This window comes from Helcococcus ovis (genome assembly GCF_004524775.2).
Classification (GTDB): domain Bacteria; phylum Bacillota; class Clostridia; order Tissierellales; family Peptoniphilaceae; genus Helcococcus; species Helcococcus ovis.
Genome location: NZ_CP119081.1, coordinates 1095756 through 1211098 on the forward strand (window position 1 = coordinate 1095756; position 115343 = coordinate 1211098).

The following is a 115343-nucleotide window of genomic DNA, read 5'->3' on the forward strand; positions in this document are numbered from 1 at the left end:
TCCTCCATAAATTAAATAATCAATATAATAATACTATACTGATTGGTATATGTAAAATAAAAAGAGTTAGAAAATCTAACCCTTTTTACAATTTTTATTAATTTATACTATTTTAAGCTTGTCATATATTCTAATGTTCTAATCATGTTTCCTGTGAAACCATATTCATTATCATACCATGCAACTGTTTTAACTAATTGTTCACCATTTTCACCAACCATTAAGTTTGTTTGTGATGCATCAAAGATTGATCCTGCTGGAACTCCAATTATGTCTGATGATACGATTTCATCTGTATTGTATAAGAATGAATCGTTAGCATATTTTTTCATTGCTGCGTTTACTTCTTCTACTGTAACTTCTTTCTTTAATACTGAATATAATTCAACAACTGAACCTGTGATTACAGGAACTCTTAATGCTGTACCGTCAATTCTTCCGTTTACTGAAGGTATTACTTTACCTACTGCTTTAGCAGCACCTGTTGTAGCAGGAATGATATTTTGAGCAGCTGCTCTTGATTTTCTTCCACCTGGTGCATCTTGTGTACCTTGTGTTGCTGTGTAAGCATGAATTGTTGACATTAATGCTCTATCAACACCAAATTCTTTGTCTAATGCATTCACCATTGGTGCTAAACAGTTTGTTGTACATGAAGCTGCTGATACGATTAAATCATCTGCTTCTAAAATTTCGTGGTTTACACCAAATACAACTGTTTTCAAGTCACCCTTTGCTGGAGCTGAGATTAATACTCTCTTTGCACCTGCATTTAAGTGAGCTTGTGATTTTTCTTTTGATACATAGAAACCTGTACATTCTAATACGATGTCAATCCCTAATTCTGCCCATGGCAAATTATTAGCATCTTTTTCTGCATATGATTTGATTGCTTTTCCGTCTACTACTAAATCATCATTTTGTACTTCTACTGAGTATGGGAATCTTCCTTGAGCTGTATCATATTTTAATAAATATGCTAAATCATCGTTATTTGTTAAATCGTTAATTGCAACTACTTCTAAGTTTGTATCACTTTCTAAAATTCTTCTTAATGCTAATCTACCTATACGTCCAAAACCATTAATTGCTACTTTCATTGTCATAATATAAATCTCCTTATTTTACAAAAATTTTTTATTTTAAGTTAAAGAATGAATCTATGCCTTTAAATTCTGCTGTATCAAATAATTCGTCTTCTATTCTTAATAATTGATTGTATTTAGCAACTCTATCTGTTCTTGATGGAGCACCTGTCTTAATTTGACCTGTATTTAATGCTACAGCTAAGTCGGCAATTGTTGTATCTTCTGTTTCACCTGATCTATGTGACATAACAGCTGTATATCCTGCTCTATTTGCCATTTGTACAGCATCTAAAGTTTCTGTTAATGTACCGATTTGGTTAACTTTAACTAAGATTGAGTTTGCTACTCCATTTTCAATACCTTTTGATAATCTCTTTGTATTTGTTACAAATAAATCATCACCAACTAATTGAATTTTCTTTCCTAATCTTTCTGTTAATAGTTTCCAACCTTCCCAGTCTTCTTCATCTAAACCGTCTTCGATTGAAATGATTGGGTATTTGTTTACTAATTCTTCATACCATGCAACCATTTCTTCTCTTGTTTTTACAACACCTTCACCTTTTAGGTTGTATTTTCCGTCTTCATACATTTCTGATGAAGCAACGTCTAAAGCGATTCTTACTTGTTCGCCTGGTTTATAACCAGCTAATTCAATAGCTTCAACAATTGTTGATAATGCTTCTTCATTTGAAGCTAAGTTTGGAGCAAATCCACCTTCATCACCAACTGCTGTGTTGTAACCTTTGTCATGTAATACTTTTCTTAAGTTGTGGAAGATTTCTGCACCCATCTTTAATGCTTCTGAGAATGATTCTGCACCAACTGGCATAACCATAAATTCTTGAATATCAACGTTATTATCTGCGTGTTCTCCACCATTCAAGATGTTCATCATTGGAACTGGTAATTGTTTTGCGTTAAATCCACCAACGTAGTTATATAGAGGTACTCCTAATTCATCTGCAGCAGCTCTAGCAACAGCCATAGATACACCTAATATTGCATTAGCTCCCAATCTACCCTTATTGTCTGTTCCGTCTAATTCGATCATTAATCTATCAATTCCTACTTGATCAAATACATCTAAACCAATAACTTCTTCTGCAATTTCTGTATTAACATTTTCTACTGCTGTTAAAACACTTTTACCCATGTAGTTATCTTTTTCGCCATCTCTTAATTCAACTGCTTCAAAAGCACCTGTTGATGCTCCTGATGGAACTAAAGCTCTACCAAAACCACCTTGGTCTGTGAAAACTTCTACTTCAACTGTTGGATTTCCTCTTGAATCCAAAACTTGTCTTGCATATACATCTGTAATGTAACCCATGTTACCTCCCATTTAATATTAATTAAATTTATTATAAATTATTAAAATTTATTACCTATTTATTTTATCACTTTAAAATGATATTGTCACATTTTTAGTTAAATTTTTATTAAAAATTTACTAATTGTGAAAAACTTTCAGCTTCTAAGCTCGCACCACCAACTAATGCACCGTCAATATTTTCTTTTGACATGATTTCTTTTACATTCGAAGGTTTTACAGAACCACCATATTGAATTCTAACCTTTTGTGAAGCTTCATCTCCGAATAAAGCTTTTACTAAAGATCTAATGTAAGCACACATCTCTTCAGCATCATCAGCTGATGCGGTTTTACCTGTACCAATTGCCCAAATAGGTTCATAAGCGATAACCACATTATCAAAGTCTTCTACTGATAATCCTTTTAAATCTGCTTCTAACTGAACTTTAACTTTATCTTTAGCTTTTCCACTTTCTCTTTCTTCTAATGTTTCACCACAACACAAAATTGGTAATAAACCATTTTCTAACATTGATTTAACTTTTTTATTAATTAATTCATCAGATTCTCCAAAGTATTCTCTTCTTTCTGAGTGTCCTAAAATTACATATTTCACCCCTAAGTCTTTTAAAAATACTGGTGATACTTCACCTGTAAATGCTCCTGATGTTTCAAAGTGTGCATTTTGTGCACCAACTTCAATGTTTGTGTCTTCTAATAATTCTTTAGCTAATGCTAAATTTATAAATGGAGGACAAACTACTGCTTCCACTTCTTTATTTAAATCAAATCTTTTGATTTCTTCCAGTAAAATTTTTGCTTCAGAATATGATTTATTCATTTTCCAGTTACCAGCAATAATTGGCTTTCTCATCATTTCTCCTTATTATTTATCTTCTACAGCATCAATACCAGGTAATACTTTACCTTCTAATAATTCTAAACTTGCACCACCACCTGTTGATACATGTGTAATTTTATCTTTGTATCCAGCTCTTTCAACCGCCAATGCTGAATCACCTCCACCAACAATTGTTATAGCATCCGAATCAGCCAATGCTTTAGCTATAGCATTTGTACCACTTGCGAATTGTGGAAACTCAAATACACCCATTGGTCCATTCCATACTACTGTCTTTGCACCTTCTAAAGCTTTTACAAATAATTCAATTGTTTTCGGTCCAATATCTAATGATTCTAAATCAGGATCAATTTCATCTGCAATTATAGCTTTTGCATCTTTTCCAAATGAATCTGATACAACAAAATCAACTGGTAATAAAATTTCAACTCCATTTTCTTTTGCTCTATTTAATAAATCTTTTGCTAATTCTAATTTATCTTCTTCTAATAATGACTTACCAATTTCTATTCCTTGTGTTTTTAAGAATGTATACGCCATTCCTCCACCGATTATTATTTTATCAACTTTTGTTAATAAGTTTTCGATAACACCAATTTTATCTGAAACTTTTGCTCCACCTAAAATTGCTACAAATGGTTTTTCTGGCGTTGTAACAGCTTTACCCATGATTTCTACTTCTTTTTGAACCAAAAATCCTAAGGCTGATGGTAATAACGAGGAAACACCAACGTTTGAAGCGTGTGCTCTATGTGAAGTACCAAATGCGTCATTTACATACAAATCTGCTAATGAAGCCAATTCTTTAGCAAATCCTTCATCATTTTTTGTTTCTTCTTTTCTATATCTTGTATTTTGTAATAAAGCAACTTCACCTTCTTTCAATTCTGATACTGCTGCTTTAACACTGTGATCAACAACTACATCTGAATCTAAGAATTTAACATCTTTATGTAATAATTCTCCTAATCTTTTTGCAACTGGTGCTAAAGAAAACTCAGGTTTTGGTTCACCTTTAGGTCTTCCTAAATGGCTCATTAAAATTACTTTAGCATCATTTTCTAATAAATATTCTATAGTTGGTAATGCAGCAACGATTCTTGAATCATCAGTAATTTGTGTTGTATCTTCTTTTGAAAAAGGTACGTTAAAATCTACTCTAACTAAAACTTTTTTACCTTTTACATCTAAATCTTTTAATGTTTTTTTCATTTGTCCTCCTTGATATTTTTGGATGTTTTTGAGATTTTTTTATCATATCTCTACATAATAAGTATACAGCATGTGAAAAATTTCATCAAGATAAATAATTAAAATTTTAATTTACTTAATATTAAGTTGTTCCTAGCCTTGAGTATGTCTAAATAAATGCATTTATAATAAAGTATAAAAAATTGCTGAAAGAAAAATTCTACCAGCAATTTTTATCTTATTCCATTGATTCAATATATTTTTCAGCTGCTATTGCTGCTACAGCTCCATCAGCTGCAGCGGTTACAACTTGCCTTACAGTTTTAACTCTTACATCTCCAGCTGCAAATATTCCTGGTATACTAGTTTTTGTGTCTTCTCCAGCTTTTACATAGCCTCTTTCAAGCTCAACTACACCATCTAATAAAGCTGTATTTGGTAAATATCCTGCAAAAATAAATAGCCCTATATCCGGATCCCCCTCATTAGCTGTAACTATTCTTTCTTCTCCGGTTTGATTGTTTTTAATTTTAATTGATTTTACAAATTTATCCCCAATTATTTCAACTACTTCTTCATGATGTCTTATTTCAATTTTATCATTTGCAAAGGCTTTTTGCTGAATTGAATTTGCTGCTTTCAATTCACCACTTCTATTTAATACAACTACTCTTTTACCAAATTTTGTAAGGAAAATCGCTTCTTCTATAGCCGCATCTCCACCACCAACTACATAAATATCTGAACCTTGATAGAATGCACCATCACATGTTGCACAATATGCAACTCCCTTACCTACATATTCTTTTTCGCCTGGAACATTTAATTTACGAGGATTTGCTCCTGTTGCATAAATTAATGCCTTTGCTTCATATGTCTTTGTGCTTGATTTTAATATTTTTTTATCTCCATCTAATGAAATTTCCTTAATTTCATCTGAAATTTTCTCAGCCCCAAAACTTTTTGCTTGTTCTAACATTTTATCCGTTAATTCTGGACCAGATGTTTTTACTACACCTGGATAATTATCAACATCAAGTGTCAAAGAAATTTGTCCACCTGTTTGACCTTTTTCGATAATTGCTGTTTTTAAACCTGCTCTTGATGCATATAGACCAGCTGTTAAACCTGCAGGTCCGGCACCTAAAATTATTACATCATATTTAATATTTTCCATTTTTTGCTCCTTTTTAATTCATATGTTCAAAACCTAATTGTCTAAACGCTTCATATAAAATAATATTAGCAGAATTACATAAATTTAGTGACCTGTCACTATCTTCTCTCATCGGTATTTTTATACCATTTTCTACTAAAGCATTATGAATGTATTCATATACACCTTTTGATTCACTTCCAAACATAATGTAGTCCCCATCTTTATACTCTACATCTGTATGAAATTTAGTTGCATGTGTAGTTGCTAAAAATACTCTTGCGTCTTTTTTATATTCCATAAAATCTTCAAAACTATCATGTAAAACTATATCCACATGTTCCCAATAATCAAGACCTGCTCTTCTCATCATTTTATCATTAAGCATAAAGCCAAGCGGTCTAATTAAGTGTAGTCTAGTATTTGTTAGATAGCAAGTCCTACCAATATTTGCAGTATTACCTGCTATTTCCGGTTCAAATAAAACTATATTTAACATATTCCCTCTTTTTAAAAACTTTAATCACTATTTTGAAAGTTTCATTATTATTTTTTCAATTTCATCAATTTTTTCGTTCACATCAATTTTTTTACCCTTTTCAAGTGATTGTGATACACAATTTTTTAAATGTGCCGATAAAATTTCTTTATTTGTTGAGTTTAACGCTGCCACAACTGCTAAAATTTGAGTTGATACATCTAAGCAATATTTATCTGCTTCAACCATTTTTATTATACCATCTATTTGACCTCTAGCTCTTTTTAGACGATTTAATATATTTTTATGATTAGCTTTCATTATTCTACACTCACAACTTCATAACCTGCATCTTCAACAGCTGTAATTAATGTATCATCTGAAATGCTTTTGTCCACTTTAACTATAGCATATTTATCTTCTAGTGAAATATCAACACTTTTCGCATATCGTCCCAATGCTTTTTCTACAGCTTTTTTACAATGCCCACAAAACATTCCTTCAATATTTAATCTTCTTTCTTCCATTTTATACTCCTTATCGTTTTTATAATTTGTATACAAACTAATTTTACCATAATTTACATCAATTAATAAATCATCATCTATATTATTTGTGTTCTTTACAAAATTAATGTTTCTTAATCTCAAAGAATTTGTAACTACAAAAAGTGATGACAAACTCATTGTAAATGCAGCTATCATAGGATTTAATTTAATTCCAAAAATCGGATAAAATATTCCCATTGCTAGCGGAATAGAAATCACATTATATATAAAAGCCCAAAATAAATTTCCTTTTATTATTTTCAAAGTTCTACTACTCAAATTTATTGCACCAACAATATCTAGTAAATCTGATTTAGTTAAGATTAAATCAGCAGAATCTATTGCAATATCTGTACCGGAAGCAATAGCTATACCAACATCTGCTCTCATTAACGCAGGAGCATCATTTATCCCATCTCCGACCATTACAACCTTTCCTTCTTTAGAATATTCTAAAACAACTTTATCTTTATCTTGTGGTAACAAATCTGATTTAACATGATTAATTCCTACTTTATTTGCCATTTCGTCTGCTACTAATTTATTATCTCCTGTTAATATTACTGTGTTTATACCTATTTTTTTAATTTCATTAATGGCTTCAATTGAAGTATTTTTAATAACGTCAGCTATTGCAAATATTGCTAAAATGTTATCATCATTAAATAAATATACTACTGTTTTTCCTTTTTTAGAAAGCATTTCAAATATTTTCTCTATTTCTTCATTATCCGCACTAAATTTATTAAGTAATAATTTTTTATTTCCAATATAATATATCTTTCCATTTATTTCTCCTTTTATACCATTACCAATAATCGAAGAAAAATTTAAGACGTCAAATCTGTCAGCATTTAAATTTCTAAATGATTTTGAAAGAGGATGTTCTGAATTATATTCTAAAGAATAAGCTATATTCAAAACTTCTTCTCTTTGATATCCTTCAGATATATAAATATCTGTAATTTGTGGATTTCCTTGTGTAATCGTACCTGTTTTATCAAAAATTATAGTTTTAGCCTTACTTAAATTTTCCAAAGCTTCAGAATTTTTTACAAGTATGCCATTTTCTGCTGCTTTACCATTTGCAACCATCATTGCAACTGGAGTTGCCAATCCTAAAGCACATGGACATGAAATAACCAAAACTCCTATGGCAATTGATAATGCAAAAGTAAAACTATATCCTAAAATCAACCATGTTACAAAAGATAAAAATGAAATTATTATAACTATAGGTACAAATATACCTGAAATTTTATCTGCTAATTTTGATATAGGTGCTTTTGTAGCTGAAGCCTCTTCCATCAGATTAATTATTTTAGAAATTGTTGTTTGCTCTCCTACATTTTTAGCTCTCATTATAAATGTACCTGTTAAATTTACAGATCCGGAAATTACTTCTAATCCTACCGATGCTTGAACGGGAATAGATTCACCTGTAATAGCTGATTTATCAACACTTGATATCCCATCTGTTATAATCCCATCTATAGCAATTCTCTCACCCGGAAAAATTTTAATTAAATCTCCTACTTTAACATCATCCAAAAGAGTTTCAACTATTTTATCATTTTTAATCACATTTACTGTATCAGGTTGTAACTCAATCAGTTTATTAATAGCATCTGTAGTTTTAGCCTTTGATCTTACCTCTAAAAACTTTCCAAAAGTTATCAACGTTAATATCATAGTTGCAGCTTCATAGTACAAATCATGATGATATAACATAACTAAATTTTCATTTTTTTGACCTAATCCATAAAAAATCATAAATGATGCAAATATTCCATATATTACAGCTGAAAATGAGCCAATCGAAACTAACGAATCCATATTTGGATGTAACTTGATTAAAGACTTAAAACCATTTTCAAAATATATCCTATTTACATAAATAATTGGTAAAGCAATTATCAATTGCAAAAACGCAAATAAACCCGCACCTTCATATCCTTTTAAAAAATTTGGATATGGTAATAATAACATTTCTCCCATTGCAATATACATTAAAATCAACATTAAGGGAATTGAAATAATAAGTCTATTTTTGATTAAATTTATTTCCTTATCAAATTTATCTTTAGGGTTTACACTATTTTCTTTTTTGTTAAAATCATTTCTTGAATATGCTTTATATCCAGCATTTTCAATTGATTCTATAATTTTTTTATCAGATATATCAGTATTAGAAATTTCTAGTGTATTAGTTAATAAACTTACATTAGCATCTTCAATTCCTAATTTTTTAACAGCTTTTTCAACTGTTAGTTGGCATGAAGCACATGTCATACCTTCAATATCAAATTTTCTTTTCATCTTTTTAATACCCCCTACCCGTATATATTATATCCAATTAAAATGAATTATTCAATAATTAAATAAAAAAGGTACTGTTGCAAAAAGTCATTTTCTCTTAAAATTATTTCATTAAAATCATACATGACAAAACTTCAAATTTTTCTATAATAAAATATTTTATAAATTAATTTATATTTTATATCAACATATTTTTAATGTATAATTTATAATGAAATGAATTGGAGGGATTATGTATAAAAATTTTATTAAAGTAGCAAGTGCTAATATAAGCACAAAATTGCTAAATGTAGAAGAAAATAAAGAAAGTATATTAAAATATATGGATTACGCCTCAAATAATAATGTAGAAATTTTATTATTTCCAGAATTGACTCTGACAGGCGTAAGTGCTGGAGAATTAATTGCAACAAATGAAATTACAGACAGATGTAAAAAGGCTTTATATGAAATTATTGATAATTCAAAAGATTCTGAGATACTTATAATATTTGGTATGCCTGTAAAAGTTAATAATAAATTTTATAATGCAATGTTTTTTGTACAAAATGGTGAAATTATAAATATAACAAGCAAAAAAAATCTATCTTACGAAGAAAAAAAATATTTTAATGTTGTTAGAGATAATTTATTTTTTGCTGTTAATTATGGTAATGATTCTTTTTACTTAAGAATGTTTAATACTGATAAAATAAATTCTTACGAAGGAAATATAAATTTTAATTTACAATTGATTTTTGAAAATGAATTGATTAATAATAATTATACAGTTTCAGAAAATACTAATTTATTACTCGTTCCCGGAAGTATTAAATCAACTGTAAATCAAATAAATAATATTAAAGATATATTAAAATTTGTAACCAAATCAAATAAAGTGGGTTTAGTTTATGCAGGTGCTTCAAATTATGAATCTTCTGGTGATGGAGTATATGCTTCACAAAAATTCATACTTGAAAATGGGAAAACTATTTCGAAAGGTAAATTATTTACAAATGGTTTAATTATTTCAGAAGTTAATACTTATGAATGTAAAAATAGAAATATTGAACTACACATCGAAGAAAATTATTCTCCATATGAATATAAATTGTCAAATAAGACATTTAATCTAACTAGAAAACTAGATAAATATCCATATTTCCCGGGTAATGAGAACTTTGAAAAATCTATGAGAAACATATTGGAAATACAATCAGAAGCATTAGCTAGAAGATTAAGACAAATACCTGAAAAAAAAATATTTTTAGGTATTTCAGGTGGTCTTGATTCGACATTAGCACTTATAGTATCTTCTCTTGCCTATTACAAATTAAAACTGAATAGCAAAGATATTCACACTATAACATTACCAGGACTTGGAACTTCAGATAGGACAAAAAATAATGCAATTAATTTATCTAAAGCTTATGCAACTACATTTAAAGAAATAAGCATAGTAGATTCTGTTAAGCAACATTTTAAGGATATCGAGCACGATGAAAATGATACATCTATAGCATATGAAAATGCTCAAGCACGTGAAAGAACTCAAGTTTTGATGGATTTGGCAAATAAGCATGGTGGTATAGTATTAGGTACAGGTAATATGTCAGAAATTGCATTAGGCTGGGCAACATTTAACGGAGATCATATGTCTATGTACAATGTTAATAGTGGTTTACCAAAAACATTGTTAAAACAAGTAGTTAAATATGTAGCAAATAGCACTGAAAATACATTACTTAAAAATACATTATTAGATATAATCAAAACTCCTATATCTCCGGAACTTTTACCTACAAGTGAAGAAGGAACAATATCTCAAAAAACAGAGGATAATATCGGACCATATGAACTCCATGACTTTTTTGTATATCACCTAGTAAGAAATAAATCTAAATTTGATGATATTTTATTTATGGCAAAAAACGCATTTTCAGATATTTATTCAGAAATTACTATTGAAAAATGGTTTAAAAAATTTAAATGGAGATTTATAACTCAACAATTTAAGAAAAACATTGCGGTTGACGGTCCACAAATACTTGATTATTCCTTAAATCCAAAAAATGGATTTATGATACCATCCGATTTAGATCCAAATTCATTTAACTAGTATACAAATAAAACATACTAAACAAAAAATAAAGAGCTGTTGTAAAATAACTAAAAACATTATTTTGCAACGGCCCTTTTTATTATAATTTATTTTCAATTAAATTAACCAATGATTTTACAGCTTTTTCTTCATCTTCTCCATTTGCTCTAATTATAATTTCTTCTCCTTTACCAGCGCTCATACTTAATACACTCATAATTGACTTTCCATTATAAACTTTTTCATTTTTTATGACATCAATATTTGATGAAAATTTAATAGCTTCTTGGATAAATAAAGATGCTGGTCTTGCATGTAAACCTATTTCATTTTTAATTTTCACAGCTGACTCATACATATTTATGCCTCCTAACTTCACATTCTAACTAGTAGATATTATACCATAAACAAATATAAAAAGCTACACTTTTTTTGAAAAGGTTTACAATATTATAATTAAATTATCTAATTTTTAAAAATATTTAATATTTATTTAATTAATAGTAATAAAATAACCCCCGGAATACCCAATACTCCAACAATAAATGCATTTAATGTTGTAATTTCAATATTTGCTCCAAGAGCATTTGCTATCGTCAATATAACAACTCCGATAACACTATTAACTATAAATTTTAGTATTAACTTAAACGATGCCTTAAATAGCTTTAATATTAAAAATAATACTATAATACCTATTATAGCAACTGAAATTTCCATAATTTCCTCCTTTAATTTTATAATAATATAATACATTATTTACCTTAAATATAAAAATTTTATTGATTTAATTTAACTCATAGTATATCATACAATTAATACATATTAGGAGGTATTATGGAAAATTTTAAGAATGCTTTCAAAAAAGAATTCGAAAAGAATAATCAAGAAAATTTTGGAAATATTTTCAATAATATAGATTTAAAAATGAAAAATAAATTTAGAAAGGGGCAAAAAATATCCGCAATAATTATTTCCTTAGTTTTTGCCTTAATCTATTTTTATATATTTTTACCACCAATAAATATAAGATCTATTGAAACGTGGATTTTTCTTATTTTAACATTTACTATATTTGTTGCAATAGGAGGAAAATCATTTAAATATTATAAATTGCTTAGACGTATTTTAGTCGGTGTAATATTATTAATGTTACTTTTAAAAATCCCTGGATTAAAAATATTTAGTTCTAAGTTATATGCAAACATTATAAAAATTGAAAATTCAACATTTGAAAAAGATATTACTCAATTACCAATAAATAAAATACCAACAATTGATAGAGATTCTTCTATTAAATTAGGTTCAAGAAAAATGGGAGAACTTTTAGACTTGGTTTCTCAATTTGATATTGATAATACTACCTATACTCAAATCAACTATAAAGATCAACCTATAAGAGTTACACCATTAAAATATAATGGGTTCATAAAATATATCTTCAATATGAGTCAAGGTTTACCAGGATATCTAAAAGTTGATATAGTTAACGGAAATACTGAACTTACAAAGCTTGACAAAAAAATTAAAATTTCAAAAGAAGATTATTTCTTCAGAAATGTTTGGAGATATGCTAGATTAAGATATCCTTCAGAGATTTTTGATAATATAAGCTTTGAAATAGATGAAAATGGTATTCCTTATTGGGTAATACCAACTTATGAACCTAAAATATTTATGTTTGATGGACTGGATGTAAACGGTGCAATATTAATAAATGCATCAACCGGCGAACATAAAAAATATGACTTAAATCATATACCTAAATGGTTAGACAGAATTTATGAAGCAGATAATATAATAGAACAACTTAATTGGAACGGATTATATCAAGGTGGATATATTAATTCACTATTTGCTCAAAAAAATGTGTTAAAAACGACTGAAGGTTATAACTATTTAGCTCTAAATGATGATGTATATCTTTATACCGGATATACTTCAGTTGCAGGAGATGAATCAAATGTCGGTTTTATATTATCAAATATGAGAACTAAAGAAACTAAGTTCTATCCAGTTTCATCCGCTAAAGAACAATCAGCAATGGAATCAGCTGAAGGTGCTGTACAAGAGAAGAAATATAAATCAACATTCCCATTATTACTTAATATAAAAAATAAGCCTACTTATTTCTTATCATTAAAAGATAATGCAGGGTTAATTAAACTTTATGCATTCATAGATGCACAAGATTATCAAAAAGTTTCTGTTGGAAACACAGTTGCACAAGCATTATCTAATCATTTAGGAAATATAAATACCGCTCAAAATAATGATAAAAAAGATGATAAAAAGAAAGAAGTTCTTAATTTAGAAGGCAAAATTACAGATATTAAACAAGTTGTTATAAAAGGAAATACTCATTATTACTTTACATTAGAAGGTAAAAATGAGATATATGTAAGTAATATAGCTTTATCTGAAAAATTACCTTTCCTAAAAGAAGGCAAAACGATTAAATTCCAATATGAAAAAGATAATATAAATAAAGTTATTATAATTGAACAAATCAAATAAAAAAGTTCTGATAATGTATGTACATTATCAGAACTTTTTTTATATTTTATTCTTTTTAGTTGTTGATTTAAGTTTATTAAACGCTCTTGATAGATTTGCTTCCGCCATATGAAATTCTTTACTACTATTTTTTTCTCTAATTTTACGTAAAGCTTCTGCTTCAGCCCTCTTTATTGCATTTATATCTATTTTATCAGGTTCTTCACATCTGTGAACTAAGACTAATACATTTCCTTCTTCAATTTTAATTAATCCTCTTGTAACTGCTGCTTTTATGTCTTTTCCACCAGCCGGTCTAAATGTCATAATACCAGGTTCAACTTCTGATATAGTATTTCTATGATTTGCCAAAATACCATATTGTCCATTTTCAATTGGAATCATTACATGTTCACATTCACCATCAAAATAAATATGATCAGAGGCATATATTTTCAAATTAAATGTATTCATTAATTTTCACCTTTAATCTTTTCAGCTTTTTCAATTACTTCTTCAATTGTGCCAACATTGAAAAATGCTGCTTCTGGATATTGATCCATTTCACCATCTAATATAGCCTTAAATCCTTTTATGGTATCTTCTAATTTTACATATTTGCCATCTAATCCTGTAAACTTCTTAGCAACATGTGTAGGTTGTGATAAGAATCTTTGAATTCTTCTAGCTCTATAAACAATAGCTCTATCTTCTTCACTAAGTTCATCCATACCTAAAATTGCAATAATATCCTGTAATTCATTATATTTTTGTAGTGCTTCTTGAACTCTTCTAGCAGTTTGATAATGTTCTTCCCCTACAATTTCCGGTTCCAAAATTCTTGATGTTGAATTTAATGGATCAACAGCAGGATATAAACCTTGTTCAGCAACTTTTCTAGACAAAACCGTTGTTGCATCCAAATGAGAAAATGTTGTCGCAGGGGCAGGATCTGTCAAATCATCAGCAGGAACATAAACAGCTTGAACAGATGTAACAGAACCTTTCTTTGTTGATGTAATTCTTTCCTGTAATTGTCCCATTTCTTCTGCTAATGTTGGTTGATACCCTACAGCTGATGGCATACGTCCAAGTAATGTAGAAACTTCTGAACCTGCTTGAACAAATCTAAAAATATTATCAATAAATAAAAGAACGTCTTTTCCTTCTTCATCTCTAAAATATTCAGCCATTGTTAAACCTGTGAGAGCAACTCTCATTCTAACACCTGGTGATTCATTCATTTGCCCGAATACCAGTGCTGTTTTATCAATAACTCCTGATTCGTTCATTTCTAACCATAAGTCGTTACCTTCTCTTGATCTTTCACCAACACCGGTAAATATTGAATATCCTCCGTGTTCTTGTGCCACATTATTGATTAACTCTTGTATTAAAACTGTTTTGCCAACTCCGGCACCACCAAATAACCCAATTTTACCACCTTTTGGGTAAGGCTCTAGTAAGTCGATAACTTTAATACCTGTTTCAAGAATCTCCACAGCAGGGCTTTGGTCTTCAAATTTAGGTGCATCTCTATGAATCAACCATTTTTTTACATTTGGATCTAATTCAGAACCTTTATCTATCGGAATACCTAAAACATTAAACATTCTTCCTAATGTAACATCTCCTACAGGTACTCTTATACCAAATCCATCCCTTTCAACTATCATATCCCTATTTAGCCCTTCACTACCTGATAGCATAATGCATCTAACAATACTACTTCCGATATGTTGAGCTACTTCCATAACTTTTAATTCATTCCCAACTTTTGTAGATAAGGCTTCTTTAATTCTTGGCAAATTCGCACTTTTTTCAAACTCAACGTCAACTACCGGTCCTGAAATTGCAATTATTTTTCCTTGTTCTTTCATACTTTCTTTGCCTTTCTTCTATTTTGTTTCATTACTTTCGCACCAGCACTTACCTCTGTTATTTCTTGTGTGATGGATGCTTGTCTTACTCTATTATATTCTAAAGATAAATCAGCTAGAATCTTATCAGCATTTTGATTTGCTGAATTCATAGCATTCATTCTAAAATCCAATTCACTACAATAACTATCTACTAAAGCACCGTAAATAAATCCGATAATATAATTTTCAGTAAGACTTTCTAGTAAACTTGATGTATCAGATGTAAACTCAAATTCATTTTTTACAACTTCTTCTTCTAATTTTTTTGAATCTTCGAAATAATCCCTATGAAATGGTAAAAGTCTGGTTAATCTAGCCTCAGCACCTGCTTTTCCATCAAAATCCGTATATACTATAAAGATTTTTTTTATTCTTCCAAAATTATATTCATCAAGTAATATTTTAGCAATTTGTCTTGCTTCTTCCATCGTTGGTGCTTGTGCACTATAATGAAAATCTTCTTCATAATCTAAACCATGTCTATTAAAATATTGTCTACCATATTCTCCAACTATAAAATATCTCGAGTCATTTTCATGAGAGATTTCTCGTGACTTATTTATAATATTATGATTATAAGCTCCTGCCAATCCCTTATCAGCCGTTATTACAAGAATACCGTATGTTCCATTTACAAATTGATTCATATTAGTTGGATATAAATACGGACTATCAATATCCTTTACGGTTCTAAAAATTCTTTTAATTTCTTTTCTTAGTGCATAAAAATATGGTCTAGTATCATCTAAAGATTTTTTTGCTTTTTTAATTTTTGTTGAAGAAATTAAATACATTGCATTTGTTATTTTTCTTGTATCAGTAATACTTTTTATTCTTGATTTTATTTCTTTTGCACTTGACATTTAATCCTACTTTCCCTGATTTAAATATTCTTTTGCAAGTGAAATTATCTCATCCTTTGTATAATCAAGTAATTGTCCTGTAGATTCAATTTCTAGATAAATATTTGGATTTTTCGTATTAATATAATTAATAATTTCATTCATTGTATTTTTAATATTTTTTTCTTCAACACCAATTAAAACTTGTGACAATGAAACTACTAAAGTAATTACTTGTTCTGATTGATTCAATGGACTATATTGATCTTGCTTTAGTAATTGCATCAAACCCTTACCAAATTTTAATTGTTTCTTTGTTGTTTCATCCAAATCACTTGAAAATTGTGTAAATATTTCCATTTCTCTATATTGAGCTAACTCTAATCTTAATGTAGATGCGGCTTTTTTTACAGCTTTTGTTTGTGCAGCTCCACCAACACGAGAAACTGATAAACCAACATTAACAGCCGGCCTTTGTCCTGCAAAAAATAAATCACTTTCCAAGAAAATTTGTCCATCTGTAATGGAAATAATATTTGTTGGAATATATGCTGATACATCACCTGCCTGCGTTTCAACAATTGGTAATGCAGTTATGGAGCCTCCACCATTTTCAGCTGACATTTGTGCTGATCTTTCTAATAATCTTGAATGTAGGTAAAATACATCACCCGGATAAGCTTCACGTCCCGGTGATCTACCTATTAATAAAGAAATTGTTCTATATGCAATAGCATGCTTTGATAAATCATCATATACTATAAGAACATCTTTACCTCTATCCATAAAATATTCTGCAATTGCTGTTCCCGAATAAGGAGCAATATATTGCATTGATGCTGGTTGACTTGCCGTCGCAGCAACTATAATTGTATAATCACTAGCCCCTTGTTTTGATAAATTCTCAGAAATTTGTGCAATTGAACTTGCCTTTTGTCCAATGGCAACATAAATACAGATTACATCCTTACCTTTTTGATTTACAATTGTATCTAAAGCAATAGCTGTCTTACCTGTTTGTCTGTCACCAATAATCAATTCTCTTTGTCCTCTACCGATTGGAAACATACTGTCTATAGCTAAAATACCTGTTTCCATAGGTCTTGAAACTGGTTTTCTTTCTAAAATTTCTGGTGCTGGTTTTTCAATTTGATAGTATTCTTCCGGTACTATATCTCCTAACCCATCAATTGGTGCTCCCAATGCATCTACAACTCTACCTAAAAGTTGTTCAGATACCCCTACACCAGCTGTTCTATTTGTTCTTCTTACTTCATCACCTTCTAAAATTTCCGAATCTTTTCCAAATATAACACATCCGATATATTCTTTTTGAATATCTTGTACAAGTCCTTTTTCTCCATTTTCAAAAACTACTATTTCTCCATATGTTACATGTTTTAATCCACTTATAATAGCAATGCCGTCTCCAACTTCTTCAACATAACCAACTTCTTTTGCAACAACTTTAGGACTCCATTCTTTAACACTTTGTCTTAAAAGTGGCATAAAATCATCAGTCTCAGTATTAACTTGTTCAATATTTTCTCTTAATTGCTCTACTTTACCAATTGTAGACCAGTCATATATATCCGATCCAACTTGTAATATTAAACCATCAACAATACTATCATCATATTTCCAGTCAAATTCGACATTGTTATATCTTTTATCAATAAATTTCTCTAACTTATTTAGTTGCTCTTTTGTAGGTTTTTCATTACTTCTTAATCTAACTACTAATTTACTCATCAATATCCTCTTCCGTATGATCCAAAAAATCATCATATACATTACCATTTAATAATGCTAATTTAGCTGCCGCTTCAACAACAACCTCTTTTAAGTCTTTTCTTGTATTTCTTATCAAGGTATCTCTTTCCAATTTAGCTTTAATTCTAGATTGTTCAATAATTTTTTCACCCTCCGCTTGAGCATTTTCAATTTTTAAGTTAGCTTGTATTTGAGATTCTCTAATTGCCTTATCTTTAATTTCTTTAGCTTCTTGTTGAATAATTGCCAATTTTTGAGTTCTTTCTTGTAATAAAGCTTTGGAATCCTCTAAATTTTTTAATTTCTCTATTTCTAAATTTTTATAATATGCTTCTCTATTTTCTATGAATTTATTTATAGGATTATAAAGTAATTCATTTAATAAAATTGCAAGTAATGCAAAATTGAAAACATGAAGTAAAATATCTTGCCAGTTTATGCCTAGCATGTTTCACCTCCAAAATTTTCTATAATACAAATATTACTAATATAGCTACAATCAGCGCATAAATAACAACAGTTTCAACGAAAACTAGCCCAATCATTAATGCTGATCTTATTTTTCCTTCTGCTTCCGGTTGTCTTGAGATACCATCTGCGGATTTAGCGATAGCTAGCCCCATACCAAGTGCTCCTCCTAAACCGGTTAAACCTATTGCAATACCTGCTGCTATTGCTTTTGAACCGGTTGAGGAATCAACTGCTTGTGTTTTTGTTGTATTTGTCTCTTGTGCATTTGCTACTCCACCTAAAAACATAAAACTTGAAACTAATATTAATGCTAATAATAATGATGCTAATTTATTTGATTTTTTCATTTAATTCTCCTTAATTTTTATTTGATTTTTTAATGTGTTTCATGTATTTCTGAAACTTCTCCATAATATATTGATGTTAATAATGTTAAAACATAAGCTTGAATAATTGCATGCAATAATGTAAATAATACAGCTACTACAACCGGTAAACCAAAACTTAAAAATATTGAGTGATATACTAAATCCATTACTAAAAGTCCACTAACTAATGCACCGAATAATCTAAAACTCATTGATATTGGTAGTGAAAAATCTTTTAATGTCTTTAATACTCCCTTAAAGCCGTTTGATGTTAATCCCCCAGACATAATAAATAGATATGATAAACATCCCATTGCTATAGCGGCATTTAAATCTGATAATGGAGCTGGCAAAGTTATTGGATTTCCTTGAATTGAAACAACTTGCACCCCTGATAATTCAAATAAAGTACCAATAAATATGTAAACTCCAGCAGCGAAAATATATCTAGATAAAATTTTATATTTATGAGGACTGTTTGAAATAGCCAAATTTTTAAATGTCATTACAACTTCTTCTAATATTAATTGAAATCTCCCAGGAACTCTTTTAAATTTTGGAATTATAAATATTCTTACTATTAATGAAAATATAAAAATAATTCCTGTAACAATTAAAGCTGAAATTACAGATGGATTAACATTTATTAATCCAAATAAGTTTATCTTATCTACTTCGTGTAAAACAGCTTCTCTCATAGCTAATTTTAATCCATGACTTTCACCATGAGATCCAACTATGAAACTTCCCACAAGAGATGCAACTGCAAGAAAAATCAAAAAATATCTGATTTTTTTCTTCATTTATTCCCCTTTCTATATTTTTATTTTTTGTGAATTTTAAGCACAAAAAATACAAGAACTCTTTTAGAGCTTGTATTGTTCAAATATTCAATATTGATTATACTCCTAAAAAGTTAAGTATTCAATAAAATTAAAATAATTTCTAAGAGTACTTTTAATGAAAAAGTTTACAAAATTAAAATAAAAAATTTTATTAATATTTTATAAATATTAACAAAAAATAAAAAAATAGTAATCAAAAATAATTGTGATTACTATTTATAGTATATTATTTTATATATTTTTTTCCTGTAAATACCTCAATGTTTTTATTTAATATTGAAACATCTAATGGTAATCTAGGACCTCTATCTCCATCTAAATCAACATTAATTTTTTCTGAATTTAATGATTCAATTCTGATATTTTTCCCCTTCATGTACTCTACATTTTCATTATCTAATAAATTTCCTATAATAACTTCGATTCCAACTCTTAGTTTTTCAAATATAGCACCTTTTTTTAAGATATATACATTAAGGTATCCATCATCTATTGATGACTCTTCATTAGGAATATTTAAATTTCCAAATTTATCTGAAACTAATATAAGTAAATGATCAACTTTACCTTCATATTCTTTACCATCTACAATAACTCTTAAATAGTGAGTTTTTCTTTTTCTTATAAGTCTTTTTAATAAATTAGAAAAATATGCAAAAAAACCATTTTTTTCTTTTTCTTCATTTGTAACTTCATTAATAGCTTCAGGAATTTGGCCAATACTTAAAGCAAAGCTAAAAACTTTTTCTCCTGCTTTACCTATATCAATTTTTTTAGTTTTAGTAAAGTCTATTGAATTAATAACAGTCTTTTTATTTTGTCCAATTTTTAATGATTTAGACATAATGTTTCCTGTCCCAGCCGGAAATATTACTAATTTTGGAGATTTCTCATATTTTACCATGCCTTCAATAACTTCTGATAATGTGCCATCTCCTCCCACTGAGCAAATTGAATGATAATTATCTTCACACGCCTTTGCTGCTATTATAGTGGCATCTCCTACTTCTTTTGTATATTCAAAATCTACAGTTTTATAATATTTACTTAGTTGTTCTTTTATTAATTCTTCAAAATCCTTACTATCAGATTTGCCTGATTGTGGATTTGCAATAACTTTAATATTACTATATCTTCCCATTAATAATTCCTATATAAACCTTTCGATCTAAATTTAGGATCTGAAGTAAAATGTAATCCTAATTTTCTTAATATAGTTTTATCATTAGATTCTAGCATTATTGTTGAATGAGCTTCACATCCTCTTAATTTCTCTAATTGTTCCATAGCTAAATGTGAAACCGGATTTGTTGTTGCAGACATTGCTAATGCTATTAAAACTTCATCAAGATGTAATTTAACTCCATCCTCTTTAATTATATTATACTTCATTTCTGTAATAGGTTCTAGTATATTAGGTGATATTAAAGGAATTTCATCGTTTATATTTCCTAAAGTTTTTAATGCATTCAATAAGCAAGCTGAGGAAGCATCTAACAACTGAGTTGTTTTTCCGGTAACAATTTTATTATCTGGTAATTCTATAGCAAAAGCTGAAGTATTATTTTCTTCTGATTTTTTTCTTGCTTGTAGTGTAACTTTTCTATCTTCAGGTTTAATGTTTAACTGAGTCATTAATATATCAATTTTTTGTATTACATTTTCTTTTACTTTACCAATTTTCAAATCACATAAAGCATCATAATATCTTCTGATAACCTCATCTTTACTTGCAGAAATAACCCCATCATTATCACTTATACAGTATCCAACCATATTAACTCCCATATCTGTTGGCGATTTATATGGACATTCTCCCATAATTTTATTAAACATTGATTGTAATATTGGAAATGCTTCTACATCTCTATTGTAATTTATCGTAGTTTCACCATATGCTTCTAAGTGAAATGGATCTATCATATTAACGTCATTTAAGTCAGCAGTTGCTGCCTCATAAGCAATATTTACAGGATGTTTTAATGGTAAATTCCATACTGGAAATGTTTCAAATTTTGCATATCCGGCTTTAACACCATTTTTATATTCATGATACATTTGGGACATACACGTTGCTAATTTTCCACTTCCCGGTCCGGGAGCAGTAACTACAACTAAAGGTCTACTTGTTTTAATATATTCATTTTTTCCAAATCCTTCATCACTTACTATTAAAGAGGTATTGTTTGGGTATCCTTCAATTGTATATGAAACATAAGATTTAATATTCATTTTATCTAAGTAATTTCTAAATTTAATTGCATTTGGTTGATTTTCAAATTGGTTAATCATTACAGATGAAACATATAGATCAACACTATTAAATGAGTCAATTAATCTTAAAACCTCACTATCATATCCTATCTCTAAATCACCTCTTAATTTATTACTTTGAATATCATTTGCATTTACAACTATAACAACTTCTGCTTTATCTTTAAGTTTCAACAACATTTGAAGTTTAGTATCTACCTTAAATCCTGGTAAAACTCTGGATGCATGAGCATCATCAAATAATTTCCCACCAAATTCCAAATATAGCTTATTATCAAATTTACTAATTCTTTCTAGAATTTTTCCCGACTGCATTTTGATATATTTTTCATTATCAAAAGAAATTTTTTCCATACACACCTCTTTTCTTACTTTTTAATATCCTAAATTATATCAGAATTATAATGATTTACAAAATTATTTTTATAAAAATAGCTGTTGCAAAATAATATTTTTAGTTATTTTGCAACAGCTTCTATAGCTTTTAATTAAAAAGCTGCTTTAGCATGTCCTTTTAATTTTTCTTCAATAAATTTTTTAATTTTTTCTCCATTCATTACATCTTTCAATACTTTAATTTTTTCAGAATCTCTATTATCTTTTCTAGCTGCAATTATAATTGAAAAAATTTTATCTGCATCCGGTTCAAGTATTAATCCATTTTCTAAGGGTTTTAATTTTAATGCCTCAATATATGTTGGATAATTAAATGTTAAATCCGATTCTTGATATGCTTCATTTAAATTAAGTAATCCCCATTCCTTAAATTTTAAGTTTTTAGGATTTTTTACAATATCATCAACTGAAACTTTATAACTATTTGGGTCTTTTAATTCGATTAACTTAGAAGATGCCAATAATCTTAATGCACGTGCTTTATTTGTAGGATCATTTGGTATAGAAACTATAGCTCCATCTTTTAATTCATCTAATGATTTTATAGTTTTTGAATAAAATGCTACTAGAGCATTATAAACAGGAGTTACCTTAACTAAATTTCCTTTATTTTTTTCATTAAATTGAGCCATAAATGGTTCATGTTGAAAAAAGTTCGCATCTACTTCTTTATTTTGTAAAGCAACATTAGCTTGTACATTATCACTAACTGCTACTAATTCCAATTTATATCCTTTTTCTTTTAAATCAGGTTCTATAAGCTTTAACATCGTTGTCATAGGATTGGTATGAGCAGCAACTTTTATCACTTCAATTTCTTTATTTAATTTTTTTGATGTTTCGTTCATCTTTATTTGTTTTTGTGAATTTCCCGCACAACCTACTAGTAATGCTGAAAAAACTAATAAAACTGTTAATAATTTTTTCATTAATTTTTCTCCTTATATTTGTTAACTTTTTTTGCAATGAAATATCCAATACTTTGAATAAAAAAAACGTATAAAACAAAAATTATTATTATAAGATACATTAATTTATAATTGTATTCCTGATATCCATATCTAAATGCATAGTCACCTAAACCACCCGCTCCTATAACTCCTACTACTGTCGAGTATGATAATGTACTCATAATTACAGAAGTAAATGATAAAATCAAATCACTATATATTGAAGGAAATAAAAAATAGTAAATTATTTGAATTTTTGTAGCTCCCATACTTATAGCTCTATCTATTATTGATTGATCAATATTTATATACGCTTGTTCTACAAATCTAGTATAAATACTTATTGTAACCAATGATAATGGAATAATTGCTGAAATAACACCATATGATGTATTAAATAAAAACCTATTTACAGGAATTAACACAAATATAAATAATAAAAATGGAACAGATCTTAAGGTGTTTAATGCAAAACTTAAAATCTGATATAAAATTTTATTTTTTATAAGGTATTCCTTGTTTAACGAATATAGTAATGTTCCTAGAGGCAATGATACTATCAATGAAAAAATAATAGTAGCAGCAATCATTATATTAGTTTCTATAAATGCCTGAAATATTTCTTTTCTATTTTGTATAAGTAAATCAAGCATTTAAATACTCCTTAACATTACGGTAATAATTATCATTTGACGATATATATTTTTTATTAGGAATAATAGAATCTTTTATTTCTCCATTTTCTAAAAATAAAATCCTATCACAAAAATTTTTCATAATATTTAAATTATGCGAAATAATCAAAATTGATATATTTGAAGAATTCATAATTTTTTTTAATAAATCAAATATCTCTTTTTCAGATTTTGTATCTAAAGATGCACTTATTTCATCGCATAATAAAATTTTAGGTTTTTGTAAAATAGCAATGGCTATTGCTACTTTTTGTTTTTGTCCTCCACTTAAATATATACAATATGTGTATTTTAAGTGTTCTATTTCCATAAATTTTAATATATCATCAATTTCTTCTTCATTAACTTTATAATAATTCAATTTATACACTAAGCTCAAATGATAATAAACAGTTTTATTATCTAAAAGATTTGCCTCTTGAAAAATATATGCTATATTTTTTCTCATATTCAAAATTTGTTTGTATGATAAGTCCTCAATAGAAATATTATCATATATTATTTCACCGGAATCTTTTCTTACAAGATTATTAGCAATCCTTAAAATAGTGCTTTTACCAGAGCCATTTTTACCAATTATTCCTAAAACCTCTTTTTCATGCAAATCAAATGAAATATTCTTTAATTCGAAGTTTATTTTTGAATTATTAAATTTTTTTGATACATTATTAAATCTTAATATCACACCTATTCCTCTATAAAATTCGACATTAAGATAGCTCCACTTACGCCAGCATTAAGTGACTCAATCCTACCTAACATTGGAATTTTAATTAATTCATGTTTTATTTTTAATATTTCATCCGAAATACCATTTCCCTCATTTCCTATTACAATAGCAATTTTTTTTGATGGAATTGATTTTCTATAATCATAACCATGCATATCTGCAATGTAAATTGTGTAATCCTTCATGTTTTCTAAAAAGCTATAATTAGTATCAATTAAATTAAGTCTAAAAACCGAACCCATGGTTGCTCTTAATACTTTTTCATTATAAAAATCAACTGAATTAATTGATACAATTGTATTAAATCCAAAAGCTTCTGCAGACCTTATCAAAGTTCCCATATTTCCGGGATCTTGAATATTATCTAATATTAAAACTTTATTAGATAAAAAATTGTTTTTCTTAATTCTTAAAATAGCTAAGTATCCATCCGGATTAACCATACATGAAACATCATTAAATAATTTTTCTGATATATAAGTTTCATTATGAAATAAAGATAATTTTCCTTCCATAACAAAAACTCTTTCTACTTCATATCCTGATGAAATAGCTTCTAAAATTAATTTTTTTGATTCTATAATAAATTTATTTAATTTTTGTCTATTTTTTTTAAATCTTAGTTTTTTAATTTCTTTTATAAAATTATTATTTAAACTTGTTATTATTTCATACATAAAGACTCTTTCTACTATGTAACATAAATGATTACATAGATATTATAATTTAAAAAATAAATATCTTAAGTGATGAAAAACACATAAGATATTTTTTTCTATTCAATATTTTCAATTTTAGATATTTCATTTGTTGAACCCATTATAATTAAATTATCCCCCGGCTTTAAATCCATAGATGGACTTGGATTACCCACAAATTCTCCATCCTTATTTACCCCTAAAATATTTAAACCATAATGTTTTCTAATATCTAATTGTGCAATTGTTTTACCTTGCCATGACTCCGGTACTTTCATTTCAACAATATCATAATTTGAAGAAAGTGTAATAATGTCAACAACATTTTTAGAAGATAAATTATGAGCTAATTTTTTCCCCATATCTTTTTCAGGGATAACTACATTATCAACACCTATTCTTTCTAAAATCTTAGCATGACTATCATTTCTAGCTTTTGCTATTACATTTTTAGCACCTAATTCTTTACATAGTAAAGCAGTCATAATAGATGTTTCAAAGTTTGTTATAGCAATAATTACTGAATCAACTTCTTTGACTCCTGCAGCTCTTAATACATCCATTTGAGTCGAATCTCCAATTAATCCATGCGTACAATAATCTCCTAATTCATTTATATTATCTTCATTTTCATCTACAACAACAACCTCATGCCCTAATTCATGAAGAGTAGAAGCAACTGAAGTACCAAATCTTCCTAATCCAATAACTGCATATTGTTTCATATATTTTCTCCTATCCAATTAAAATATTTTCTTCTTGTTCCTTAAATGTTTTTGGTTTAGATTTTCCTATAAATGCATATATCATTGATATAGGCCCTATTTTCCCAAAAATCATAGTTGCCATTATAAATATCTTGCCTAATTCTGATAAATCAGGAGTAATTCCCCTCGTTAAACCAACAGTACCATATGCAGACAAAATTTCATAGATTATATCTACAAAATCTTTAGCAGAGTCTGTTAAAGACATTAAAATTGTTATAGTAAATATCCAAGCTATTGATATTGTAAATAAGGCAATAATTTTTTTTGTAATTTGTGAAGATATTGTTCTTCTAAAAATAACAATATTTTTCTCTTGTTTAACATTTGACTTTGTGATTAAAAACATGCTTGCAAAACTTGTAGTCTTAAATCCCCCGGCAGTTCCAGCAGGTGAGCCCCCAATAAACATCATTAATATCATTATTAATGCAGATGCATTTGAATACATTTTTTGATTAGTTGTGAAAAATCCAGCAGTTCTTAATGTTGTTGATTCAAAAAATGACACTAATAATTTTCCAAAAAAACCATATTGACCTAAAGTTTCAGGATTATTCCATTCTACTATCATAAAAAATATTGTCGGGAAAATTAACAAAGATGCTGTCATAATAATTACAAGTTTAGTATGTAGTGAATAATTCTTAAATGAAAATTTTTTTTCTAAAATTTCAGTTATAACCTTATGTCCAATACCACCTATAATTATCAATGCAGAAATTACAAGTGATACATTTACATTTAATGCATACTTTGTTAAACTTTCAGATCCTATTATATCAAATCCCGCATTACAAAATGCGGAAATTGAATGAAAAATACTATAAGCTATACCATTTAACACTCCATATTCGGGAATAAATGTAAACATAAAAAATATAGCTCCGACTAACTCAATTATAAATGTAGAATAAATAATAAATTTTATAAGTCTAATAATGCCTTGAATCGAAACGGTATTTTTTTCTTCTGATAAATGTAGTCTATCTGAAATAGACATTTTTTTATTAAAAATCAATGATATTATGGATGCAGCAGTCATTATACCCAATCCACCAAGTTGTATAAGTATAATAATTACAAACTTACCTATAACTGACCAATGTGTTGCAGTGGTTACAGTAGTTAATCCTGTAACACATATTGCAGAAACAGTTGTAAATAATGCATCCATTAATGATGTAAAATTTCCTGAATTTGATGATATTGGAAGCATCAAAATAAATGCACCTATTATAATTATTAAAATATACATATTTAAGATAAATCTTGTTGCATTTTTAGCCTTAAATATATTACTTAAAAAATTTTTAACTTTCATATATCCCCTCAATTTTGAATTACAAAATTATTATATCACAAATAAAAGGGGGCTGTTGCAAAATATTTTTAAATATACTTCGTTCAAATATATAAAAATAAATTTCCCAACAGTTCATTTTTAATTTTATGAATTTAAACTTATTTTTTAAATATAAAAAAGGACTATTTAAAATATTATTATTTACTGAATATAATTATAGCCCCTCTTTATTTTAGTAATTTTATTATTCTCCTATTACGGTAACCGTAAATTTTCTTTTTCGTTCTCTTGTTCTATCAAAATCTACAAAATATATATATCCTGTTATTCCAACAAATAACTCATTATTTTTTACAACAAAAGTCTCACTTGAACCTATTATTGAAGATTTTATATGTGCATCTGCATTCCACAATTTTGAACGATCCCCATTAGGTAACCATTGTTCATGATTTTTCCAAGATTTAACCTGATGGTAATGTTCATCTCCCGGATATCTATAAATCTCTGAACTTTCATGATTTGGAATAATTTTTTGAAGACATTCATCCATATCAAGTAGCAAAAAATCCGTTCCATTTTCGTCAATATCATGTGTAAATTCTTCAAAAAATATTGAACATGTTGTATGATTTGTTGTTACTATACAAATTCCCTTACTTATACCACTAGATTCAATAGAATATCTTACTTTTTTTGTAATATCTATATATGTAACCTGTCCCTCCTTAGTTTCAACTTCATAATCTTTCATATATACGGTCATAAACTAACCTCCAATAGCTTTGTTAACAGCTTCAATCATATCAATTATCATTTGTTCAGGATTATCAGCTTTTACAATCCCGCTTGTACATCCAGTTCCATCAGCTCCTTGAGTAATTATATTATATACATCTTCAGCTGTACTCACTCCAGCTGCTTGCATAATAAGAACATTTGGATTTATATTTCTAATAGCACTACTTGTAGACTTAACATAATCCCTATTACTTGTTATTCCTGTTCCTATTAATTCAGTAGGTTCGCATAAAATAATATCTACATCAAAATTTGCTATAGACTTTGCTTCTTCTACTGAATCTGCACATACAATTGTAATTATGTTTAATTCTTTAGCTTTTTTAATCGAACGAGAGAGTTCTGATAAGCTTAAAGGATATTCTGCATGATTTAAAAATGTAGCTTTAACTCCTACATTTAATAATGAATCAGCTAAAACTAATCCCATTCCTCTACCAGGATCTATACCATCTAAATGTTGTGAGGTCACAATTATATTTTCCGTTTCCAAACTCAAACGATATAGATCAGCATATGGTGCTGTCACAAAAATATCAATATTAGGATATTTTTTAGCCATTTTATCAGCAATTTTAGCGTAATTTATTAATTTTTCACCATATAAATATGATTTTGGATTAAATACAAAAAAATTCCCTTTTAAATCTATTTTCATATATGACTTCTCCTTTTATTCAATTAATCTAAATACTTTATAATATTCTATTAATTTCTTTTTTATATTGTCTTTTATATTAAATATCAAAGATGGATAATCATTTACATTAGTTTTTTTATTAGCGTCAAATCCTGCATTAATCATATCTGAAAATAAATTTATTTTAGTTATTCCTCCCAAAACACATTTGTTTAAGTTATCATAACCTGTTGAGGATCCACCATGTAAAACTAAAGGTAAATCTATTTTTTTTCTAATTTCAGATAATCTTTGAAAATTAATTTTTGGAATACCTTTATATATTCCATGAGCTGTTCCTATTGAAATCGCTAGTGAATCAACATTTGTTTTTTTTACAAATTCAACTGCATCTTCAACATCAGTGTATATTGATTTTACTACTTTATAATTTTCTAAGTTATCATTTGCACCAACAAATCCGATTTCAGCTTCAACATCAACACCATATTTATGGGAATAATCAACAACTTCTTTTGTTATTTTTACATTATTTTCAAATGTTTCTGTTGAAGCATCAATCATTACTGAATTAAATCCTAAATCAATTGCTTTCTTTATATAATCTATATTTTGTCCGTGATCCAAATGCAATACTATTGGAGATGAAGCACTTTGCTGAATGTATTTTCCTATAAAAGCTGCATCTTCTAAAGACAACCACTCTTCATGAGCTTGTGCAAATGCTAATATCAAAGGAACATCATATTCTTCAGAAACTTCTAAATATGCTTTAGCCGTAAGTCCATCAATAAAATTTACCGCAGGTACCGCATAATTATTTTCTTGAGCATTTTTTAAAATTTCTCGAGATGATACTTTCATTTTTTATCTTCCAATTCTATTTTTAATTTATTCCACATTTCATCAACTCCAATATTTGTTAATAATGGAAGTCCAAATATTACTTTTTCTTTAATATTATCCGGAACTGTTGTTGTTGAAATTACAACATCATAATCATCTATATGATTAACTTCTTCCGCAACTTTTGATTGGTAAATTTGTACATTATTTTCTAAATTATTATCTTTTAACCATTGTTTAACTTTACCTGCAACAACTGTAGAAGTTGCAATTCCTGAACCACACATAATAAGTAATTTCTTCATTTATACTCAACTCCTCATTTTAATTTTATTTTTTATTTTTAACTTTATTTACATAATATAGCCCAATTAAACTGACAACTAAAATTATACTTATCATTATCCATGGCATATATTTCCCAGATAAAATAAATATTAAAGTTGGCCATAATCCACCTTCTGCCATAGCCGTTATTCTTTTATTTCCACCTAAGTCAAAATTAGCAGATTTTGCCGCCATAGTTACTAATGGAGCAGCCCAAGAAGTTATATATAATATTAGAGCCATATATATAGTTCCTCCAACTACAGTACGAACAATATTTCCATTAAATACCGCTGCCATCAAACATACAACAAATGGTATTGTGGCTAAGTCCCCAAATGGTAATGTTGTATTTCCTGGTAAAATAACAGCTAAAAGAATTGTTATTGGCACTAATAGCAACGAACTTGATAGGACTGCTGGATGACCTACTGATAAGGCAGAATCCATTCCAATATTAACTTCTCTTCCTGGAAATCGTTTTTGAACAAATGAATTTGCTGACTCCGAAATTGGTGACAACCCTTCCATTAAAAGCGAAACCATTCGAGGCATTAATACCATTACAGCTGATGTCTTAATCCCTAATTGTAAAACTGCTCCAAAATCATATCCTGCTAAAATCCCCATTCCAAAACCTATTACCAATCCTACAACTGTACTTTCACCAAATACCCCAAATCGTTTTTGAACCGACTCTGGGTCAGCTTCTATTTTATTAAAACCAGGAATTCTTTCAAATATCCAATTTAATGGTAATGCAAATAAAAACCCAGGTGCAGATGTTCCATGAGGAAATGTTATATTAGAAAATCCATAAAACTTTTTAATTCTAGGAGCTATAATATCAGCTAACAAATATATCATTGTTAAATATGCAACTGTGGCATAAATTCCTAAAGCAAAATCTTTAGTTATTGCATAAACTAGAGATGCAACAAAAGCTGCATGCCAAAAGTTCCACATATCAACCATAAGCGTTTTTGTTAATCCTAAAAATAATAATATTATATTAAGCCCTATTCCTATAGGAATAGCTAAACTTCCCAAAACAGTTCCATAAGAAATCGCAGCTGCTGCTGGCCATCCAACATCGATTGTCGTTAAATTTAATCCAAATATTTTTACCATTTTTTGAGCTGCTGGTCCTAAGCTACTACCCAATAAATCTATAACCATATTAAGTCCAACGAACCCAACCCCAACTATTATTCCAGATACAAATGCTTTTTTAGGTTTTGTTCCAAGTATGATTCCAAATATAAAAATCAGAATTGGTAACACTACTATAGCTCCCATATCAATAAATTTTTGAAAAAGTTCTAACATTTTTACCTCCTTAATTAAATTCATACTCTTCTAATAACTTAATTAATTTTTTAATATTAACTTCTGAATCGTCAAATGAATACAATTTGTTCATTGTATCTTTATCCTGAACTAATTTCATTACCTTTTGTAAAATTTTTATATGTTGTTCACTATTTTTTAATGCCAACATAAAAATTATTTTTACATCGATTTCTTTATCAAGTGATGTCATTTCATAAAACTTTACCGGTTTTTCAAGTGTCATAATTGCAATTTGAGATTTGTTGACATGTTCGCTCTCTGTATGTGGCAAAGCAATACTATACCCCTCAAACTCTAGTCCAGTAGGATATTTCATTTCACGATCTATTACAGCATTTTTAAATGATGACTTTACAATTTTTTCTTTTATAAGAGCATTTGATAAAACATTTAACACCTCCTTATTATTTTTTATATTTTTAACTTTTAACTTTATAATTTTATGCTCAAACATAATCCTCTCTCCAATTTATAAATGTTGATATTAATTCCTCTTTTGTTTTTGAGCTAGATATTTTATCAATAAAATTTCTATTTTCTATTTTTCTATATATATTAATCAAAATATCTTTGGTACTATTAATATCATGATCAGATATAGCAATCAATAACACCACCTTTATTAAGTTTTTTCCCCATTCAATAGGTTTATCTAATGTAATAATTCCTAGCTGTGATCTGGCAACATGTTTGGGATCGCAATGCGGAATTGAAATACCTGTATATACACTAGTACTCCCCATATTTTCTCTTTTTTTTATTGAATCTAAAAATTGAGAATCTTTTTGATTAAGCTTATTTGATATTTTAATTATTTCTTCAAAAACTTGTTCTTTATTTTTAGCTTTACTATTTAACAATATATTTTCTTCTAATAGTTCTCTAATTAAATTTTTATTTGTTTCTATTTTTTCATTAGATTTTGTTAACCTATTTTTATCTAGATTATTATAAAATATACGAATATTTTTCACCTCTTCGTCAGTTATTACTGGACTAACTTCAAATATAGGTATTTTAAGATTATTTAATTTTACTGAAGAAACTATAAAATCAATATTATTAAATTTAATTTTATCTAAATCATCAAAATCTGCTTTTATTACTTTATCTGTTCCTAAAATTATCCTATTTAATTTACTAACAATTAATTCAGAAGTTGATATCCCATGTGGACATATTACTAATATATTTATAGATTTATGGACTTTTTCCACAGCAATTTGAAAATGAATTGCTAAAAACGCCGCTTCATCATCTGTCATTTTTATATTAAATTCATCTGTTAACTCTCTAACAGATAGCCATATAACATTATACAAAACACTATATTGTTTCTTCACTTCTTCAACAACTGGATTGATAACAGAAATAGATTTTTTTAATCTAAATATCATTGGTCCCACGTGACTTATTAACATATCTTTTAAATGTTCATCTTGTGTTAAATCAATATCTAAAATATTTGATACTTTTTTTATCAATGCTATTACACTCTTATATAATCTTGAATTATATCCAATACTATTTATTTCAAATCCTACTGCTAATAATGTATAAGATAATGCTTCTATTTCTTGACTAGGAATTTCCTCTTTCAAATTTAATATTTTTGTCAAAATTTCTCGTGCATAAAAATATACCTCAAAATGATTAATATCAAAATTTAAACTAATTTTATAATCATATAGTATAAATCCTAATTCAATCATATGTATTTGAACCAATAAGTCTATTAATAACGTATTGAAATATCTTTTACTAAGACTATAATTATATTTCCTTCCTAATTCATTTATTACATTCTTACAATTATAAATAGTTTCTATGTTATAAAATCTTGATAAAGTTTTTATATCTTCAAAATTTGAATTATCTATTAATGCATATAAATATTCTTTAATGGTTTTTCTAATATTTACTTCATCACCGGTTACATAAAATCTTCCATTTTCTTTTTCTAAATATATTTTTTTTGATATTAAATATTTTTCAAATTTTTTAATATCTCTCCTTGCTGACCCTTCACTTAGATATGCATTATCCTCATAATCAAAAACATTTAATTTTTTCCTATTTAGTAAAATTTCCTTAAATAAATATTCTTCTCTAAACTCAATTGATTTGTTATCATTATTTTTGTTAAAATCTAAATTTGATAAAATTGAAAATAATTTTTTTATCTGATATTTATCATTTATTTTAATTCCTTTTCGTGGCAATTTTTCTATTTTTATATCATATTGTTTAATATATTCATTTATTTTATCAATATCTTTATAAATTGTTTTAGTCGAAACTCCAAATATTTCTGACATACTTTTAGCTGTTATATACTCATCTTTTAATTTAATTGTTTGTAAAATCATAATTTGCCTTTTATTCAAAATTTCACCCCCTCTCTTCAAAAAATGAAAATGTTATCATCTTTAATTTTAGTATATATTAACTTATTTAATTATTAAAATCTATATATGTCTACATTAATCTGGAACTTATAAATTTTAAATAATACACAAAATTATTTAAATATCTACAAATAAAAAAAAAGAATTAGAAATTTTACTCTCTAATTCTCTCAATATGCTACTTCAATTCTTCACAAAACTACTTATCCCTTACAGGGTATTTTACAAAGAATCTAATATATTTAATTCAATTAAGCATTTTTAGCTGTTTCAACTAATTTTGAAAATGCTTGAGGATCATTAATAGCTATTTCTGATAACATTTTTCTATTGATATCGATATTAGCTTTCTTTAATCCACCCATAAATTTTGAATAGCTTAAACCATTTGCTCTTGAAGCTGCGTTGATTCTTGCAATCCATAATTGTCTAAAATCTCTTTTTCTATTTTTTCTACCAATATAAGCATATTGTAATGATTTCATTACTGCTTGTTTAGCTGTTCTGAATAATCTTGATTTTCCACCAAAGTATCCCTTAGCTAATTTTAAGTATTTTTTATGATTTTTCTTTGAATTTACTGCACGTTTTACTCTTGCCATCTTTTACCTCCTAAGGAATCATTTGTCCAATTCTCTTCATATCTGCACTACTTACCAATGTAGATTTTCTTAAGTTTCTAATTCTTTTTGGTGATTTTTTTGCTGTGATATGACTCTTATAAGCTTTAAATCTCTTTAATTTTCCCGATCCAGTTCTCTTAAATCTTTTTGCTGAACCTCTATGTGTTTTCATTTTTGGCATACAACGTTCCTCCTTATTCTGATTTTGGTTCTATTATCATCTGCATGCTACGGCCTTCCATTTTAGGTTTACTGGATATTTGAGCAATATCACTTACTAGTTCGAAGAATTTATCCAATACTTCTTTACCTAAATCTTTGTGAGCCATTTCTCTTCCTCTAAATCTAATACTTACCTTAACTTTATCTTCTTTTTTTATGATTTTACTTGCATTTTTGGCTTTAATTTCTAAATCATGTTGTTGAATTGTTGGAGACAATCTTATCTCTTGAACGTTAACAGTTTTAGCATTCTTTTTAGCTTCTTTTTGTTTTTTTATTTGCTCATATTTGAATTTACTGTAATCCATAATTCTGCAAACTGGCGGATTTGCATTAGGTGATAATAACACCAAATCTAATCCTTGTTCATCGGCTCTTTTTTGTGCATCTGCTGAAGTAAACATACCTAATTGTTCTCCATCAACATCTATTAATCTTACTTTTGGAAAACGAATTTGATTGTTTATTTGAAGTTCTTTAATAACATACCTCCTAAAGTATATAAGTTTTAATTTAAAATAAAAATAGTAGCTTAGAGATACCTACGCTACTACATTAACAATCATTAATTTAGTTTAACCCAATTCGCAATACGATTAGGTGAGAGTAGGCACTCTTCTTCATTACTAAACAAGTATACAACAATTCAAGACAAATGTCAATTATTTTCTTTGTTCAAAATCTTCAACCATTTGATTTAAGAATTTATCTAAATCAATATCAACTGATTTTGTTTCTCCATATTTTCTAACTGATATAGTGTTATTTTTTAATTCATTATCACCAATTACTAATTGATATGGAACTTTAGATGTTTGAGAGTCTCTTATTTTCTTACCCATTGATTCATTTCTATCATCAAATTGAACTCTTAGTCCTTTTTCCAAGAATCTATTATATATTTCCTTTACTTTTTCCCCATGAACATCTAAACTTACAGGAATAAATGTTGCATGTACTGGGGCTAACCATAGTGGAAAATGTCCAGCATAATGTTCTATTAAAATACCGATAAATCTTTCTAATGACCCATATAATGCTCTGTGAACCATAACTGGTCTTACCTTTTCTCCATGTTCATCAACATAATGAATATCAAATCTTTCAGGCATTTGGAAATCTAATTGAACTGTACCACATTGCCAAGCTCTCTTTAACGAGTCAAATAATTGAATATCAATTTTCGGTCCATAGAATGCTCCATCTCCCTCATTTAATTCATAAGGTAGGTTCAATTCTTCTACAGTAGATATTAACGCTTGTTCTGCTACATCCCAAACTTCAGGATCTCCCATGAAATCTTCTGGTCTTGTTGAAATGAATACTTTATATTCAAATCCAAATTTTGTATAAATTTCATCAGCTAATTTCATAATATTTTTAATTTCTATTTTAATTTGCTCTTTTGTCACAAATAAGTGAGCATCATCTTGTGTAAATGCTCTTACTCTAAATAATCCATGTAGCGCACCTGATAATTCATGTCTATGAACATGTCCTAATTCTGATAATCTAATTGGTAAATCTCTATATGAATGAGGTTGTGATTTATAAACTAAAATCGCTCCTGGACAGTTCATTGGTTTTATTGCATAATTTTCATCATCAATCTTTGTAAAATACATATTGTCTTTATAATGATCCCAGTGTCCAGATCTGTGCCATAATTCTTCATTTAAAATCATTGGTGTTTGAATTTGACCATACCCTGCCCTATCCATTAATGATTTTAAATACCTTTCCAGGCTATTTTTTAATATCATACCGTTTGGTAGATAGAAAGGAAATCCTGGCCCCTCTTCAGAAATCATATACAAATTCATTTGCTTACCTAAGACTCTATGATCTCTTTTCTTTGCTTCCTCAATCATATTTAAATATTCATCTAGTTCTGATTGCTTCTTAAATGTTATACCATAAATTCTTTGAAGCATTTTATTATTAACATCACCTCTCCAATAAGCACCAGCAATAGATAATAATTTTACAGCTTTAATATCTTTGGTATTTAAAATATGTGCCCCTTTACACAAATCAGTAAAATCACCCAATTTATATAATGAAAGTGGTGCATCTTCAGGTAAATCATTAATTAACTCTACCTTATATTTATCACCTTTTTCTTCAAAATATTTTAATGCATCTTCTCTTGTGATCTCTTCTCTTATTACATTTTGCTTTTCTTTTGCAATTTTCAACATTTGTTCTTCAATTTTTTTCAAATCTTCAGGTGTAAATTGATGCTCACTATCTATATCATAATAAAATCCATTTTCAATAGCAGGTCCTATAGCAAATAACGTTCCCGGAAATAATTTTTGGATAGCTGCAGCCATTAAATGTGAAGAAGTATGCCAAAATAAATGCTTACCTTCTTTGGTATCATACTTAATGAAGTTAACTTCACTATCCTCACTTAATGTTTCCTGTAATCCCATTAAAGTGTTTTCATTTACAATGGCACCCTCTACTGAACGTGCCAACCCTTCAGATATTGATTTTGCAATATCTAATAAACTTGTATTTTTTTCAAACTCTTTAATACTTCCATCTGGAAATTTAATTTTCATTTTTTCCCCCGTTTAATATTTTAACTAAATTTTCTAACTTAAATTCTTCTTGATCACCATTTTCAAAGTTTCTCAAACTAATAGTTTTATTTTGCTTTTCGGTTTCACCAATAATAATTGCTTTTTTTATGCCGATTTTATCTGCATAGTTAAATTTTTTCTTCGTTTTTGTTGTCTCTAAGTATATTTGAGAATTTATGTTATTATTCCTCAACAGATTAACAACTTCAATAGAATAATCATAAACCTCTTCACTCATAGGAATTACTAAAATATTATGATTTACTTTTTCCTCTTGTTTTTTCAATAAATTTGACTCATTTAATTGATAAAACAATCTAGTCAATCCTATCGATAAACCTATGCCTGGGTATTTTTGTTTAGTAAAATTACTTGCAAGATCATCATATCTTCCACCACTGCAAATCGAGCCAATTGATTCATATCCGTCTAAAAACGTTTCAAATACAGTGCCGGTATAATAATCAAGCCCCCTGGTAATCGTTAAATCTATCTTAATATTTTTAGTTGGAATTCCAAATAATTCCATATATTTATATACCTTATTTAATTCATTTAACCCTTCAAAATACACATCATTATTTATTTCTGTATTTAATAATTTATCTAACACTTCTTTATTTTCTAATTCAGATAAATTAATAAAATCAAATATTTTATTAATTTGAATTACATTTAATCCAAACTTTTCCAACTCTAATTTAGTTTTTTCTATTCCAATTTTTGGTAATTTATCAATTGCCCTCATTACAGATTCAAAATCCTTAACATAAATTGATTCCAAAAATCCATTTAATAATTTACGATTATTTATTCTAAATGTAATATTTTCTAATCCTAAATCATTAAAAATATTATAAATTACAGATGGAATTTCACCATCATTCGCAATATCTAGTTTTTCATTTCCGACTATATCTATATCACATTGGTAAAATTCTCTATATCTTCCTTTTTGATTTCTTTCCCCTCTATAAACCTTTCCGATTTGATATCTTCTAAATGGAAAATTTATTTCATTCGCATGCATAGCAACATATCTTGCTAAACTCACAGTTAGATCAAATCTCAATGCCTGAGGCGTAGTTTCTTTATCTATTCTATAAATTTGTTTTGATGTTTCTCCTCCACCTTTAGAAAGTAAAATTTCTTCTTTTTCTATAAGTGGCGTATCTAAATTAACAAAACCATATTTAATAAAATTTTTTTCAATTGTAAATTTTATTTCATCAAATAATTTCTGCTCTTCTGGCAATAATTCCATAAATCCAGAAAGTATTGATGGATTAACTATATCCATAATTTCTCCTTATACATCTGTTCTATATATTATATTAAAAATGCTAGAATATTTAAAGTAAAAAAATTTTTAATAAAACAGTTATATAAATTTTTTAACACTTATTTATTTTTATATTATTTTTTTAATTTTTTTATTAATATTATACCATAAAAAATCCCTAGACGTTGGAATCTAGGGATTTTTTATGTTCATTATTAATTTTTTATAATTAAATATCATTTATTTTACAACCATTCCAAATAATCATTAATTACATTTAGGTTATAAATTAATAGTTACTTAATAACCTAATTCTTTTAATCTTTGATTTACAAGAGAATTTATATGCTCAACATCAAGTCCATTATTTTTTAGTATTTCCTGTCTTTCAGCTCCATATCCTAAATCTCCTCTAATTATCATATCCACTAATTCTTTTTCAGATGCATTCTTAATCCTTTCATCAGATGCGATAGCAGCATATGGATTGTCAGAGTTTCTATTATCACTTCTTTGTCCATTATCAGGTTTATTATTTTCTTTTAAAGTTTCTTTATTTGTTTCTTTTAATGTTTGTTTTGAATTCTCTTTATTATTTTCTTTTGAGGTTTCTTTGTTTGTTTCTTTTATGGATTCCTTTTTTGTTTCTTTATTTGTTTCTTTTGCAGATTCCTTTTTTGTTTCTTTATTTGTTTCTTTTGCAGATTCCTTTTTTGTTACCTTAAATGTTTGTAATTTTTTCTTTTCAGCTTTTGTTTCTATTGTAGTGGTTTTCACATCCTTTTTATTTGAATTATCATTTCCACCAAAAAATGCAGATACTACATAAACAATAAAACATAATATTAAAATTACAATTAATGCAATCATAATATAATTAAGCATTGTATCATTTTTCCTCTTTAAATTTGGTCTTCTGTCCATTTATCCCCTCCAAGTGTTTATATTAATATAATGTTATTATAAATTAATAAATTTCTCAACATTTTTTTCATTTTTGTAAAAAAAAATCAGGATAATCCTGATTTGATTGGAGCGGAAAACGAGATTCGAACTCGCGACCCTCGCCTTGGCAAGGCGATGCTCTACCACTGAGCCACTTCCGCATAATAACATACAATATATTGCAGTATTTACTTTATAAATTATTATAAATTAATCTTCCATAAAAATAATCAATTTATAAAATACTATTTCAGTATATCTGTTTTATAAATAATTGTCAAATTTTTTTACTGAATTGTAATATATTTATTTCAAGATTATGGTATAATTTATAAAAAGGATGGTGTAAAATGATTTTAAAAATTATAACATATATAGTAATATTTCTCAGTTTAATATTGATTCCTTATTCCCTGTATCAGTTTTTTATTGGATTACATTATTTCAAAAAAATAAATAATATTCCTGATACTGATAATTACAATAAATTTGCAATTCTTGTAGCTGCTAGAAATGAAGCAAAGGTCATATCAAATCTTATAGATTCATTAAAGTCCTTAAATTATCCAAAAGATAAATATGAAATCATAATAGCTCCAAATAATTGTACTGATAACACTAGAGAAGTTGCAATAAATAAGCAGGTAAGAGTATTTGATATTAAATCTCCAATAAAAAATAAAGGTGATGTTTTACATCAAATGTTTGATTATTTAATAGATAATGAAGACCATGATGCTTATGTAATATTTGATGCGGATAATATCGTCGATAAAAATTTTCTGTTAGAAATGAATAAACAAATTGAATATGGATTTTCAGCATCTCAGGGATTTAGAGATTCGAAAAACCCATATGAATCTTTTACATCAGGCTCATATACTTTATATCACTATATGATAAGTACTTTTTACAATAAACCTAGAACTGCTCTAAAATTAAATAATATGATTATAGGATGTGGATTTATGGTTACAAAAAAAGTAATAAAATCATTAGGTGGGTGGAATACTAAAACAATAACAGAAGATTTGGAATTTACAGTTTTGACAACTCTTCAAGGTGAAAAAATTGGTTATACAGAAAAGGCAATTTTTTACGATGAACAACCAAATTCTTTTATTGATTCATGGCATCAGAGAATTAGGTGGCAATTAGGATTAAAACAAGGTTTTTTAGCAAATTCTAGAGAAGTACTTAAGTCTTTATTCAGGGGGAAAGGTGTTAATTTTTTAGATACATATGCAATGCTAATTGCAAATTATATAAGCAATATAAGTTTACTTTCTATGATTTTCGGTACTATATTAATATCTATGAAAACAACTTCAATTGTTGGTTTTTCAATTTTAGGGTATAATATTATTGGAATGGTTTTTGGTCCTTCATTATTTGCAATTCTTATTTTAGCACTTAATGGCAAAAAAATTATTCCTATGTGGAAAGGAATATTATTTTTTGGTGTGTTTTTAGCATCGTGGATACCAATTAATGCATATGTCCTATTTAAGGACAATGTTGAATGGAAAGAAATAAAACATGATTCAAAAAATAATATCACAAATTAAAATAAAAAAGGATGGAATATGAAAAGTAATATAAAAAAAATTATAGCATTACTATCTATTTCTTTAATAGTTACTGCTTGTTCAACAAATGCTAAAAACAATACAAAATTAGTCGAAGAAAAAGAAACTAAAAAAGAGACTTTAATTGAAACTAAAAAAGAAATCAACAAGGATATATTAAATAAATGGTTTCAAAATTTAATTAAATTCCCACACGGAACAACAGGTTCATCTTTAAGAGCTGTTAAGCTATTGGATGAGTCATTAAATCTTCAAGATTACTCTGATGAAACAATTAATTATGTTAATAAGCTTTATGAAAATTCAGAAAAAAAATCAGATTTAAATATGACTATTTCTTTACTTTTTGAAAATATCAAAAAGTTCAAAAGTAATCCTAGTGAATATAAAAAATCACATGAAGATGCAGGTGCTAAATTTACTAACGAAAAAAATATTAATAATTTGGAAAAATTAGTAAATAGCTTATACGAATTATCAAAAAAAGAAAATAATAGCAAAGAAAATGAAAAAAATTCTAGTTTATCTAACTTAGAAAAAGAAAATATAAATAAATTTGTTACAGAATTAGAAAAAACACCAAATGGAACTGCCGGATCAGGCTTACAAATTATAGGTACGTTTTATGATTCATTAAATTATGCTTCAGTTTTTGAAGAAAAACCAAACTTAAGTATTAATTATATAAATTCATTAATACCTAATTTAGAAAAAAAGAATAATTTTAAGATGAGTTTAGATGCCTTAAAGTTCCAAATTAAAGAATATAAAAAAGACAAACAAGATTATATAAATTCAAATAAAGATGCAGGTTACACATGGAATCCATCTATTTCAATAGAAGCTTATGAAAATGTTATAAATAATATAAATGTACAATAAAATGAAAAGTTATAACTTGCATAGGGCTGTTGCAAAATAACTAAAAATGTTATTTTGCAACAGTACCATGTTTTTTATATTATAACCGCTTTTAGTTTATAATTATTCTATAATTCTTAAATTTTCAAAATATTTTTCAATATCTATATTCTCATTTATTTTATAATTCCACGTTTTAGCAGCAAATGCTCTTAACTCTTTTTTTATATCCTCAAAAATAATATCTTGACTTACTAGATTTTGATTATCACACCAAATTGATATAGAAGCACCTTTAATCCTCTTATCTTCATTATCAATATTTTCACCAAAGAAAACTCCAGGACTCCAAATATTATATATTCTTTGATATTGATTAAAGTAATCCCATGAATTTTGTTTTCTACCATCTTTCGGCATTTCTTCTCTTAAAACATAATAAAAAAAGCTTGAATTTGAATTGTATATTTCATTATACCCCTTATCCAATAAGTAAGAAATATTAACAACATTATCATCCCATGGAATATTACACCAATAATCTACTCCTATCCTATTTTCAAGTTTATTAGAAAATATATTTGATGTATTTTCTCCATAATGTAAACAATCATTCCATATTCTTGGAATAAAATTATTTTCTATCATTAGTTTACTAATTTCATTTAAATATAAATTTATTGAATCTGTCCAACTTGAAAATCCATTTATCTTAGAATTTTCTTCTAATATTTTTTGATATTTATTTTTAAATTGTTCACTTTTAAAATCCATGTATTCATCAAATCCTATATGAAAATATTTTGAATTATTAAATAATTCCATAAATTCTAAATATAGATTTTTAATATATTCTAAAACTGATTTTCTAGTTATATCAAAAGAATATTTACTATTTTTTCCATTAATATCAATTTGTCCTAATTCTGGATGAATTTTAAGAATATGTTCAACATGACCTGGAGTATCTAAACTTGGAATTATTGAAATATTTTTATTTTTAGCGTAATCGATGATTTCTCTTATATCTTTCTTTGTTAGAAAACCATCTTTTGAAACAATACTAGGATCAAATTCGGATTCAATTCTAAACCCTCTATTTTCTGAAAAATGTAACATTAATGTGTTCAATTTTAATTTTGACATTTCATATATTAAATTAAGTATCCAATCCTTTGTAAAATACTTCCTACCAATATCAAGTAAAATTCTTCTTTCTGATAATCTTGGATAATCTATAATTTCAAATTCAAATAAAGACTTATTTATTTTTATAATGTTATTTAACTTCATCAAAGCATATATAAGCCCAATTTCATTTTTATATTCAACTAAAATTTTATTTTCTTTTACAATTAATTTATAACCTTGTTCTGAAAAGTTAAGATTTTCATTAAAATTTAATTCTAAAATAAATACTTTTCCATCATTAATAAAAAACTCTTTTATATTTTCATAAAAGATATTATAAACATTACGTATTTCACCAGAATATATAATATTTTTTATATAAAATGTTTCTGAATTAATAGATTTTATCTCTTGGGGATAAGTAAAAGTTAATAATTTTTCATTTAATTTTTTCGTATTTATCCTCATTTTATAAATTCCCTTTCAATTAAAACATTTTTTTCATCATATATCAAAGATATTTCTTTATACATCCCATCATATATTTTTAAAATATATTCCATTGAATCAGAATGTCCTTCCATTGCCTTAAATTCTTCATAATCTTCAAAAAATAAATTTCCTTCTATATTTTCTGATATTAACTTTCCATCAAATCCATGTGCTGTATATAAAAGGCCAACATATCTCTCATCAGGATTCTTACAATACCACTGAATAAAACCGTTAAATTCTAAATCTTTTATATCTAAGTTAGTTTCTTCTTTTATTTCTCTAATTGCAGAATTATTAAAAGATTCAAAAGGTTCAACTTTTCCCCCGGGAAATGTTAATCCTTCCCAGCCATATTTTTTCTTTTTATCGAGAACCAATACTTTGCTTCCATTAAAAATTCTGACCATATTCATCATAATTGTTTTCATAAAATTCTCCTACATCAAAGGGGCTACTAATTTAAGTATTTTTCCTAAAAATCTATAAAAAATAGAGTAATCTTTATAATTTCTATATGTTACTTCTCTAGATAAATTTCTAGTTTTTTCAAAATCATTTTTTATTATTTTAGCTAAGTTTTTACTATAAAATAAAATAGCATTTTCATAATGTAAATGTAAACTTCTAAAATCTAAATTAATTGTCCCAACTACAGAAATCAAGTCATCCGCAATAATAGATTTGGAATGTAAAAATCCGGGTATATACTCATATATTTTCACACCGTTAAAAAGTAATTGTTCATAATTTGAACGAGCCATTATATATGGAACTTTCTTATCGGGTATACCAGGCATTAAAATTTGAATATCAACTCCTCTTTTAGCAGCGAATATCATTGCATCTTTAATTTTTTCACTTAAAATTAGATATGGTGTCATGATATATACATAATTTTTAGTCCTATTAATTATATCGGCATATACATTTTCTCCAACAGTTTCTCCATCATTTGGAGAATCATCGAAAGGTTGAACATAATCGTTGTTATCTACCTTATAAACATTTTTCAAATATTTTTCATAATCAGAATTTTCATATTTAGAAAGATTCCATAAATTTAAATACATAACAGTTATACTTCTAACCGCTTCGCCCTCAATTCTAATACCATTATCTTTCCAATGTCCAAATCTTTCTATTTCATTTATATATTCATCAGCTAAATTTAAGCCGCCAGTATAAGCTATTTTATTATCAATTGATACTATTTTTCTATGATCTCTATTATTATGAACAGTAGATAATATTGGAGTAACAGCTGAAAATACTTGAACTTCAAATCCTAAATTAAGTAAAAACTCTTTGTAATTATCAGGTAAATAATAATCATTCATTCCATCATACATAAATTTTACTTTAACACCCTCATTTACTTTATCAATTAATTTATCTAGTATTTGTTCAAGCATTTTTCCTGGTCTTACTATAAAATATTCTAAAAATATAAATTCCTGAGCATTTTCTAAATCTTCTAATAGTTTTTCAAAATATTCTTCCCCTGATGAAAAATATTTATAATTTGTATTTTTATATATTGGATAATTTATAGTATTTTGTAAATATTTTTCAATTCCATTATTAATTTTTTTGTTATCATCTATTTCTTGTAAAATCTTATCATCTTTTACTAGTAAATAAGAGCTACTTTCTTTAATTTTCTCCAGTTTTCTCTTTAACCTTTTTGGACCTGGAAAAATTTCAAATACCAAATAAATCAAAAAACCTGCAACAGGTAAAATGGCAATAGGTATAATCCAAGCTACCCTGTATTCTATTGGTTGATTTAAATTTATAATATAAATTATTAGCGAATATGAAACAATACTCCATAAATAATTAATCAGTAATTTTTCTCCCTTAAACATATTAGATAAATAAATTAAAAGAGTAAATTGAAGAAATATTATTATTGTAACCCAAAAAATAGGTTTAACTAAATGTCTCTTACTTTTTAAATTTTCAAGAGCTTCTGCTATTTTATCCTTATTTTTTATTTTGAATTTTTTCATAAAAACTCCTCAATTTTAATATATTACATAAAATATCATTAATCTACATATCTATTAATTTTTATTTTCTATAATCTAATCTTGAAAAAATCATTTCATAATTAGGCAATCTTGTATTTTTCAATGAAATATAAGATTCTAACTCGTCAATTTCATTTCTTAAATTAATCATATTTTTATTTAATAAGAAATATTGATATGATAATTCAATCTTGTCATTTATATTATTAAGTTTATTTCTTCCTTCTTTTATTTTAATATTTTCTTCCAAAATGAACTCTAATTTATTAGATAATAAATCTAGTTTATTTCTTAAAACTTTATTTTCAACATTTAATAAAAATGTTGAAATATCATTGATTTCGTCCATAATACTTGGAACAATTTCTCTATCTACAATAGACACAAATGTCTTAATTTCCAAATTAAATGTATTTATTGCGTTTTCTAAAAAAATATCATGCAATGCAATTATTTCTTCTTTTTTGTATATTCCATTATTTTCTAATAATGCTATATTTTTTTCAAAAAGTAATGTAGGAATAGCCTCTATAAAGGTCCTTATATTTGGCAATCCACGTCTTTCTGCTTCATCAATCCATTCTTTAGAATACCCGTCTCCACTAAATAATATTCTTGAATGTTTAGTCAAAATTTCTTTAGCTATGGTTTTAGCATCATTAATTAAACATGATGAATCTTTTAATTTTTCATACATATTTTTAAGAGAATCTCCTATTGATGTATTTAATATAGTATTTACATCACTTGCATTCATAGATGAACCAAGCATTCTAAATTCAAATTTATTACCTGTATAGGCAAATGGAGAAGTTCTATTTCTATCAGAATTATCAAAAGGAGTATATCCTAAATTGTTGATTACAATATTTTGTTTTGTATCTTCTAATTCATATTCTAATCCTGCGATATTATATAATTCTTTTTCAATAGGTTTACCCAAAAATATTGAAATAATTGCAGGAGGTGCTTCATCAGCTCCTAATCTATAATCATTTCCCGGACACGAGGAAAATAATCTTAAAAGTTCAGGATATTTATCACAAGATTCAATAATTGCACACATAAATAATAAGTATCTAACTTGTTCTAATTCTGTTTTTCCTGATTCTAAACAATTTATCCCATTATTTGTTACTATAGACCAGTTATTATGTTTACCCGAACCATTTACGTGATTAAACGGTTTTTCATTTAATAAACATTCTAAATCATTTTTCTTAGCAACACTCTTTAAAATTTGCATAACAATCAAGTTATTATCCACTGCAATATTTGCGTTTTCAAATAAAACGGCAATTTCAAATTGACATGGTGCAACTTCATTATGCTCTGTTTTTGGATAAATTCCAAGTTTTTCCAATTCTATATTTAAATCTTTATAAAATTGTTCTACTCTTTGAGGAAAAAGTCCATAATAATAATCTGAAAACTCTTGTGCTTTAATTGGACTTGCCCCAATCAATGTCCTACCCGCATTTACAAGATCTCTTCTTTGATAAAACATTTCTTTGTCTATCAAGAAAAATTCTTGTTCTAATCCAACTTTTACACGTACTCTATATATTTTATTTTTAGAGAATAAATTTACTAATTTTGTTGCATATTCTCCAACAAAATCCATAGATCTTAATAATGGACCTTTTTTATCAAGTGTCTGTCCATTAAATGATACAAAAATTGATGGTATATATAAGGTTTCATCTATAATAAACGTATTTGATGTTAAATCCCAATATGTATATCCTCTTGCTTCAAACGTAGAACGCATTCCTCCTGATGGAAAACTGGATGCATCCGGTTCACTTTTGATTAATTCTTTTCCAGAAAATTTTATTATAACCTCATTGCTATATCTTCTATCTAGAAACGATTCTAATTTTTTTGCACTTAATCCGTTCAATGGTTGAAACCAATGACAAAAATATTTAGCCCCATTTGCAATCGCCCACTCCTTCATTGATGCGGCAATCACATCAGCAGTTTCTTTATCCAACAAAGATTTTTTTCTAACAGAGTTTTTCCATTTGATATAAAAAGCTTCAGGAAGATATTTCTTCATATTCTTTTTACCAAATGTTTTTACACCAAAATCGTTTTTAAAATCCATATTAACTCCTATATTTTATTTTTATATCCCTATAATAAAAACTTTATCATCATCAGTAATTCCTAATTTATCAGAATTACCAAAAATTTCATCAATTGCTAAGTTATCTAATAAAAAATAATCTTTAGCATCTTTATCAATTAAATCTTTATCAATATTTTCATCTTTAATTTGCATGAATACTGCATTATTAGTTTCTTTATCATTATGAATTAAAAAAGCCTTTGTATATTTATCTTTATTTGTTAAAAGTAATTCCCCTACTTTCAAATCTCTCCCCCAAGCATTATCTATTTATAATAGACTCTTTAATCTTCATTATCTGATTAAACATTTCATCAGATAAATCTTGATATTCCAAAATAAAATTAAAATCTTCAATTGCTTTATCAAATTGATTTAATGAAATCAAAATTATCGCTCTATTATACCTCAATTTAATTTCTGATGGATATTTTTCAATTGCATCATTAGCTAAATGAAGTGCCTCTACATCTTTTTTTAATACGTATTTTATATATACCAAATCTGTATAAAGGGTTGCAAAATCAGCACCTTTTTCAATAGATTCTTCAAAAAATTGTTCTGCTAATTTTGGATTTTCTTTATTCATATAAGCAATTGCGAGATAATATGGAATATCATATCGAGATGAATTTTTTCTAGCTTCCATTAATTCTGAAATCGCTGTACTATAATCCATTTTATTAATATAATAAATTGCATTTTCAACAGCTACATCAGGTGCTATCTTATTCATTTCATCTCGAATTGCATCTTTCAATTCTTCAAATTCAGCATTTCTTAAAGCTCTATTATAAAAATTATTTGCTTTTATAAATTTTCCGGTAGCTTTTGAAATATTACCCAACTCAAAATTTGCTAATGAATATGATTCATTATATCTTAAAATTCTTTCCAAAATTCTTATTGCCTGTTCTACAAAAACTTCTTTATATTCTTTAGAAACATCAATATTCCAAAGAAGCTTAGCATAGCTATATGCTGCCATTTCATTTTGTTCGTCAAGTAAAAATGCAGCTCTTGTAAATAACAAAGCTTTTTCAAAATTTTTATTATAAAATTTTACAGATTTTAATAAAGCATATTTTGATGAATTATCCAATAATTTCCCTAAAATTTTTTTATACTCATTTATATATATAAACTCAGGATCAATTGCTATCATATATAATATACCATCAATTATATATTCTATTTTTATTTCATTATCAAATTCGCTATTTGTCATTCCCATCATCATATCATTTAAAATAATAGGTAAAGGGATATCTTCTATACCATAATCTCTGTAATGTTCAAAATTATCTTTTAATTCTATAAAAGAAACTTTATCCGACTTTTTTCTAAAATACTTTTCTATAACATTCATAATAATCTAAAACTTCCCTTGAAATTGTCTTTTTCTAATTGATGAGCCGTCTAAAATCTTAAATAAATGCCCTTTATAGATATAAAGAATAGCCATTATCAATGAATATAAACCAACATTAATAATAAACGTAAAATCAAGTATAAAAATAGCATAGTTCACTGTTAACAAAAATTTAGTTGCAACAAATATTATAACTATTGGTAACCATTGAATTATATTATCTTTTATAAACATAGTAGATGAGATCACAGCTTCTGTACCATATTCTTCAGAAATATATACTTTTTCATAAACTGTACTTAATACAACAAGTACTAAAATATCAATTATAAATGTATATTGAAAATTAATATTTCCTAGTACAATATGAGCTAAGTATTCTACAACATAAACAATAAACAATGTATTTGACATAGGTAAATAATACCTCTTTGTACCATCTATTATATTTTTAAATCTAAATCTATTATAGTTTACAATATCTGATAAAACTCCAACTAATGCAGATGCAAATATAATTGTAATAATGTATCTAATAAACCCTAAAATAAAGTTTCCATGTGTAGTATATGTTGTAAATAAATTTAATAAATATTTTTCACCAACCCCTAGAGCAAATAATATTAAAGCTAATACCGGGACATATTTCATACTAGATATTGAATTTTTAACGGCAGTTTTATTCACATATATAAAATCTTTTATAATAATATCCATAAATCCTCCTACATTTTATTTGGAGCATGTATGCCTAATAAGCTTAATAAATTACTTATAGATATTTTTGTTGCATAAACCAGTAACGCTCTTGCTTTTTTCACTTCATCTTCTGAATTCAATATGTGAATACTATTGTAGAATGAATTAAAGTTTTGAGCAATTTCTGTTACATGTCTTGTAATTACTGAAGGTTCTAATTTATCTCTTGCAGTTAAAATTACATTTGGCACATCATATATTGACTTCATTAATGCAACCTCCTGTGGCTCATTTAATAATGAAAAATCAACATCTTTACTTAGTTCTAAACATAATTTTTCCAAAATTTGATTTGCTCTTGCATGTGCATATTGTACATATGGACCTGTTTCACCTTCAAAATTCAATACTTGATCCCAGTCAAATACATAATCCTTGATTCTCGTATTGAATAATTCTTGAAATTTCACAGCACCTATACCAATTTCTCTCGCAACAACTTCTTTATTTTCTAAATTTGGATTTCTATCTTCAATAATTTCTTTAGTTTTATCAATTGCTTTATTTAAAACATCTTCTAAAAATACAACTTTTCCTTTTCTTGTAGACAATGTACCATCTTTAAGACTAACCATACCAAATTGTACATGCTCACAATCTTCAGACCATTCATATCCCATTTTTGCTAAAACATCTTTAAGTGTCTTAAAATGAAGATTTTGTTGAGTTGCAACAACGTAAATATTTTTGTCAAAATTATAAATTTTCTTTCTGTGAAGAGCAGTAGCTACATCCCTAGTAATATATGTTGAAGAACCATCTCTTTTCAACACTATTGCAGGAGGTGTATCTTCTCCCATCTCGATAACTGTTGCTCCTTCCGACTCTGTTAAAAGATTTTTTTCTTTCATCTCTTTTATTACATTTTCAACAAATTGTGCATGATAAAATTCTCCATTATATGAATCGAATGAAATTTCTAATAAATCATAAACTCTATTAAACTCTTTTAAGCTTATTTCCTTAAACCAAGTCCATGTTTCTACAGCGAATTCATCACCTTCTTCTAATTTCTTAAACCATGCTCTTGCTTCATCCATTAACTCAGGATTAGCTTCCGCCTCTTCTGTATATTTTACATATAATTTTAATAGTTCACTAATTGGATTGCTATTAATCGTTTCTTTATTGCCCCATTTTCTATATGCGGAAAGTAAAACTCCAAATTGTGTACCATAATCGCCTAAATAATTTATAGCATCAACATGATATCCTAAAAATTTGTATATTCTCTTAATTGAGTCACCTATAACTGTTGATCTTATATGACCAATATGAAATGGTTTCGCAATATTTGTTGAACTATAATCAATAACAATATTTTTCCCATTTCCAACATTTGATGAACCATACATTTCCTTTTTATCAAAAACTTCTTTTAATACTGTCTCATTGAATTTTGTTTGATTTACAAAGAAATTAATATATGGTCCAACAGGTCTTATTTCACTAAATAATTCAGAACTAATCTTTTCAGCTAATTCCACAGAAATTTGTGCAGGTGCTTTTCTTAAAGTTTTAGCTAATCTAAAACATGGAAATGCAAAATCTCCCATTTCTTTGTTTGGTGGTGTTTCAATACTTAAATATATATCATCTAATGAAATATCTAATTCTAAAGAATTTAATATTTTAGAAATCTCTTTTTTATAATCCATACTACTTCAAAGTTACTACTGTAACTCCTGCTCCCCCTTCTTTTATACTTCCTATTCTAAACTCTTCTACATATCTAGATTTTTTGAAAAACTCTGTTAATCCAATTCTTAAAGCTCCTGTTCCTTTACCATGTATTATATGAACTGTTTTCATTCCCATTAGAATTGATTTATCAAAAAAGCTTTCTATTTCTATAATAGCTTCTTCTACTGTATGACCTCTCACATCAAGTTCATATTGAGCATCCTTAAATAATGTATTTTTCAATACCTGTCTGTATGATGATTGTGATTTTTCAATTTCAATTTCCTTATTTGTCTTTGCTAAATCAGAGATATTTACATTAAATTTCAATATTCCCATTTGTACAGTTAAATCACCTTTATTATCAGGTAATGTCTGTACTACAGCTAAATCATTCATTGAAATTACTTTTACAGTTTCACCAAGTTTAACAGTAATATTTTTACCATACCTCTTTTTAATAACCGGTTTTTCTTCAAATTTATCGGTAGCTTTTTTAAACTTATCCGTAATTTCTGAATAAGCTCTATCTATCTGTCTTGTTTCTGTATTTGCTTTTTGACTTTTTGCAAGTTTTAATATTTCTTTAGACTGTTTTTTAGCATCTTCTAAAATTTTTCTTGCTTCTAATTTTGCAGCCTCAATTTCTTCTTCAGCTTTTTCTTTTTTCTTTCCCACATCCTTATTAAAATTATCAATAAGTTTTTCATATCTCATTTTTTCTTTTTGAACATATAATAATTCATTATCTAATTTTATTCTATCAGTTTCAATTTCAGCAATAATTTCCTCAAAATCTCTATTTTCCTTTGATACATAATTACTTGCAATTGAAAGAATCTTTTCAGATAATCCTAATCGCCTAGAAATTTCAAAAGCATTTGACTTCCCTGGCCTCCCAATTATTAATTTATATGTTGGAGATAATGTCTCAACATTAAATTCTACATTAGCATTCTGTACTCCATCTGTACTCATTGCATATAATTTTAATTCACTATAATGAGTTGTAGAAACCAGTAAAGTTCCTCTTTTAACTAATGTGTCAATAATAGCCATTGCAAGTGCGGCTCCTTCTGTAGGATCTGTACCATTCCCTAACTCATCAAATAATACTAATGATTTATCATTAGCATATTTTAATATATGAACGATATTTGTCATTGATGCCGAAAATGTAGATAATGACTGCTCAATACTTTGGTTGTCACCAATATCTGTATAAATATTATTGAATATAGCAACTTTTGAAAAATCATCACATGGAATATACAATCCTGATTGTGCCATCATAACTACTAGCCCCAAAGTTTTCAAACTCACAGTTTTACCACCTGTATTTGGACCAGTAATAACTAATGCACTATATCTTTCTCCTAACTTGACATCAATCGGAACAACTTTCCCTTTTAATAATGGATGCCTTGCATTTTTAATATCTATAATTTTTTTACTATTTAATAAAGGCTTTGTATGCATCTTATCTAATGCATATTTTGCCTTTGCAAAAGTAAAATCAAGATCAACTAATAGATATTGATTGTTCTCTATTTCATGATGATAAACAAATATCATTTCAGAAAGTTCTTTCAATATTCGTCTAATTTCCTCGGTTTCTTTAATCTCTAAATCTCTAATTTTATTATTAATTTCAACTACAGCCATTGGCTCAATATATAAAGTTTGTCCTGAAGCTGAAATGTCATGAGTAATACCCGGAACTTTTGATTTTGCTCCTGATTTAACCGGAACTACATATCTTCCATCTCTCATTGTAATAAATCCATCTTGAAGATTTGTAGTATCTTCTTTAACAATAGAATTTAACTTATTTCTAGCTTCTTCTGTCTTTTCTCTTATACTCTTTCTTATTTGAAATAATTCTCTTGATGCATCATCAGCAATTGTATCTTCATCAACTACAATTCTTTCAATTTCTTTTTGAATTCTAGTGTTTGTATAAAGCTTATCTATAATTTTAACGACTTCATTAATTTCTGAATCAAATTCAGATTTATAATCTTTTAAACTTTGAGAAACCCTTAAAGAATCAGCTATTTGCATCAATTCTAAATTTTCCAAAACAGCTTGCTTTTTTAATCTACTAATCATTCCCTTTAAATTATATATCCCATATAATGGTGGAAATGAAAATTTTCTTATTAATTCAATCGCATCAGATGTCTTATTTTGTAAAAATTCAATTTTATCTAATTGTGTTAATGGGACAATTTTTGAAGCTTTTTCAGCTCCTAAAGAAGATGAACAATATTCTTGCAATTCTTCCTTAATTTTATTCCACTCCAAGGTGGCAATTGTATTTTGCTCCATAAATTTCTACTTTCTATTTTCGTTTAATAACTCCTGCACTTGTTTTTTCGCATGCAAAGTTTCTTTTTCTTGTTCTAATAACTTTTCTCTTAAATATTCATTATCTTTCCTATCTTTCTCAGAAAGTGTAATTTGTCTATCTAATTCTAATTTAAATTTATCTCTATCACTAGTTAAATAATTTAAATAATTTTCAAGTTCTTTAACTTTAGCCTCTAATTTTTGAATTTTTTCAAATGAGTCTTTATTTAATTCTTTAAATTCGTCAAATTCATTTTTTAATGGTTCATATTTCTCCATAGGCTCTTTTGAAATTTTTAAAAGCTCTTTATGTTTTAACTCTAACGAATACAAATCATCCGCTATATTTAAACAAGCTAATGTAGCGTGCATGGTAGGATTTCGATAATTTAATGCTGTTTTAGCTTTTTTTATTTCACTATCCACATAATAGACAATTTTATCAGTTTCATCTTTGCTTCTCTGAGTTTTTAATACATAATTGTTTCCATTTATCTGAAATTCGTACCTATTTTTTTCCATTATATTCTCCAATTAGCTTCTTAAATCTATATCAAAGGCATTATTTAAGCCATTTACAATATTTTCAAAAGCTGTTTTAATTACTTCATCTTTCAATGTTGATTCATTTGATTGGAATCCAATCTTATATGCAAGAGAAACTTTATCTTCTGCAATTTGAGAACCCTTATAAATATCAAATAGTTTAACAAATTTTAAGTATTTTCCACCATTTGCTTTAATAACATCAACTATATCTTGTGATTGAGTAAATTTATCAACTACTATAGCGATATCTCTTTCTACTAGTGGATATCTTGAAATTTCTTGATATTGAATTAAATCTTTTTTGAAATTATATAATTCTGTAAGATTTGCTTCAACCATATAAACTCTCTTTTCAATATCATAATTTTCAGCAACTATTGGACTAATTTCTCCTATCACTGCCACTTTTGTATCATTTACATATACATTAGCACATCTTCCTGAATGAAATATTGAATTTTCTGTTTCTCTTTCAAATCTAATATCATTAATTCCAAATGTATCAAATAAAGTTAAAAGTATGTCTTTTATATAGTAAAAATCATAATTCCCTACTACTGAAAATGTCATCAACTTAACTTCTTCTATATTTTCTCCATTTTTTATAAATGTATTACCAACTTCAGATAATTTCAAATCAAATTGTTTATTATTTAGATTTTTTCTAACTACTTCTAAATTATTTCCAATTAAAGTTGTCCTCATAACAGAAAAATCTTCGCCTAATGGGTTAATTATTTTTACAGTATTTCTCATTGAATCATTTTCTGATAAACACAATTTATCAAATACTTTATTTGAAATAAATGAATAAGTTAATATTTCAGAAAATCCTAATGCATAAAGCTCCATTCTTGCTTTATCCAAGAAATTTCTCATATCCGACTTCACACCTTTTGTCAAGCCACCTATTAAAGGTTTTGGTGTAATATTGTGAAATCCATATAATCTACCCACTTCTTCAATTAAATCAGCTTCAATAGTTAAATCACCTCTGAAATATGGAATTGTTACTAATAAGTTTTCGCCTTGAATTTCTGTATTCAACTCAAGTGATTCCAAATATTTCTTCGTTTCTTCAATTGATAAATCAAGTCCCAATAATGAATTTGCTCTATCATTTCTTAATTCGATAACTCTATCTCTCGGGTTAAAATTTTCTACACTTTCAATACCTGAAACAACTTTTCCTGAATTTGTTTCTTCAACTAATTTCAAGAATCTTTGAATACCATATTCTGCTAATTTCGCCGGAACTCCTTTTTCAAATCTTGATGAAGCTTCTGATCTTAAAGCTAATCTCTTAGATGTTTTTCTAATTGTTTCCGAATCAAAACTAGCTGCTTCAATTAATATATTCTTTGTATTTTTAGTTACTTCTGTGTCTTGTCCCCCCATTACACCGGCTAATCCAATAACTCTTGAATTTTCATCAGCAATAACAATATCTTCTGAAACTAATTTTCTTTCAGTATCATCAAGTGTTTTAATAGTTTCTTCATCTCGAGCCATTCTTACAATTAAAGATTTTCCTTCAACTTTATCTAAATCATATGCATGAAGTGGTTGTCCATATTCCAGCATAATAAAATTTGTAAAGTCAACTATATTATTAATCGGCCTCATGCCTGCATTTCTCAAATAATTTTGAATATATAGCGGTGATTCTTTAATTTCAACATCTTTAACAATTGCAGTCATAAATCTATTTACTTTATTTGTTTCAATTTTTATTCCATTAAAGTATTGTTTGTAAGAATCAACTGTATTTTCAACTTTCATAGAGGGTTCTTGTATTTTTTTATCAAATACTGCAGCAACTTCTCTTGCCATACCAATAATTGATAAACAATCAGGTCTATTTGGAGTAATTTCAAACTCAATAATTGAATCATCTAAACCTAATGCTTTTACTGCATCTTCTCCAACTTTTGCATCATCATTTAATATGATAAGTCCATCTTCCGAATTTTTAGGAACTAAATTTTCTGAAACTTCCAATTCACTATATCCGCAAAGCATTCCTTTTGATACTACCCCCTGTAGTGTAGCTTCTTTAATTACAATGCCTCCCGGTAATGTTGCTCCTAATTTGGCAAATACAACATTATCTCCTATTTTCATATTTTTAGCACCAGTTACAATTGTTTCTATGCCTTTTCCAAAATCAATATCAACTAATGATAACTTATCTGCATTTTCATGTTTTTTAATATCTAAAATTTTTGCTATAACTAGGTTTGATAATCCTTCATATTTTTGAATTGATTCAACGTGTGAACCTGAATCTGTAACCCTATTAGCTATTTCTCTTGCATCAGCTTCAATATCTAAATATTCTCTAAGCCATTTTACCGGAACTAACATCTATCCTCCTAAAATTGTTCTAAAAATCTCTTGTCGTTATCATACAATGTTCTAATATCTTTTAATCCATATTTAACCATTGTAATCCTATCTACACCCATTCCAAATGCAAATCCAGTATATTTTTCACTATCAATACCACAATTTTCTAATACTTGAGGATGTACCATACCACAGCCTAATAATTCCATTGACCAACCTGTATGATGGCAAACATCACATCCTTTTCCCTTACAATTAAAGCAAGAAACATCTACCTCCATTGATGGTTCTGTAAATGGAAAATAATGAGGTCTAAATCTTGTTTCAAATTCTTCACCAAATAGCTCTTTTATAAATACATTTATTGTGTCAATTAAATTAGCCATAGAAACATTTTCACCTACAACTAGACCTTCAATTTGATGGAACATTGGTGAGTGTGTAGCATCTACTTCATCAAATCTAAATGTTCTTCCTGCTGATACCATTCTAATTGGCGGCTCTTGTTGCATCATAGTTCTAACTTGAACTGGTGATGTATGAGTTCTTAGTAATGTTTCTTTATCTATATAAAATGTATCACTTAAATCTCTTGAAGGATGGTTTTTTGGAGAATTTAATTTATCAAAGTTATTTTCTACAGTTTCAATTTCTGGACCGTCTATAACTGAGAATCCCATATATCTAAATAAATTTTCTAATTCTTCCATTGTTTGGTTTAGAGGATGTCTATGACCTATTGATACAATATCTTTTTGTGCCGTAACGTCAATAGTTTCTGAGATTAATTTTAATTTTAATTTTTCCCACTTAAAACTTTTTTTCTTTTCATCCAACGCTATTTGAATTTCTTCTCTAACCTCATTAGCTAATTTTCCCATTACAGGTCTTTCTTCTTTTGAAAGTTTACCCATTTCTCTTAATAATAGAGTTAACTCTCCTTTTTTTCCTAAAATATTTATTCTTAAATCTTCTAATTCTTTATCTTCTTTTGCATTATTGATAATTTCCAATGAATTAATTTTTATATTTTCTAATTTATCTTTCATAAATTCCTCCATAATCTATATAATTATATCATAAATTGCACATTTGAGCTAAATTTTAACATATTTTAATTCAAATTTTTCATGGTTTATTGTAAATATAATATAAATATGATATCATTATCACAAAATATAGAAAAAACAATTAATCCATTGAAAAATCAATATTTTAATCAGGAGAGAATAATGAAAACATTAAAGAGGTTATTTTCTATTGGATTTGCAGTGATACTTGTTTCATGTAGTACAAATAATCAATTAAATGATTTTCTACCAGAAGATACATCAAAAAAAGTCACTGCTATAGTTAAAGAACTGAAAAATAACACAATCATTTATGAATTAAGAAATAATAAAGATTTAAACTATACATTTTCAGACTTTTATATAATTTATAAATTAAATAATGAAAGAAATTGGGAAGAATTAAGTGTAAATCAAAATTTTAAAAATATATTATTTAAACTGAAGCCAAGTGAATTTAAAGAATTTGAATTGAATTTACCTGAAAACTTCACAAAAAATTATAAAGGTATTTTTAGAATCAGAAAGCCTTTCGTTTATGATGAAAAGAATGAAATGGAAAATGCTGATATGATATTTGAAATAAAATAATTTTTAATAGTTTAAAAATATATATTGATAATTCCACTTGGAAATTTTAGAGTGATATTCACTAAAAAATTAAAGTTTCCAAGTGGAATTTTTTATCACATTTTTACAAACTAAATTGTGAATTATAAAGATCTGCATAGAAACCGTTTTGAGTTAATAGTTCTTCATGCGTTCCTTGTTCTATAATATTTCCTTCATTCATTACTAATATTAAATCAGCATTTACAATTGTTGAAAGTCTATGTGCAATAATAAATGAAGTCTTACCTGTCATAAGTTTATCCATTGCTATTTGAATCAATTCTTCAGTACGAGTATCAACGTTTGATGTTGCCTCATCTAAAATTAAAAATGGAGAATTTTTCATCATACCTCTTGCAATTGTAAGTAATTGTCTTTGACCTGCACTAACAGAATCATTATCTCTAATTTCAGTTTCATATTTTTCAGGTAAAGTATTAATAAAATGCTTCAATCCTATGAATTCTGTTAAAGAATCGAGCTCTTCTTGTGTTACATTTGGCATATTATAGACTATATTTTCTCTTATTGTTCCCTTAAATAACCATGTGTCTTGAAGAATCATTGTAAATAACTGATGGATATTTTCTCTTTTAATGTTTTTTATAGGTACATCATCAATTAGTATTTCACCATCTGTAATATCATAAAACTTCATTAATAGATTTACCATTGTTGATTTTCCTGCACCTGTTGGCCCAACTATGGCAATTTTTTGTCCAGGATATGCAACCGCAGAAAAACTTTTTATAGTTGGTTTTTCGTTACTTGGATATTTAAATACAACATCCCTAAATTCAATTTTTCCTTTTACTTCATTAGGATTTAGTATTGATGTTTTTGATGATTCATCATCCATTTCCGATTCATCTAAAAATTCAAATACTCTTTCACTTGATGCTGCCGACGACTGTAATGAAGATACAGACTGTGCAATACCTGTTAAAGGATTTGTAAATAATTTTACATATGTAATAAATGCTATTATTACACCAAATGTTATAGTACCATTTTTCGCTAAAACAGCTCCAACTATTGAAACTGATACAAATCCTAAATTTCCAACAAATGTCATTATAGGATACATTAAACTCGATAAAAATTTACTTTTCAGATTTGAATCATATAATTTATAATTTAATTCATTAAATTTATTTAATGTTTCTTCTCCAGCATTATATGCCTTAACTATATTTAATCCGGAAAATACTTCTTCAATATGTCCATTTAACTTACCCAACTCAATCTGTCTATCATTAAAATATTTTTGAGATTTCGATAATATTATTCCCATCATTGCAAATCCCGCTAAACTGGATAAAATAGCTACTAATGCTAAAATCCAGTTTGTATAAAACATCATTACTACTGAACCCAAAATTAAAGTTATAGATGTTGCCATTTGCCCCAATGATTGATTTAAACTTGTTGAAATAGTGTCTACGTCATTGGTAATTCTAGACAAAATATCTCCAACCTGATGTGTATCGAAAAAATTTAATGGTAATTTATTAATTTTATTTCCAACACTTTTCCTTAAATCTCTTGAAAAATTATTAGTTACTTCTGATACTATTATAGCTTGTATGTAACTTAATATTGCTGAAACTATATAAATAAGCAATAAAATTTTTGCAATATTCCATATAACATTAAGATTTAATTTAGGTTCAACTATTCCTCTAATAGAATTTGGTAATTTTTTATAAAAAGCTAAAATGCTTTTTTGTTGATCCTTTGGTGAATCTTTTTTAATATTTTTATCTTTCGCTTCTTTATTTAAATTTTTCATTAATTCTAAATATTTTATTTGATCATTTGAAGAAACCTCAACACCATCAATATAAATACTTTTTTGACTATCAATTTTTAAATTTTCAGAAACTTTCTTTGCAATTTCAGCAAATTTATTATTATCAATTTTAATAGATTTCGTTATTTCATCTGTTAACTCCGATAATTTTGTCGGAGAATAAATTGTTATAATTGAAGAAAACAAAGCAAGTATAATTGAAATTAACAAAAATATTTTTTGCCCTTTAATTTCTTTCAACATTCTCTTTATTGCTTTACCAAAATTTTTAGGATTTTCTGCCAATTCTTGACCACGACCACCTCTATGTCTTTGAGAAGAAGTATTTGTTTTACTATTTGATTGACTCATTGATTTCCTCCTCTGATAATTGTGATCTAACTATCTCTCTATATAATTCATTATTTTCCCATAATTTTTTGTGTGTTCCTATTCCGGAAATTTCACCATTGTCAAGTAAAATAATTTTGTCAGCTTTCATTATCGAACCTACTCTTGATGCTACAATCAATGTAGTTGCTTCATTTGTATTTTCTTTTAATTGCTTTCTAAGGGTTGATTCCGTTTTGAAATCTAATGCTGAAAATGAATCATCAAAAATAAATATTTCCGCCCTTCTAGCTATAGCTCTTGCAATTGAAAGTCTTTGTTTTTGACCTCCGGATACATTAGTACCTCCTCGAGCTATCATGGAATCTTTGCCTTCATCCATTTTTTCAACAAATTCTTGAGATTGTGATATAGATATAGCTTCATCTATAATACTTTCATCCACATTTGTCCCACCTTTTCCAAAAGCAATATTTTCTTTTACAGATAAATTAAACATTACTGCCTGTTGAGGTACATAACCAATCTTATTATAAAGTGTTTTAAAATCATATTCTTTAACATTTATTCCATCAATTAAAATTTCACCACTCGTCACATCATAAAATCTTGTAACCAAATTTATTAAAGTTGACTTTCCTGATCCGGTTGTTCCTATAAATGCTAAAGTTTCTCCCTTTTTAGTTTTAAATGAAATATTGTTTAATACATATTCTGAAGCATCAGGGTATTTAAACGATACATTTTTAAATTCAATAATACCCTTTTCTTGAGTTTCTCCACTAAAACTACCCGAATATATAGTTTCTTCAGTATCAAAAACTTCATTAATACGATCAGCAGATACTTGAGATCTTGAATACATTACCATTAAAAACGCCATCATCAAAAATGACATAATAACTTGCATAGAATATGCTGAAAATACTATCATATTACCAAAAATATTAATTTTATCAGGAAGTATAGCCTCAGATATCAATCTAGCCCCTATTATATAAATAACTAATGTAAGTATATACATTATAGTCATCATCATAGGTTGCATTATCGCAAATGATTTTTGTATGAATTTTTGCAAAGATGTTAATTTTTCATTAACACTTGCAATTTTATCTTCATGAAATTTTTCCGCATTAAAGGCTCTTATAACCCTTATCCCTGTTATATTTTCTCTTGAAACCAAATTTAATTTATCTATAAGAGTTTGTAAAACTTGAATTTTAGGTATTACAATAAAAATTAAAAATGATAATACAATTAGCATAATTATAACAGCGATACCTGTTGCTATTGTCCACTCTATACCTTTATTTAATATTTTTCTTATAGCCCAAAAAGCCATAATTGGTGATTTTATAAATATCATCATCCCAAATCCAAGAAACATCTCTATCTGAGTTACGTCGTTTGTGCTTCTGGTTATTAAACTTGCTGTAGAAAACTTTTCAATATTTTCAAATGAAAATGATTGTATCTTCTTAAATAATTCTTTTGTAATATTATATGAAAACAATGATGATATATATGAAATTAAATATCCGGAAATTACAGCAATCAAAATTGAACCTAATGTACATAAAAGCATACACATTCCGTTATACCATATATCACTAATCTGTGTTCCCGGTGTCTGTACAAGTCTTGTAACTTCAGCCATATAATCAGGCATTTTAAGCTCAAACCAAACTTGTCCGAAAATCAACACAATTGATAAAATAATTAATATAACTTGTTTTTTTGTAAGTTTTTTCATTAACTTTATCATTTTTATCCTCACATTCTTTTAAAAATTTTAAAACTTTCTATTTCCACTTGAAAAATTATATCTATTTGATATAATAATTAAGTAACGAATTTGGCGGTATAGCCAAGCGGTAAGGCATAGGTCTGCAACACCTCGAGCACCGGTTCAAATCCGGTTACCGCCTCCAAATTAAAACTCCTCGGTCATAACTGAGTTTTTGAATTTTAAAAATAATCTAAAAACTTTAGAGGATTGTTGTAAAATAGTCAAAAAGATTATTTTACAACAATCCTCTAATTTTATTAAAATTTAAATCTTATGTTTACTATTTATAATTCCATATATAAGAATTGATGCTGAAACTGATGCATTTAATGATTCAGTTTTTCCATACATAGGAATTTTTATTAAATAATCACACTTTTGTTTTGTTAATTTTGAAATTCCCTTTCCCTCGTTACCGATTACCAATCCAACTGAACCACTAAAATCAACTTGATTATAAAGTGTATCTGTATGACCATCTGCACCATATATCCAATATCCATTATTTTTCAATATTTCTATTGTTTGATTTAAATTTGTCACCATTGCAACTTTCATATGAACTGTAGCTCCTGCAGATGTTTTATGTACTGTATTATTAACTCCTGCAGAACGATGCTTTGTAATTATAACACCTGTTGCACCAGCAGCTTCAGATGTACGGATTATTGCTCCTAAATTATGAGGATCCGTAATTTCATCCAAAAGCACAATTAATGGATCCTTTTCTTGATTTTTGCCATATTCAATAATATCTTCCAATGTAGAATATTCATAATCTTTAGTTTGTAAATAAACTCCTTGATGATTAGAAAAATTTGTCATTTTATCTAATTCATTCTTATTTATACCAACTATTGAAATTTTCTTTTCATTTGCTAATTTAATTATTTTAGAAATAGCACCCTTTTGATTTCCATTTTGAATATATAGCTTTTCAGCACCATCCATATTTTCTAAATATTCAATTACAGAATTTCTTCCAAATATATAATCTGACATATAATTTACCTATAATTTATTCCACATTACCCCTGTAGATGTGTCTTTTAATTCTATTCCTTTTTCTTTTAATAAATCTCTAATTTCATCAGCTCTCTTAAAATCACGTTTTTTTCTAGCTTCTGTTCTTTCAGCTATTAAATTTTCAATTTCTTCTTCAAGAATTTCATTCTTAAACTTAATACCTAATAAATCAACTAAAATATCAAATTTATTTTTTACATATTCTAATTCTTTTTTTGAAGAATTTTCGCTATAGTTTATATTGATAAATCTTGAAAAATCAAAAATTACCGCTAAGGCATTTGCTGTATTAAAATCATCATCCATTGCACCTGAAAATTTAATTTCAAATTCATCAATTTTATCAGCAATAAATTCAGAATAATTATTAGAATTTTCAATAAATCTATTTAATTCATCATTTGTATTTTTTAACCTATCATAGGCATTTTTTATAGCCAATAAATTTTCCCTTGAAAAATCAATAGGTGTTCTATAGTGACCTGATAAAAGCCACATCCTTACTATCATTAAATCAAATTCTTTTTCAATATCATGAATTGTAAAGAAATTTCCTTTTGATTTACTCATTTTTTCTTTATCAACTGTAATCATAGAATTATGCATCCAATAATTTGCAAATGGCTTTTTATTTAATGTTTCTGACTGTGCAATTTCATTTTCATGATGAGGAAATTGTAAATCCTCTCCACCACCATGAATATCTATAGTTTCTCCTAAAACTGACTTAGCCATTGTAGAACACTCAATATGCCAACCCGGTCTACCCTTTCCCCATGGACTATCCCATGCAGGTTCATTAGGATATTTTTGTTTTTTCCATAATGCAAAATCCATAGGATTTTTTTTATCTCCACTTACATCAATTCTTGAACCTAATTCTAATTCTTCAATATTTTTCTTTGACAATTTTCCATAATTTTCAGCACTGTCAATATTAAAATATACAGTAGTAGATGCATCATATGCTGCCCCTTGTTTTTCCAAATCAGAAATAAAATTAATCATATCATCAATATAATTTGTTGCTTGAGGCTTTATAATTTTATCAACATCAACATTGAAATCTTCAGCATTTTTTAAAAATGCTGCAATATATGTCTTTGTAATATCTGTAAATTCTACACCTTCTTCATTTGCCTTATCTATAATTTTATCATCAATATCAGTCAAATTCATTACAAATTTTACATTATAATTTTTATATTCTAAATATCTTCTAACTGTATCAAAAAACACAAGCGGTCTGGCATTTCCAATATGAATATAGTTATAGACTGTTGGTCCACATACATACATTCTTACTTTATTTTCTTCAATCGTTTTAAATTCTTCTTTTTTTCTTGATAATGTATTATAAATTTTCATATTAATAATTCTCTAAAACATAGTTTAATCTATTTAAAATCCCCTCTTTTCCAAGAATCATAAAGATGTGAACCATTTCCGGTCCATGTTCTGAACCTGATAGTGCTGATCTTACCGGAAAGAATAATGATTTTCCTTTTATTCCTGTTTCTTTTTGAATTCTCTTCATAACAGATTTCGCTAGTTCTTCGTTCATCCCTTCATTTTCAACAATTACTTTTAATGTAGTTAAAACTTTCTTTGCATCTTCTGAATTTATATTTTCTTTAACTTCATCATAAAATACTCCATTTTGATAATCAGCAAAAATGAAATCCGTTTGCTTTACAATTTCAGAAAATTTATTTAGTGAGGTCTTGAATGTAGCAGCTATTTCTTCTAATTCTTCAATCGACTTATCTTCTGAAATATATCCGCATTCAACTAAATAAGGTTTTAATTCTGCTGCCAATTCTGAATCTGATAATTCTTTGATATAATGGCTATTTACCCAATCAAGTTTATCTTCATCAAATACCCCTCCTGATCTGGACACCCTTTCAAAACTAAATTGTTTTACTAACTCATCATGTGAAAGTATTTCTTGATTTGTTTCCGGAGACCATCCGACAAGTGCAATATAGTTAATTAACGCATCTCTTAAATATCCTTTTTGCTTAAAGTCTTCAACTGAAACATCTGCATTTCTCTTAGATAATTTCTTTTTATCTTTTCCTAAAACGGTTGGAAGGTGAACATATGTTGGAGCTTCCCATCCCAAAGCTTCATATAAATAAACATGTTTTGGTGTTGACGAAACCCATTCATCCCCTCTTACAACGTGAGTAATTTTCATATCATGGTCATCTATAACTACTGCAAAGTGATATGTTGGAAATCCATCAGTTTTAATCAAAACTTGGTCATCCATATCATTTGTATTTATACTCAAATGACCTTTAATTGCATCGTTAAATTGAATATCCTTATTTGCCGGTAATTTTAACCTTACAACGTGCGGTTCACCGGCATCAACTCTTTTTTGAGCTTCTTCTTTTGAAATACCTCTACATAAACCATCATATTTCGGCATTTTACCATCAGCTTTTTGTTGTTCTCTCAAATTATTTAATCTATCCGCTGTACAAAAGCAATAATATGCCTTATCTTCATCTATTAATTTTTTTATATGTTTATCATATATACCTTCTTTTACTCTGTCGGATTGGATGTATGGACCATATTGTCCTTTTTCATAAATATTTCTATTTTCATCTAAAAATACACCTTCATCATAATCTAATCCTGCCCATTGTAAAACTTCTATAAGATTTTCTAATGCACCTTCAACATATCTTGTTCTATCTGTATCTTCAATTCTTAAAATGAATTTACCTTTTTCATGTCTAGCAAATAAATAATTATATAACGCCGTCCTTAAACCACCAATATGAACATACCCCGTTGGACTTGGTGCAAATCTTACTCTAACTTCACTCATTTTTTTCTCCTATTTTATTCTTTAACTTCTTTTGCTGTTTCCAGTTTTTTTACACTTATATCTACTGTGTAATTTGTATTTGAATCTACTAATACTACATCTGTTGGAAGACTTAATTTTACATCAATTTTTTTACTTTCAGTAATATTTGACAAATCGATATCTTCTGTTTTTATACTTTTAATATTATCTATTACATTTTTAGGTCCTTTTATGTATACCTTGCTTTTACTTAATTTAGAATCAATAAATTTATATCCGCTCGGTACATTACCTTTTTTAGAAATTGTAATAGATACCTCTTTTTGTTTAGAAACTAATGCATTTATATTTACAAATTCTTGACCAAAAACTAAACCCTCAACCTGTTCTCCATCAGAGTTTTCAGCATATATTTCCTTATTCAAAGTAATATCACTATCTAAATTAGATAAATCCAATTTTACAAAAATATTTTTTATACTATCAATATTAGATCTGGAACCTTTAACAGTAATTTTTTCAGGTGTTACTTTAGTCGATTCTAAAATATAATCAGCCTGTAGTTTTGATTCATTTTTGACCTTAACAATAAAGTCCTTTGTTATAATTTTTTCTATGTTTACATCCATAGTCTTTGGAGCATCTTCTAATTTTATTCCCTCCGGAAGTGTATAACTAAGGCTTACCTTATTTCGTCCTTCTTTAATATTTGATAAATCTGCGGAAATTATTATATGTTGTGGTGTTAAACTTATAATATTTGATCTTTTTCCTGAAACTGATACATCTAAATTTTTAGTTATATCTTGATTCAGTATCAGCCCTTTTTGATCTAATTTATCCAAATTTTCATATATTATAGGTATACTGCTTATCCTCGTATTAACTGTTGGATTTTCATTTGCAATTATGAATACCCAAAGAACTATCGCAATAAATAGAGATAATAATTTAATTTTCCAATTTCTTTTAATTATTTCCATTTTCATCTCCACTAGTTATCTTCTTAAAAATAGTGTTATCACTATCAGCAAATAATTTATTTAGTGTATTTTTTAGAGTTTCACTATCTATATGTCTTGAAATACTTGAATTTTGAACCGTTGTAATAATACCGGTTTCTTCTGAAACAACTATTATAAACGCATCAGATTTTTCGCTCATCCCTAAGGCTGCTCTATGTCTGGTTCCTAATTCCTTTGATAGAGAATTATTTGATGACAATGGCAAAAAACATCCGGCAGCAACAATTTTTTCATCTTTTATAATCACTGCTCCATCATGCAATGGAGATTTTGGAAAGAATAAATTAATAATTAGCTCACTGGATATTTCAGAATTAAGCATTGTCCCCGTTTCAACAATATCAGCCAAACCAACTCCATTTTCAATCACAATTAATGCTCCTATTTTTTGCCTTGATAATGATGCTACGGCATTTACTATCTCCTCAGTCTTAAAATTTATCTGCTGAACTTTTAATTTTACAATTGATGTAAAAATACTATTTGATCTACCAAGTTTTTCAAAAGCACGTCTAAGTTCAGGTTGAAATACTACAATAATTAATACCATACCAACAGTAAACACGCTTGAAATAAGCCAATTTACAGTATACAAATTCAATAATATACTTATTCTAGAAAATATAAGTATTAAAAATAGACCTTTTAATAACTGAGCAGCTCTAGTTTCTCTTACTAACATAATAACTTTATAAATAATAAATGTCATAACTAAAACATCAATAATATCAGTTATTTTTATGGTCATAAAAGCAATTTTTAATTCATTAAAAAATTCCAAAATTACACCACCTTTCATTTTTATATTTTAACATATTTTTGTTTAATAAAAAAGAAAAGCTGAAATCAAATAACTTTTTTAGGACAACTTATTTTAGTTATTTTGCATCAGCCTTTTTTTATATAAATTATTTACCTACAGAATAAAATAACTTTGTTTGAGAAAAAATCCTATCAAAATCCCATTCTTTATTCGTATTTTTATATGAATTTACATCATAAATTAAAAATTTACCATTATCTATTTTTTCTGAAATCGCTATATAGTGTCCTGATGATTGAGTAAAATCTCCAATATTATTATTAACTACAAGAGCAACAATTACCCTACCTTTTTCCAACTCGGATTCAACACTTTCTTTGCTTAAAGGAATTTCATATCCAGTAAGACCAATATCCTTCGCACCGCTAGTGAATATTCCATATTCTCCGCCAGCTTTTGTATATAATCCAAGTTTATTCATTCTTTGAGCCATTTCAAAAGGCGTTATTGAAGTATCTCCTGTAAATCCAGAATAAATCATAGCTAATGTTGTTGGTCCACAGCCTGATATAGCAATATATTCATCGTCGACTTTATCATAACCCCATCTTATATCCCACTGATTTAAATAATTTAGTTTTACCTTTCTATTGAAATCTCTAGAATTTTCATAGTCTTTTTTTACATCTCCAAGTTCTGAATTATCATCCTTAAAATCCTGATATTTCAAAACTGTAGATTTTGATTCCGGATATCTTTCAATTTTCAATTTTAAACTTTCATCAAGTTTTTCAATTCTTTCTTTTAAATCATTTTCTTCAAATTTAACATCTGCAAACGGATTTATAATTTTCCCTTTTTGAAATCTATTAACTCCATTTAAGCTCTCAATTATTATATCTCCTAATTTTCTGGTTTCGCCATCCTTTTTTACATTATCGTCTTGTTTATTGCTTGCATTTTCTTTATTTGTTTCCTTTTTTGTTTCTACTTTCTGATTGTTTTTTTCAGCTTTATTTTCTGTTTTTATCTTTGTTTTATCTTCATTATTTGAAAATTTTAAAAACAATGCTCTTACAGCAAATACAACAAAAATGAAAAGCACAAATATAAAAACCAGTTTTATTATCCTATAAATTTTTATTTTTTTTTGTCTTTTTATTTTTTCTCTTCTATCTCTTAAGCTATTATTTTCTCTATTCAAATTTCCCTCATTCTTATTTAACATATTTTTCAATATATTCATCATATGTGATTCTTTCATCTCTATATGATCCATCATCAAAAATTTCAATAATCCTATTTGCTATAGAATTTACAAATTGATGGTCTAAAGATGTAAACAACAAATTACCTTTATAATTTATTAAGCCATTATTAACTGATTCTATACTTTCTAAGTCTAAATGATTTGTTGGTTGATCTAAAATTATTAAATTAGCAGGTTCCACCATCATTTTAGAAAACATCATTCTAACTTTTTCTCCCCCTGATAATACTGAAGACTGTTTATATACTTCATCTCCAGAAAATAACATTTTTCCTAAAAATCCTCTTATAAAAAATTCTGATTGGTCTTTTGAATACTGTCTTAACCAATCCACCAAATTATATGGACTATTTTCAAAATATTCTGAATTATCTTTTGGAAAATATTCTGTTGTAATGGTTTGTCCCCATTTAAATGAGTTATTACCGTCAATATTTCCTTTTGAAATTAAATCAAAAAATTTACTTATAGCTATTTCATTTCCTATAAAACCAATTTTATCATTTTTTTCTACTCTAAATGACATATTATCAATTAATTTTTTACCATTTTCTTCTATAGTAAGATTTTCAACATTAAGAATTTCATTACCGGGTTCTCTGGATAATGTGAATCCGACAAAAGGATATCTTCTTGTAGAAGGTTGAATATCATCCAAAGTAATCTTGTCTAATAATTTTTTTCTTGATGTTGCTTGTTTCGATTTTGATTTATTAGCGGAAAATCTTTGAATAAATTCTTTTAATTCTTTTACTTTTTCTTCTTTTTTCTTATTTTCATCTTTAGCCATTTTTAATGCTAATTGAGATGATTCATACCAAAAATCATAATTACCTGTAAACATCTTGATTCTTGAAAAATCAATATCAACCATAATTGTACACACTTCATTTAAGAAATATCTATCGTGGGAAACAACTATAACAATTCCTTCAAAATTAATTAAAAATTCTTGTAACCAAAGTACCGCTCTTAAATCAATACCATTTGTAGGTTCGTCAAGTAAAAGTACATCCGGTTTACCAAATAATGCTTGTGCCAATAAAACTTTAATTTTATCTGATTCTTTCAATTCACTCATCAGCATATAATGCATCGAAACGTCAATTCCTAATCCCTGTAGTAAAGTGGATGCTTCTGCTTCTGATTCATATCCTCCCATTTCGGCATATTCTGCTTCTAATTCAGCAGCTCTCATCCCATCTTCATCAGAGAAATCTTCTTTCATATAAATAGCTTCTTTTTCTTTTGCTATTTCATAAAGTTTTGCATTTCCCATTAATACTGTATCCAATACTTGATATTCTTCAAATGCGTAGTGATCTTGATTTAATTTACTTAATCTAACATCTTTCGGATAAGAAACACTACCTTTTGTTGGCTCTTTTTCTCCGGACAATATTTTTAAAAATGTTGATTTTCCTGCTCCATTTGCTCCTATTATTCCATAACAATTTCCCGGTGTGAAGATTAAATCTACATCTTCAAACAATTTTTTATCGGGAAATATTAAACTTAAATTATTAACTGTAATCATCTTAATTACTCCTAAAAATATAATATTATTTAATTTTTTTACATTGATAATATTAAAAATTATCTTACAATTGCTTAAAATTTTATTCAATTAAATATATTCTATCACATTTTTATATTTTTCTTCTATAGTTTACAAATAAAAAATTTATAACTAAATCATTAATTAACATTAAAATATAATTATAAGTAAAAAAATAAGATATTATTTTTTATTAAAATATTTTGACACAAAAAACCGACCTCATCAAAGTTGTTTTTGATATGTATATATTTTACTGAATTAGTCCAGTAAATAAGCATACATTCCATTTTAAATACAACTTTTTGAGGTCAGTTAATTAATCATATTTTAATATATTCGAGAAGCTTTATCTTAACTATCTCACCCAAATTCCTTTAGAATTTACTTTCCATTTATCTATTAACATAGATTTAGCCATCTTACCATTATCTAACAGATAATACCATTCATTATCTGTATGTTTTACCCATTGTGATTTAGCCATCTTGCCGTTATCATTTAGATAGTACCATGATGCGTATTTCTTATCATATATCCATTCTGATTTTGCCATCTTACCGTTATCATTTAGATAGTACCATGATGAGTACTTCTTATCATATATCCATTCTGATTTTGCCATCTTACCATTATCATTTAGATAATACCATGATGAGTACTTCTTATCATATATCCATTCTGATTTTGCCATCTTACCGTTATCATTTAGATAATACCATGATGAGTACTTCTTATCGTATATCCATTCTGATTTTGCCATCTTACCGTTATCATTTAGATAATACCATGATGAATACTTCTTATCGTATATCCATTCCGATTTTAACATATTTCCGTTATTATCTATATAGTACCAACTATTTTCTAAATCAACCCAACCTTTTTTGTTATTTATTTTTTTGTATTCCGGATAAATGTATAAATCTGTATTAGGCATTGTAAATTCAAGCTTTTTATTATTTCTTTTTTCAATAATTTCTTTGTATAGTTTAGGAAACTCTTTCTCAAGATAATGCGGATCACTCCAATGTGTAAATACATAACCTTCTTTTTGAGGAGCTTCTAAAACTACTTTTGTACCTCCTACTATTTCAATCTCTTTACCATCATTTTTAGGTTCTATAAATTTAGCATCTTTAATTTCTAATTTCCACTTTTTCGCTTCTAAATCTCCTGTGTTTAGAGTTAATGTTTTGTTTTCACTTAATGATTTCTTATCAGCATTTTTGATACTATCTTCAATAGTTATTGTATATTTTGAGTTTTTTGCTAATGGTTCTCTTAAAGAGTCTTCATAAGTTAATTTGCCTACCATAGTAAAAGTTATTTTTGATTTATACTTACCATTTTCTTGAATCAACTCAAATATTTCATCAGTTAATCTTGCAGTATCCAAATAACTCTTTTCATTTTCCTTATTAATATGTATCCCTTTACCATTATAATCAACCACTGATTTTTCAAATTTTTCTAATGAAACAGGTTGATTAAAATATAATGAAATTTTTGTATCAGAACTAGTTAATTTATAATCTTTATTTTTAATTATATCCTTATTATAATCATCATTTATTAGAGCTTTTTCAAGTTTTAAATCTTCTTTTAAATCATTTGATATCTTAAATTTTAATTCTTTTTTTAGTGTATTTGAAAAATATTCTGTTCTTTTTTCAACACTTTTTAAAAAATCTTCTATTTTTAAACGATATTCTTGTCCGTTTAAAAGAGCTTCTCTTGGCTTTAAGGATATATAATTTTCATATACTTTAATATCATTTTTAACTTCATAATAAGTTTTGCTTAAAACTTTAATCTGAGTTGATATAGAAGAATTTTCATCAGCTTTTTTACTTGTATATATTTTTATCTCGTAAGGAAATTCCACTTCTTCAATCTTATCAGTAAACTCTTTATCATTAATAGTTATTTTTGTTATTTCAGCTTTTTTATTTTTTTCTTTTTCTGATTTTGTATTTAATGTTATTTTTTCTTTAATATCTTTATCATCTTGATTAGCAATTACACCTTTACCAGGCAATAGTAAAAATGTTAATATACTTAAACCAATTAATAATTTTTTCATATTTCCTCCATCATAATGTACTTCAGCTATAAATAAGGTGCACCTAAATATTTTATTAGCTTATGTAAATTATACAATAATAAATATGAAAAATCAAAAAATAAATTAAGTTTATACTTGCTTATAGCAAAAATATAGATATAAAAACTTGCAGAATTTCTCTTAATAAAATATACTGAATTTGAGGTACATTATGAAAATATATAAAAGAAATTTATCATCATTTGTTACATCATTTTTTCTAAATTTAATTGCTTGCTTTATTTTTTTTATTTTAGTAGCAAATTTTATTGACGTAAGCTTTGCCATTATATCCACATTTGTTATTTATTCAGTACTAATGTATTATAATTTTGTTGTAAATAATTATTATTTTACATTAGAAAATAATATTTTCAGAAAATATAAAGCAAAAAAAATGATTTTTGAATATGATGTAACTAAATATAAAGTAAAAAAAGAATTAAATAAAGGATTTATAGGATATGCTGATATGAATATATTGTTGGGAAATCATATCATTAACTGTTCACTACTTGATTTAATTACTTTTGAGAAATTATACAAAGATTTATCCATTATTGGAAAATAAACAAAGCATACTTATTATCCAGATTAAAGATAATGGTATGCTTTTGTTCTTAAACTTTTACATATAATAACCTCATTGCATTTAATATAGCCACTAATGTCAACCCTACATCAGCCAAAACTGCAAAATGTAAATTGGTTAATCCAAATAATGCAAAAAATAAAAACGAAAATTTAACACCTAAAGATAAAATTATATTTTGCCATACTATTTTTTTTGTAATTTTAGAAATGTAGAAAAATTTATATATGCTTTCTAAATTATCATTCATCAATATTATATCTGAAATTTCAATTGATATATCTGCTCCCTTATCTCCCATTGAAATTCCCAAATTAGCTGAAGCCATTGATAGTGCATCATTAACTCCATCTCCTACAAATGTAATTTTTTCATTTAATGCAATTTCTTTATTTAATATATTTAATTTATCTTCGGGTAACAACTCAGCATATACCCTATCTATGCCAATTTTATTTGCAACATACCTTGAAATCTCTTCCTTATCTCCCGTAATCATAATACTTTCTAAATTAAAATCTTCTTTTATTTTTTGAATTACTTTAGAAGCTTGAGCTTTTATTTCGTCATTTATTACAATATTTCCTATATAATTTGAATTGTAAGCTATATGAATAATAGTTCCCAGCTCTTCATTAAAGTCAAACAATATATTATTTTCATTTAAAAATTTCCTAGTGCCAATTATTAATTGATTTTCTCCATAATTTCCTTTTATCCCTTTTCCATTAATTTCAATAAAATCACTTATTTCTGATGTATCAACACTTAATTTAAAATATTCATTTATAGCCTTTGCAATTGGGTGATACGATAATGATTCCATAGATGAAATAATTTTAAAAATTTTTTCATTATAATATTCATCTTTAATATTTACTTTCTCTACCTTAAAGTTTCCTTTTGTTAAAGTCCCCGTTTTATCAAAATATATTTTACTAATTTTAGTTGCTTCTTCAAAAAAATTAGAACCTTTAACAATAATTCCTTTTTTCGCACATTTTCCTATCCCTGCAAAATAAGTTAAAGGCACAGAAATTACAAAAGCACATGGACATGAAATAACTAAAAAAACTAGTGCTCTATAAAACCATTTATCAAATTCTCCATATATCAAAGTAGGAATTATAATTAATAAAAGTGCTGATATTGTCACTATAGGCGTATAGAAATTAGCAAATATTCTAATAAAACTTTCTGTTACAGATTTTTTATTAGACATATTCTTTATTAAATTCTCTAATTTACTCATAGTAGAATTAGTATAATTAGATACAGCCTTTACTTTTACGAGATTTGATAAATTTATATATCCAGATAAAAGTTTATCTCCTTTATAAAAACCTTTAGGTAAAGATTCGCCTGTAAGATTTGATGTATCCATTGAAGAATATTCTTCAATTAATATTGCATCTACCGGTAATTTTTCTCCCTTTTTTAATAAAATAATATCATTTTCAACTATATTTTTATAATCTACCATAGTTGTCTGATTATCAAAAATTATTGAATATTTTTTATTTCTTAAATCTAACAAATTGGAAATAGATTTTTTAGACTTTGATACCGATATTTCTCTTAAATACTCTCCAATTTGATATAACATCATTACAGATGCAGCTTCGTGATATTCATTAATTAAAATTGCTCCGAGAGTTGCAAAAGACATTAAAAAATTCTCATCAAAAAAGTCCCACAAAATTATGCTTTTAATAGACTTAATCAAAACATCATATCCCATTATGATATATATAACCATAAAAATAATATTTGCATTTTTATGATTAAAATAAGTAAATAAATATAAAGCAATGGAAGTTATTATTTTTAACAATATAAAATAATTTAAATTTTTCAATCTTAAATTCATAATTTTCCCCATATAAGATATTTTATAATATTATAGCATACCAAACAGTTTTTCTAAATGAAATGATGTTGCAAAATAGAATTATCTATTCTGCAACATCATTTATTTGAACAATTATTTTATAATGGTTATATTTGTTATAAATATTAAGATTTTGATTTTTACGATAATGTTTTTAAATTATAAATTTTACCTTTATATTTTACAGTACCATCTTCATTTACTTCAAGGTCTGCAAAACGTGATAAAGCAGGTATTTTTTCATATACAAAATCAAAAACATCCTCTTCAGTAGTATTTAAAACTTTGGCAAGTTTTTTTAGATTATCGCTTTCTTTTTTAGAAATAGAACTTTCTAAATCTCCTTCATAATTTTCATTTTTATTTTCTATATTAGGTAATTTTTTTGGTTCTACTTTAGATTTTTCATCTTCATTTCCTTGATCTTTGTTAATTTTATCAGCTTTTTTAGAGTTAAATTCAGGTGATTTAAATAAATTAGGTGCATTAATTACTTCATAATCTTTTTTTGCATCTTGTATAGAGCCATCTATTCCAGGTAATTTTCCAGAATATATAACTTTTCCATCTTTCAATGAAAAATCTTTCAAATGTAATGTTATTGTTTTTCCATTTTTATATATATTAAAATTATTTCCAATATTATATACCTCTAACTTATCTTTTATACCATATTCTTTCATCAAGAACTTTTGTACATCCGTTCTATCAATATCATAATTTACTTCTAAACTCGTCCCTTTATTTTCTACTTTATATTTTAATGTAGCAACAACATCTCTTGCAGTATTAGTTCCATATTCTCCAGCTTTTGCATTTTGTATAATCTGATCTATACTTATTGCATGATAGTGATTACCATGTAACCAATAAAATATATCATCATATACATTATTTGAACCATAAACAGGATATTCTGCGTTTCTAAGACTGCCAAAATCAGTCATAGCTTGAAGATTAGGATCTAAATAAGGTAATACACTTTCCACTAATTTTGCTTCTACATCACTATATTTAAATTTCTCACTTTCAGTAACTACAATATGCTTATTTTTATTTAAATTTTCAACAATATATTCCGCATGTGGATATACATTCTTTGGATTTTCTCTGACAACAGCCACTTCATCATTACCTTTATATAAATGCCAATGATCCCCATGATCAACTATCCTATCAATTCCTTTTGGCCAATCAGATTCCCTCATTTTTGGAACATCTCCATGTGAACCAATATATTTTCCTATATTTACCCCTTTAAATATGTTTGGAATGTTTTTATTATATGAAATTATCTCACTACCATCTTTTGTATATATATGATAATGATTTTCATGAAGTAAAATTTCCTTTACATCCAATTTTTTTAATTTTTCATCGTTATTTTCAACTGAAATTAAATTAAGTTTTCTACTTGTATTATTTAATTTATTTAATTTTGAATTTTTATCTTTTACTGTTATTATTTTATTTTTATGGGAACTTCTTGGTTTAGATACCTCGTAAGATGCCCCTCCAAAACTTTCTCCATGGCTTCCTACATATTGTCCAAATTCAGCATTTGGATACATATTTCTCGGGTCTGAGTAACTTATAAACTCTTGACCATCTCTTGTATATATATGATAATGATCTTCATGTTTTAAAATTTTTACTACATCAGAACCTCTTAACTCTTCCGATATATTTGAATCATAATTTTCAGAAGAATATTGATTATTCCCATGATTTCCAACATAGGTTCCAATTTCTACATTTCTAAAGCTTGATTCAGGATTTTCATATGTTAAATACTCACTGCCATCAGATGTGTACACATGCCAGTGATCTCCGTGTTTTAAGATTTTTACTACATCCATTTCTTTCAATTTTTCAAGCGATACTACACTTACTAAAGAAAGTTTTTTTCCCGATTGAAGCTTATTCGGATCTGTATATGTTATATGCTCCACACCGTCTTTTGTCCAAACATGCCAATGATCCCCATGTTTTACTACTTTAACTATATTTTCCTTTGCAATTTCCGCATCGACAAGCACTTCAGTTGTCTTATCATTTTTATATTTATTTTGTTTTTCCTTAAATACAGGCGTTACTGATTTTAATTCAGATTTTTTTAATTCAGGACTTTTTTGTTCTTTTTTATTATTTCCACATCCTGTAAACAAGGCTAAAGCAGCCACTAATGACAAAACTAATTTAAATTTTCCTTTTTTCAAAATTACCTCCTATTTTTTCTTTATAAACATAGATATTATCAAACATACCACTGATACCAAAACTATAACCGACCCCGGCTTTAAATTATATATATAAGATATAATTAATCCGGCATGGACAAAAATTATAGAAAATATTATCGAAAGTATAAGTGTATTTCTATAAGTTTTAGCAAATTGCATTGAACAAATTACAGGGATAACTAAGAGAGATGATACTATCAAAGAACCTATAGTTTTTGCTGATATAGATATAGTGATAGCACTTAAAAAAGTTATCATAAAATTAATAATATTAATATTTATCCCTAAAATATGAGCAGCCTTAGGATCAAATACACTTATATATATACGTCTATATAATACTGTATATATAATTAAAACTAATAACGATACAAGTGATACTATTATATATTCCAAATCACTAATCGTTACAATTGAACCAAATAAATAGGAACTCAAAGAATTGGTATTTCCAATTAAACTTGTAAATATTCCTGCTAATCCGACAGAAGCTGCCAATATAATTACTGTTGAAATTTCTTGATATGCTCTCAATCTATTTCTTATAAATTCTATGCTCAACCCTGCAATAATACACGCTAATATAGCACTTAATAGCGGGTGTATCCCAAATGCCAGTCCAACTGTCAATCCGGCTAACGATGAATGGGATAATGTGTCTCCTATCATTGATAATCTCTTTAATACTATAGGTAATCCCATACAAGGAAGGATTATCGCTAAAAATGTCCCAACTATAAAAGCTCTTCTCATAAATTCATATTCAAATATATCTAGCATTTTATCAATTCCTTCCAATCATTAATATTATGTTTATGAGCCTTTGCACCTCTTAAATGAATAATATAATCAACATAATCTGTGATTTCCGCTAATTCATGAGTTACTATTACTATAGTCTTACCTTTTTCACTTAATTTTCTCAAAATTGTAAATAATTCTCTTGAAAACTTTTTATCAATCGCACTTGTGGGTTCATCAAGTAAAATAAGACTTGCATCTTTAATTAAAGCAAGCACTATGCCTACTCTTTGTAATTGTCCTCCTGATAATTGCCTTAAACTCTTATATCTGTGTTCTTCTAAGCCTACCATTTTTAAATATTCTTCCAAACCTACTTTAATTTTCAAATACTTTAAATGATTATTTATAAGCTCATTTATTGTAGTAGGAAAATTTCTATATGAGTTAACTGCATTTTGCGATATATATGCAATATCTCTATAATGGTTGTCATTTAAAATATTATCTCCAAATAACTTTATTTTCCCATTATTTGGGGTTAAATTGCTTAAAATTAAATTTAATAGCGTAGATTTCCCACTACCATTTTCACCAACTATTGCTATAAACTCTCCACTACTTAATTCAAATGATATATCTTTTAATATATAATCTTTATCGTATGAAAAAGATAAATCATTAATTTCTAAAACTTTATTCATTAAAAGATTCCATCAAAGCTTTAAGATTTAATTCCATAAGTTTTAAATAACCCATCTTCGCTTCTTCTTGTGTTAAATTTTCCATTGTATACATTGTAGATGTTTTTGTATTTGTATTTTTTGCAAGTGTTTCAGCAACTTTTGGAGTTGCTTTTCCTTCAAAAAATATAGTGGAGATTTTATTTTTCTTTACAAAATCAGCTATAATTTTTAATTGTTTTGCTGAAGGTTCATCTTCAGGAGAAATTCCTGTTACGGCAACCTGTTTTAACCCATAATCATTAGCTAAATAATTAAAAGCTGCATGACTAACAACAAAATATTTCTCTTTTTTATTTACCTTAGCTAATTCAGTTTCAAATTTTTTATCAAGTTCTCTAAATTTTTCTTGTGACTTTTCTAAATTAGTCTTATAATATGATTCATTTTCAGGATCTATGGATGAAAGTTTCTTATATATCGTATCTAACTGTTCAATAGCATTTTTTACACTCAACCATGTATGTGGATTTATAAGCTCGTTACCATCTGTTAATCCATCTCCCTGTTTTAGTAAAGTTAATCCTTGAGATAAATTTAAAAACTTATCCTTATTGCCTACCGCTTTTTCTAAATCAGGAATAAAACTTTCCATATTAGCACCGTTATATATAATTAAATCTGATTTTATAATATTTTTCATATCATCAGTCTTTAATTCAAATGAATGCGGTTCTTCATTACCCTTTATTATCATTTTTACATCCATTTTATCTCCAACAATCATCTTTGTAAGATCTGCTACAGGAAAGAAAGTGGTATATACTAATTTTTTACCATCTTTTTTATCTGTACCATCATTAGCCATTTTATTTTTTACAATATCAGCACTATTTTTTCCACAAGCTGTAAAAACAACGCATAATATAAGCAAAAAAGCAACAATATTTATTCTCTTATTCACTATTTTTCCCTCCAAATTAATATTTTAGATAATTAAATGAGAATGATTATCATTATTATTATAGTATATTATTTTAATTTTAGCAAATAAAAAAGAGAATTAGAATTTTTAAGTTCTAATTCTCTCAAAAATTACTTTATCATTTTCTAAACCGCTTTTATATCTTATGTATGTTTAATAAGTAAATAAAACTAATAGTTTTTTTTATTTATCAATTGCCAATTTACAAAATAACTTTCCAACAAAATGCATTACCACCATTATTAATGAATATAAGAGCAATACAAATATATAATATAAAATTCCTTGCAATGGCATTAAATTTTTCACAACATTTGGTGCTTCAACTAAAAATCCATAGTTTGCTTTTGGATAATAGTTTCTTAATAATAAAGTAAAAATCATTACACATAAATTATAAATAGCTGTAAATTTAACTGTAAATAATAAATCTTTCTTATCCAGACTTTCTTTTCTAACTACAATATTGTATATCGCAATTAAAAAGATTAAATAGTGGAAGATAAAAAATTGGAAATTTGTATAATGCGGAAATCTAAATGCATATGGCTCAGGCATAAGTATAGCTAATATACCTCCCATTAGCCCCCAATATATTCCTATTTTTCTCAATATTTTATTTCCTATAAATATATCATAAATAAAAAACCAAGCTACAATTCTACAATTATAAACCGGTAATGATGCTTCAAGAGTATAAAACCCTGAAGTAACCATCCATATAAACATCATAATCTTATCACTTAACAATAATATTCCCATTAATTTAAGTAAATTTTCTTGCTTTTTCCTATCTTTGTTTTTAAAACTTATTACAAAAATAGTTAGTAATATTAAAATAATAATTGCACTTAAATGAAAAGTACTCAATAACCCAAATGAATTATTATCTAGATTATTTCTAAAAAAATATTTTATAAAATTCATATAATTCTCCCTAAAGCAAAGTTATAATAATTATATCAAAATTTTAACACATTTAATATAACAATTCTGTAAAAAATTTAAAACTATTATATTATCCATCATCAACAATATGATAAATGCTTGTTGTTAAAATTAAATTTTTCAATATTATATGTTATAATTTAAATGAAAAATTATTTGGAGGTTTATAATGGAAATTATTATTACAAAAAATTATGATGAAATGAGTAAAAAAGCTGCTGATATAGTTGCAAATACTATAAAAGAAAATCCTAATGCTATTTTGGGTTTAGCAACAGGTTCAACACCTATAGGACTTTATAAAGAATTAATAAATAAAAATGAAAATAAGGAAATTTCATTTAAAAATATTAAATCTGTAAATTTAGATGAATACATAGGTCTTTCCGGAGAGCATAAACAAAGTTATAGATATTTTATGAACAAAAATTTATTTAATCATATTGATATTGATAAAAATAATACATATGTTCCAAACGGAAAAGCTGAAGATTTTTTAGAAGAATGTAAAAATTATGAAAAGATAATAGATGATTTAGGTGGACAAGATATTCAAATTTTAGGAATCGGAGAAAATGGACACATAGGATTTAATGAACCTTCAAGTAAATTAGAATTATATACTCACATAGAAGATTTGCAAGAATCAACAATAAATGCTAATTCAAGATTTTTTGAAAAAATTAAAGATGTTCCCACAACAGCTATTTCAATGGGAATGGGAAGTATATTTAAGGCTAAAAAAATTATATTATTAGCTTCAGGAGTTAAAAAAGCAAAAATAATGAACACATTAAAAGATAGTGTAATATCCCCACTAATCCCTGCAAGCTTCCTAAAACTTCACAAAAATGTAATTGTAATAATGGACGAAGAAGCTGGCAGTTTATATGTAAACGAAGAAATTTCTAAGTAAAAAGAATTTTTAAATATTTCATATTTTTCTAATATTATTGAAAATTAATTATTTACAGGTAAATTTTATTAAAAAAGTTAGAAATTTACCTGTAAATTTTTATATACTTTGATGCATTTCTCAATAAATTCTTTTAATTTTTGAGCTGTTAAATAGTTCTTCATCAGTCAAATAAATCTTTACTAAATCTCTAATAAAATATTTATAAAATTTAGAATCTGCATCTGAAGCACAAATTGTTTTATACCATGTTCCTCTTTGCATATAATCATCACTAATAACTTTATAGTATTTTTCATCATCTATTAATTCATTATTTATAAATATATTAAATGGATTTTTTTGGACTTTAACATTTTTACTAAATCCTAGAGTTCCCAAAACACTTCCTCTAAATCCTGCACCTTTACCTGACTGAGTTATAAATTTTTTATCAAATGACTGCTTAACTGCTTCTTTAATATTTATTCCTTTAACATGAAAAATCGTTGGATTTAATTTGGAAGGGAATATTTTTAATAAAGATTTTTTTGACACAGGTCTAACTAAATCATTTTCGGCAATACCATTATGCATAATTGCTAAATCAGCTTTTTTATATTTCATTAAGGCATCGCATATAAAATTGATTAACTCATTTTCTTCAAAAGGATTAAATTTAAGTTCAGAATTTAATAACAATTCTTTTGACATAATATTTTCTGCATGCTTAATTTTTTTACCTAATAACTTATCAAATTTTTCATTTTCAATTTCATCTAAATAAATTTGTTTGTTTTCTATCAATTTAATTTTATTACCCGATATATCTAATGAAATTTTACCCAATGCTTCTCCACGCCCTGACATTGAATAATTACCTTCATTCTTAATAATATGTGTATGTGCTCCGAAAATAAAATCCATTTCAGGTATTTCTTTAAGTATCATATCATCAACAATATGTCCACTATGTGAAAGATATATTATATAGTCATATTTTCCTTTATATTTATTAAGCTCATTTTTCAAAGACTTAATTGAATCTTGTGTTTTAAGATTACCAAGTTCAAAAAATTTATTATATTTCCCATGTTCTCCTTTATCATCAAAATAAGGTGCAGAACTTAATATTAAAAATTTTTTACCAAACTTTTCCAATATTTCAGATTTTTTCAAACCAGGTATATCTTTATCATTAGCATCTGTCAAATTTGAGCATATCATAGGGTATTTATTTACAAGTTTTGACAAACTGTCAAACTCTAAATCTATTTCATTATTTCCTATTCCCATTAAATCTAATTTACATTCCATCAATAAATCTAATGCCGACTCTCCCTTGTCTGAATCAACGACAACGCTCATTAAATCACAATAATCACCACCATCTAAATAAATATCATTTTCAGTTTTATTTTCCATCATAAACTTATGGACTTTCCTTAAAAAACTATAATTTGAATGTATATCATTTGTATGATAAAAATTTATAATCATATTTCTCCTTTACCTTTAATTAATAATATATTGTTTAATATATTATATTAATTTTTAAAAACATTTTCAAAAAACAAACGCACAAAAAAGAGGGAGAATGTTCTTTTCTGTGCGTTTACTTAAACACTTGATATTTATCTGTCGCCTTTCGACATGATTATTGTATCAAACTTTTATAGATTTTTATTATCATATTAAAAAAATTTAGAGAAAGTTTTAAGAAAAATTATACGTGATGTTAAACAATACTAGAATTCATCAAAGTGGATATAGTCTGTATTTACACCTTTTGCTATCAGTGATTTTACAATACCACTAATCATAGCTGGCGAACCACATATATACGCTGTATAAGTCTTATATTCTTCAATATATTTATCAATTGAATTATTTACTCTACCTATGTCTCCATCCCAATTATCTGATTCTTCCGGTCTGGATAGTGTAGGCATAAACTTGAAGTCATGCAATTTCTCTTCAAACATTTTCATCTCTTCTAATAAAAATAAATCAGATTTTGTTTTTGCTCCAAAGTAAAATCTGGCAGTTTTTTTAATATCATTATCTAGCATATGATATAATATCGATCTTATAGGTGCAAATCCTGTCCCTGCCGCAACCATTACTATTTCATCATTATCATCATCATTATAATAGAAATCTCCAAATGGTCCAAATAAAGTAATTTTATCTCCAACATTTAATACTTTATGTACATATGTTGAAACTCTCCCATCTAAAACTTGGCCAATTAATAATTCAACATGTTTATCATCTTTAGTTGACGATGCAATTGAATATGCTCTATCCCAAGCTTCATCTTGAGCATTATAATCATCTCCTTTTGGATATGGTTTTGATTGTAATTGTAAAAACTGTCCGGGTTTAAAATTAATTGTTTTTTTTCCCATTAATTCCATTCTAATTTTTACGATTTTATCCGTCATTGGAATTTTTTCAATAAGTATCGCCTCAAATTCTTGTACATTGAATAATTCTTCAGGAATTTCAATATCAATATCACTTTTAACCTTTAATTGACATGATAATCTTACATCTGATTCTAATTCCGCTTTGGTTAACAAAGGCTTTTCTGTAGCTAAAACAGGACCAGCACCATTATTAACTTTACATTTACAATATCCACATGTCCCCTTTCCACCACATGCTGATGGTAAAAATATTTTTTCATTTTTTAGTGCATTTAAAAGTGACTGTCCACCTTCTACTTTTAAATTTTTTTCACTATTAATTTTTAATTCTACAAATCCATAATTATTTAAAACCTTATGTGCAATTGTAAGTATAATCGCAAATATAGAAGAGATTATAGCAACTATAAATGTTGTTGTTAGTACTTGAATCATAAATCCCTCCTTCTTTCTATGAAATTGGAACCATACCTGAGAATCCGATAAATGCCATTGCCATTATACCTGTTATAATAAGCGTAATTGGAGCCCCTTGAAGTCCTTTTGGTAAGGCATTTTCATTCATTCTCGCTCTGATACCAGCCATTGAAATAATAGCTAACGCCCAACCTATACCTGAACCAATCCCAAATAACAATGATTGTAAAAAATTATATTCTCTTGTAACCATAAATAATGTAACACCTAAGATTGCACAATTTACAGTTATAAGTGGTAAAAAAATTCCCAATGCATGGTAAAGATTTGGAACATATCTTTCTAAAATCATTTCTAAAATTTGAACAAATGCGGCTATAACAACTATAAAGATAATGTAATTTAAGTATTCAATACCTAATGATACCATTAGCTTATTCATAAAGTAGTTAAGAACTGTTGTAATTGACAGTACAAATGTTACAGCAATCCCTAAACCTGTTGCTGTTTCAACTTCCTTACTTACAGAAATAAATGAACACATCCCTAAAAAATTACTAAAAATCATATTACTTGTAAATATAGAAGCAAAAAATATAACTAAGGGATTAATATACATTATTTAACCTCCTTCTTATCTTTATTAATAAAGTTATACATTATCCACATAATAATTGGCAAAACGAAGAATGCTCCAGGAGGCATTATCATTAATGTCCATGTAGTTGCTGTTTTAGGTAAAATTTGGAATCCAAATAAAGTACCAAAACCTAATAATTCTCTTATGACAGCCACCGCTAATAAAACTAATGTGTATCCAAGACCTGCTGACATGCCATCTATTAATGAAGCAACAGGTGAATTAACCATCGCAAAGCTCTCAGCCCTACCCATTATAATACAATTTGTAATTATTAAACCAACATATGGTCCTAATGTTTTGCTCATATCCGGCATAAATGCCTTTAAATAAATATCAACAATAATTACAAAAAAAGAAATAATAAATACTTGTACAACCATTCTTATATGTTTTGGGATAATATCTTTTATAATTGAAATTACAAAAGATGATAATCCCGTTGTGAAAATCAAAGCTAATCCCATAATCAAAGAGTTTTTAGCTGAATTTGTTACAGCTAAAGCTGAACATATACCTATAATTTGCACTAAAACAGGATTATCATATAATAATTGATCCTTAAATATTTTAATATATTTATTCATTAATTATTTTCTCCCATTGTCTTTATAAATTTTGCTAAATCACCAGACACTAATTTTACAACTGAAAGAGAGGTCATTGTAGCCCCTGATATAGAATCAACTTTTTTATCAATATCTTTTAACCTAATATTTCTATATTGTTCTTTATAAAATGATTCCTCAATACGTCCTCCTAAACCTGGAGTTTCAGATTGCCTTATAAAATCAAGCCCTAAAATTGTATTGTAATCCTGACTTAAAGCAACATAAGCTTCGATTGGTCCCCACAATCCCGATCCTTGCACTGAAACTGCATATGCTTTTTTCCCTTCTTTTTCATATTTAAAAATTGGTTTATTGTTATATTTTTTATCAGTTTTTTTAATATTTTTTGTAAATTTATTATCTACATCTTTTTGTGTACCATCATTTTCTATTGAAAAAATATATAATATTTTCTTTTTTAGCTCAAACTCAGCATTTTTAGCAACTAATGATTTAGTATGTTCATTTAACATAGCTAATAAAAATGTTAGCACAGTCGATAAAACCAGCATAAAAAGTGCCGGATAAACTAATGATTTTTTATTCTTATTAATCATTAGCCACCGCCTTTTTAACAATTGTTGATTTTTTTGCTAATCTTTTCTTTCTATTTACTTCCTTAAATATATAATCAATTACAGGAGCAAATACTTCGGCAATTAAAATCGCAAACATCGTTCCTCCCGGAAATAAAGAAAATCCTCTTATAATAACTACTGTAAATCCAATCATAATTCCATAAATCCATTTTGCTTGAACTTGTTTTGGTGCGGATATTGGATCTGTTGACATAAATACTGTACCAAATATAAATCCTCCTACTAACAATCCTTGTAACGGTGGTAAAATATCTCCTTGAACACCGATTAAAATCAAAGCATATGATGTTACTACAAATCCAATTAATGATGATACCATAATTTCCCATGATGCAACTTTTTTATAAATCATATATGCTCCACCTAGGATAATTAATAAAGTTGATATTTCACCAATAGATCCAGCAATATTACCCAAAAATAAATTTAATACACTTACTGTACTCCCATTAATTTTTAAATCGAGTAATGGTGTTGGGCTTGCAGTATGATCTAAAACAGGAGTTATCCACTTTGCAAATCCACCTAAACCACTAATTAATCTTTCTGAATTTGCAGCTTGATTAAATGTTAACATCGGTGTCGAAAAATTTATATAAATAAATGCTCTACCAACTATCGCAGGATTAAATACATTTTTACCAAATCCTCCAAATACTTCTTTACCAAAAAAAATACCAAATGCCACCCCTACACCAGACATCCAAAATGGTAATCCCGGAGATAATGTTAATGTAAATAAAATCGCCGTTACAATAGCAGCTTCTGTAATTTGAGCTTTTTTATACATATATTTTTCTGATAAATACTCCACTGTACATGCCACAATTATGTTGAAAACTAATAGTGCTAGTGTTCTCCATCCAAAAACATAAATTCCATAAATAATTATAGGTGACACAGCTATGAGTACAGTTCTCATCATATTTTGTTTCTTAAAAAATTTAGAAAACATAGTTCCTCCCTTTTATTGTATCCATATAATAATATCACTTATTATATACATTTTAAATGTTTTACATATATTAGTATTTTTCTTAAAACTCTTTCCTTGATAATTGTCATTTCTATTTCTATTTTATTTATATAATTTTACCTAAATTTTAATCGCATAATCATATACTATTTTTATATTTTATTTGAAAATTTCAATAAAAAAATATGCTGAATCAAAAATCATTAAATTTTGACCCAACATAATAAATAATTTCAAATTAATCATCTAAATTTACAGGTTCTTCTAACTTTTCAGGATTATTTAAATATCTGAAAAATCTTCTCATTGCTGCTGCATAATAAAATCCATCACAAATTCTTTCATCTATTACAAATCCTATATTCATAATTTTTTCTTCTATAAACTTATCCTTTTTCTTAACAATTTTCTTTCCTTTTTTACCTATTGAAAGAAAAGCTCCAATTGTCCCCAAATTATAAATATGGTGTAATGCGGCATCAAGCCCTATAGACCCTAAATTTGTTATAAATGCAGATGCATGAAATGGGCTTGCTTCTAGTGCACTGCTCGGTATCATATTAATTTTATCTAAAAATTTAATACTTCCAACTAAAAATTTTAATATGAATAAAGGTGTTTTTGAAAGTCCTTTAACAAATATATCTGTTGCATTTTTACCATCAGTATTTGTATCTTTTTCAGCCTGGATTTCTTTATTTAGTATTTCTCTAACTTGAAGAGGAGTTTCATCCCCCTTAAATTTAAATTTAAGAGTAGTTTCAGCTGCATCTTCTGTCATTGCTTTTTTTACTACCATGGAAATAATTATTTCATTTCTCATATAATATCTTCCATTTATAATAAATTGATTAATTTTAGGTTTTTCTCTATATGTTCTTGCCATAGCTGCATAAATTATATGCATATACGACAATCTAATCCCTGTTTCATCATATACTTTTCTAATATAAGCATCAAAAGGCTCTAAAGAAATTTCTTGATTTAAAGCGACTAAAGCATCATTTCTTTCTTTCATTATTAAAGGTATAAATCTTGAAAAAGGATCTACTTCTATCTTATAACCATCTTTTCTCCTAAAAAACATAATTGCTCCTATAAAATTTAATTCATTACTACTTTACCATATATTTGTTTATTTGTAATTTATTTATTGATTCTAATTAGATTATATATATAATAGTCTCTTTTTACAATTAATAGTATTCACATCTTTTACTAAATATTAAACTTTGTAAATCTTAAATATTAAATTTTTTTAATATTTTAAAAACGCTTTATGTATATAAATTTATTTAAATATATTTTATAACAAAACATAAAAATATAAAATCGAATCATTTTTTCAAAAATATTGATTTTTACATGAATTATTCTATTATAACATTTCAATATCGCAAACATTTGCATGATAAATTATAAATTTTTAGCATTTTCATTAATTAAAAGTAATTTAAATAAAATTTGACACTTTGAAAATTAATATATATACTATAGATATAACCGCAACCGTTTTCATTAGGTTGTAAAAATATAGGAGGAAATATGAAAAAAAATTTAAAAAGTCTAGTAGCTTCGATGCTAGCATTCACTTTGGTTTTAAGTGCATGTAATACTTCTAAGCCAAAAACAAAAGAAGTTGAAAAAACAACAACCGGAAAATTAAAAGGCGAAATCACTGTTCAAGCTGAAAAAGGTTGGATGGATTACTATAAAAAAGTGGTAGATAAAATCACAAAAGCTAACCCGGATTCAAAGATTAAACTAAAAGAAATAGCATCATTTGATCACCTGGGTGTAATTCAAAAAACAGATGCAACAAATAAGGACGTTGCTGACGTATTTGCACTTCCAGCAGATAAATTCACAGAATTAGCAGATAACAATGTTTTAGGAGCACTTCCTGCTGCTGAAATGGCAAAAGAATTAGGCGGATTTGATGATTTTGATAAAGGATTAGGTGGACAATTCAAAAAAGATAAAGATTATCTTGCATTCCCTTACAATATTGAATCATTGGTTACATTTGTAAACAAAAAGAATGCAGAAACATTAAAGATTGATCATACAAAACCATTTGAAATTACAGCTCAAAAAGATGCAGCTACAGTTTTATTACCATTCTTTGATGCATGGTTTGGTGTAGCTCCAAACAATGCTGGTGGTTTAGATTTATTAGCAAAGAAAGATAAAAAATTTACTTCAACATATGCAAATCCATATGATAAATTAACAGCAGATCAAAAAGCTGTATTTGATGGAGTTTATGGATATTGGAAATTAAATAAAGACGCTGGCACACCATTATTTGATGCTGAAGCAGGTTGGGGATATATCGATAAAGAATTTACAACAGGCGGAAAAGGTGTTATAAGATTAGATGGACCTTGGTCAACAGCTGGTAAAGGTGTTATAGCTAAAGAAATTAAAGCAGGAAACATTGAAGTTTATCCAATTAACCACATAACAGTTGCAGGTAAAGCATTTACTCACTGGAAAGGTGGTTGGGCATTAGGAATCAACGCAAGAATTGAAGCTGATAAAAATAAAGTGGCATTAGCTACAGCATTCATTAAAGAACTTGTTAACCCTGCAAATGCTGTTGATATATATAAATCAACAGGTAAAATTTTAGGTAACGTAAAAGCTGATGTTTATAAAGCATCTGATTTATCAGAAATCGACAAGAAAGTTATAACAAACGTAATTGAATCATACAAAGTTTCTCCAGCAAGACCATTATTCAAAGAATTTGGACAAGTTTGGGATACATGGAAAAATTCAGTATTATCTTGGAATTCTGTTAAACCAGCTGATGCAGCCGCAGCATACAAAGAATTAAACGCTGCTTTCACATCAATGTTAGAACAACTTAAGTAATTAAAAGCAAATAAAATATAGTGAATAGCCAAAACTTAAGTTTTGGCTATTCCTATATTTACAGGTAATTATGGAAAATAGAAATATTAAATATAAAAAAGAAAAAAAAACAGTTAATAGATTACTAATAATAACAGCACTGATAATTTTTATAGCATCATTGGAAGCTTTTAATCTTGGAAAAAATCAAGACTTATTAAAAGTTTTCTTAGAGCTTAATAAAAATAATTCCCCTTCAGATTATATGGGAATTATAATAACAAATTATTTTTATAATATATTTGAAGTGATTTTAATAACCTTATTTACATTTTTCACCTATAAAAAATACGGTATATCAAAATTATTTAAAATTATATTTTCTTTAATAATTTTAATAAAAACTATTAACATTATAATTTCTTTTAAAACAAATTCAATTTTTTACTATTTGATAGTTTTGTTATATATATGCTATCTTTTAGTTATAATAAAAGCACCAATTACAAAAAGGAAGGTAAACTATGGCTTATTCAAAAACCATTAAGGATAGTGTAGGACGTGAATATCCAAGAAAAAATCAATATATTATTGATTTAATAAATGCATCTCCTTCTGATAGAAAGAAACTTGAATCTAATAGAAAAAATCATCCTTATATCAAAAAATTAGATGAATTTTTAGAAAAAGAAAAAAACTTTTTAACAAAAATTGAAAATGAAGCAAAAAATAGATTCAAAGATGTACAAGATAAAAAAATTGCATACCTACAAGAGAGAGAATTTAAGGCAAATAAAAAATTAGACTTTTATAAAGATTATGTTGATTTATCATATGAAGCACAATTCAATTATAATTTGGCTGAAAGAGAATTGCGTCATATTCCTGATATGATTAAAAATGATGAAAATCTAAAAAAACAATTAAAATTCAAAGAACAAAAATTAGCTAATATCACACAAAAAGAAACTGATGAAGCAAAAAAAATAATTCAACAAAAAACTGAAGAAAGAAATAATCAACTTCAAGCTGAACTTATAGAGTTAAATAAGAAATATTCTGAAGGATTAATTTCTAAAAAGGCCTTAACCACAGAACAAAAGATTAGAAAAAGATCAGCAAAAGAAGATATAACTGCTTTTTCTTATATTGATAAGAAAAAAGCAACACAAGAAGATATTAAAAATATTAAGCATCATCTAAATATAGATTATAAATCAAAGATGAATGTATTAAATTCTGATATCTCTGACGTAAGAAGAAAAACTCCTATAGAAGTAGAAAAGAAACACCCAATATTGTCATATCTAACATTCCCTATTCCGGGATTAGGACAACTATTAAATAAACAATATGTAAAAGCACTATTATTTTTCATAGGTACATTATTTATTTATTTTGTTGCAATACCATATGCTCTTGGATTTGGAAATTACCAAGGTGAAGGTATCTCAGGACTTATAAGTCTTGCGGAAGGTGGTAAAAGATTAGATAAATCAATTATATTTATGATAGAAGGTATTATTTCAATATTTTTACTTTTAATATCTATATTCATATACTATATATCATTTGTTGATGTATATAAAGTTGAAAAGAAAGAAATTGAGGGTGTAAGAAGAAATGTATGGTTTGAAACTAAGGAAGCAATTCTAACAGATGGATTCCCTTATTTAGTAATATCCCCTGCTTCAATAGCAATTATATTCATAGTTTTAGTACCAATATTTACAACAATTTTAATTTCATTTACTAATTATGATCCAAATAATCAAGCTAAATTTACTTGGAGTGGATTGCAAAATTATAAATTACTTGCATTAGGACAAGGAGTTGCCGGTAAAGCATTCTGGCCAATCGTATTGTGGACATTAATCTGGACATTTGCTTCAACTACATTAGCAATTGCAATTGGTTTTATATTATCATTAATTGCAAATCAAGAAAGAATAAAGTTTAAGGGACTATTTAGAACGATTTATTTATTACCATGGGCTGTTCCTGCATTTATTACTATAATGTTCTTCTCTCAAATGTTTGCAAAAGGTGGACCAATCACTGAAATGATTAACAAAATATTTGGAATTGCACTAGATGTTAAAAATAATACATTCCAAACAAGATTAGTTCTTATACTATTACAAGGATGGCTAGGTTCAGCATATGTATTTTTATTATCAACAGGTATTTTACAAGGTATACCTTCTGATTTATATGAAGCGGCTGAAATTGATGGAGCAACTGGTTTTAAGAAAACATGGAGAATCACTATTCCTTTAGTATTATTCCAAACTGCCCCTCTTCTAATCGGACAATACACATTTAACTTTAATAATTTTTCGATTATTCACTTATTTAATGGAGGTGGTCCATTTAATCCTTCAGTATATGGTAATGTAGCCGGTTCAACAGACTTGTTAATTTCATATATTTATAAATTAACTATAACAAGTAACTATCAAGCTCTAGGAGCTGCTGTAACAATAGTTATTTCACTTATAATCATGTTCTTCTCATGGTTAGGATTTAGAAATACAAAAGCATTTAAGGGGAACTAATATGTTTAAGAGAAAAAATAAAAATAATGGTTTATATTTATCTGATAAACAACCGTTAAACACTGTTGGTAAAATACTTCTTGTGCTTTCCTACGCAATTTTAATTGCTTGGGCAATAGCCATTATTTGGCCATTAGCAGCAATGGTAATATCAAGTTTCAACGGTAATCAAGGAAAATATATCTCTCTTTCAGGTGCATTTTCCTTCTCATTTAAAAATTTTGAATACTTATTTGAAAATACAAACTTTTTAATTTGGACAAAAAATACAATTTTAATCGCTATAGCAACAGCTTTATTTACACTATTAATCGTATCGTTTACAGGATATGCTTATTCAAGATATAGATTTAAAGGAAAAAAAGCCAGCTTAATGGGTATTATGCTTATTCAAACAATTCCGGCATTTGCGGGTATTACGGCTTATTATGCAATACACTCGATTATTTCAGGTATTGTTCCAATATTTAGTAGAACAGCTATGTTAATTTTAATTTATTCAGCCGGTGGTATTGCAGGTAATACATTTATCCTAAAAGGATATATTGATTCCATTTCAAACGAATTAGATGAAGCTGCTAGAATTGACGGATGTTCAAATTTTCAAGTATATAGATTAATTATTATGCCAATAGCAAAACCAATGTTAGCAATAATTGCATTATGGTCATTTATAGGTCCATTTATGGATTATATGTTACCTGCAGTATTATTAACAAGCAATGAAGAATATACTTTGGCAACAGGTCTATTTACATTAATACAAGATATGAGAACAATGAACGCTCCTGCTTTTGCTGCAGGTGGATTATTAACAGCAATTCCTATCGTAGTATTATTTATGAGTTTACAAAATCAATTAGTATCCGGATTAAGTAAGGGTTCAGTAAAAGGTTAGGAGATTAAAATGAAAGTTACATTAAATAATTTAGGTAAAAAATATGAAGGTAGAGATAAATTTACAATAAGACATATTGATTTAACAATTGAAGATAAAGAATTTTGTGCAATTTTAGGACCTTCAGGATGTGGGAAATCTACATTATTAAGAATGATTGCCGGATTAAATTCCATAACAGAAGGCGAATTAATTTTTGGTGACAAATTAATGAATAAGGTTGCACCAAAAGATAGAGATATAGCTATGGTATTCCAATCATATGCATTGTATCCTCACTTGACTGTATATGATAATATGGCATTTTCATTACAAATGAAAAATGAAAGAAAAGAAGTTATCCATAAGAGAGTTATGGAAGCAGCAGAAATTTTACAATTAAAAGAATATCTATATTCTAAACCATCCGATATTTCCGGAGGGCAAAGACAGAGAGTTGCATTAGGTAGAGCTATGGTTAGAAAACCGGGGGTATTCTTAATGGACGAGCCATTATCAAACTTGGATGCCAAACTTCGTGAACACATGAGAGTTGAACTTGTTAGATTACACAAACAACTAGGAACAACATCTATATACGTAACACATGATCAAACAGAAGCTATGACAATGGCTGATAAAATTATTCTTTTAGATAAAGGAAAAATACAACAATTCGGTAAACCGGAAGAATTTTATAACCAACCGGCTAACTTATTCGTTGCAGGATTTATTGGCTCCCCTACGATGAATATATTCAAAGGGAAATATCAAAATGGTCAATTCATTTCAGAAAATGGCTTAATTAAGCTTACGCCAAAACACGAAGATCAGGTAAAATTAAAAAATCATAGTGATAAATCCATTTACTTAGGTATAAGAGCTGAAAGATTCTTAGCTAAAGATTCTGAAAATGCTCTTAAAGGAAGAATTGATGTTGTTGAAAATTTAGGTAAAGAAAAAATTCTTTATGTAAAATTAGATGATGAATCCGAAGTAGTTATTTCTCAACCCGGTCATTTTAAATATGATATAGATGAAATTCATAACTTCACATTTGATTTAGATGCTTTACATTTCTTTGACGGAGAAACAACAAATAGAATTAATTAAAGGAAAAATATATGACAAGAAAAGTTACAATTAGAGATGTAGCATATTTAGCTGGGGTAAGTATATCCACTGTATCAAGAGTAGTTTCCAACAAAGTTAATGTCAATGAAATTACTAGACAAAAAGTTCAACGTGCAATTGATAAAACAGGATATGAACCTAATTATACAGCTAGAGCTCTTGCAACAAAAAATACTGATACAATAGCAGTAATTATTGATAGAACTCCTAGTAAAGGTTTTGCCAATTCATTCTTTCTAGATATACTTGATGCAATTGCGACTAGATTAAATTTTTATAGTAAAGATATGCTTTTGGTTTTTTCTGATGGAAAAAATTCAACTGAGTATAGTAAAGTTAAATCACTAATACAGTCAAATAAAATTGATGGAGTGATAAAACTGTCTGTACAAAAAAATGATAAAACAATTAATTTCTTAAAAGAATCCAGTAAACCTACTGTAGTTGTAGGTAGACCTAATAGTAAAAATATGCTTAGCGTAAATAATGATAACCCAAAAGCAATGCAAAATGCTGTAAACTTTTTGATAAAAAAGGGTGCAAAAAAACCTGCATTTGTAGGCGGAAATAAAGAATATATAGTTACAATAGATAGACAAGAAGGATTTGAGCTGGCACTCAAAAAACATATGATAAATTATGATGAAAATGATATGTATTATGTTGATTTTTCTATAGATGCAGGTTATGAACTTGCAGATACATTAATAGAAAAAGAATATGATTCAGTTGCTTGTACAGATGATTTAATTGCATATGGTATAGCAAAAAGGTATAATGAATTAGGTAAGTTTATAAAGATAATAAGTTTTAACAACACATACTTATCAAAAATATCAAATTTACCATTTTCAAGCGTAGACATAAACGCTAAACTACTAGGTAGAGAAGCTGTTGATTTAATAATGAATCCACAAGCTTCTCAAAAACAAACAATAGTAGATACAAAATTAATAGTTAGGAGTTAAAAATGTTAGATGAAAAATACAATTTTCAAAAAGTGAACGATAATAGAACTTCCGGAGTTTTGATGCACATTTCTTCTCTACCCGGACCTTATGGTATTGGTACTATGGGAGAAAATGCAAGAAAATTTGTTGACTTTTTAGTTAATGCAGGACAAACATATTGGCAAGTGCTACCAGTTGGTCCTACAAGTTATGGTGACAGTCCTTATCAATCTTTTTCAACATTTGCAGGTAATCCATACTTTATAGATTTAGAATATTTAAAAAATGATGGATTAATTACCCAAGAAGAATTAAATCCATTAAATGAAAATGTAGATATAGAAAAAATTGATTATGGTAGATTATACCATGAGAGATATGAAATATTAAGAAGGGCTTTTGAGAGATTTGATTTATCCTCTATTGATTTTTCGAGTTTCTGTAAACAAGAATCTTTCTGGCTAAATGATTTTTCATTATTTATGGCGTTAAAAGATGCTAATAATGGCAATTCATGGACACAATGGGATGAAAAATACAAATCAAGAAATAAACAAGCTCTTAAGGAATTTGAAGAAACAAATAAAAAAGATATATTCTTCCACCTATTTATCCAATATATTTTTTACAAACAATGGATAGCATTAAAAGAATATGCCAACTCCAGAGGAATAAAGATAATTGGTGATATTCCAATCTATGTTGCAGAAGATAGCTCAGATGTGTGGGCAAATCCTCAATTATTCTTATTAAAACCAGATTTAACCCCTGCATTTGTAGGAGGATGTCCTCCGGATGCATTTTCAGACGCAGGTCAATTATGGGGAAATCCTGTATATAACTGGGATGAAAATAAAAAGGAAAACTATAGATGGTGGATTGAAAGAATCAGATCATCATTCAAAATATTTGACTGTGTAAGAATTGACCACTTTAGAGGTTTTGAATCATTTTGGCAAATACCTGCAGGAGATGACACTGCCAAAAATGGTTCATGGCAAAAAGGTCCAGCTTACGACCTATTTAGACAAATCAAAGAAGATTTAGGCGATTTACCAATTATTGCTGAAGATTTAGGTTACATGACTAAAGAAGTTTATGAGTTTAGACAACAAACGGCATTCCCAGGAATGAAGATCATTCAATTTGCATTCAACGAAGAAATGAACAGTGAACATATTCCTCACAACTATACAACAGACTATGTAGTATATGCAGGGACACACGACAATGAAACACTTCGTGGATGGATTGATAATCAAGACCATGCTCTGTTACAAAGAGCAAAAGAATATGCAGGTTTAACCGAAGAAGAAGGTTACAACTGGGGTATCATCAGACTTTGTATGACATCAGTTGCAGACACAGCTATATTCCAATTACAAGATTTATTAGACCTAGGAAACTGGGCAAGAATGAATCTACCCGGAACATTAGGCACAAACTGGCAATGGAGAGCCAAAGAATTGCCTTCAAACGAATTAAAAGACAGATTATACAGATATACTAAAAACTCAAATAGATTAAGAAAATAAAAATAAAAAAAATCCACTTACGGCACTAGTCCTCGCTCCTATGGAGCTGCGGAGATGCCTAAGTGGATCTTTTTATTTTTTATGTAAATATTACAACTTTATCATCTTAAAGGAATAGCATTAAAAGTTTTATAGTTATTAAATTGTTTTGCATTTATAGTCTTATTGCTATTCAAATCAATAAATTTGTTATTATGCGTATCCATTTCTATAAAAATATCAGAATATGGTGCATAAAAAATTTGATTTCCATCAGATATTTTTGCAATTTCTTTTTTATCTGTAAAATTATAAAGTGAATAAATTGACTCTCCAGTTTCAAAATTATATTTTTCAATAAATAACTTTCCATTTTTATTTAAATATATATTACGAATATAATCTTCTTTTGATAATATATCTTCCTTATTTTTATACTTTGTAACTAAAATATTTTCTTTATTATTGTATTCATAAGCCAACTTTTCTAATTCTGTAACATAAATTTTATTTCCTGCTTTTTGCAAATCAGTACCTTTTGGTACATTTTGCTCATCTAATAATTTTTTTGTTTTAAAGTCATAAACTTTTAATGTCCAAATTTCTCTACCTAGTTGTGGTGAATCTAAAATAACATATAGTTTATTTTTCAATACTTTAAAACCATATACTATTTCATTAAAACTCATACATTCTTTTTCTCCAAATTTACAAATTTTCACCTTATATTCCGGATTAGGAAATTTAACAAACCCACCATTTTCATTGTAATATAAAATACCATCTTCTTCATCAATAATATCTGAAGAACTATCTAAAATCTTCTTAATAGTACCTTTATTTCTATCGACTTTTATAACTCCCCTAGGTCCATGATAATAAATATTATCGTTATAACATGTAACTCTGTCTAAATTTACCTTATTAAACTTATGACTTTCTAAAAATTTTCCATCTTCATCATATAAACTAATAATTGCTTTTATATCAATTTGAGAATTATGAGGAGATAATGTAATATATTTAGCATCTTTATTAATAATCCCGGATTTAACATGAATATATCCACATGCAGATAATATTATACAAATTGCAAACAAAATAAAAGTAAATTTCTTCAATTTCATTATTCTCTCCATTTATATAAATAATATGTATCATCGTCTGACATAATATCATAAGGAGAATAATGATATCCCCATTTTCCAGATGCTATATCATAACCTGCTTCTTTCCATGCATAATAAACTAATTCACTACAATAAAAAGTATCACTTCTTGGAATTATAGAATAAGCATATCCTATCTTATTATCAGCGTATTTATATGCAGTTCTATAATCTTGAGCCGATGCACCTCTAACTCTCATAATACCTCCTGTTTTACACTTTATCCAATAACCTTCAATTCTATTTTTATATAATTTCACGCCATCATCTTGATTTGCTTCAATAACATACCCAGATCCGTCTCCTCCAATACCTGCATGTCCATGACGAAATCCTAAAGTATAATTATCCATTGTTATAAAGATTTCACCATAAAAATTTCCATTTGTTGGAATATTTTTATTTTTTTTACCAGATGAATTTACAGAACCTCCTAAGCGTTTTAAAGATTCTACCGGCTTTAACGAATCAATAATCTTACATAATTCTTTTCTTTCATTATCATTTAATTCTTCATAACTTCTTACATTTTTGGAATCAAAATATTTATTTGTAGCTTCTATTGTGCCATAATAATCATTTATATCACTTTTAGCATTAACTCTTTCTATTGAGAATAATATAATAAATATTAAACACATTGAATTTTTTTTTTTTAATTTTTATCATTTATTTCTCTTTTTTTTGAAATCGATTTCTATAATTAAAATAGCAAATATTTAAAATAAAATCAATAAAATAATAATTACGATTTAGTTATATAAAACAACTCTACAATATATAGTATATAAAAAATCAAAAACTTCTTCTTACGCCACTAGTCCTCGGATTTCATCCTGCGGAGGTGGCTACGAAGAAGTTTTTGATTTTTTATTATATATTAGGATGTATATACTAATCTAAAAATAATCCATAAATTGAGGAAAATTTTTAGATTGACATTTGCATAAGAATTTATGTATATAATCAAAATTATCTTTTTATTGGGATTATGGGGGATTTTTTTGTGAAATCATGTAAAATAGTTATACAGGTAAAAATTTTTTAGAAAATCGTGTAAAATACCTCGAATTTTTGTGTACAGGTAAGAAAAATGGTAAAGTGTTAATGTCAACATAAAAATGTACAAAGTTGATTATATAAGAATGCACAGTTACTCCTCCCTTATATATTCTTTAAGTCTGTATGAATTTCCAGTAATAGATACGACTGTTGCATGATGTAACAATCTATCTATAATTGCCGAAGCTATTTTTTCATCATAAAATAACTTTGTCCATTCACTAAAATTTAAATTTGTTGTAATTATTGTACTTTTATTTTCATATCTCTTATCTATTATTTGAAATAATAATTTCTCATCACCTTCATTTAATGGTAAATATCCCATTTCATCAATTACTAGTAATTGATATTTTGAATAATGTTTTATCCTTTGTTCTAACCTATTCTCTATTTTTGCCCTTTTTAAGTTATCTATTAAATCCATACATTTAATAAAATATGTGCTTATTCTTTTTTTGCACTTTCTATTCCTATTGATGTTGCTAGATGTGTTTTTCCAACTCCGCTATTTCCAAAAAATATTATATTTTCATTATTTTCTAAAAACTTCAATGTACATAGCATTTTTATTTGGTTTTCATTAACTTCTGGATTAAAATTAAAATCAAAGTCATTTATTGTTTTAACATGTGGAAAATTTGCTACCTTTATCATTTGACTAGAGGCTACTTTTCTTTTATTTTCCACCTCATAATCTGTTAATTTAAGTAATCCATCAATTAATGATATATTTGAATTACTAGATTCATCTTCTAAATGAATTAGTATTTGCTTTAAGTTTAAGTACTCTAAATTAGAAACTAATCTTTCATAATTTACACTAGGAAGGGGTGTTAAGGAATCTTTTTCTATTTCTAATAAACTTAAAGGTATTTTATTTGTTCCTGTTTTTTATCTAAAGATACATGAAAAATTCTATACCTTGAGTAAGACAGTTGAAAAACAAAAATATTTAATTTAAGTATTTCTCCATCACTTGTAACAAATGAAATATCTTCCTTCCAATCAATTTGAGCTTGTTCACTTGCAGAAGTTTCAAATCTAATTTTGGTATCATTTTTATATGATTTTTTAGAAAAATATTTTTGGAAATTTTCATTTCTTGAAATATATCGTCTAAAGTTAGATTGACTAACATTTAAGTTGTGATTATCTTTTAAATACCTGTAAAGTATTGATTTAGAGTAAAACTTTTGAATTGAATTTTCATCTAAAAGTTCTTCAATTAAATCCTTAAAATCATTTATTTTTGAGGTTTTTTTCTTGTATTTTTTTTGTATAAATTTTTTTTAATGTTGATAAGTCTTCTAATTTTTTAACTTCTACGTATATATTGTTTGGATTAAATGAATATTGCATATATATCTCCTAATATTTAATATCTATTTATTTTATCAAATTGTTCATTGTTATTTAATCGTTTTTGTACATTATTATATTAGCATTAACAAATATCTAAAAAAGAATAATTTGTACTTAATATATGTACTGTAAAAAAAATGGTATTAGAATTTCAAACGATGTATAACAATTTAAATCTTAAAAAATATTAGTCCATAATCTAAACATAAACCAATAAATTATTTATTAAAAATAAATAAAGAAAAAATGAATACGAGATTCACAAATTAGTTAAAAGATATAGTCGAAGAGTAAAAAATAGAGCAAAAATAATTTTAAACCTCTAAACAAAATAGATACTATATACAGAAGGGATTTATATTATTTCTTTATAGAAATATATTTTTATATATGTTAAAATTAAATAAAATATTAAGACCAGCTATCAAATGTCAATAGATAAATGATTAATTGTTTGCAGTGCTCATGGAGTATAATTTTTTATCTAAGTTCTGTCAAGGGAGCGCACCTTGACAGAACTTAGATAAAAAATTACTTAAATTTGTGCACAGCAAACAAACCTAATAATTTAGGTGAAAAAAAACAATATTAACAATTAAATATTTGGAGTATACAACTTGTTATCACGCAACACTGCAAAAATGATGTTAGTAAGCTTCCTAGCAACTGCTCCAATAGCAGTACCATGAGCTTTTCCTCTATCTCTCATACCTTGATAGTATTTCGATAGAGCAGGATCTCTAAATGCAGCAACTGTAGCAGATAGCCAAATTGCTCTTCTTAAGTATGGTGAACCTCTTTTAGATATTTTAGTATTTGAAGCATTAAAATCTCCAGATTGCTTAACTGAAACATCAAGACCAGCATAAGCAACTAACTGACTTGCTTTTTCGAATCTTGAAATATCACCAATTTCGGAATAAATTGCAGCTCCAAGAACTTTTCCAACACCTGTAATGCTAGTGATTACTGGGCAAAGTTCATTAAGCATGAAAGAAATTTCTTCTTCAATTTCATAAATTTGATCTTCTAAAAATGAAATTTGGTTAATGATTTGTTTGATCTGAAAAGAAAAAGATTTTTTAGCAAATTTAATTCCAAAGGAGTTTGAAGCTGTAGATTGAATTTCTTGTGCTTTTTTTAGACCAAAACGCCCTTTACTACATTTAGAAAGAAGATTTGCTAATTCTTGTGCAGAAATGTTAATTAAATCTTCAGGTAAAGGATATTTGGATAATAGCTCTTTTGAAGCAACACCATAGATATTAGAAAAAAGTGTTGAGTATTCTGGAAAAACTTGGTCAAGAATAGCGACTAGTTTTCTTTTCCAATCAGAGCATTCATCAACTAAAGCAAATCTGTATCTAGAAAGATTTCTTAGTGCAAAAGCATCTTCATCAGAAAAATTTGAGATTGAGTATTCACCAAATCTCATGATTTGAGCGATGACAAAAGAGTCAATAGCATCATTTTTGGTTTGTCTTATGTACATTTTTCTGAAAGCTTCTGATTGAATTGGATTTATGACGATACAATTAAATCCAAGCTCTAGAAGAAAAGAATAAAGACTAAGCCAATAGTGACCAGTTGCTTCCATTCCAATAATGCAATTGTTAATATCAAGATTAAAATAATCAAGAAAATCCCTAAACTTTTCTAAACCTTTAATAGTATTAGAAAAAGATATACTTTTAGATAAGGATTTTCCGGAAGAGTCAATAATAGAAGCTTCGTGGTTTTTCTTTGCGATATCAATACCAATGTAAAACATAAAATCACCTAGTTTCAAAAAATTTAGATAGAGAAAGAACCCTCTAGAACTTTACGACAATGCAACCTCGTTAGACATACAGCAACGAATGTGCTATCCAGCTCATACGCATAAAGACGTAAAGAAGAGGCGTAACCCTTAATAAGGAAGACAAAAGCTTCAAGGAGAAAAACTACGACCTCTATCTATACAACTATTATCTCATAAAGAATATGAGATGAAAATAAAATATGTAGTTTTAACTACAACATTATTATACGAGGAGTATTATATGAAAATTTTTATCATATTATTATGTTTGCTTGCAATTGGATACAATTTTTATAATAAATCAAAAAATTTAATTTGCCAAAAATTATCTCCTGTAATTTATTTTCTTTTTACTTTGATCTTATTTTTAGGTTTAACTATATGGAGAATATATGACAATACTTTTTTGGGGTTAATAATCGTACTACTTTTTTCAATACTATTTATATCTAATTTTTATTCCATTGGAATAAGTAATAAGCATTTTTGTGTTTTTTTACCAAAATTATTTTTAGTTTTTAAAATACCATTCAACAAAGTCAAAAACATTACAATAGTAAATGAAAATAATAAATTAAAAATAATAATTGAAGCATATGGGGATAAATTTATTCAAATATATGATTTAAATTATGAAAAAAAATTTTTTGAAATTATAAACAATAATTCAAATATTAAAATTTTAAATTAATTCAGCTTAAAAGAAGAACAAATGTAATTGGAATATTTCCAAATACAAATTCGCTAATTAGATTAATGGGAAGTATATTAATTGAGGAATACGATAAATGGTCAGAAAAGAAATATAGAAATTACTATATGCCATCAATTATTGAACTAAGAAAAAAAACAAACTGAGCTAGAAAATTTAGCGAAAAAACAAGAATCAGTATAAAGGAGCGGAGCAAGTGTCAAAAGACAGTACGCTGGGCGAAGCCTAGGCAGCTCTTGACACTTGCTCACGGAAAACCCCTTTATGAGAAGAAAGTGCGTGAACTTTCTTTGCCTTCCAGCGAGGGCGAGTTCGGGCAGAGCCTGTAAAATTAATATTTAAAATTCGATTATTAACATTATAGATTTTACATCACTTTTAAGGCTTTACCATTTTTCTTACCTGTACACAAAAATTCGAGGTATTTTACACGATTTTCTAAAAAATTTTTACCTGTATAACTATTTTACATGATTTCACAAAAAAATCCCCCATAATCCCCATAAAAAGATAATTTTGATTATATACATAAATTCTTATGTAAATGTCAATCTAAAAATTTTCCTCAATTTATGGATTATTTTTAGATTAGTATATACATCCTAATATATAATAAAAAATCAAAAACTTCTTCGTAGCCACCTCCGCAGGATAAAATCCGAGGACTAGTGGCGTAAGAAGAAGTTTTGCATTTTTTAATTAAATTTAAACTCAATCACATTCATAAATTCTTCATCTTTTCTTAAGATGTAATTTGGTAAAAAGTCTTTATTTATAAAATCCGGTTCGTATTGTGCTTCGAAACAAATTCCTTGATGATTAAAGGATTTTGAGCCAATCATATTAATGTTATTTCCTATTGCATTTCCAGAATATACTACTACTGAAGGATATGATGTGTATACTTCCATGGAAATATTTTGAGATTTATTTTTTAAGGTAACATATGGAAGATTTCCATTTAATATAAATGTATGGTCATATCCACCAAATTTCAATGTTTGTACATGGGTTAAATTATCTAAAATACTTAAGGATTTTGGTGTTAATAAATCAAAGTCTGTGTTTTTTGCATCTTCTATTGAAATTGGTACACAATTATCAGCAGCAGCTAAGAATTTATCTGAATTTATTCGTAATTCATGATTTTTTATACTCTTGGTTTTATCTGCATTTAAATTGAAATATGCATGATTTGTGATATTTACTATTGTATCCTTATCTGATACTGCAAATATTTCTATTCTAAGTGTTGCATTGACTATAATGTATTTTACTTTTATATCAATATTTCCGGGATATCCAGAGTCTCCATCATTAAGTTTTGTTTTTAAGATAATGTATGGATTTACATCTTTTTCGCTAATTTCTACTAAATCCCAATACTTTTTAGTTAAATTAATATAGCCACCATGAATGCTGTAATCATTCTCATTATTGTCTAATTGATATATTTTTCCATTAAGTTCAAATTTTGCATTTGAAATTCTTCCTGCAACTCTACCAACCATAGCTCCTAAACATATTGGATTTTCAATATATTGCTCTATATTTTCATAGCTTAAAACACAATTTACATTTTTATATTGTAATTCGTAAATACTCGCTCCAATATTTAAAACTGTTAATTTTAGTCTGTCATTTTTTATAGTATATTTTTTTATATCTGACATAATATCTCCTATGTAAAAATCCAGAAAAGGTCAAGCCTAATCTGGATCATAATTATAATTTTACTCTTTCAAATTCTACATTTTCTTCATCAATATTCATCACAACATATGATTCATATTCTCCACCTCTATCATATCCTGCTGAACCCGGATTTATAATTGTTATTCCATCTATAACTTCATTATTAAATATATGAGTATGCCCATACATTACTATATCCGCTTCACATTCTTTTGCTTTATATATCAAATGTGTATTTCCAAAATAAACTTTTTCAAGATGGCCATGAGTTAAAAGAATTCTATGACCTTTTAATCTTATTAAATTATGATAAGGAACATATATTGCATTATAATCGTTATTACCTCTAACCATTTCAACAGGTATATCTGTATGATTTTTAATATATATCGCATCATCGACCATATCACCCAAATGAATTATTAGTTCAGCATCTTTATGTTTATCAAGTTCACTTATAAACGCATCTACTCTATAATGAGTATCCGAAACAATTAAAACTTTCATATCATGCTTCCAATTCTTCAAGGATAAATTTAAGATTCTCAATAGCTCGTCTTCTGTGATTTATAGATGTTCTCTCCTCATCACTCATTTGTGCTAAAGTTCTATTGAAATCTTTTACAATGAATATTGGATTATATCCAAATTTATTATCCCCTCTTTTTTCAGGAGAAATGAATCCATCTAATTTACCCTCAACATAGTGAACTTTTCCATCTCTTGTTATTAAACAAATGATTGTCATGAAATATGCTCTTCTGTCATTTAAATTTTCCAAATGACTTAATTCTTTAAGCATTTTTTCATTATTATCATCATAAGTTGCATTTTCACCTGCAAATCTTGCTGTAAAAACTCCCGGCTTGCCACCTAAAGCTTCTACAAATAATCCTGTATCATCAGCTATTACATTTTCATGAGTTAAATCAAATAAAGCCTTTGCTTTGATATAAGCATTTTCTCTTAAAGTTTTCCCTGTTTCTTCAACATCAAAATCTTCTAAATCAAGGTCTGACTTCAAAAGAAGTTCATGATTGTGTCCGATTATTTTTTTTATTTCTTTTATTTTATCTTTATTTGAACTTGAAAGAATTAATCTCATCGTTTTTCTAACTCCTCTTTAATCATCTTGCTTGCTTCTTGTGGATTAGCTTTGCCTTTTGATTGCTTCATAACTTGACCCATCAAGAATCCTAATGCTCTATCCCTACCGGCTTTAAAATCTTCGATTGATTGAGGATTTGCATTAAGTACTTCATTTACCAGATTTACTAAGAAATCAGAATCGTTATTTTGTTCCAATCCTAATTCAAGCATAACTTTTTGCGGATCTTCATTTGATTCAAAAATTTCTCTAAATATCTTCTTCCCTGAATTATTTGAAACTTTGCCATCTTTCACTAATTTTAATAATTTTGCAAAATTTTCTTTAGATAATTTCACCTGTGAGATTTCAATTTCATATTCTTTAAGTCTTCTCATCATTTCAGTTAATATCCATGACGAAACTAATGTAGGTTCATTAAATTCAGAAACTAAATCTTCAAAGTACATTGAAAGTTCTTTATCTTTGGATAAAACATTAGCGTCATATTCAGTTAATTTATACTCTTTAATAAATCTTTCTTTCTTTGCTCTTGGTAATTCCGGTAAATTATCTCTAATTTCCTTAATAAATTCATCTGATAAACTTACTCTTGGCATATCTGATTCAACAGTAAATCTATAATCATTTTCTTCATCTTTCTTTCTCATTAGAATTGTTGTACCTGATGCTTCATCCCATCTTCTTGTTTCTTTTGAAGATGTAATTCCTTTTTTCAAGTTTTCAGCTTGTCTTTTTTCTTCATATTGAATAGCTCTTTCAACAGCTCTGAATGAATTAAGATTTTTAACTTCAACTATTGCGTGTCTATTTCCCTCATCATCCTTAATATTTACATTAACATCACATCTTAATGAACCCTCTTCCATTTTTCCATCAGATGCTTCAATATATCTAAGTCTTTGTCTCAGATTTTCCAAGAACGCTCTTGCTTCTTCAGCACTTGAAATGTCAGGTTCAGTAACTATCTCTATAAGTGGAACACCTGCTCTATTAAAGTCTAAAAGAGTCTTTCCATCATCTGTATGTGTTGATTTTCCTGTATCTTCTTCAACGTGTATTCTTTGGATTCTAATTTTCTTTAATTCTTCACCTGATTCAATTTCTAAAAATCCGTGTTCTGCAAATGGCTCATCTTGTTGAGTAATTTGAAATCCTTTTGTTAAATCCGGATAAAAATATTTTTTTCTATCAAATTTCATTACTTGTCTGATATCACAATCAAATGCAATACCTGCCCTAATAGCTAATTCTAGTGCTTTTTTATTAATTCGTGGAAATGTCCCTACAATACCAAGACATACAGGGCAGACTAAAGTATTTGGAGCTTGTCCGAATTCATTTTTACATGAACAAAACATTTTTGTTTTTGTTAAAAGTTCTGTATGTATTTCTAAACCTACAATTGTTTTCACTTTAAGCCTCCTTCTACTTCTTCAGCAATTGCTAATAGTCTCATATCATCATATCTCTTACCTGCAATTTGAATTGAACCTAATACTCCTTCTTTCATAGGAATGGATATTGATGGAATATCAGATAAATTTGTTAGCATATTAAACATACCTACATCAAATGATGCATATGAATCAGCACTTGATTCTCCTACTTTTTTAGGTAAATCAATTGTTGTAGGTGTAATTAATGCATCGTAATTTTCAAATAATTTATCAATTTGACTTCTTACAGCACCTCTTATTTTCATAGCTTGTTTATAGTATTTTTGGTCATTATCTTTTGAAGCAAAGAAATTACCAAGTGCAATCCTTCTTCTAACTTCTTCCCCAAAATTATCTGTTCTATTTTTCACATAAAAATCTTCTGTTGAATCATATTTTTCTACGCTTTGTCCATACCTTAATCCATCTATTTTAGCAATATTTGATTCTACTTCAATCGCCATGATTACAGTATATACATCATTAATTAAATCCAAATAATTTAATGACACGATATCAATGTTTGCCCCTAAGGATTTCAATTTTTCAATTGTTTCATCAAATAATTCTTTAATTTGTGGATTTACATTATATTCATCCTTTAATTCTATAACGGCTATTTTTAAATCTTTCAGTTCAACTTTTCCATTAAATTCTTCAATATCTAACGAAGTAAAATCAAGCTCTGATTTTCCTCTTGCAATATTAAATAATTCTCTAATATCTGAAACTGTAGTACCCATTACCCCTACTCTATCCAAACTATTTGACATTGAGATTACTCCATATCTTGGAATTGCTCCGTATGTAGGTGCAAATCCCATAACGTGACAAAAGTCAGCCGGATTTCTCACAGAACCTCCTGTATCACTACCGAAAGCTACTACTGCTTCTTCAGCTGCAAGTGCTGCACCTGAGCCTGATGATGAACCACCGGGAGTTACGGTGTTGTCAAATGGATTTATTGTCGCCCCAAAATACGAAGTTTCTGATGAGCCACCCATTGCATATTCGTCCATATTTGTCTTACCAATTATAATTGCATCTGTACTTTTAAGTCTTTCCATTATTACCGCATCAAAAAATGGCACAAAATCTTTTAATGATTTTGAAGATGCTGTTGTTCTCAAATCCTTAGTAAGAATATTATCCTTAACAGCTACCGGAACACCAAATAATCCACTTATTTCAGCTTTATTTTTAATCTTTTCATCTAATTTTTTTGCTTTTTCTAACGCTTTTTCTTTATTTAATGTAAGATAAGTATTATAATTATTTTTTTCAATTAAATCATAAAGACTTGAAATGTATAATTCAACTGTAAATTCACCATCTCTATATTTTTTGTGTAATGTCTTAATATCCATGCTTCACCTAATCTTCCATAATATTATCTAATTTAAAATACCCATATTCTCTATGTTGTGTATTTGCAAATATTAACTCTCTATCAGTTGATTCTTTAATTTCATCATCTCTAAGAGGAGAAATTAATTCTGATGTAATTTCATATGTTTGCATTTCAGAAGTATCAACATCTAATAATTTATCTGCCATTTTTACAACTTTTTCAAACTTTTCGATTTCAATTTTTCTTTCAGATTCATCACTTGGCAAATCCAAATATGCCTTTTTATAATATCTTTCTACATTCATTATTCTAATCCTTCTAAAAACTTTATTAATTCTTCACCTTGATAAATTTTTACATTATTTTGCTGTGCCTTAGCTAATTTTGAACCTGCCTTTTCTCCGGCAAGCAAAATATCTGTACTCTTTGATACAGATGATGTAACTTTTGCACCCTTCAATTTTAATTTTTCTTCTATTTCTTTTCGATTATAACCCTCAATAGTACCTGTTACAACCATTACTAAATCCTTTAATTCCTCAGTTTTTGTTTCACTTGTTTCAATAAATTTAATCCCTTTTGAAATTAAATCATCTAATCCATTTTTTATCCTTTCGTCATGGAAAAATTCAACTATTGCATTTGCAGTAATTTCTCCTATATCGGAAACATTTATTAAATCTTCAAATTTAGCCTCTTTTAGTTTATCTAAAGTTTTAAACTCATCTGCCAAATCTGATGCAGTCTTTACACCTACATTTGGAATTCCCAGTGCATATATGAAAGATTTTAATTTAACTTCTTTTGATTTTTCAATAGCCTCCAAAATATTATCAGCTTTTTTATCCTTAAATCCTTCAAGCTTAAATAATTCCTCTTTAGTAATATCATAAAGTTCATCAATTTCACTAATATCAAGCACTTCTATCATTTTATCAATGGTCTTTTCAGACAATCCCTCAATATTCATAGCTTCTCTTGAAGCAAAATGAGTAAGTCTGGCATTTAACTGAGGTTTACAATTTAGTGAATTTTGACAGTAAATATGCACATTATCATAAAACAGCTCTGAATGACAATACGGACAAAATAGAGGTTTTTCAATATTTACAGTATTGCTGTTATCTTCATCTATTGCAGTTAATATTTCCGGAATTACATCATTAGATCTTCTAATCAATACATCAGACCCGATTTTTACTTTTTTTCTCTGAATATCATCAAAATTATTCAATGTTGCCCTTGAAACAGTAACTCCCTCAATATCAACAGGCTCTAAAATTGCGACAGGTGTAACTTTCCCTGTACGACCTACATTCCATATTACTTCTTTAATTTTTGTCACATACTGTTCAGCTTCAAACTTATATGCTATAGCCCATCTTGGAAACTTATTTGTATATCCCAAAACATCCCTAGTTCTAAAATCATTAATCTTAATAACAACTCCATCAGTTAATACATCAATCGTCTTTCTATATTCTCCAATCTCTGTAATTACCTGAACCAGTTCTTGAAAAGTATGAACCTTTTTTCTAAATGGAAATGTATTAAATTTGTTATATACAAGAAATTCAAACACTTCGTCCTGTGAATTTATTACATCTTGGTCAATAAATCCAATATTATATAAATAGCATTCTAAATGTCTACTTCGTGTAACTGATGCATCAAGATTTCTCAAAGCCCCGGCTGCCGCATTTCTCGCATTTTTTAACTTATCTTCATGCGTATTATTATATTTTTCAAGAGATGATAAAGGCATAACACCCTCCCCCGAAACTTCAACAATACCCTTAAAATCAATAGTCCTAGGAATTGAATCAATAGTTAAAACTTGTGGTAAAATTTCCTCCCCAATTACTCCAGTTCCTCTAGTTGCTGCATTTTCAAGTTTTCCATCTTTATATGTTAAATTTATTGTAAGTCCATCAAATTTTAGCTCTACAATATACTCAATTTCAGGAAGAATATCATTTGCCCCGGCATTATATTGTAATCTCAACTTTTCAGCTCTATTCATCCAATCTTCAATTTCTTCAAAAGATTGAGCCTTATCTAGTGAATACAATCTTCCCAAATGCTCATGTTTTACAAATTTTTCAAGCACCTTATCCCCAACAATCTGAGTTGGTGAATCTTCAAAAACTAGCCCACTTTCCTCTTCCAATTTCTTAAGTTCATCATACAATTTATCATATTCCTTATCAGAAATTAAAGGTTCATCAAGTGTATAATAATGATAATTAAGCTCCTTAATACGCTCTATTAAATTTTTAATTTTTATTTCAATATCACTCATAATATCTCCATTTAGATTAATCAACACTATTATTATAGCACATTATATTGATATATAAAACGTGCTTATCAATTGAAAACAATATATTTTTAGAGTTGTCAAACATATCTTAAAATAGGAAAATATAATGATGTTATTAAAATAAACATCTATGATTAACATATAAACAACACTTAGTTTCTTAAATGCCTTAAGTTTAATTGTCCTACAATAAATACCCATAGTGCACAAGTAGTGTTGGTGGATAAATTATCCTTCACCACTCATACCCTATGGGTGTTTGACAAATCTATGAGAGCGCGTTTTTAGAAGATTTTCATGTATGCTGTAAATGTCAAGTAATTGATATTAAAAAAGCACTTAAATTTTTGAGATTAATTTTTACTCATTTTTAAGTGCTTATTATTTTAGCTGTTTTACTTTTTACATGGAATTTAAATCTTTATATATTTTGTTGAACGACCACTGCTTATCTTTTCATTGTCCTGTAATTCTTCTAAGGCTAGTTCTATTATCCTTTGTGATATATTCGGGCAAAGAATCATAATATCTTTTTTGTAAAGTAGCTCTAATGATTTTTGAATAACAGAAAATACTCTTTCATAAGAAAATCAATCTTTTTATTATTTGTATCTATTTTTAGAGAAACTTGATTTATCTTTTCAGCAATTAATGATTAAAATATTAATATAATAGTTCTTAATACATACATATTTAAAATTAATTATTCTTTTTTATAGTACTATTTACAGCATGCAACATAATTAAAGCCCCGAAAGCCATATGACGAGCTCCGACGTCCATAGTTGTCGATATTGTTTCATAAATATAAAATGCACATGAAAACAAAATATAAATATAAAATAATATAATTGCAATTTTAAGCAATATAGAATTTATGCTTTCATTTAAAATATTTCTTTGATTTTTATAATTTTCTAAACTTATAAATAACATGATTGCTGAAAATATAAAACAAAAAATCGTTCTTATTTCTAAATTGTTAGAATTAATGTTTCCAGTTAAAGCAGCTCCTACTGTACTTGAAGAAACTACTGTAAAATAAATACAAGCAAATACTACATTAGTCTTATATACATTCTTTATTTTCATAATTACCTCTATTCAACTTATGTAATATTTAATCAGCATTCCATCCCTCAATCACGGTAGTTACACCACCTATTACTCCCGCAACTCCAAGACCTTTTGATCCGAGTTCAGGTCCTAATACGGTTCCTGCTACTCCTGCTACAGCAGTTATAGTTCCACCTATAATATACAACCAATTTTTACCACCTTCTATAAGTAATAAATCCTCTTCCAATAATAGTTCCATTTTAGCCTCCTAATCATTTTTTATCTTACTTCTTCAATTTACCAAGTAATGTGATTCCTTCTCCAAGCATTCCTAATGCACCATACCATCCTGCACCAGGTAGCGTTGCAACAATTGGTGCACCAGCAATTAATAGTGTTCCTCCTATAGCATATCCCGCTTCAGCCCAGCCTCCAGCATTTATTAAATCCAATTCACGTATGCTTAAATCATTAAAATGATTATTTAATGTAATTTCCATATTACTATCTCCTTATTTTATATTTTATATTAAGCAACCAATCATGTCGACCTAATCAATTGCGATTAATACCATAATAAATTTTTATTTATATTGAAGCCTTAATTTTTCTCAACCTCAACATATATGTCAATCTCAACATTTTCTAACTCTTGAATCTTTCTTATTTTTATTATTAAATCAGTTATAACTACTGTATATGCTAGTGTTTTTATAAATCCATTTTCTTCAATATATTTTTTAGTTTATTTTCTAAAATTAATACTTAATTAAAATTTGTAATTTAATATATACTAATTTATAGTATATATAATAAATATTTATTTACTTTACATCTATAATATTAAATTATTATTTTTTTATTGTCAATAATTAGGCTGGTACTAGTTTGTCCCATTTATTTTTTATTAGGCTAATTATGGCTTTTTATATATTATTTTTACTTGTATTTAAATCTTATCTAATTATATTTAAGCTATTTTATATTATAGAATTCTACAATAAATACCCATAGTGAACAAATAGTGTTGGTGGATAAATTATCCTGCACCACTTTTGCCCTTTGGGTATTTGTCAAATAATCTTAAATTTAATTCCAACTTTTTGTATTTGCCTTATTATTTGATTTTGAAACAACTTTTTATTTTTTTTATTATTAAATACCATGTTTCTTAAATATTATTTTTTTCAAATTTAATTTATTAAACAAATCACATGCTGAAATTGCATTATCTAAGGATTTAGCTGCATTTTGTTTATCATTCATTTTATCATAAACCTGATATTTCAGATAATAAAAATAAGGTAAATAATCACGGTATGAATATTTGTTCATCTTGCATATACAATCTTCGATTTCATTTATACATTCTAAGAATTTATTTTTGTTTAATTGAATTATTATATAATTTAATTTTATAGAAAAATATGTGTTTGAAATAGGTATAACATTTTTATTACAAAAATATATTATATCTTGATATTTTTTTTTATTTTTTTTAATTTCAAAACAAATTGCTATCTCCTTTAGACATCTAAATTCCAATATTGAATATTTAAAATTTAAATAATTATCTAAATTAAAATTTTTGTTACTTGTGGTTAATACTTCTAAAAATAATTTATATGCTAAATCTATATTTTTTTCTTTAGATCTTAAATAATAAACTCCTTTTATAAAATTATAATATTGAATAATATACAAATTTTTATTTAAAAATTTTTCAAAAATTTTTAAATCATCTAATAAATCGTTATATTCCATATCTACCAATTTATTTTCAATAATATTCATTTTTTCCATAATTTCATCATCAACATAATGCATGTAATCATTATATTTTTGAATTAAGTCTTTCTTATAAACAGCTGATAAAGCAATTAAATTATCTATAGATATTTTTGTATTTCCATCTTCCAGCCTAGATAAAGTCTTTCTATTCATATATGCTAACTTTGCAGCTTCGGTTATTGATAGATTGTTTTGCATTCTTAAATTTTTTATATATATTCTAAAATTCTGTTCTTCCATCATAAAACACTCCCTTTAGTACTATATAATTATATAATAATTTATTTCAATTATAACATCAATCATTATCGTTATTAATCAAAAAAATTTAATTTATTAAGAATATATAACAAAATATTTTTTTGCTCCAAAATTATGTTAGATTTAACAAACATGCCATTTATAAGTTTAATATTTTTACTTATTAAATCTTCGTTTTTAAAATTGACTCTTATTAAATAATAAGATTTTCCAGAATTTTTATCAAATTTTACATCTTTTGATACATAATTTATTTCCCCCTCAAAATATCCATATTCCTGTGATGGATATGACGGAATCTCCAATTTTATGTTTTGTGAATTATTAATTTTACCTATATCTTTATTTTCAACATAAATTTCAGCAAAAAATTCCCCTGAATTTTCAGATAATATTCTACATATATTTGCTCCTTGCGTTACAAAACTTCCTTCTTTTAATTCTTGATTAATATAAATATATCCTGATGATTTTGCTTTTATAATATACTTTTCTTTTTCTTTATTATATTGTTCTAATTGTATATTATTCTCCTTATTTTTATTTTCATA

Annotated in this window: 104 protein-coding genes, 2 tRNA genes and 1 pseudogene (1 of these 107 only partly in view); 17 read left to right on the top strand and 90 right to left on the bottom strand. The window is 27.0% G+C overall.

The features are described 5' to 3' along the window. Window positions 1-107: 107 nt before the first annotated feature. The 8 genes from gap to EQF90_RS05145 form a co-directional block, all read right to left on the bottom strand. Window positions 108-1106, bottom strand: coding sequence for a type I glyceraldehyde-3-phosphate dehydrogenase (gene gap / locus EQF90_RS05110; protein WP_134711030.1), 999 nt, complete (start codon window positions 1104-1106; stop codon window positions 108-110). Window positions 1107-1137: 31 nt separating this feature from the next. After that, complete coding sequence (gene eno / locus EQF90_RS05115; RefSeq protein ID WP_134711032.1) at window positions 1138-2421, bottom strand: phosphopyruvate hydratase; 1284 nt, start codon at window positions 2419-2421, stop codon at window positions 1138-1140. 109 nt (window positions 2422-2530) lie between these two features. Next, a complete protein-coding gene (gene tpiA / locus EQF90_RS05120) occupies window positions 2531-3277 on the bottom strand; it encodes a triose-phosphate isomerase (protein WP_134711034.1) in 747 nt (248 codons plus the stop codon). A gap of 12 nt (window positions 3278-3289) precedes the next feature. Then, a complete protein-coding gene (locus tag EQF90_RS05125; protein WP_134711036.1) occupies window positions 3290-4477 on the bottom strand; it encodes a phosphoglycerate kinase in 1188 nt (395 codons plus the stop codon). Between the two features lie 217 nt (window positions 4478-4694). After that, on the bottom strand, window positions 4695-5633 hold the full coding sequence (gene trxB, locus EQF90_RS05130) for a thioredoxin-disulfide reductase (RefSeq protein WP_134711038.1): 939 nt from the start codon (window positions 5631-5633) through the stop codon (window positions 4695-4697). Window positions 5634-5646: 13 nt separating this feature from the next. Next, window positions 5647-6111: a tRNA (cytidine(34)-2'-O)-methyltransferase gene (locus tag EQF90_RS05135; RefSeq protein WP_134711040.1), complete on the bottom strand. Its 465-nt coding sequence runs from the start codon at window positions 6109-6111 to the stop codon at window positions 5647-5649. A 27-nt stretch (window positions 6112-6138) separates the two neighbouring features. After that, window positions 6139-6411, bottom strand: a complete 273-nt coding sequence (locus EQF90_RS05140; RefSeq protein ID WP_134711041.1) for a metal-sensitive transcriptional regulator — start codon at window positions 6409-6411, stop codon at window positions 6139-6141. Then, window positions 6411-8957, bottom strand: coding sequence for a heavy metal translocating P-type ATPase (locus EQF90_RS05145; RefSeq protein WP_134711043.1), 2547 nt, complete (start codon window positions 8955-8957; stop codon window positions 6411-6413). The genes EQF90_RS05140 and EQF90_RS05145 overlap by 1 nt, the downstream gene beginning before the upstream one ends. Window positions 8958-9189: 232 nt before the next feature. Between EQF90_RS05145 and EQF90_RS05150 the strand changes: the two genes are divergently transcribed. Next, window positions 9190-11055: an NAD(+) synthase gene (locus tag EQF90_RS05150; RefSeq protein ID WP_134711045.1), complete on the top strand. Its 1866-nt coding sequence runs from the start codon at window positions 9190-9192 to the stop codon at window positions 11053-11055. Between the two features lie 82 nt (window positions 11056-11137). Here the strand turns inward: EQF90_RS05150 and EQF90_RS05155 are convergent, their stop codons facing one another. Together EQF90_RS05155 and EQF90_RS05160 are read right to left on the bottom strand one after the other, a co-directional pair. Continuing rightward, a complete protein-coding gene (locus tag EQF90_RS05155) occupies window positions 11138-11395 on the bottom strand; it encodes an HPr family phosphocarrier protein (protein WP_134711047.1) in 258 nt (85 codons plus the stop codon). A 131-nt stretch (window positions 11396-11526) separates the two neighbouring features. Further along, the gene (locus EQF90_RS05160) at window positions 11527-11757 is read right to left on the bottom strand and encodes a pro-sigmaK processing inhibitor BofA family protein (RefSeq protein ID WP_134711049.1); all 231 of its coding nucleotides are present in this window, start codon (window positions 11755-11757) and stop codon (window positions 11527-11529) included. Window positions 11758-11874: 117 nt separating this feature from the next. Between EQF90_RS05160 and EQF90_RS05165 the strand changes: the two genes are divergently transcribed. After that, complete coding sequence (locus EQF90_RS05165; protein ID WP_209021412.1) at window positions 11875-13554, top strand: hypothetical protein; 1680 nt, start codon at window positions 11875-11877, stop codon at window positions 13552-13554. A 39-nt stretch (window positions 13555-13593) separates the two neighbouring features. Here EQF90_RS05165 and atpC read toward each other — a convergent pair whose 3' ends face one another. The 29 genes from atpC to EQF90_RS05310 form a co-directional block, all read right to left on the bottom strand. Then, on the bottom strand, window positions 13594-14007 hold the full coding sequence (gene atpC / locus EQF90_RS05170) for an ATP synthase F1 subunit epsilon (RefSeq protein ID WP_134711051.1): 414 nt from the start codon (window positions 14005-14007) through the stop codon (window positions 13594-13596). Next, entirely contained in the window at window positions 14007-15413 is a 1407-nt protein-coding gene (gene atpD / locus EQF90_RS05175; protein WP_134711053.1) for a F0F1 ATP synthase subunit beta, read from the bottom strand. Before atpD ends, atpC begins: the two co-directional genes overlap by 1 nt. Continuing rightward, window positions 15410-16318, bottom strand: coding sequence for an ATP synthase F1 subunit gamma (gene atpG, locus EQF90_RS05180; protein ID WP_134711055.1), 909 nt, complete (start codon window positions 16316-16318; stop codon window positions 15410-15412). Before atpG ends, atpD begins: the two co-directional genes overlap by 4 nt. A 6-nt stretch (window positions 16319-16324) precedes the next feature. Beyond that, window positions 16325-18049 carry a F0F1 ATP synthase subunit alpha gene (gene atpA / locus EQF90_RS05185; protein ID WP_209021413.1) on the bottom strand — a complete coding sequence of 575 codons (1725 nt, stop codon included), beginning with the start codon at window positions 18047-18049 and terminating at the stop codon, window positions 16325-16327. Next, a complete protein-coding gene (locus tag EQF90_RS05190) occupies window positions 18042-18518 on the bottom strand; it encodes an ATP synthase F0 subunit B (protein ID WP_134711057.1) in 477 nt (158 codons plus the stop codon). The genes atpA and EQF90_RS05190 overlap by 8 nt, the downstream gene beginning before the upstream one ends. 19 nt (window positions 18519-18537) lie before the next feature. Then, window positions 18538-18888 (bottom strand): ATP synthase F0 subunit C, encoded by a 351-nt coding sequence (gene atpE, locus EQF90_RS05195; protein ID WP_134711059.1) that lies wholly within the window; start codon window positions 18886-18888, stop codon window positions 18538-18540. Between the two features lie 29 nt (window positions 18889-18917). After that, window positions 18918-19712: a F0F1 ATP synthase subunit A gene (locus EQF90_RS05200; protein ID WP_134711061.1), complete on the bottom strand. Its 795-nt coding sequence runs from the start codon at window positions 19710-19712 to the stop codon at window positions 18918-18920. A 268-nt stretch (window positions 19713-19980) separates the two neighbouring features. Next, on the bottom strand, window positions 19981-20895 hold the full coding sequence (locus EQF90_RS05205) for a diacylglycerol/lipid kinase family protein (RefSeq protein ID WP_134711062.1): 915 nt from the start codon (window positions 20893-20895) through the stop codon (window positions 19981-19983). Beyond that, a complete protein-coding gene (locus EQF90_RS05210) occupies window positions 20895-22382 on the bottom strand; it encodes a DUF1846 domain-containing protein (protein WP_134711064.1) in 1488 nt (495 codons plus the stop codon). Before EQF90_RS05210 ends, EQF90_RS05205 begins: the two co-directional genes overlap by 1 nt. Before the next feature lie 134 nt (window positions 22383-22516). Then, window positions 22517-23353 carry a MetQ/NlpA family ABC transporter substrate-binding protein gene (locus tag EQF90_RS05215; protein WP_134711066.1) on the bottom strand — a complete coding sequence of 279 codons (837 nt, stop codon included), beginning with the start codon at window positions 23351-23353 and terminating at the stop codon, window positions 22517-22519. Further along, on the bottom strand, window positions 23353-24027 hold the full coding sequence (locus EQF90_RS05220) for a methionine ABC transporter permease (RefSeq protein WP_134711068.1): 675 nt from the start codon (window positions 24025-24027) through the stop codon (window positions 23353-23355). Before EQF90_RS05220 ends, EQF90_RS05215 begins: the two co-directional genes overlap by 1 nt. Beyond that, window positions 24020-24754, bottom strand: a complete 735-nt coding sequence (locus EQF90_RS05225; RefSeq protein ID WP_134711070.1) for an ATP-binding cassette domain-containing protein — start codon at window positions 24752-24754, stop codon at window positions 24020-24022. Before EQF90_RS05225 ends, EQF90_RS05220 begins: the two co-directional genes overlap by 8 nt. A 2-nt stretch (window positions 24755-24756) precedes the next feature. Next, a complete protein-coding gene (locus EQF90_RS05230) occupies window positions 24757-25476 on the bottom strand; it encodes a TrmH family RNA methyltransferase (RefSeq protein WP_134711072.1) in 720 nt (239 codons plus the stop codon). 98 nt (window positions 25477-25574) lie between these two features. Then, window positions 25575-26222 (bottom strand): potassium channel family protein, encoded by a 648-nt coding sequence (locus tag EQF90_RS05235; protein WP_134711074.1) that lies wholly within the window; start codon window positions 26220-26222, stop codon window positions 25575-25577. 10 nt (window positions 26223-26232) lie between these two features. After that, entirely contained in the window at window positions 26233-27588 is a 1356-nt protein-coding gene (locus EQF90_RS05240) for a TrkH family potassium uptake protein (protein ID WP_134711076.1), read from the bottom strand. Between the two features lie 226 nt (window positions 27589-27814). Then, window positions 27815-28336: a YjbQ family protein gene (locus EQF90_RS05245; RefSeq protein WP_134711078.1), complete on the bottom strand. Its 522-nt coding sequence runs from the start codon at window positions 28334-28336 to the stop codon at window positions 27815-27817. A gap of 3 nt (window positions 28337-28339) precedes the next feature. Further along, window positions 28340-29029, bottom strand: a complete 690-nt coding sequence (locus tag EQF90_RS05250; RefSeq protein ID WP_134711080.1) for a triose-phosphate isomerase — start codon at window positions 29027-29029, stop codon at window positions 28340-28342. 15 nt (window positions 29030-29044) lie between these two features. Next, window positions 29045-29875, bottom strand: coding sequence for a class II fructose-bisphosphate aldolase (locus EQF90_RS05255; protein WP_134711082.1), 831 nt, complete (start codon window positions 29873-29875; stop codon window positions 29045-29047). Beyond that, window positions 29872-30162, bottom strand: coding sequence for a PTS sugar transporter subunit IIB (locus EQF90_RS05260; protein WP_134711084.1), 291 nt, complete (start codon window positions 30160-30162; stop codon window positions 29872-29874). The genes EQF90_RS05255 and EQF90_RS05260 overlap by 4 nt, the downstream gene beginning before the upstream one ends. Window positions 30163-30187: 25 nt before the next feature. Next, window positions 30188-31513, bottom strand: a complete 1326-nt coding sequence (locus EQF90_RS05265; RefSeq protein ID WP_134711086.1) for a PTS galactitol transporter subunit IIC — start codon at window positions 31511-31513, stop codon at window positions 30188-30190. Window positions 31514-31523: 10 nt separating this feature from the next. Further along, window positions 31524-31991: a PTS sugar transporter subunit IIA gene (locus EQF90_RS05270; protein ID WP_134711088.1), complete on the bottom strand. Its 468-nt coding sequence runs from the start codon at window positions 31989-31991 to the stop codon at window positions 31524-31526. Beyond that, on the bottom strand, window positions 31984-33924 hold the full coding sequence (locus EQF90_RS05275; protein WP_134711090.1) for a BglG family transcription antiterminator: 1941 nt from the start codon (window positions 33922-33924) through the stop codon (window positions 31984-31986). Before EQF90_RS05275 ends, EQF90_RS05270 begins: the two co-directional genes overlap by 8 nt. A gap of 272 nt (window positions 33925-34196) precedes the next feature. Next, entirely contained in the window at window positions 34197-34547 is a 351-nt protein-coding gene (gene rplT / locus EQF90_RS05280; protein ID WP_134711092.1) for a 50S ribosomal protein L20, read from the bottom strand. A gap of 10 nt (window positions 34548-34557) precedes the next feature. Next, a complete protein-coding gene (gene rpmI, locus EQF90_RS05285; protein ID WP_134711094.1) occupies window positions 34558-34749 on the bottom strand; it encodes a 50S ribosomal protein L35 in 192 nt (63 codons plus the stop codon). A gap of 13 nt (window positions 34750-34762) precedes the next feature. Continuing rightward, window positions 34763-35293 (bottom strand): translation initiation factor IF-3, encoded by a 531-nt coding sequence (gene infC, locus EQF90_RS05290; protein WP_134711096.1) that lies wholly within the window; start codon window positions 35291-35293, stop codon window positions 34763-34765. A gap of 159 nt (window positions 35294-35452) precedes the next feature. Further along, window positions 35453-37360 (bottom strand): threonine--tRNA ligase, encoded by a 1908-nt coding sequence (gene thrS / locus EQF90_RS05295; RefSeq protein ID WP_134711098.1) that lies wholly within the window; start codon window positions 37358-37360, stop codon window positions 35453-35455. Beyond that, window positions 37350-38681 carry a histidine--tRNA ligase gene (gene hisS / locus EQF90_RS05300; protein WP_134711100.1) on the bottom strand — a complete coding sequence of 444 codons (1332 nt, stop codon included), beginning with the start codon at window positions 38679-38681 and terminating at the stop codon, window positions 37350-37352. Before hisS ends, thrS begins: the two co-directional genes overlap by 11 nt. A 282-nt stretch (window positions 38682-38963) precedes the next feature. After that, window positions 38964-39587, bottom strand: coding sequence for a hypothetical protein (locus tag EQF90_RS05305; protein ID WP_134711102.1), 624 nt, complete (start codon window positions 39585-39587; stop codon window positions 38964-38966). A gap of 107 nt (window positions 39588-39694) precedes the next feature. Next, window positions 39695-39769 (bottom strand) — tRNA-Gly (locus tag EQF90_RS05310). Window positions 39770-39958: 189 nt separating this feature from the next. Between EQF90_RS05310 and EQF90_RS05315 the strand changes: the two genes are divergently transcribed. Both EQF90_RS05315 and EQF90_RS05320 read left to right on the top strand, forming a co-directional pair. Then, window positions 39959-41176, top strand: a complete 1218-nt coding sequence (locus tag EQF90_RS05315; RefSeq protein ID WP_134711104.1) for a glycosyltransferase family 2 protein — start codon at window positions 39959-39961, stop codon at window positions 41174-41176. Window positions 41177-41194: 18 nt separating this feature from the next. Beyond that, the gene (locus tag EQF90_RS05320; protein ID WP_134711106.1) at window positions 41195-42079 is read left to right on the top strand and encodes a hypothetical protein; all 885 of its coding nucleotides are present in this window, start codon (window positions 41195-41197) and stop codon (window positions 42077-42079) included. A gap of 102 nt (window positions 42080-42181) precedes the next feature. On the opposite strand, the gene EQF90_RS05325 is transcribed toward EQF90_RS05320, so the two are convergent. The 12 genes from EQF90_RS05325 to pheS form a co-directional block, all read right to left on the bottom strand. Further along, on the bottom strand, window positions 42182-43657 hold the full coding sequence (locus tag EQF90_RS05325; protein WP_134711108.1) for a family 20 glycosylhydrolase: 1476 nt from the start codon (window positions 43655-43657) through the stop codon (window positions 42182-42184). Next, complete coding sequence (locus tag EQF90_RS05330) at window positions 43654-44112, bottom strand: NUDIX domain-containing protein (protein WP_134711110.1); 459 nt, start codon at window positions 44110-44112, stop codon at window positions 43654-43656. The genes EQF90_RS05325 and EQF90_RS05330 overlap by 4 nt, the downstream gene beginning before the upstream one ends. 9 nt (window positions 44113-44121) lie before the next feature. Beyond that, window positions 44122-45696 carry a cardiolipin synthase gene (gene cls, locus EQF90_RS05335; RefSeq protein WP_134711112.1) on the bottom strand — a complete coding sequence of 525 codons (1575 nt, stop codon included), beginning with the start codon at window positions 45694-45696 and terminating at the stop codon, window positions 44122-44124. 61 nt (window positions 45697-45757) lie between these two features. Further along, window positions 45758-47827: a glutamine synthetase III gene (locus tag EQF90_RS05340; RefSeq protein ID WP_134711114.1), complete on the bottom strand. Its 2070-nt coding sequence runs from the start codon at window positions 47825-47827 to the stop codon at window positions 45758-45760. 21 nt (window positions 47828-47848) lie between these two features. After that, the gene (locus EQF90_RS05345; RefSeq protein WP_134711116.1) at window positions 47849-48097 is read right to left on the bottom strand and encodes a hypothetical protein; all 249 of its coding nucleotides are present in this window, start codon (window positions 48095-48097) and stop codon (window positions 47849-47851) included. Window positions 48098-48113: 16 nt separating this feature from the next. Next, entirely contained in the window at window positions 48114-49220 is a 1107-nt protein-coding gene (locus tag EQF90_RS05350; RefSeq protein ID WP_134711118.1) for a tetratricopeptide repeat protein, read from the bottom strand. Window positions 49221-49226: 6 nt separating this feature from the next. Then, complete coding sequence (locus tag EQF90_RS05355) at window positions 49227-49940, bottom strand: hypothetical protein (protein ID WP_134711120.1); 714 nt, start codon at window positions 49938-49940, stop codon at window positions 49227-49229. Window positions 49941-49948: 8 nt separating this feature from the next. Continuing rightward, window positions 49949-51640: an arginine--tRNA ligase gene (gene argS / locus EQF90_RS05360; RefSeq protein ID WP_134711122.1), complete on the bottom strand. Its 1692-nt coding sequence runs from the start codon at window positions 51638-51640 to the stop codon at window positions 49949-49951. Window position 51641: 1 nt separating this feature from the next. Beyond that, a complete protein-coding gene (locus EQF90_RS05365) occupies window positions 51642-53996 on the bottom strand; it encodes an endonuclease MutS2 (RefSeq protein ID WP_134711124.1) in 2355 nt (784 codons plus the stop codon). A gap of 6 nt (window positions 53997-54002) precedes the next feature. Further along, window positions 54003-54539, bottom strand: coding sequence for a cell division protein ZapA (gene zapA / locus EQF90_RS05370; RefSeq protein WP_134711126.1), 537 nt, complete (start codon window positions 54537-54539; stop codon window positions 54003-54005). 12 nt (window positions 54540-54551) lie between these two features. Next, on the bottom strand, window positions 54552-56933 hold the full coding sequence (gene pheT, locus EQF90_RS05375) for a phenylalanine--tRNA ligase subunit beta (RefSeq protein WP_134711128.1): 2382 nt from the start codon (window positions 56931-56933) through the stop codon (window positions 54552-54554). Between the two features lie 8 nt (window positions 56934-56941). Beyond that, window positions 56942-57964, bottom strand: a complete 1023-nt coding sequence (gene pheS, locus EQF90_RS05380) for a phenylalanine--tRNA ligase subunit alpha (RefSeq protein WP_134711130.1) — start codon at window positions 57962-57964, stop codon at window positions 56942-56944. Between the two features lie 183 nt (window positions 57965-58147). Here pheS and EQF90_RS05385 point away from each other — a divergent pair, with 183 nt between their 5' ends. Beyond that, window positions 58148-58576 carry an immunoglobulin-like domain-containing protein gene (locus tag EQF90_RS05385; protein ID WP_134711132.1) on the top strand — a complete coding sequence of 143 codons (429 nt, stop codon included), beginning with the start codon at window positions 58148-58150 and terminating at the stop codon, window positions 58574-58576. A 103-nt stretch (window positions 58577-58679) separates the two neighbouring features. Here EQF90_RS05385 and EQF90_RS05390 read toward each other — a convergent pair whose 3' ends face one another. Together EQF90_RS05390 and EQF90_RS05395 are read right to left on the bottom strand one after the other, a co-directional pair. Next, window positions 58680-60761 carry an ABC transporter ATP-binding protein gene (locus tag EQF90_RS05390; RefSeq protein ID WP_134711134.1) on the bottom strand — a complete coding sequence of 694 codons (2082 nt, stop codon included), beginning with the start codon at window positions 60759-60761 and terminating at the stop codon, window positions 58680-58682. Continuing rightward, window positions 60745-62508 carry an ABC transporter ATP-binding protein gene (locus EQF90_RS05395; RefSeq protein ID WP_134711136.1) on the bottom strand — a complete coding sequence of 588 codons (1764 nt, stop codon included), beginning with the start codon at window positions 62506-62508 and terminating at the stop codon, window positions 60745-60747. Before EQF90_RS05395 ends, EQF90_RS05390 begins: the two co-directional genes overlap by 17 nt. Window positions 62509-62600: 92 nt before the next feature. Here EQF90_RS05395 and EQF90_RS05400 point away from each other — a divergent pair. Then, a tRNA-Cys gene (locus EQF90_RS05400) sits at window positions 62601-62674 on the top strand. A gap of 122 nt (window positions 62675-62796) precedes the next feature. On the opposite strand, the gene rlmB is transcribed toward EQF90_RS05400, so the two are convergent. The 8 genes from rlmB to EQF90_RS05440 all read right to left on the bottom strand — a co-directional run bounded on the left by rlmB (window position 62797) and on the right by EQF90_RS05440 (window position 73090). Further along, a complete protein-coding gene (gene rlmB / locus EQF90_RS05405) occupies window positions 62797-63534 on the bottom strand; it encodes a 23S rRNA (guanosine(2251)-2'-O)-methyltransferase RlmB (protein ID WP_134711138.1) in 738 nt (245 codons plus the stop codon). Between the two features lie 9 nt (window positions 63535-63543). Beyond that, on the bottom strand, window positions 63544-64926 hold the full coding sequence (gene cysS / locus EQF90_RS05410; RefSeq protein ID WP_134711140.1) for a cysteine--tRNA ligase: 1383 nt from the start codon (window positions 64924-64926) through the stop codon (window positions 63544-63546). Window position 64927: 1 nt separating this feature from the next. Beyond that, entirely contained in the window at window positions 64928-66406 is a 1479-nt protein-coding gene (gene gltX, locus EQF90_RS05415; RefSeq protein WP_134711142.1) for a glutamate--tRNA ligase, read from the bottom strand. Window positions 66407-66420: 14 nt separating this feature from the next. After that, the gene (locus EQF90_RS05420) at window positions 66421-67371 is read right to left on the bottom strand and encodes a CdaR family protein (protein ID WP_167554100.1); all 951 of its coding nucleotides are present in this window, start codon (window positions 67369-67371) and stop codon (window positions 66421-66423) included. Continuing rightward, the gene (gene cdaA, locus EQF90_RS05425) at window positions 67358-68194 is read right to left on the bottom strand and encodes a diadenylate cyclase CdaA (protein ID WP_245152852.1); all 837 of its coding nucleotides are present in this window, start codon (window positions 68192-68194) and stop codon (window positions 67358-67360) included. Before cdaA ends, EQF90_RS05420 begins: the two co-directional genes overlap by 14 nt. 127 nt (window positions 68195-68321) lie before the next feature. Then, window positions 68322-69380, bottom strand: a complete 1059-nt coding sequence (locus tag EQF90_RS05430) for a C39 family peptidase (RefSeq protein WP_167604037.1) — start codon at window positions 69378-69380, stop codon at window positions 68322-68324. Window positions 69381-69393: 13 nt separating this feature from the next. After that, window positions 69394-70983 carry an ABC-F family ATP-binding cassette domain-containing protein gene (locus tag EQF90_RS05435; protein WP_134711148.1) on the bottom strand — a complete coding sequence of 530 codons (1590 nt, stop codon included), beginning with the start codon at window positions 70981-70983 and terminating at the stop codon, window positions 69394-69396. A gap of 379 nt (window positions 70984-71362) precedes the next feature. Beyond that, window positions 71363-73090 carry an N-acetylmuramoyl-L-alanine amidase family protein gene (locus EQF90_RS05440; RefSeq protein WP_134711150.1) on the bottom strand — a complete coding sequence of 576 codons (1728 nt, stop codon included), beginning with the start codon at window positions 73088-73090 and terminating at the stop codon, window positions 71363-71365. A 193-nt stretch (window positions 73091-73283) separates the two neighbouring features. On the opposite strand from EQF90_RS05440, the gene EQF90_RS05445 reads away from it, so the two are divergent. Beyond that, on the top strand, window positions 73284-73682 hold the full coding sequence (locus EQF90_RS05445; protein WP_134711152.1) for a hypothetical protein: 399 nt from the start codon (window positions 73284-73286) through the stop codon (window positions 73680-73682). 49 nt (window positions 73683-73731) lie between these two features. On the opposite strand, the gene EQF90_RS05450 is transcribed toward EQF90_RS05445, so the two are convergent. The 6 genes from EQF90_RS05450 to EQF90_RS05475 all read right to left on the bottom strand — a co-directional run bounded on the left by EQF90_RS05450 (window position 73732) and on the right by EQF90_RS05475 (window position 81173). Further along, a complete protein-coding gene (locus tag EQF90_RS05450) occupies window positions 73732-75573 on the bottom strand; it encodes a heavy metal translocating P-type ATPase (protein ID WP_167604039.1) in 1842 nt (613 codons plus the stop codon). 161 nt (window positions 75574-75734) lie between these two features. Further along, window positions 75735-77813, bottom strand: a complete 2079-nt coding sequence (locus EQF90_RS05455; RefSeq protein ID WP_134711156.1) for a hypothetical protein — start codon at window positions 77811-77813, stop codon at window positions 75735-75737. Window positions 77814-77822: 9 nt separating this feature from the next. Next, complete coding sequence (locus tag EQF90_RS05460) at window positions 77823-78617, bottom strand: metal ABC transporter permease (RefSeq protein WP_134711158.1); 795 nt, start codon at window positions 78615-78617, stop codon at window positions 77823-77825. Continuing rightward, complete coding sequence (locus EQF90_RS05465) at window positions 78611-79282, bottom strand: metal ABC transporter ATP-binding protein (protein ID WP_134711160.1); 672 nt, start codon at window positions 79280-79282, stop codon at window positions 78611-78613. Before EQF90_RS05465 ends, EQF90_RS05460 begins: the two co-directional genes overlap by 7 nt. After that, window positions 79275-80225: a metal ABC transporter solute-binding protein, Zn/Mn family gene (locus EQF90_RS05470; protein ID WP_245151230.1), complete on the bottom strand. Its 951-nt coding sequence runs from the start codon at window positions 80223-80225 to the stop codon at window positions 79275-79277. Before EQF90_RS05470 ends, EQF90_RS05465 begins: the two co-directional genes overlap by 8 nt. A gap of 204 nt (window positions 80226-80429) precedes the next feature. Then, entirely contained in the window at window positions 80430-81173 is a 744-nt protein-coding gene (locus tag EQF90_RS05475) for a YwaF family protein (protein WP_134711162.1), read from the bottom strand. A 190-nt stretch (window positions 81174-81363) separates the two neighbouring features. Between EQF90_RS05475 and nagB the strand changes: the two genes are divergently transcribed. Then, window positions 81364-82110, top strand: coding sequence for a glucosamine-6-phosphate deaminase (nagB, locus tag EQF90_RS05480; protein WP_134711164.1), 747 nt, complete (start codon window positions 81364-81366; stop codon window positions 82108-82110). A gap of 120 nt (window positions 82111-82230) precedes the next feature. Here the strand turns inward: nagB and EQF90_RS05485 are convergent, their stop codons facing one another. The 7 genes from EQF90_RS05485 to EQF90_RS05515 all read right to left on the bottom strand — a co-directional run bounded on the left by EQF90_RS05485 (window position 82231) and on the right by EQF90_RS05515 (window position 88851). Beyond that, a complete protein-coding gene (locus EQF90_RS05485; protein WP_134711165.1) occupies window positions 82231-83589 on the bottom strand; it encodes a 5'-nucleotidase C-terminal domain-containing protein in 1359 nt (452 codons plus the stop codon). Window positions 83590-83837: 248 nt separating this feature from the next. Next, window positions 83838-84956, bottom strand: a complete 1119-nt coding sequence (locus EQF90_RS05490; protein ID WP_134711167.1) for an NADH:ubiquinone reductase (Na(+)-transporting) subunit F — start codon at window positions 84954-84956, stop codon at window positions 83838-83840. A gap of 16 nt (window positions 84957-84972) precedes the next feature. Then, on the bottom strand, window positions 84973-85557 hold the full coding sequence (locus EQF90_RS05495; protein ID WP_134711169.1) for an NADH:ubiquinone reductase (Na(+)-transporting) subunit E: 585 nt from the start codon (window positions 85555-85557) through the stop codon (window positions 84973-84975). After that, on the bottom strand, window positions 85557-86165 hold the full coding sequence (locus EQF90_RS05500) for an NADH:ubiquinone reductase (Na(+)-transporting) subunit D (protein ID WP_134711171.1): 609 nt from the start codon (window positions 86163-86165) through the stop codon (window positions 85557-85559). The genes EQF90_RS05495 and EQF90_RS05500 overlap by 1 nt, the downstream gene beginning before the upstream one ends. Continuing rightward, entirely contained in the window at window positions 86165-86746 is a 582-nt protein-coding gene (locus EQF90_RS05505) for an FMN-binding protein (protein WP_134711173.1), read from the bottom strand. The genes EQF90_RS05500 and EQF90_RS05505 overlap by 1 nt, the downstream gene beginning before the upstream one ends. Continuing rightward, a complete protein-coding gene (locus EQF90_RS05510; RefSeq protein ID WP_134711175.1) occupies window positions 86739-87743 on the bottom strand; it encodes an RnfABCDGE type electron transport complex subunit D in 1005 nt (334 codons plus the stop codon). The genes EQF90_RS05505 and EQF90_RS05510 overlap by 8 nt, the downstream gene beginning before the upstream one ends. Window positions 87744-88002: 259 nt before the next feature. Continuing rightward, window positions 88003-88851 (bottom strand): 2-oxo acid dehydrogenase subunit E2, encoded by an 849-nt coding sequence (locus EQF90_RS05515; protein ID WP_134711177.1) that lies wholly within the window; start codon window positions 88849-88851, stop codon window positions 88003-88005. A gap of 458 nt (window positions 88852-89309) precedes the next feature. On the opposite strand from EQF90_RS05515, the gene EQF90_RS05520 reads away from it, so the two are divergent. The 7 genes from EQF90_RS05520 (at window position 89310) to malQ (ending at window position 97677) form a co-directional block, all read left to right on the top strand. Continuing rightward, the gene (locus EQF90_RS05520; protein WP_134711179.1) at window positions 89310-90644 is read left to right on the top strand and encodes a sugar ABC transporter substrate-binding protein; all 1335 of its coding nucleotides are present in this window, start codon (window positions 89310-89312) and stop codon (window positions 90642-90644) included. A gap of 70 nt (window positions 90645-90714) precedes the next feature. Then, entirely contained in the window at window positions 90715-91170 is a 456-nt protein-coding gene (locus tag EQF90_RS05525) for a hypothetical protein (RefSeq protein ID WP_134711181.1), read from the top strand. Beyond that, window positions 91148-93181 carry a carbohydrate ABC transporter permease gene (locus EQF90_RS05530; protein ID WP_134711183.1) on the top strand — a complete coding sequence of 678 codons (2034 nt, stop codon included), beginning with the start codon at window positions 91148-91150 and terminating at the stop codon, window positions 93179-93181. The genes EQF90_RS05525 and EQF90_RS05530 overlap by 23 nt, the downstream gene beginning before the upstream one ends. A gap of 1 nt (window position 93182) precedes the next feature. Next, window positions 93183-94079: a sugar ABC transporter permease gene (locus EQF90_RS05535; protein WP_134711184.1), complete on the top strand. Its 897-nt coding sequence runs from the start codon at window positions 93183-93185 to the stop codon at window positions 94077-94079. Window positions 94080-94088: 9 nt separating this feature from the next. Next, on the top strand, window positions 94089-95171 hold the full coding sequence (locus EQF90_RS05540; RefSeq protein WP_134711187.1) for an ABC transporter ATP-binding protein: 1083 nt from the start codon (window positions 94089-94091) through the stop codon (window positions 95169-95171). 11 nt (window positions 95172-95182) lie between these two features. Continuing rightward, entirely contained in the window at window positions 95183-96160 is a 978-nt protein-coding gene (locus tag EQF90_RS05545) for a LacI family DNA-binding transcriptional regulator (RefSeq protein WP_134711189.1), read from the top strand. 2 nt (window positions 96161-96162) lie between these two features. Beyond that, complete coding sequence (gene malQ, locus EQF90_RS05550; protein ID WP_134711191.1) at window positions 96163-97677, top strand: 4-alpha-glucanotransferase; 1515 nt, start codon at window positions 96163-96165, stop codon at window positions 97675-97677. A gap of 101 nt (window positions 97678-97778) precedes the next feature. Here the strand turns inward: malQ and EQF90_RS05555 are convergent, their stop codons facing one another. The 4 genes and pseudogenes from EQF90_RS05555 to EQF90_RS05575 all read right to left on the bottom strand — a co-directional run bounded on the left by EQF90_RS05555 (window position 97779) and on the right by EQF90_RS05575 (window position 103023). Continuing rightward, window positions 97779-98783 (bottom strand): hypothetical protein, encoded by a 1005-nt coding sequence (locus EQF90_RS05555; protein WP_134711193.1) that lies wholly within the window; start codon window positions 98781-98783, stop codon window positions 97779-97781. Continuing rightward, complete coding sequence (locus EQF90_RS05560; RefSeq protein WP_134711195.1) at window positions 98783-99466, bottom strand: hypothetical protein; 684 nt, start codon at window positions 99464-99466, stop codon at window positions 98783-98785. The genes EQF90_RS05555 and EQF90_RS05560 overlap by 1 nt, the downstream gene beginning before the upstream one ends. 512 nt (window positions 99467-99978) lie before the next feature. Continuing rightward, window positions 99979-100763, bottom strand: a pseudogene (gene istB, locus EQF90_RS08370) (IS21-like element helper ATPase IstB). A gap of 1084 nt (window positions 100764-101847) precedes the next feature. Then, window positions 101848-103023 (bottom strand): IS110 family RNA-guided transposase, encoded by a 1176-nt coding sequence (locus tag EQF90_RS05575; protein WP_330167153.1) that lies wholly within the window; start codon window positions 103021-103023, stop codon window positions 101848-101850. Between the two features lie 271 nt (window positions 103024-103294). Between EQF90_RS05575 and EQF90_RS05580 the strand changes: the two genes are divergently transcribed. Both EQF90_RS05580 and EQF90_RS05585 read left to right on the top strand, forming a co-directional pair. Further along, a complete protein-coding gene (locus tag EQF90_RS05580) occupies window positions 103295-103744 on the top strand; it encodes a hypothetical protein (RefSeq protein ID WP_330167154.1) in 450 nt (149 codons plus the stop codon). Then, window positions 103744-103911, top strand: a complete 168-nt coding sequence (locus tag EQF90_RS05585; RefSeq protein ID WP_134711902.1) for a transposase — start codon at window positions 103744-103746, stop codon at window positions 103909-103911. Before EQF90_RS05580 ends, EQF90_RS05585 begins: the two co-directional genes overlap by 1 nt. 549 nt (window positions 103912-104460) lie before the next feature. Here the strand turns inward: EQF90_RS05585 and EQF90_RS05590 are convergent. From EQF90_RS05590 to EQF90_RS05645, 12 genes are all read right to left on the bottom strand, one after another. After that, window positions 104461-105438: an aldose epimerase family protein gene (locus EQF90_RS05590; protein WP_134711861.1), complete on the bottom strand. Its 978-nt coding sequence runs from the start codon at window positions 105436-105438 to the stop codon at window positions 104461-104463. 52 nt (window positions 105439-105490) lie between these two features. Next, on the bottom strand, window positions 105491-105967 hold the full coding sequence (locus EQF90_RS05595; RefSeq protein ID WP_134711862.1) for a metallophosphoesterase family protein: 477 nt from the start codon (window positions 105965-105967) through the stop codon (window positions 105491-105493). Window position 105968: 1 nt separating this feature from the next. Further along, a complete protein-coding gene (rdgB, locus tag EQF90_RS05600; RefSeq protein WP_134711863.1) occupies window positions 105969-106565 on the bottom strand; it encodes an RdgB/HAM1 family non-canonical purine NTP pyrophosphatase in 597 nt (198 codons plus the stop codon). Then, window positions 106562-107983, bottom strand: coding sequence for an Asp-tRNA(Asn)/Glu-tRNA(Gln) amidotransferase subunit GatB (gatB, locus tag EQF90_RS05605; protein ID WP_134711864.1), 1422 nt, complete (start codon window positions 107981-107983; stop codon window positions 106562-106564). The genes rdgB and gatB overlap by 4 nt, the downstream gene beginning before the upstream one ends. Then, window positions 107980-109374 (bottom strand): amidase family protein, encoded by a 1395-nt coding sequence (locus EQF90_RS05610; protein WP_134711865.1) that lies wholly within the window; start codon window positions 109372-109374, stop codon window positions 107980-107982. Before EQF90_RS05610 ends, gatB begins: the two co-directional genes overlap by 4 nt. Window positions 109375-109381: 7 nt before the next feature. Next, window positions 109382-109663 (bottom strand): Asp-tRNA(Asn)/Glu-tRNA(Gln) amidotransferase subunit GatC, encoded by a 282-nt coding sequence (locus EQF90_RS05615; protein WP_134711866.1) that lies wholly within the window; start codon window positions 109661-109663, stop codon window positions 109382-109384. Continuing rightward, on the bottom strand, window positions 109663-111660 hold the full coding sequence (gene ligA / locus EQF90_RS05620) for an NAD-dependent DNA ligase LigA (RefSeq protein ID WP_134711867.1): 1998 nt from the start codon (window positions 111658-111660) through the stop codon (window positions 109663-109665). The genes EQF90_RS05615 and ligA overlap by 1 nt, the downstream gene beginning before the upstream one ends. A gap of 720 nt (window positions 111661-112380) precedes the next feature. Next, on the bottom strand, window positions 112381-112773 hold the full coding sequence (locus EQF90_RS05625; RefSeq protein WP_134711868.1) for a hypothetical protein: 393 nt from the start codon (window positions 112771-112773) through the stop codon (window positions 112381-112383). A gap of 28 nt (window positions 112774-112801) precedes the next feature. Next, window positions 112802-112999 carry a hypothetical protein gene (locus tag EQF90_RS05630; protein ID WP_134711869.1) on the bottom strand — a complete coding sequence of 66 codons (198 nt, stop codon included), beginning with the start codon at window positions 112997-112999 and terminating at the stop codon, window positions 112802-112804. A 25-nt stretch (window positions 113000-113024) separates the two neighbouring features. Then, on the bottom strand, window positions 113025-113240 hold the full coding sequence (locus EQF90_RS05635) for a hypothetical protein (RefSeq protein WP_134711870.1): 216 nt from the start codon (window positions 113238-113240) through the stop codon (window positions 113025-113027). A gap of 655 nt (window positions 113241-113895) precedes the next feature. Then, on the bottom strand, window positions 113896-114774 hold the full coding sequence (locus tag EQF90_RS05640) for a helix-turn-helix domain-containing protein (protein ID WP_134711871.1): 879 nt from the start codon (window positions 114772-114774) through the stop codon (window positions 113896-113898). Between the two features lie 71 nt (window positions 114775-114845). Then, on the bottom strand, window positions 114846-115343 hold the 3' end of the coding sequence (locus EQF90_RS05645) for an efflux RND transporter periplasmic adaptor subunit (protein WP_134711872.1). Its footprint extends 1053 nt past the window's final position; only the last 498 of its 1551 coding nucleotides appear in the window; its start codon lies beyond the right edge, outside the window; it ends in the stop codon at window positions 114846-114848.

Excerpts from the sequence above, each read along its gene's own strand:
- gap (WP_134711030.1), bottom strand. The coding sequence starts at position 1,106 with ATGACAATGAAAGTAGCAATTAATGGTTTTGGACGTATAGGTAGATTA.
- eno (WP_134711032.1), bottom strand. The coding sequence starts at position 2,421 with ATGGGTTACATTACAGATGTATATGCAAGACAAGTTTTGGATTCAAGA.
- tpiA (WP_134711034.1), bottom strand. The coding sequence starts at position 3,277 with ATGAGAAAGCCAATTATTGCTGGTAACTGGAAAATGAATAAATCATAT.
- EQF90_RS05125 (WP_134711036.1), bottom strand. The coding sequence starts at position 4,477 with ATGAAAAAAACATTAAAAGATTTAGATGTAAAAGGTAAAAAAGTTTTA.
- trxB (WP_134711038.1), bottom strand. The coding sequence starts at position 5,633 with ATGGAAAATATTAAATATGATGTAATAATTTTAGGTGCCGGACCTGCA.
- EQF90_RS05135 (WP_134711040.1), bottom strand. The coding sequence starts at position 6,111 with ATGTTAAATATAGTTTTATTTGAACCGGAAATAGCAGGTAATACTGCA.
- EQF90_RS05140 (WP_134711041.1), bottom strand. The coding sequence starts at position 6,411 with ATGAAAGCTAATCATAAAAATATATTAAATCGTCTAAAAAGAGCTAGA.
- EQF90_RS05145 (WP_134711043.1), bottom strand. The coding sequence starts at position 8,957 with ATGAAAAGAAAATTTGATATTGAAGGTATGACATGTGCTTCATGCCAA.
- EQF90_RS05150 (WP_134711045.1), top strand. The coding sequence starts at position 9,190 with ATGTATAAAAATTTTATTAAAGTAGCAAGTGCTAATATAAGCACAAAA.
- EQF90_RS05155 (WP_134711047.1), bottom strand. The coding sequence starts at position 11,395 with ATGTATGAGTCAGCTGTGAAAATTAAAAATGAAATAGGTTTACATGCA.
- EQF90_RS05160 (WP_134711049.1), bottom strand. The coding sequence starts at position 11,757 with ATGGAAATTTCAGTTGCTATAATAGGTATTATAGTATTATTTTTAATA.
- EQF90_RS05165 (WP_209021412.1), top strand. The coding sequence starts at position 11,875 with ATGGAAAATTTTAAGAATGCTTTCAAAAAAGAATTCGAAAAGAATAAT.
- atpC (WP_134711051.1), bottom strand. The coding sequence starts at position 14,007 with ATGAATACATTTAATTTGAAAATATATGCCTCTGATCATATTTATTTT.
- atpD (WP_134711053.1), bottom strand. The coding sequence starts at position 15,413 with ATGAAAGAACAAGGAAAAATAATTGCAATTTCAGGACCGGTAGTTGAC.
- atpG (WP_134711055.1), bottom strand. The coding sequence starts at position 16,318 with ATGTCAAGTGCAAAAGAAATAAAATCAAGAATAAAAAGTATTACTGAT.
- atpA (WP_209021413.1), bottom strand. The coding sequence starts at position 18,049 with ATGAGTAAATTAGTAGTTAGATTAAGAAGTAATGAAAAACCTACAAAA.
- EQF90_RS05190 (WP_134711057.1), bottom strand. The coding sequence starts at position 18,518 with ATGCTAGGCATAAACTGGCAAGATATTTTACTTCATGTTTTCAATTTT.
- atpE (WP_134711059.1), bottom strand. The coding sequence starts at position 18,888 with ATGAAAAAATCAAATAAATTAGCATCATTATTATTAGCATTAATATTA.
- EQF90_RS05200 (WP_134711061.1), bottom strand. The coding sequence starts at position 19,712 with ATGAAGAAAAAAATCAGATATTTTTTGATTTTTCTTGCAGTTGCATCT.
- EQF90_RS05205 (WP_134711062.1), bottom strand. The coding sequence starts at position 20,895 with ATGGGAAGATATAGTAATATTAAAGTTATTGCAAATCCACAATCAGGC.
- EQF90_RS05210 (WP_134711064.1), bottom strand. The coding sequence starts at position 22,382 with ATGGAAAAAATTTCTTTTGATAATGAAAAATATATCAAAATGCAGTCG.
- EQF90_RS05215 (WP_134711066.1), bottom strand. The coding sequence starts at position 23,353 with ATGAAAAAATTATTAACAGTTTTATTAGTTTTTTCAGCATTACTAGTA.
- EQF90_RS05220 (WP_134711068.1), bottom strand. The coding sequence starts at position 24,027 with ATGCTTGATTTACTTATACAAAATAGAAAAGAAATATTTCAGGCATTT.
- EQF90_RS05230 (WP_134711072.1), bottom strand. The coding sequence starts at position 25,476 with ATGTATGAAATAATAACAAGTTTAAATAATAATTTTATAAAAGAAATT.
- EQF90_RS05235 (WP_134711074.1), bottom strand. The coding sequence starts at position 26,222 with ATGAAACAATATGCAGTTATTGGATTAGGAAGATTTGGTACTTCAGTT.
- EQF90_RS05240 (WP_134711076.1), bottom strand. The coding sequence starts at position 27,588 with ATGAAAGTTAAAAATTTTTTAAGTAATATATTTAAGGCTAAAAATGCA.
- EQF90_RS05245 (WP_134711078.1), bottom strand. The coding sequence starts at position 28,336 with ATGACCGTATATATGAAAGATTATGAAGTTGAAACTAAGGAGGGACAG.
- EQF90_RS05250 (WP_134711080.1), bottom strand. The coding sequence starts at position 29,029 with ATGAAAATAGATTTAAAAGGGAATTTTTTTGTATTTAATCCAAAATCA.
- EQF90_RS05255 (WP_134711082.1), bottom strand. The coding sequence starts at position 29,875 with ATGAAAGTATCATCTCGAGAAATTTTAAAAAATGCTCAAGAAAATAAT.
- EQF90_RS05260 (WP_134711084.1), bottom strand. The coding sequence starts at position 30,162 with ATGAAGAAATTACTTATTATGTGTGGTTCAGGAATTGCAACTTCTACA.
- EQF90_RS05265 (WP_134711086.1), bottom strand. The coding sequence starts at position 31,513 with ATGTTAGAACTTTTTCAAAAATTTATTGATATGGGAGCTATAGTAGTG.
- EQF90_RS05270 (WP_134711088.1), bottom strand. The coding sequence starts at position 31,991 with ATGTTTGAGCATAAAATTATAAAGTTAAAAGTTAAAAATATAAAAAAT.
- rplT (WP_134711092.1), bottom strand. The coding sequence starts at position 34,547 with ATGGCAAGAGTAAAACGTGCAGTAAATTCAAAGAAAAATCATAAAAAA.
- rpmI (WP_134711094.1), bottom strand. The coding sequence starts at position 34,749 with ATGCCAAAAATGAAAACACATAGAGGTTCAGCAAAAAGATTTAAGAGA.
- thrS (WP_134711098.1), bottom strand. The coding sequence starts at position 37,360 with ATGAAAATTAAATTTCCAGATGGAAGTATTAAAGAGTTTGAAAAAAAT.
- hisS (WP_134711100.1), bottom strand. The coding sequence starts at position 38,681 with ATGGATATAGTTAATCCATCAATACTTTCTGGATTTATGGAATTATTG.
- EQF90_RS05305 (WP_134711102.1), bottom strand. The coding sequence starts at position 39,587 with ATGGACAGAAGACCAAATTTAAAGAGGAAAAATGATACAATGCTTAAT.
- EQF90_RS05315 (WP_134711104.1), top strand. The coding sequence starts at position 39,959 with ATGATTTTAAAAATTATAACATATATAGTAATATTTCTCAGTTTAATA.
- EQF90_RS05320 (WP_134711106.1), top strand. The coding sequence starts at position 41,195 with ATGAAAAGTAATATAAAAAAAATTATAGCATTACTATCTATTTCTTTA.
- EQF90_RS05325 (WP_134711108.1), bottom strand. The coding sequence starts at position 43,657 with ATGAGGATAAATACGAAAAAATTAAATGAAAAATTATTAACTTTTACT.
- EQF90_RS05330 (WP_134711110.1), bottom strand. The coding sequence starts at position 44,112 with ATGAAAACAATTATGATGAATATGGTCAGAATTTTTAATGGAAGCAAA.
- cls (WP_134711112.1), bottom strand. The coding sequence starts at position 45,696 with ATGAAAAAATTCAAAATAAAAAATAAGGATAAAATAGCAGAAGCTCTT.
- EQF90_RS05340 (WP_134711114.1), bottom strand. The coding sequence starts at position 47,827 with ATGGATTTTAAAAACGATTTTGGTGTAAAAACATTTGGTAAAAAGAAT.
- EQF90_RS05350 (WP_134711118.1), bottom strand. The coding sequence starts at position 49,220 with ATGAATGTTATAGAAAAGTATTTTAGAAAAAAGTCGGATAAAGTTTCT.
- EQF90_RS05355 (WP_134711120.1), bottom strand. The coding sequence starts at position 49,940 with ATGGATATTATTATAAAAGATTTTATATATGTGAATAAAACTGCCGTT.
- argS (WP_134711122.1), bottom strand. The coding sequence starts at position 51,640 with ATGGATTATAAAAAAGAGATTTCTAAAATATTAAATTCTTTAGAATTA.
- EQF90_RS05365 (WP_134711124.1), bottom strand. The coding sequence starts at position 53,996 with ATGGAGCAAAATACAATTGCCACCTTGGAGTGGAATAAAATTAAGGAA.
- zapA (WP_134711126.1), bottom strand. The coding sequence starts at position 54,539 with ATGGAAAAAAATAGGTACGAATTTCAGATAAATGGAAACAATTATGTA.
- pheT (WP_134711128.1), bottom strand. The coding sequence starts at position 56,933 with ATGTTAGTTCCGGTAAAATGGCTTAGAGAATATTTAGATATTGAAGCT.
- pheS (WP_134711130.1), bottom strand. The coding sequence starts at position 57,964 with ATGAAAGATAAATTAGAAAATATAAAAATTAATTCATTGGAAATTATC.
- EQF90_RS05385 (WP_134711132.1), top strand. The coding sequence starts at position 58,148 with ATGAAAACATTAAAGAGGTTATTTTCTATTGGATTTGCAGTGATACTT.
- EQF90_RS05390 (WP_134711134.1), bottom strand. The coding sequence starts at position 60,761 with ATGAGTCAATCAAATAGTAAAACAAATACTTCTTCTCAAAGACATAGA.
- EQF90_RS05395 (WP_134711136.1), bottom strand. The coding sequence starts at position 62,508 with ATGATAAAGTTAATGAAAAAACTTACAAAAAAACAAGTTATATTAATT.
- rlmB (WP_134711138.1), bottom strand. The coding sequence starts at position 63,534 with ATGTCAGATTATATATTTGGAAGAAATTCTGTAATTGAATATTTAGAA.
- cysS (WP_134711140.1), bottom strand. The coding sequence starts at position 64,926 with ATGAAAATTTATAATACATTATCAAGAAAAAAAGAAGAATTTAAAACG.
- gltX (WP_134711142.1), bottom strand. The coding sequence starts at position 66,406 with ATGAGTGAAGTTAGAGTAAGATTTGCACCAAGTCCAACGGGGTATGTT.
- EQF90_RS05420 (WP_167554100.1), bottom strand. The coding sequence starts at position 67,371 with ATGGAAATAATTAAAAGAAATTGGAAAATTAAATTATTATCTCTATTT.
- EQF90_RS05435 (WP_134711148.1), bottom strand. The coding sequence starts at position 70,983 with ATGATTACAGTTAATAATTTAAGTTTAATATTTCCCGATAAAAAATTG.
- EQF90_RS05440 (WP_134711150.1), bottom strand. The coding sequence starts at position 73,090 with ATGAAAAAATTATTAATTGGTTTAAGTATATTAACATTTTTACTATTG.
- EQF90_RS05445 (WP_134711152.1), top strand. The coding sequence starts at position 73,284 with ATGAAAATATATAAAAGAAATTTATCATCATTTGTTACATCATTTTTT.
- EQF90_RS05450 (WP_167604039.1), bottom strand. The coding sequence starts at position 75,573 with ATGAATTTAAGATTGAAAAATTTAAATTATTTTATATTGTTAAAAATA.
- EQF90_RS05460 (WP_134711158.1), bottom strand. The coding sequence starts at position 78,617 with ATGCTAGATATATTTGAATATGAATTTATGAGAAGAGCTTTTATAGTT.
- EQF90_RS05465 (WP_134711160.1), bottom strand. The coding sequence starts at position 79,282 with ATGAATAAAGTTTTAGAAATTAATGATTTATCTTTTTCATACGATAAA.
- EQF90_RS05475 (WP_134711162.1), bottom strand. The coding sequence starts at position 81,173 with ATGAATTTTATAAAATATTTTTTTAGAAATAATCTAGATAATAATTCA.
- nagB (WP_134711164.1), top strand. The coding sequence starts at position 81,364 with ATGGAAATTATTATTACAAAAAATTATGATGAAATGAGTAAAAAAGCT.
- EQF90_RS05485 (WP_134711165.1), bottom strand. The coding sequence starts at position 83,589 with ATGATTATAAATTTTTATCATACAAATGATATACATTCAAATTATAGT.
- EQF90_RS05490 (WP_134711167.1), bottom strand. The coding sequence starts at position 84,956 with ATGATTCAAGTACTAACAACAACATTTATAGTTGCTATAATCTCTTCT.
- EQF90_RS05495 (WP_134711169.1), bottom strand. The coding sequence starts at position 85,557 with ATGTATATTAATCCCTTAGTTATATTTTTTGCTTCTATATTTACAAGT.
- EQF90_RS05500 (WP_134711171.1), bottom strand. The coding sequence starts at position 86,165 with ATGAATAAATATATTAAAATATTTAAGGATCAATTATTATATGATAAT.
- EQF90_RS05505 (WP_134711173.1), bottom strand. The coding sequence starts at position 86,746 with ATGATTAATAAGAATAAAAAATCATTAGTTTATCCGGCACTTTTTATG.
- EQF90_RS05510 (WP_134711175.1), bottom strand. The coding sequence starts at position 87,743 with ATGTTTTCTAAATTTTTTAAGAAACAAAATATGATGAGAACTGTACTC.
- EQF90_RS05515 (WP_134711177.1), bottom strand. The coding sequence starts at position 88,851 with ATGTTTTTTAGGAGAAAAGATGGTTATAAGATAGAAGTAGATCCTTTT.
- EQF90_RS05520 (WP_134711179.1), top strand. The coding sequence starts at position 89,310 with ATGAAAAAAAATTTAAAAAGTCTAGTAGCTTCGATGCTAGCATTCACT.
- EQF90_RS05525 (WP_134711181.1), top strand. The coding sequence starts at position 90,715 with ATGGAAAATAGAAATATTAAATATAAAAAAGAAAAAAAAACAGTTAAT.
- EQF90_RS05530 (WP_134711183.1), top strand. The coding sequence starts at position 91,148 with ATGGCTTATTCAAAAACCATTAAGGATAGTGTAGGACGTGAATATCCA.
- EQF90_RS05535 (WP_134711184.1), top strand. The coding sequence starts at position 93,183 with ATGTTTAAGAGAAAAAATAAAAATAATGGTTTATATTTATCTGATAAA.
- EQF90_RS05540 (WP_134711187.1), top strand. The coding sequence starts at position 94,089 with ATGAAAGTTACATTAAATAATTTAGGTAAAAAATATGAAGGTAGAGAT.
- EQF90_RS05545 (WP_134711189.1), top strand. The coding sequence starts at position 95,183 with ATGACAAGAAAAGTTACAATTAGAGATGTAGCATATTTAGCTGGGGTA.
- malQ (WP_134711191.1), top strand. The coding sequence starts at position 96,163 with ATGTTAGATGAAAAATACAATTTTCAAAAAGTGAACGATAATAGAACT.
- EQF90_RS05555 (WP_134711193.1), bottom strand. The coding sequence starts at position 98,783 with ATGAAATTGAAGAAATTTACTTTTATTTTGTTTGCAATTTGTATAATA.
- EQF90_RS05560 (WP_134711195.1), bottom strand. The coding sequence starts at position 99,466 with ATGTGTTTAATATTTATTATATTATTCTCAATAGAAAGAGTTAATGCT.
- EQF90_RS05575 (WP_330167153.1), bottom strand. The coding sequence starts at position 103,023 with ATGTTTTACATTGGTATTGATATCGCAAAGAAAAACCACGAAGCTTCT.
- EQF90_RS05580 (WP_330167154.1), top strand. The coding sequence starts at position 103,295 with ATGAAAATTTTTATCATATTATTATGTTTGCTTGCAATTGGATACAAT.
- EQF90_RS05590 (WP_134711861.1), bottom strand. The coding sequence starts at position 105,438 with ATGTCAGATATAAAAAAATATACTATAAAAAATGACAGACTAAAATTA.
- EQF90_RS05595 (WP_134711862.1), bottom strand. The coding sequence starts at position 105,967 with ATGAAAGTTTTAATTGTTTCGGATACTCATTATAGAGTAGATGCGTTT.
- rdgB (WP_134711863.1), bottom strand. The coding sequence starts at position 106,565 with ATGAGATTAATTCTTTCAAGTTCAAATAAAGATAAAATAAAAGAAATA.
- EQF90_RS05610 (WP_134711865.1), bottom strand. The coding sequence starts at position 109,374 with ATGGATATTAAGACATTACACAAAAAATATAGAGATGGTGAATTTACA.
- EQF90_RS05615 (WP_134711866.1), bottom strand. The coding sequence starts at position 109,663 with ATGAATGTAGAAAGATATTATAAAAAGGCATATTTGGATTTGCCAAGT.
- ligA (WP_134711867.1), bottom strand. The coding sequence starts at position 111,660 with ATGAGTGATATTGAAATAAAAATTAAAAATTTAATAGAGCGTATTAAG.
- EQF90_RS05625 (WP_134711868.1), bottom strand. The coding sequence starts at position 112,773 with ATGAAAATAAAGAATGTATATAAGACTAATGTAGTATTTGCTTGTATT.
- EQF90_RS05630 (WP_134711869.1), bottom strand. The coding sequence starts at position 112,999 with ATGGAACTATTATTGGAAGAGGATTTATTACTTATAGAAGGTGGTAAA.
- EQF90_RS05635 (WP_134711870.1), bottom strand. The coding sequence starts at position 113,240 with ATGGAAATTACATTAAATAATCATTTTAATGATTTAAGCATACGTGAA.
- EQF90_RS05640 (WP_134711871.1), bottom strand. The coding sequence starts at position 114,774 with ATGATGGAAGAACAGAATTTTAGAATATATATAAAAAATTTAAGAATG.